105 protein-coding genes (1 of these 105 only partly in view) are annotated in these 114,655 nt (G+C 60.8%); 42 read left to right on the plus strand and 63 right to left on the minus strand.

Annotation, left to right across the window (positions count from 1 at the left end; translation table 11 throughout):
- Nucleotides 1-87: 87 nt before the first annotated feature.
- On the minus strand, nt 88-1,170 hold the full coding sequence (locus AB4Z24_RS08395; RefSeq protein WP_441707392.1) for a DJ-1/PfpI family protein: 1,083 nt from the start codon (nt 1,168-1,170) through the stop codon (nt 88-90).
- 85 nt (nt 1,171-1,255) lie between these two features.
- Between AB4Z24_RS08395 and AB4Z24_RS08400 the strand changes: the two genes are divergently transcribed.
- Nucleotides 1,256-2,251: a GlxA family transcriptional regulator gene (locus tag AB4Z24_RS08400; protein WP_441707394.1), complete on the plus strand. Its 996-nt coding sequence runs from the start codon at nt 1,256-1,258 to the stop codon at nt 2,249-2,251.
- A gap of 207 nt (nt 2,252-2,458) precedes the next feature.
- Nucleotides 2,459-3,181 (plus strand): CPBP family intramembrane glutamic endopeptidase, encoded by a 723-nt coding sequence (locus AB4Z24_RS08405; RefSeq protein WP_441707395.1) that lies wholly within the window; start codon nt 2,459-2,461, stop codon nt 3,179-3,181.
- Between the two features lie 6 nt (nt 3,182-3,187).
- Here AB4Z24_RS08405 and AB4Z24_RS08410 read toward each other — a convergent pair whose 3' ends face one another.
- From AB4Z24_RS08410 to AB4Z24_RS08460, 11 genes are all read right to left on the minus strand, one after another.
- Nucleotides 3,188-4,156, minus strand: coding sequence for an NAD-dependent epimerase/dehydratase family protein (locus AB4Z24_RS08410; protein WP_441707396.1), 969 nt, complete (start codon nt 4,154-4,156; stop codon nt 3,188-3,190).
- 391 nt (nt 4,157-4,547) lie between these two features.
- Nucleotides 4,548-5,138 carry a Spy/CpxP family protein refolding chaperone gene (locus tag AB4Z24_RS08415; protein WP_441707398.1) on the minus strand — a complete coding sequence of 197 codons (591 nt, stop codon included), beginning with the start codon at nt 5,136-5,138 and terminating at the stop codon, nt 4,548-4,550.
- A gap of 620 nt (nt 5,139-5,758) precedes the next feature.
- Nucleotides 5,759-6,382, minus strand: coding sequence for a HupE/UreJ family protein (locus AB4Z24_RS08420; protein WP_441707400.1), 624 nt, complete (start codon nt 6,380-6,382; stop codon nt 5,759-5,761).
- 11 nt (nt 6,383-6,393) lie between these two features.
- Complete coding sequence (locus AB4Z24_RS08425; RefSeq protein ID WP_441707402.1) at nt 6,394-7,623, minus strand: agmatinase family protein; 1,230 nt, start codon at nt 7,621-7,623, stop codon at nt 6,394-6,396.
- A gap of 62 nt (nt 7,624-7,685) precedes the next feature.
- Entirely contained in the window at nt 7,686-8,831 is a 1,146-nt protein-coding gene (locus tag AB4Z24_RS08430) for an ABC transporter substrate-binding protein (protein ID WP_441707404.1), read from the minus strand.
- A 63-nt stretch (nt 8,832-8,894) separates the two neighbouring features.
- Nucleotides 8,895-9,701, minus strand: coding sequence for an ABC transporter ATP-binding protein (locus tag AB4Z24_RS08435; protein ID WP_441707406.1), 807 nt, complete (start codon nt 9,699-9,701; stop codon nt 8,895-8,897).
- A 1-nt stretch (nt 9,702) separates the two neighbouring features.
- Entirely contained in the window at nt 9,703-10,587 is an 885-nt protein-coding gene (locus AB4Z24_RS08440) for an ABC transporter permease (RefSeq protein ID WP_441707408.1), read from the minus strand.
- Nucleotides 10,588-10,809: 222 nt separating this feature from the next.
- On the minus strand, nt 10,810-11,778 hold the full coding sequence (locus AB4Z24_RS08445; RefSeq protein WP_441707410.1) for a LysR family transcriptional regulator: 969 nt from the start codon (nt 11,776-11,778) through the stop codon (nt 10,810-10,812).
- A gap of 148 nt (nt 11,779-11,926) precedes the next feature.
- Entirely contained in the window at nt 11,927-12,829 is a 903-nt protein-coding gene (gene folD, locus AB4Z24_RS08450) for a bifunctional methylenetetrahydrofolate dehydrogenase/methenyltetrahydrofolate cyclohydrolase FolD (protein WP_441707412.1), read from the minus strand.
- Nucleotides 12,830-12,978: 149 nt separating this feature from the next.
- On the minus strand, nt 12,979-14,655 hold the full coding sequence (locus tag AB4Z24_RS08455; RefSeq protein ID WP_441707414.1) for a formate--tetrahydrofolate ligase: 1,677 nt from the start codon (nt 14,653-14,655) through the stop codon (nt 12,979-12,981).
- A gap of 251 nt (nt 14,656-14,906) precedes the next feature.
- A complete protein-coding gene (locus AB4Z24_RS08460) occupies nt 14,907-15,770 on the minus strand; it encodes an EamA family transporter (RefSeq protein ID WP_441707416.1) in 864 nt (287 codons plus the stop codon).
- A 101-nt stretch (nt 15,771-15,871) separates the two neighbouring features.
- Between AB4Z24_RS08460 and AB4Z24_RS08465 the strand changes: the two genes are divergently transcribed.
- Entirely contained in the window at nt 15,872-16,789 is a 918-nt protein-coding gene (locus AB4Z24_RS08465; protein WP_441707418.1) for a LysR family transcriptional regulator, read from the plus strand.
- A gap of 112 nt (nt 16,790-16,901) precedes the next feature.
- On the opposite strand, the gene AB4Z24_RS08470 is transcribed toward AB4Z24_RS08465, so the two are convergent.
- From AB4Z24_RS08470 to AB4Z24_RS08485, 4 genes are all read right to left on the minus strand, one after another.
- Nucleotides 16,902-18,569: an FAD-dependent oxidoreductase gene (locus AB4Z24_RS08470; RefSeq protein ID WP_441707420.1), complete on the minus strand. Its 1,668-nt coding sequence runs from the start codon at nt 18,567-18,569 to the stop codon at nt 16,902-16,904.
- Nucleotides 18,570-18,606: 37 nt separating this feature from the next.
- Nucleotides 18,607-19,197 (minus strand): NADPH-dependent FMN reductase, encoded by a 591-nt coding sequence (locus AB4Z24_RS08475; protein ID WP_441707422.1) that lies wholly within the window; start codon nt 19,195-19,197, stop codon nt 18,607-18,609.
- Nucleotides 19,198-19,319: 122 nt separating this feature from the next.
- Complete coding sequence (locus AB4Z24_RS08480; RefSeq protein WP_441707424.1) at nt 19,320-19,832, minus strand: copper chaperone PCu(A)C; 513 nt, start codon at nt 19,830-19,832, stop codon at nt 19,320-19,322.
- Nucleotides 19,833-19,989: 157 nt separating this feature from the next.
- Entirely contained in the window at nt 19,990-20,439 is a 450-nt protein-coding gene (locus AB4Z24_RS08485; protein WP_441707426.1) for a hypothetical protein, read from the minus strand.
- Nucleotides 20,440-21,332: 893 nt separating this feature from the next.
- Between AB4Z24_RS08485 and AB4Z24_RS08490 the strand changes: the two genes are divergently transcribed.
- The 3 genes from AB4Z24_RS08490 to AB4Z24_RS08500 all read left to right on the plus strand — a co-directional run bounded on the left by AB4Z24_RS08490 (nt 21,333) and on the right by AB4Z24_RS08500 (nt 22,680).
- Nucleotides 21,333-21,479, plus strand: a complete 147-nt coding sequence (locus AB4Z24_RS08490) for a hypothetical protein (protein WP_441707428.1) — start codon at nt 21,333-21,335, stop codon at nt 21,477-21,479.
- Between the two features lie 205 nt (nt 21,480-21,684).
- On the plus strand, nt 21,685-22,080 hold the full coding sequence (locus tag AB4Z24_RS08495) for a (R)-mandelonitrile lyase (protein ID WP_441707430.1): 396 nt from the start codon (nt 21,685-21,687) through the stop codon (nt 22,078-22,080).
- Nucleotides 22,081-22,353: 273 nt separating this feature from the next.
- On the plus strand, nt 22,354-22,680 hold the full coding sequence (locus tag AB4Z24_RS08500) for a hypothetical protein (protein ID WP_441707432.1): 327 nt from the start codon (nt 22,354-22,356) through the stop codon (nt 22,678-22,680).
- A 9-nt stretch (nt 22,681-22,689) separates the two neighbouring features.
- Here AB4Z24_RS08500 and AB4Z24_RS08505 read toward each other — a convergent pair whose 3' ends face one another.
- From AB4Z24_RS08505 to AB4Z24_RS08520, 4 genes are all read right to left on the minus strand, one after another.
- A complete protein-coding gene (locus AB4Z24_RS08505) occupies nt 22,690-24,120 on the minus strand; it encodes a pyridoxal phosphate-dependent decarboxylase family protein (RefSeq protein ID WP_441707434.1) in 1,431 nt (476 codons plus the stop codon).
- Nucleotides 24,117-25,664, minus strand: coding sequence for a hypothetical protein (locus tag AB4Z24_RS08510; protein WP_441707436.1), 1,548 nt, complete (start codon nt 25,662-25,664; stop codon nt 24,117-24,119). Before AB4Z24_RS08510 ends, AB4Z24_RS08505 begins: the two co-directional genes overlap by 4 nt.
- A gap of 25 nt (nt 25,665-25,689) precedes the next feature.
- A complete protein-coding gene (locus AB4Z24_RS08515) occupies nt 25,690-26,937 on the minus strand; it encodes an ATP-grasp domain-containing protein (RefSeq protein WP_441707438.1) in 1,248 nt (415 codons plus the stop codon).
- Nucleotides 26,938-27,144: 207 nt separating this feature from the next.
- Entirely contained in the window at nt 27,145-28,116 is a 972-nt protein-coding gene (locus AB4Z24_RS08520; RefSeq protein ID WP_441707440.1) for an MlaA family lipoprotein, read from the minus strand.
- Between the two features lie 488 nt (nt 28,117-28,604).
- Here AB4Z24_RS08520 and AB4Z24_RS08525 point away from each other — a divergent pair, with 488 nt between their 5' ends.
- A complete protein-coding gene (locus AB4Z24_RS08525; RefSeq protein WP_441707442.1) occupies nt 28,605-28,994 on the plus strand; it encodes a hypothetical protein in 390 nt (129 codons plus the stop codon).
- A 172-nt stretch (nt 28,995-29,166) separates the two neighbouring features.
- A complete protein-coding gene (locus AB4Z24_RS08530) occupies nt 29,167-30,306 on the plus strand; it encodes a GNAT family N-acetyltransferase (RefSeq protein WP_441707444.1) in 1,140 nt (379 codons plus the stop codon).
- A gap of 21 nt (nt 30,307-30,327) precedes the next feature.
- On the opposite strand, the gene AB4Z24_RS08535 is transcribed toward AB4Z24_RS08530, so the two are convergent.
- Nucleotides 30,328-31,530 (minus strand): FAD-dependent oxidoreductase, encoded by a 1,203-nt coding sequence (locus AB4Z24_RS08535; RefSeq protein WP_441707446.1) that lies wholly within the window; start codon nt 31,528-31,530, stop codon nt 30,328-30,330.
- A 483-nt stretch (nt 31,531-32,013) separates the two neighbouring features.
- Here AB4Z24_RS08535 and AB4Z24_RS08540 point away from each other — a divergent pair, with 483 nt between their 5' ends.
- Nucleotides 32,014-33,069 carry a glycosyltransferase family 4 protein gene (locus tag AB4Z24_RS08540; protein ID WP_441707448.1) on the plus strand — a complete coding sequence of 352 codons (1,056 nt, stop codon included), beginning with the start codon at nt 32,014-32,016 and terminating at the stop codon, nt 33,067-33,069.
- 16 nt (nt 33,070-33,085) lie between these two features.
- Here the strand turns inward: AB4Z24_RS08540 and AB4Z24_RS08545 are convergent, their stop codons facing one another.
- Entirely contained in the window at nt 33,086-34,507 is a 1,422-nt protein-coding gene (locus tag AB4Z24_RS08545; RefSeq protein ID WP_441707450.1) for a lipopolysaccharide biosynthesis protein, read from the minus strand.
- A gap of 95 nt (nt 34,508-34,602) precedes the next feature.
- Here AB4Z24_RS08545 and AB4Z24_RS08550 point away from each other — a divergent pair, with 95 nt between their 5' ends.
- Both AB4Z24_RS08550 and AB4Z24_RS08555 read left to right on the plus strand, forming a co-directional pair.
- A complete protein-coding gene (locus AB4Z24_RS08550; protein ID WP_441707452.1) occupies nt 34,603-35,829 on the plus strand; it encodes a glycosyltransferase in 1,227 nt (408 codons plus the stop codon).
- A 4-nt stretch (nt 35,830-35,833) separates the two neighbouring features.
- On the plus strand, nt 35,834-36,646 hold the full coding sequence (locus AB4Z24_RS08555; protein ID WP_441707454.1) for a polysaccharide deacetylase family protein: 813 nt from the start codon (nt 35,834-35,836) through the stop codon (nt 36,644-36,646).
- Here AB4Z24_RS08555 and AB4Z24_RS08560 read toward each other — a convergent pair.
- From AB4Z24_RS08560 to eno, 6 genes are all read right to left on the minus strand, one after another.
- A complete protein-coding gene (locus tag AB4Z24_RS08560; protein ID WP_441707455.1) occupies nt 36,643-37,983 on the minus strand; it encodes an O-antigen ligase family protein in 1,341 nt (446 codons plus the stop codon). The two genes, AB4Z24_RS08555 and AB4Z24_RS08560, sit on opposite strands and share 4 nt — an antisense overlap.
- A 17-nt stretch (nt 37,984-38,000) precedes the next feature.
- Nucleotides 38,001-39,041 (minus strand): glycoside hydrolase family 5 protein, encoded by a 1,041-nt coding sequence (locus AB4Z24_RS08565; RefSeq protein ID WP_441707457.1) that lies wholly within the window; start codon nt 39,039-39,041, stop codon nt 38,001-38,003.
- Nucleotides 39,031-41,262, minus strand: a complete 2,232-nt coding sequence (locus tag AB4Z24_RS08570) for a GumC family protein (protein WP_441707459.1) — start codon at nt 41,260-41,262, stop codon at nt 39,031-39,033. Before AB4Z24_RS08570 ends, AB4Z24_RS08565 begins: the two co-directional genes overlap by 11 nt.
- 198 nt (nt 41,263-41,460) lie before the next feature.
- Nucleotides 41,461-41,760, minus strand: coding sequence for a hypothetical protein (locus tag AB4Z24_RS08575; RefSeq protein WP_441707461.1), 300 nt, complete (start codon nt 41,758-41,760; stop codon nt 41,461-41,463).
- 102 nt (nt 41,761-41,862) lie between these two features.
- Nucleotides 41,863-41,991 (minus strand): hypothetical protein, encoded by a 129-nt coding sequence (locus AB4Z24_RS08580; RefSeq protein ID WP_441707463.1) that lies wholly within the window; start codon nt 41,989-41,991, stop codon nt 41,863-41,865.
- Nucleotides 41,992-42,322: 331 nt separating this feature from the next.
- A complete protein-coding gene (gene eno / locus AB4Z24_RS08585; protein ID WP_441707465.1) occupies nt 42,323-43,609 on the minus strand; it encodes a phosphopyruvate hydratase in 1,287 nt (428 codons plus the stop codon).
- A gap of 155 nt (nt 43,610-43,764) precedes the next feature.
- On the opposite strand from eno, the gene AB4Z24_RS08590 reads away from it, so the two are divergent.
- The 3 genes from AB4Z24_RS08590 to AB4Z24_RS08600 all read left to right on the plus strand — a co-directional run bounded on the left by AB4Z24_RS08590 (nt 43,765) and on the right by AB4Z24_RS08600 (nt 45,402).
- Nucleotides 43,765-44,124 (plus strand): GFA family protein, encoded by a 360-nt coding sequence (locus AB4Z24_RS08590; RefSeq protein ID WP_441707466.1) that lies wholly within the window; start codon nt 43,765-43,767, stop codon nt 44,122-44,124.
- Between the two features lie 2 nt (nt 44,125-44,126).
- Complete coding sequence (gene queC / locus AB4Z24_RS08595; RefSeq protein ID WP_441707468.1) at nt 44,127-44,849, plus strand: 7-cyano-7-deazaguanine synthase QueC; 723 nt, start codon at nt 44,127-44,129, stop codon at nt 44,847-44,849.
- Between the two features lie 202 nt (nt 44,850-45,051).
- Nucleotides 45,052-45,402 (plus strand): endonuclease domain-containing protein, encoded by a 351-nt coding sequence (locus tag AB4Z24_RS08600; RefSeq protein WP_441707470.1) that lies wholly within the window; start codon nt 45,052-45,054, stop codon nt 45,400-45,402.
- Nucleotides 45,403-45,514: 112 nt separating this feature from the next.
- Here AB4Z24_RS08600 and AB4Z24_RS08605 read toward each other — a convergent pair whose 3' ends face one another.
- Nucleotides 45,515-46,000: a PaaI family thioesterase gene (locus AB4Z24_RS08605; RefSeq protein ID WP_441707472.1), complete on the minus strand. Its 486-nt coding sequence runs from the start codon at nt 45,998-46,000 to the stop codon at nt 45,515-45,517.
- Between the two features lie 223 nt (nt 46,001-46,223).
- Here AB4Z24_RS08605 and queE point away from each other — a divergent pair, with 223 nt between their 5' ends.
- From queE to queF, 3 genes are all read left to right on the plus strand, one after another.
- Nucleotides 46,224-46,853, plus strand: a complete 630-nt coding sequence (gene queE, locus AB4Z24_RS08610) for a 7-carboxy-7-deazaguanine synthase (protein ID WP_441707474.1) — start codon at nt 46,224-46,226, stop codon at nt 46,851-46,853.
- An 86-nt stretch (nt 46,854-46,939) separates the two neighbouring features.
- A complete protein-coding gene (locus AB4Z24_RS08615) occupies nt 46,940-47,329 on the plus strand; it encodes a 6-pyruvoyl trahydropterin synthase family protein (RefSeq protein WP_441707475.1) in 390 nt (129 codons plus the stop codon).
- A gap of 6 nt (nt 47,330-47,335) precedes the next feature.
- Entirely contained in the window at nt 47,336-47,797 is a 462-nt protein-coding gene (queF, locus tag AB4Z24_RS08620; protein WP_441707477.1) for a preQ(1) synthase, read from the plus strand.
- 49 nt (nt 47,798-47,846) lie between these two features.
- Here queF and AB4Z24_RS08625 read toward each other — a convergent pair whose 3' ends face one another.
- From AB4Z24_RS08625 to AB4Z24_RS08635, 3 genes are all read right to left on the minus strand, one after another.
- Nucleotides 47,847-48,164 (minus strand): hypothetical protein, encoded by a 318-nt coding sequence (locus AB4Z24_RS08625; protein WP_441707479.1) that lies wholly within the window; start codon nt 48,162-48,164, stop codon nt 47,847-47,849.
- 150 nt (nt 48,165-48,314) lie between these two features.
- Nucleotides 48,315-49,238 (minus strand): pirin family protein, encoded by a 924-nt coding sequence (locus AB4Z24_RS08630; RefSeq protein WP_441707481.1) that lies wholly within the window; start codon nt 49,236-49,238, stop codon nt 48,315-48,317.
- A gap of 55 nt (nt 49,239-49,293) precedes the next feature.
- A complete protein-coding gene (locus AB4Z24_RS08635) occupies nt 49,294-49,752 on the minus strand; it encodes a thiol-disulfide oxidoreductase DCC family protein (protein ID WP_441707791.1) in 459 nt (152 codons plus the stop codon).
- 183 nt (nt 49,753-49,935) lie between these two features.
- On the opposite strand from AB4Z24_RS08635, the gene AB4Z24_RS08640 reads away from it, so the two are divergent.
- Nucleotides 49,936-50,361: a lysozyme inhibitor LprI family protein gene (locus AB4Z24_RS08640; RefSeq protein ID WP_441707483.1), complete on the plus strand. Its 426-nt coding sequence runs from the start codon at nt 49,936-49,938 to the stop codon at nt 50,359-50,361.
- A gap of 179 nt (nt 50,362-50,540) precedes the next feature.
- Entirely contained in the window at nt 50,541-51,038 is a 498-nt protein-coding gene (locus AB4Z24_RS08645; protein WP_441707484.1) for a DUF992 domain-containing protein, read from the plus strand.
- Here the strand turns inward: AB4Z24_RS08645 and AB4Z24_RS08650 are convergent.
- A complete protein-coding gene (locus tag AB4Z24_RS08650) occupies nt 51,035-51,247 on the minus strand; it encodes a hypothetical protein (protein WP_441707486.1) in 213 nt (70 codons plus the stop codon). The genes AB4Z24_RS08645 and AB4Z24_RS08650 overlap by 4 nt on opposite strands.
- On the opposite strand from AB4Z24_RS08650, the gene AB4Z24_RS08655 reads away from it, so the two are divergent.
- Complete coding sequence (locus AB4Z24_RS08655; protein WP_441707488.1) at nt 51,246-51,632, plus strand: hypothetical protein; 387 nt, start codon at nt 51,246-51,248, stop codon at nt 51,630-51,632. The genes AB4Z24_RS08650 and AB4Z24_RS08655 overlap by 2 nt on opposite strands.
- Nucleotides 51,633-51,646: 14 nt before the next feature.
- Here the strand turns inward: AB4Z24_RS08655 and AB4Z24_RS08660 are convergent, their stop codons facing one another.
- The 3 genes from AB4Z24_RS08660 to speB all read right to left on the minus strand — a co-directional run bounded on the left by AB4Z24_RS08660 (nt 51,647) and on the right by speB (nt 53,918).
- Nucleotides 51,647-52,339: a ParB-like protein gene (locus tag AB4Z24_RS08660; protein WP_441707490.1), complete on the minus strand. Its 693-nt coding sequence runs from the start codon at nt 52,337-52,339 to the stop codon at nt 51,647-51,649.
- Between the two features lie 104 nt (nt 52,340-52,443).
- Nucleotides 52,444-52,758, minus strand: a complete 315-nt coding sequence (locus tag AB4Z24_RS08665; RefSeq protein ID WP_441707492.1) for a hypothetical protein — start codon at nt 52,756-52,758, stop codon at nt 52,444-52,446.
- Nucleotides 52,759-52,886: 128 nt separating this feature from the next.
- On the minus strand, nt 52,887-53,918 hold the full coding sequence (gene speB, locus AB4Z24_RS08670; RefSeq protein WP_441707494.1) for an agmatinase: 1,032 nt from the start codon (nt 53,916-53,918) through the stop codon (nt 52,887-52,889).
- Nucleotides 53,919-54,110: 192 nt separating this feature from the next.
- On the opposite strand from speB, the gene AB4Z24_RS08675 reads away from it, so the two are divergent.
- Complete coding sequence (locus tag AB4Z24_RS08675) at nt 54,111-54,416, plus strand: hypothetical protein (protein WP_441707495.1); 306 nt, start codon at nt 54,111-54,113, stop codon at nt 54,414-54,416.
- A gap of 146 nt (nt 54,417-54,562) precedes the next feature.
- On the opposite strand, the gene AB4Z24_RS08680 is transcribed toward AB4Z24_RS08675, so the two are convergent.
- Nucleotides 54,563-54,808, minus strand: coding sequence for a hypothetical protein (locus AB4Z24_RS08680; protein ID WP_441707497.1), 246 nt, complete (start codon nt 54,806-54,808; stop codon nt 54,563-54,565).
- 136 nt (nt 54,809-54,944) lie between these two features.
- Here AB4Z24_RS08680 and AB4Z24_RS08685 point away from each other — a divergent pair, with 136 nt between their 5' ends.
- A complete protein-coding gene (locus AB4Z24_RS08685; RefSeq protein ID WP_441707498.1) occupies nt 54,945-55,292 on the plus strand; it encodes a DMT family protein in 348 nt (115 codons plus the stop codon).
- A 16-nt stretch (nt 55,293-55,308) separates the two neighbouring features.
- Here AB4Z24_RS08685 and AB4Z24_RS08690 read toward each other — a convergent pair whose 3' ends face one another.
- The gene (locus AB4Z24_RS08690; protein WP_441707500.1) at nt 55,309-56,304 is read right to left on the minus strand and encodes a hypothetical protein; all 996 of its coding nucleotides are present in this window, start codon (nt 56,302-56,304) and stop codon (nt 55,309-55,311) included.
- 225 nt (nt 56,305-56,529) lie between these two features.
- Here AB4Z24_RS08690 and AB4Z24_RS08695 point away from each other — a divergent pair, with 225 nt between their 5' ends.
- Entirely contained in the window at nt 56,530-56,910 is a 381-nt protein-coding gene (locus AB4Z24_RS08695) for a YidB family protein (protein WP_441707502.1), read from the plus strand.
- A gap of 27 nt (nt 56,911-56,937) precedes the next feature.
- On the opposite strand, the gene AB4Z24_RS08700 is transcribed toward AB4Z24_RS08695, so the two are convergent.
- Nucleotides 56,938-58,560 (minus strand): acyl-CoA dehydrogenase family protein, encoded by a 1,623-nt coding sequence (locus AB4Z24_RS08700; RefSeq protein ID WP_441707504.1) that lies wholly within the window; start codon nt 58,558-58,560, stop codon nt 56,938-56,940.
- Between the two features lie 744 nt (nt 58,561-59,304).
- On the opposite strand from AB4Z24_RS08700, the gene AB4Z24_RS08705 reads away from it, so the two are divergent.
- From AB4Z24_RS08705 to hspQ, 3 genes are all read left to right on the plus strand, one after another.
- Nucleotides 59,305-59,895, plus strand: a complete 591-nt coding sequence (locus AB4Z24_RS08705; protein ID WP_441707505.1) for a hypothetical protein — start codon at nt 59,305-59,307, stop codon at nt 59,893-59,895.
- Nucleotides 59,896-61,408: 1,513 nt separating this feature from the next.
- Nucleotides 61,409-62,470, plus strand: coding sequence for an HpcH/HpaI aldolase/citrate lyase family protein (locus AB4Z24_RS08710; protein WP_441707507.1), 1,062 nt, complete (start codon nt 61,409-61,411; stop codon nt 62,468-62,470).
- A 47-nt stretch (nt 62,471-62,517) separates the two neighbouring features.
- Nucleotides 62,518-62,850 carry a heat shock protein HspQ gene (hspQ, locus tag AB4Z24_RS08715; protein ID WP_441707508.1) on the plus strand — a complete coding sequence of 111 codons (333 nt, stop codon included), beginning with the start codon at nt 62,518-62,520 and terminating at the stop codon, nt 62,848-62,850.
- A gap of 74 nt (nt 62,851-62,924) precedes the next feature.
- Here the strand turns inward: hspQ and AB4Z24_RS08720 are convergent, their stop codons facing one another.
- Nucleotides 62,925-63,797 carry an invasion associated locus B family protein gene (locus AB4Z24_RS08720; protein ID WP_441707510.1) on the minus strand — a complete coding sequence of 291 codons (873 nt, stop codon included), beginning with the start codon at nt 63,795-63,797 and terminating at the stop codon, nt 62,925-62,927.
- A 342-nt stretch (nt 63,798-64,139) separates the two neighbouring features.
- On the opposite strand from AB4Z24_RS08720, the gene AB4Z24_RS08725 reads away from it, so the two are divergent.
- Together AB4Z24_RS08725 and AB4Z24_RS08730 are read left to right on the plus strand one after the other, a co-directional pair.
- On the plus strand, nt 64,140-65,930 hold the full coding sequence (locus AB4Z24_RS08725; protein ID WP_441707512.1) for an extracellular solute-binding protein: 1,791 nt from the start codon (nt 64,140-64,142) through the stop codon (nt 65,928-65,930).
- A complete protein-coding gene (locus AB4Z24_RS08730) occupies nt 65,927-67,495 on the plus strand; it encodes a class I adenylate-forming enzyme family protein (protein ID WP_441707514.1) in 1,569 nt (522 codons plus the stop codon). Before AB4Z24_RS08725 ends, AB4Z24_RS08730 begins: the two co-directional genes overlap by 4 nt.
- 64 nt (nt 67,496-67,559) lie before the next feature.
- On the opposite strand, the gene mfd is transcribed toward AB4Z24_RS08730, so the two are convergent.
- Complete coding sequence (gene mfd, locus AB4Z24_RS08735; RefSeq protein ID WP_441707516.1) at nt 67,560-71,045, minus strand: transcription-repair coupling factor; 3,486 nt, start codon at nt 71,043-71,045, stop codon at nt 67,560-67,562.
- 10 nt (nt 71,046-71,055) lie between these two features.
- Complete coding sequence (locus AB4Z24_RS08740) at nt 71,056-71,355, minus strand: FAD assembly factor SdhE (protein ID WP_441707518.1); 300 nt, start codon at nt 71,353-71,355, stop codon at nt 71,056-71,058.
- A gap of 178 nt (nt 71,356-71,533) precedes the next feature.
- Between AB4Z24_RS08740 and recG the strand changes: the two genes are divergently transcribed.
- On the plus strand, nt 71,534-73,648 hold the full coding sequence (gene recG, locus AB4Z24_RS08745) for an ATP-dependent DNA helicase RecG (RefSeq protein ID WP_441707520.1): 2,115 nt from the start codon (nt 71,534-71,536) through the stop codon (nt 73,646-73,648).
- A gap of 98 nt (nt 73,649-73,746) precedes the next feature.
- On the opposite strand, the gene AB4Z24_RS08750 is transcribed toward recG, so the two are convergent.
- From AB4Z24_RS08750 to glmU, 5 genes are all read right to left on the minus strand, one after another.
- A complete protein-coding gene (locus AB4Z24_RS08750) occupies nt 73,747-74,118 on the minus strand; it encodes a VOC family protein (RefSeq protein ID WP_441707522.1) in 372 nt (123 codons plus the stop codon).
- Between the two features lie 53 nt (nt 74,119-74,171).
- Nucleotides 74,172-74,990 carry a DUF502 domain-containing protein gene (locus AB4Z24_RS08755; protein WP_441707524.1) on the minus strand — a complete coding sequence of 273 codons (819 nt, stop codon included), beginning with the start codon at nt 74,988-74,990 and terminating at the stop codon, nt 74,172-74,174.
- A gap of 43 nt (nt 74,991-75,033) precedes the next feature.
- Nucleotides 75,034-76,326, minus strand: coding sequence for an SPOR domain-containing protein (locus AB4Z24_RS08760; protein WP_441707526.1), 1,293 nt, complete (start codon nt 76,324-76,326; stop codon nt 75,034-75,036).
- 118 nt (nt 76,327-76,444) lie between these two features.
- Nucleotides 76,445-78,265, minus strand: coding sequence for a glutamine--fructose-6-phosphate transaminase (isomerizing) (gene glmS / locus AB4Z24_RS08765; protein WP_441707528.1), 1,821 nt, complete (start codon nt 78,263-78,265; stop codon nt 76,445-76,447).
- A 139-nt stretch (nt 78,266-78,404) separates the two neighbouring features.
- Nucleotides 78,405-79,772 (minus strand): bifunctional UDP-N-acetylglucosamine diphosphorylase/glucosamine-1-phosphate N-acetyltransferase GlmU, encoded by a 1,368-nt coding sequence (gene glmU, locus AB4Z24_RS08770; RefSeq protein ID WP_441707530.1) that lies wholly within the window; start codon nt 79,770-79,772, stop codon nt 78,405-78,407.
- Between the two features lie 361 nt (nt 79,773-80,133).
- On the opposite strand from glmU, the gene AB4Z24_RS08775 reads away from it, so the two are divergent.
- Nucleotides 80,134-80,982 (plus strand): SPOR domain-containing protein, encoded by an 849-nt coding sequence (locus AB4Z24_RS08775; RefSeq protein WP_441707532.1) that lies wholly within the window; start codon nt 80,134-80,136, stop codon nt 80,980-80,982.
- Between the two features lie 87 nt (nt 80,983-81,069).
- Here the strand turns inward: AB4Z24_RS08775 and ypfJ are convergent, their stop codons facing one another.
- Complete coding sequence (gene ypfJ, locus AB4Z24_RS08780) at nt 81,070-82,026, minus strand: KPN_02809 family neutral zinc metallopeptidase (protein ID WP_441707534.1); 957 nt, start codon at nt 82,024-82,026, stop codon at nt 81,070-81,072.
- A gap of 141 nt (nt 82,027-82,167) precedes the next feature.
- Complete coding sequence (locus AB4Z24_RS08785) at nt 82,168-83,610, minus strand: malonyl-CoA decarboxylase domain-containing protein (protein WP_441707536.1); 1,443 nt, start codon at nt 83,608-83,610, stop codon at nt 82,168-82,170.
- 87 nt (nt 83,611-83,697) lie between these two features.
- On the opposite strand from AB4Z24_RS08785, the gene AB4Z24_RS08790 reads away from it, so the two are divergent.
- The 4 genes from AB4Z24_RS08790 (at nt 83,698) to AB4Z24_RS08805 (ending at nt 87,022) form a co-directional block, all read left to right on the plus strand.
- Nucleotides 83,698-84,195: a hypothetical protein gene (locus AB4Z24_RS08790; protein WP_441707538.1), complete on the plus strand. Its 498-nt coding sequence runs from the start codon at nt 83,698-83,700 to the stop codon at nt 84,193-84,195.
- Nucleotides 84,196-84,258: 63 nt separating this feature from the next.
- Complete coding sequence (locus AB4Z24_RS08795; RefSeq protein ID WP_441707540.1) at nt 84,259-84,432, plus strand: hypothetical protein; 174 nt, start codon at nt 84,259-84,261, stop codon at nt 84,430-84,432.
- Nucleotides 84,433-84,542: 110 nt separating this feature from the next.
- Entirely contained in the window at nt 84,543-85,991 is a 1,449-nt protein-coding gene (locus AB4Z24_RS08800; protein ID WP_441707541.1) for a YcjX family protein, read from the plus strand.
- A complete protein-coding gene (locus AB4Z24_RS08805; protein WP_441707543.1) occupies nt 85,988-87,022 on the plus strand; it encodes a YcjF family protein in 1,035 nt (344 codons plus the stop codon). Before AB4Z24_RS08800 ends, AB4Z24_RS08805 begins: the two co-directional genes overlap by 4 nt.
- An 11-nt stretch (nt 87,023-87,033) precedes the next feature.
- Here the strand turns inward: AB4Z24_RS08805 and mdoH are convergent, their stop codons facing one another.
- Together mdoH and AB4Z24_RS08815 are read right to left on the minus strand one after the other, a co-directional pair.
- Complete coding sequence (mdoH, locus tag AB4Z24_RS08810; protein ID WP_441707545.1) at nt 87,034-89,007, minus strand: glucans biosynthesis glucosyltransferase MdoH; 1,974 nt, start codon at nt 89,005-89,007, stop codon at nt 87,034-87,036.
- Nucleotides 88,992-90,569: a glucan biosynthesis protein gene (locus AB4Z24_RS08815; RefSeq protein ID WP_441707547.1), complete on the minus strand. Its 1,578-nt coding sequence runs from the start codon at nt 90,567-90,569 to the stop codon at nt 88,992-88,994. The genes mdoH and AB4Z24_RS08815 overlap by 16 nt, the downstream gene beginning before the upstream one ends.
- 748 nt (nt 90,570-91,317) lie before the next feature.
- On the opposite strand from AB4Z24_RS08815, the gene AB4Z24_RS08820 reads away from it, so the two are divergent.
- The 5 genes from AB4Z24_RS08820 (at nt 91,318) to AB4Z24_RS08840 (ending at nt 96,781) form a co-directional block, all read left to right on the plus strand.
- Nucleotides 91,318-92,658, plus strand: coding sequence for a porin (locus AB4Z24_RS08820; protein ID WP_441707549.1), 1,341 nt, complete (start codon nt 91,318-91,320; stop codon nt 92,656-92,658).
- 390 nt (nt 92,659-93,048) lie between these two features.
- On the plus strand, nt 93,049-94,374 hold the full coding sequence (locus AB4Z24_RS08825) for a porin (protein ID WP_441707550.1): 1,326 nt from the start codon (nt 93,049-93,051) through the stop codon (nt 94,372-94,374).
- A gap of 123 nt (nt 94,375-94,497) precedes the next feature.
- Nucleotides 94,498-95,673 (plus strand): vWA domain-containing protein, encoded by a 1,176-nt coding sequence (locus AB4Z24_RS08830; protein ID WP_441707552.1) that lies wholly within the window; start codon nt 94,498-94,500, stop codon nt 95,671-95,673.
- Between the two features lie 163 nt (nt 95,674-95,836).
- Entirely contained in the window at nt 95,837-96,367 is a 531-nt protein-coding gene (locus AB4Z24_RS08835; protein ID WP_441707554.1) for a hypothetical protein, read from the plus strand.
- Between the two features lie 48 nt (nt 96,368-96,415).
- Nucleotides 96,416-96,781, plus strand: coding sequence for an ABC transporter permease (locus AB4Z24_RS08840; protein ID WP_441707556.1), 366 nt, complete (start codon nt 96,416-96,418; stop codon nt 96,779-96,781).
- A 71-nt stretch (nt 96,782-96,852) separates the two neighbouring features.
- Here AB4Z24_RS08840 and AB4Z24_RS08845 read toward each other — a convergent pair whose 3' ends face one another.
- The 3 genes from AB4Z24_RS08845 to AB4Z24_RS08855 all read right to left on the minus strand — a co-directional run bounded on the left by AB4Z24_RS08845 (nt 96,853) and on the right by AB4Z24_RS08855 (nt 98,840).
- Nucleotides 96,853-97,935: an NAD(P)/FAD-dependent oxidoreductase gene (locus AB4Z24_RS08845; RefSeq protein ID WP_441707557.1), complete on the minus strand. Its 1,083-nt coding sequence runs from the start codon at nt 97,933-97,935 to the stop codon at nt 96,853-96,855.
- A gap of 30 nt (nt 97,936-97,965) precedes the next feature.
- Nucleotides 97,966-98,286, minus strand: coding sequence for a 2Fe-2S iron-sulfur cluster-binding protein (locus AB4Z24_RS08850; RefSeq protein ID WP_045837936.1), 321 nt, complete (start codon nt 98,284-98,286; stop codon nt 97,966-97,968).
- A 161-nt stretch (nt 98,287-98,447) separates the two neighbouring features.
- Nucleotides 98,448-98,840 carry an Hpt domain-containing protein gene (locus AB4Z24_RS08855; RefSeq protein WP_441707559.1) on the minus strand — a complete coding sequence of 131 codons (393 nt, stop codon included), beginning with the start codon at nt 98,838-98,840 and terminating at the stop codon, nt 98,448-98,450.
- A gap of 376 nt (nt 98,841-99,216) precedes the next feature.
- On the opposite strand from AB4Z24_RS08855, the gene AB4Z24_RS08860 reads away from it, so the two are divergent.
- Nucleotides 99,217-101,964, plus strand: a complete 2,748-nt coding sequence (locus tag AB4Z24_RS08860; protein ID WP_441707561.1) for a hypothetical protein — start codon at nt 99,217-99,219, stop codon at nt 101,962-101,964.
- A 59-nt stretch (nt 101,965-102,023) separates the two neighbouring features.
- A complete protein-coding gene (dgcA, locus tag AB4Z24_RS08865) occupies nt 102,024-103,001 on the plus strand; it encodes an N-acetyl-D-Glu racemase DgcA (protein ID WP_441707563.1) in 978 nt (325 codons plus the stop codon).
- A gap of 6 nt (nt 103,002-103,007) precedes the next feature.
- Here the strand turns inward: dgcA and AB4Z24_RS08870 are convergent, their stop codons facing one another.
- Nucleotides 103,008-104,213: an MFS transporter gene (locus tag AB4Z24_RS08870; protein WP_441707565.1), complete on the minus strand. Its 1,206-nt coding sequence runs from the start codon at nt 104,211-104,213 to the stop codon at nt 103,008-103,010.
- Between the two features lie 157 nt (nt 104,214-104,370).
- Between AB4Z24_RS08870 and AB4Z24_RS08875 the strand changes: the two genes are divergently transcribed.
- Nucleotides 104,371-104,919 (plus strand): hypothetical protein, encoded by a 549-nt coding sequence (locus AB4Z24_RS08875; RefSeq protein WP_290989422.1) that lies wholly within the window; start codon nt 104,371-104,373, stop codon nt 104,917-104,919.
- A 76-nt stretch (nt 104,920-104,995) separates the two neighbouring features.
- Here AB4Z24_RS08875 and AB4Z24_RS08880 read toward each other — a convergent pair whose 3' ends face one another.
- The 8 genes from AB4Z24_RS08880 to AB4Z24_RS08915 all read right to left on the minus strand — a co-directional run.
- Nucleotides 104,996-106,231, minus strand: coding sequence for an OmpP1/FadL family transporter (locus AB4Z24_RS08880; RefSeq protein WP_441707567.1), 1,236 nt, complete (start codon nt 106,229-106,231; stop codon nt 104,996-104,998).
- A gap of 371 nt (nt 106,232-106,602) precedes the next feature.
- Entirely contained in the window at nt 106,603-107,418 is an 816-nt protein-coding gene (thiD, locus tag AB4Z24_RS08885) for a bifunctional hydroxymethylpyrimidine kinase/phosphomethylpyrimidine kinase (protein WP_441707793.1), read from the minus strand.
- 19 nt (nt 107,419-107,437) lie between these two features.
- Nucleotides 107,438-108,235: a cytochrome c biogenesis CcdA family protein gene (locus AB4Z24_RS08890; protein WP_441707569.1), complete on the minus strand. Its 798-nt coding sequence runs from the start codon at nt 108,233-108,235 to the stop codon at nt 107,438-107,440.
- Nucleotides 108,236-108,282: 47 nt separating this feature from the next.
- Entirely contained in the window at nt 108,283-109,482 is a 1,200-nt protein-coding gene (locus AB4Z24_RS08895; RefSeq protein WP_441707571.1) for a phosphoglycerate kinase, read from the minus strand.
- A gap of 55 nt (nt 109,483-109,537) precedes the next feature.
- Complete coding sequence (gene tkt / locus AB4Z24_RS08900; protein WP_441707572.1) at nt 109,538-111,544, minus strand: transketolase; 2,007 nt, start codon at nt 111,542-111,544, stop codon at nt 109,538-109,540.
- Nucleotides 111,545-111,716: 172 nt separating this feature from the next.
- Nucleotides 111,717-113,570 carry a monovalent cation:proton antiporter-2 (CPA2) family protein gene (locus tag AB4Z24_RS08905; RefSeq protein WP_441707574.1) on the minus strand — a complete coding sequence of 618 codons (1,854 nt, stop codon included), beginning with the start codon at nt 113,568-113,570 and terminating at the stop codon, nt 111,717-111,719.
- A gap of 208 nt (nt 113,571-113,778) precedes the next feature.
- Nucleotides 113,779-114,381, minus strand: coding sequence for a PQQ-dependent catabolism-associated CXXCW motif protein (locus tag AB4Z24_RS08910; protein ID WP_441707795.1), 603 nt, complete (start codon nt 114,379-114,381; stop codon nt 113,779-113,781).
- 95 nt (nt 114,382-114,476) lie between these two features.
- Nucleotides 114,477-114,655 carry the 3' portion of a substrate-binding domain-containing protein gene (locus AB4Z24_RS08915; protein ID WP_441707576.1) on the minus strand. 784 nt of this gene lie beyond the right edge of the window, so the window shows 179 of its 963 coding nt (coding positions 785-963); the start codon falls outside the window, past its right edge — the gene reads right to left on this strand; its stop codon occupies nt 114,477-114,479.

The following is a 114,655-nucleotide window of genomic DNA, read 5'->3' on the forward strand; positions in this document are numbered from 1 at the left end:
TTAGGCAGCCACCCCCTCCGCCACTCTCGACGGCAGCAGCCCTTGATCGCCGAGGGGCTCTGGAACTCGCTCTTCCGCAGTTTCCCATCAGTTACGCGCGTATTCCAATTGCAGTGCAACGAGGTCTGCCGTGGTTTTGCCGTAGCGTCCCGCGATCCCCGCAAGGGCGTGATCTAGAGCTTTCGCGGAGGGCGCCTGAGGCAGTTGCAATTGCGGGGATACTTTCGCGGCGCTTCTATCGGGCACCAATACGAGTTGATGCCGCGACTGGATGGGGCCGCCCCCCGTAGCAGCAATCGCCTGCGAGCGATAAGTCCGTGACCAGGCGTCGGCGGTGAGCGCGAGCGCAATCTCATCGAAGCCATTTGCGACCGGAATCGACAGCGTTTCGTGTTCCCAGAACGCGAGGGCGTTTCTTCCGGCCGCCCACATGCGCCCCATCGTCAGATGAAACGGAGCCGTCTCGTGCGCGATGGTCCAGCTATCGATACCGATCCTGGCCGCCACCGCTTTCGCCTCCGCGTGTCCCGCGATCGCTTCGACGAGGGCGACGCTCGCCGGAATGGACGCGCTGACCCCGACGGTGGTCATGACGTTGCGGTCGAAGACATAACGTTGGTTCCGAATCCAATGCGTTTCGGGAAATCTGCGGGTGATCTCGTCGAGCGCATACCAATGCGTAGTCGCCGCTCTGTGGTCGAGGATGCCGGCTCGGGCGGCGATCCAGGCACCTTCGCAGATTGCAACTACGGCCGCGCCCTTGCCGGATTGTTCTCTCACCCAGCCGATGACGGTTGCGTTGCTGCTGTCATGCAACGCCGGCACAATGACGATATCCGCACCGCCCGGATGGGCCGTGTCGAATGTGGCCATAGTCATATCCGGGTTGATCGTAAGAGCGGGCATCAGGCTGACCGCGCCTTCATGTGTGGAAACGATGACCACATCGGCGATGTTCGCTTCCTTCAGCACGCCGTAGGGAAGAATGAGATCGGTCGTCTCCGTGCCCGCGTTATCCGCCGCAATGGCGATGAGCGGGCGGGCGCGTCCGGCCTTCAACGGCGGCAAATGAATGGGATTTGTTGCCGAGGCCGGGGCCGCGTCGGCCCGTTCGACCATCGGCAGGGATAGAAGAACAAACAGGAATATCCTGAGAAGCGGTCGGCACATGGGATTATCCGCATTGATAGGAGCGCCGTCAAAATAGAGGGCACGCCCACTGGCGGAAATGTCAATTCTATCGCATTTTACGCCAATGCAGAATCCGGATCGCCGTGCAAAACAGATCGTCGTCATCGGCTATGACGGAGTGCAGGCCCTTGATGTGGTGGGTCCAATGGAGGTCTTCGCAATCGCGAACCTGCATGCACCACAACACATGCCGCGCTATGAGATCATGCTGGCATCCCCCGCGGGCGGACTTGTGAAATGCAGCTCGGCCGGAGGGATACGCCTCGGTGACGCCGTGGCGCTCGATAGCCTGCCCGATGGAATTGACACAATCATCGTGGCTGGGGGTAGCGAAGATGGGCTACGCGGATTGATCTTCGAAACGAGCCTGATCCAATGGCTGAAGTCGCGCGCTGCCACGACGCGTCGGCTTGCCAGCGTTTGTACAGGCGCTTTCGTGCTTGCCGCGGGTGGATTTCTTGATGGAAAGCGGGCAACCACGCATTGGAAGTCCGTCGCGCTCCTGAAAGAGCTTCGTGCTCAGGTCGAGGTCGAACCGGATGCGATCTTCGTTGCTGATCCGCCGGTCTTCACGTCTGCCGGCATTACGGCGGGGATCGACTTGTGCCTCGCGTTGGTGGAAGCCGATTGCGGGGCGCAAACGGCGCTGTCCGTTGCCCGGCAGATGGTGCTGTTCATGCGCAGGCCCGGGGGGCAGTCACAGTTCAGCGCCGGCCTGGCAATGCAGGTCAAGGCGACGCCCCGCTTGCGTAGCTTGCTGAATGAAATCCTCGAAGATCCGACCGGCGATCTTTCCGGACCCGCCCTTGCCGCACGCGCCGGTATGAGCGAGCGAACATTCTCGCGCTCTTTCCGTAAGGAAACCGGCTCAACGCCTGCGCGATTCGTGGAGGACGCGCGGATTGAACGCGCGAAGACACTGCTGGAAACATCGGATTGGCCGTTGGCCCGCGTTGCCGAGTGTTCAGGCTTTGGGAGCCTCCATGCTTTGCACCGTGCGTTTCAGAAACGGCTCGCAAGCACGCCGAGCTTCTATCGGGATCGTTTCATGATCAAATAAAAGAAGGGATTTAGAGGGATATGCGTAAACATAGTTCTCCATTTCGTCGTTCGCGGTCCGCCAGCATCCGGCACTCCGACCTTGACCGCGGGTAGCTGCGCTCGGTGAGTGGCACAACCCACAGACCATTATGGCGGAGGGGGATGGGATTCGAACCCAAGGTGGACTGGCGCCCAGCCTTAGATGGTGGCCGCAGGGGAGGAAATAATGACGGCAACATCTGTTCCGAAACGCCGTACAAACACAGCCCAAGATTTGCCATCGGCGACAGAGACCCGCATCCAACCGGGCTGGCCCGAAATCGCAGTGGCGCTGATCATCTATCTGATCCTTATCGCCGCGCTCGGCCTGTGGATGGTGCAGACATCCGATGAACAAGCCGCCTTGCGAGGCATCATTGGAATGGCGGCAAACGGCGTTGCAGGCGCCATCGCTCTGCTTGCGGCATACGCCCTGCGCATCCGCGATTTTAGCGCCTTCGGCTTTCGGGCGACCGAACGGAAATGGTTGCTCGCCGGCGCCGCGCTCGGCGTCTTCGCTTTCGGTCTGAGCTTCATTATCGAGGGGATATACTTCCAGTTCATCACCGAGGTGAACACGCAGGTCGACTTCCAGGCCGCAGCATCCGGCGGTGCGCTTTCGCTGCTCGCCATCCTCGTCACGGGTGCCTTTTTCACACCATTCGGCGAAGAGGTCGTATTCCGAGGCGTTATCGCCAATGCGCTAAACCGATATGGAATGTGGGCCGGAGTGGTCGGTAGCGCTGCAATATTCGCCCTCGTTCACGGCCCGAGCGTTATCCTTCTGGATGCATTCATGGCCGGCATCCTGACAGGCATGCTGTTCCGCAAAACGGGTTCTCTGTGGCCCTCCTTGGCGGTTCATGTTGTCTATAACGGGCTTCATCTCCTGTACTATTCGACGCTTTGAACAGCCCTAGGCTCGCTCCTTTCGTCGCGTCTCGGATAAGGCGGCGTGCAGGAAATGGCGGGCAGTCTCCGCGACGCCCACCTCGATTGGCGTCACGTCCGACCCAAAGCGGGCCGCGAACTTCGTGGCATCGACATGGTAGGGGCGATCGAAGAGGAAGCGCACGTCATGCACCTCGCGCAGTATCGGCACAGCCATACGTAATACCGGCTGAAGGATGGCCGGAACCGTCTGGATGCGCGGGGCCCGGTCCATCGCCACCGCTGCCATGGTGACGATCTCCCGCAGCGTTCGCGTTTCGGCGCAGGGCATGTGCCATACTTGGCCCCAGGTATCCTCCGGCGCATCGAGCAGCGTCTGAGCCGCGCGGGCGGCATCGGGAATATAGGCGACGTCGTGCGGATGATCGATCGGCACCGCGAATTGCGCCGCCTTGCCGGCTGCAAGCCGGCCGAACAGCAACTCGCCGAGATGGCTGTTCGTCACGCCGGGGCCGTAAAAATCGCTGACGCGCAGGGCACTCATGCGGACGCGCCCCGCGCTTGATGCCGCCTGCCACATCTCGCTGATCGCGCGCCGCACGGCGGGCTTGCCGCCCCAGGGCGCGAAGGGCGTGTTTTCGCGGATCGGCCCATCCTGCGGGCCGTACATGTACATGTTGTCGAAGAACAGTGTCGGCGCGCCGGTCGCCTCGGCGGCCGCGAGCAAATTCGTCATCGCGCGAGGCCAGCATTCCGCCCAGACTTTTGTGTCGTAGGCGAAGCCAATGGCAATGACGATCCGCCCCGCGCCAGCCGCCGCGTTCAAAACAGAGGCACGGTCGAGCACGTCGCAGCGGACGAACTCCATGCCGGCAGAAAAATCAGCCGGGCGCGAGCGCTGGGCGACACGAACCGGGCGTCCCGCCGCCGCGAGCCTTTCCGCAATGGCCCGGCCCGCCACGCCGTAGCCGAAGATCACGTCCCGTCCGTCCATCTTGCACCCTTCCGAAACGTGTCGCCTTCCATCCACTCCTATGGCGGCTCGACCCGGTTTGTTCGAGGGCTAAGCTTTGTTCCCGGCTGGATGTACCAGATCGTCCGGGGTTCGGCGCCTGCCAAGGCTGGAAACATATGCGGGGGATACGACATTGATGCGGCGGCAGCATGCGAATGCTCCGCGCAATCCGGAATCGCTCAAGGGGCCGACGCCCAACACGCAGCCCCTGCCCTCTTTGACCGGATCGATCGCGCGGTCGGTCTGATCGGCGACGGTGTGTTGCGTGGAAATAAATATGCTTGGAAACCGGTTCGCTGACGAAGCGCTCCGAACCGCTAGGGCCAGAAAGCCGGTAGTTACCTCCGGCCTTCCGTCCCGCACGGCGATCCTATTCGCGGCCCATGCCGGTCTCGCCTGCACCGGCGCCCATCATGGCTCCGCCACCTTCATCTTCCATCTGACTGCGCCGGGCTTCTATGCCTTCCCTCATCCTGTGAAGGACGAGGACGCCAAGAACACGCATCCGCCGCTTCTGAGCGTCATCTAGGGTCGAATAAAGCGGCTGCCACGCGTCCGCCAGCTTTTTGAGTTCGGTGCCGCGCGCCATGAGATTATCAGCTCGATTTTGCAAGACCTGCACGAAATTCCGGTCAAATTGACCTTCTTCTGTGCGAGACACCACGTTCTCAATTCTTTGGCGGCGTCCTTCCGCCCGCGCACGGATCGCGTCCTCGACAGCGGGCCAGTACTGCACTTGGTCGGGCCTTAGCTGCAAAGCGGCCTTCACGATTTCGATCCGATTATCGGTCACATCATCCCTGGCTCCCATTTGCATCCCTTGCATTCGTTGCATCGGCTGCATGCCCTGCATCCCTTGCATCTGCGGCATTGGTTGCATCGGCTGAGCTGTTTGCGCGATGGCAAGTGATGGAACGGCAGTTAGGAGTGCCGCAAAGCCGTACGCGATACATCTCGACATGTTGAACTCCTCTTTCTATCGCGATTGTTAGAAGCTACGAGTAAGCCGGCTGCAGGTTGGCCGATGCGTCGTCTTCATGGATCGATATCGAAGTTCTGGAGTCTTGCCTCGGGCGAGGTGCCGATAGCAGTCGTTTAGGATCGCAGAGCTGTTTTAAATGTCGGTCGCGCTCACGGAGGACAACCAAACGTCATCATCCGTTTTTAGTGCGTGACGTATGGGAGGCTGTCCAAATAGTGGAACTGGCAGTCATTCCCATCAGACCTGCGTCATACCATCAGGCCAAATGCATTGGTGGGGACTATCTAGCATGCCATCTCTCGGGTCAATTGCGGTGTCCACCCGATCGGAGATGATGAGATGTGCGAATGGCGCGCAGCATTGGTTCAATGCAAACAAGCATAATAGTTTGTGCAATGTCTAAAAGTGTTCTGTGCTCGTACGATTGCGGCGCCGTCGCCGCGAAGAGCTGCAATTTTCTAGCTGGCGCGTCGCGCGTGGAGGTCCCGTTTGTTGTCATTGCGCAAGACGTTGAGAACCATCTATCTCCGAGGTCACAAACGTAGTCGTCAAATGAGGCAAGTCCCTGGGGGACTTGCCTCCATTCCAAACGCAACCCCTCAGGACATCCACCCAAGAAGCAGTGACACACCTGCTAGTCCGCCAATCACGCCCGACGCCCGCTTGAGTGTGAGCGCAACTGTTGGCCCTAGCTGATCGAGGCAGAGGCTCAAGATCATTCCCGTAACGTGCAGAAGCGAAGTTGCGGTTACGAATCCCACAGCATAGGGAAGGAAGGCGAAGCCGAGTCCGGCTCCCTCGTTACCATGGGCATGACCGTGGAAAACCGCGAACAGTCCAACCGCGGCCATCGCGATGACAGTGGGCGGGCGAACACCAATGCCCACCGCCACACTCAAGGCGACGACGGACAAGCCGATACCTTGTTCGACCATCGGCAGCGGCCATCCGTAATAGCCAAGTAGACCACCGAATATCATCGCAGCAACGAATGCCGTGGGTACGAGCCACCGCGCCGATCCGCCGATGTTCATTGCAAAGAACCCGACAGCCACCATCGCGATGATGTGGTCGATGCCGCTCAGCGGATGCAGAAGACCCTGACTGAACGTGTGGACGGCACCAATGCCGACGTGCGCCGAGGCCGGCGCGGCCGCCGCGAAGGTCAGAGCAGCGCCTGCGGCCAAGGCTTTGAGAACGTTCTGCGCGCGAAAAAATTTCATCGTATGCCCTCCTACTTCATGACTTTGCTGCGATGGCCGAGCTTGCCGTTCGCCACCAGGGTTCCAAGCACATCGAGCACGACCCGGCAGGCAAGCTGCGCCGTGTTGTCGTTGACATCGTAAGGCGGCGACACTTCCACGACTTCCATGCCGCACAGGCCTTCCGCCGCGATCGTATGGATCATTTCGAAGGCTTCGCGCGGCAGAAGTCCGCCCGGCTCCGGCGAACCGGTTCCCGGAGCGAAGCCCGGATCGATCGAGTCGATATCGAACGACAGGTAGACCGCCTTGCAGCCTTCCCACGCCATCTCCAGCGCGATTTCCGCGGCCTTCTTCGGACCGTGATGCTGCACGTCGTGCATCGTGAGCACGCTCGTGCCGCGCTGCTTGGCAACCGCCGTGCCTGGACGGTTGCCGTACCAGCCGCCAATGCCGATCTGCACGAGATTTTTCGGATGGCAGTTCGGCAAGCCGACATCGTGCATATGGCTATGGTCACGATGCGAGGCGTGCGTCCCTTCGTTCGTCGTCCAGAACCACGGCGTCGTGTGCATGCGCTCATCCATATCCTTCTCCTGGATATCGATGTGCCGGTCGATGTGAATGATGCCGACGTTGCCGTCGATGTGTGGAGCGATGCCCCGCACGTTGGGGAAGCCCAGGCTGTGATCGCCGCCGCAGATGATCGGGAAGACGCCCGACGTGTAGATGTGCGAAACGGCTTTCGTTACCTGGTCGAACGTCTTCTCGATGTTGCCGGGAATGACGAAGATGTCGCCCGCGTCGCAAAGATCGAGTTCCTCGTAGATATCGACGCCGCCGTCGAACCAATACCCGTCGTAGAGCGCCGAGATCCGGCGGACCGCTTGCGGCCCGAACCGCGTGCCCGGCCTGTAGGTCGTCGCCGAGTCGAATGGCGCGCCGACGAAAGCCGCTTCGTAGTTGCCGATCTTGCGGATGTCCTCGCAGTACGGCGCCTTCATGAATGTGTTGATGCCAGCAAACGCGGGCTGATGGCCGCGGCTGAACAACGAGATATTGCGATCGATGACGGATGAGGCGGCCTCGAGCCCATACTCCAGCGATCGGGCGACTTCCTCGTCCTGCTTGGTCTGGGATATACGAGACAACGTCTCCATGCTCTTCGCGCCGTGGGTTTCCTCACGCTTTACGCCATGTGAATGGCCATGACGGTGCGTGTGGGGATGGTGGTGATCGTGATCTTTGGGACTGCGAGCCATTTCGAAGTGACCTTTACTGTGAGATATTTGAGACGATCGCGGAGTTGATGAATTGCTAGCCGCTACTGCGGACCGAGCCGCCCGATCCATCTGTTCGAAGAGTATTTGGCTCCAAAGCCATCAGCCGCGATCCCAGCAAGAAGCGACGTGTCGAAGGCCTCGCTCGATTTGACCTTCTTCTGAGAAACGCCGGCCCCGAAATACGTGTCGCTGAACAGATCCCAAGTCGCTTCCGCATAACCGGCAGTGCAATCGGGCCCGTTAAACAGCGAACCCCAGCCCTTGCCGTCAGGAGCGCGGGGCGCTTCTGGCGGCAAACTTTCGCAGAGCGGCTTCCCGCCCGGCAAACCGAGGGCACCCATGTTCTGGCTGATGTTGAGCATGATCGCGCCGTACTGATTGAGCTTCACGTCGGCCACGGGCCACGAAAGACCGGCAGCGACGATCGCATCGCCTTCCTCCGGATTCTCCTTCCACCAGTTGACCGCCTCGAACCACGCGCGAAGCAGCTCTTTGGCCACCGCCGGCTTCGCCGCGAGCCAGGATTCGTTGCAGGCGATGGCATCGGAAATGAGCCCGCGTTCCCATGTCCGGTCCGTGAGGCTCGATTTGAATACCTTGGCGCCATCCCGCTTCAGAGATTGGGAAGCGAAGGGATCGTAGTTGACGTCGATGTCGATGCCGCCGCTCGCGAATGCCGCCGCGCTCTCCTGCGGAAGCATGACCGCGTGTTGCAGCTCCTTCATGTCGATCCCTGCTCGCTTCATCGTGAGCAGCATCCACATGTGGTTGAGGAAGCCGTAGTCGGCGCCGAACTTCTTGCCCTTGAAGTCCTCGACCGAATTGATGTCCTTCGTCACCACCATCTTGTCGAGGCCGTAGGACATATCCGAAAACGCGACGACTTTAACCGGCAGGTCGCCCGCGCGCGCCAGCACCATGCTGTCCATGGTGTTGTTCATGCATTGGACCTGACCCGACGTGATCGCCGCGTTCTTTTCCGTGATGCCTTCGATGATCTTGACGTCGAGATCGATATCCTTGGCGAGGCCCTTCGCCTTGACGATGTACCAGGGCGCATACGGCGAGAATGAAATAATCGCGACACTGACCTTTTCGGCGGCGCTGGCTGATAGTGCGCCGATAGGCGCCACCGCTGCCGCCAAGCCGAGAGCAAGCAACGTGTTCGTGAACGACTTCGTTTTCATTTTTTTGTCGTCTCCCTGAACGATTTTCGATCCCTGGACTTCTTTTTCGTCAAAGCAAATTGGCTATTTGATTTCCTCGCGCATCATCGCGAACAGCTGCCTCTCGAGTTCCGCATATCCCGGCATTTCGAGAAGTTCCTCTTTTTGCTTGATGCGTCGTCCGCCTTTGAAGGTGAGCGGGATATCGGCCTTGATGCGGCCGGGCTGGCGGCTGAAGAAAATGATGCGATCGGCCAGATAAATCGCTTCCTCGATATCGTGCGTGATTGCGACGACCGTCTTCTTCTCACGCTCGATCAACTCGATCATGAGCTCCTGCATTTCCCAGCGAACCTGTGCGTCCAACGCACCGAACGGTTCGTCCATCAGGATGATCGCCGGATTTTGCGCCAGCGTTCGAGCGAGCGCGACGCGTTGCTTCATGCCGCCGGAGAGACTGCGCGGATAGGTGCCGGCGAACTTCTCGAGATGCACGAGCTTGAGAAAATTCATCGTGCGTTCGCGCCGCTCCGCAGCCGGAACTTTCAGGATCTTCATGCCGTATTCGACGTTCTGCATGGCCGTCAGCCACGGAAACGACGTGTAGGCCTGAAAGATCATGCCGCGATCGGGACCGGGCCCCTGCACGTTCTTGCCAAACACTTCGAGCCGCCCACGTGTCGGATATTCGAGACCGGCGATGATGCGCAGCATCGTCGTCTTTCCACAGCCGGACGGACCAACGAAGGCTGTGATTTGGTTGTTGTGCAGCTCGAACGAAACATCGTCGAGCGCCTTGAAGGAACCGCCCAGATACTCCTTGGTGATGCGGGACGCCTTCAGCGGGGGAACATTTGTCACCGGCGTAAAGTCCTTTGCGACGATATTCATTTTACGACCTCCGCTCGATGTTCCACGGGAACAGCACGCGGGCGGCACCCCGGAAAATCACGTCCGTCAGCAGCCCCAACGCACCGATCGTGACGATGCCGGCCATGATCACGTCGACGTTGAGAAAACGTCCGGCGCGCATCATCACGGCTCCGATGCCGTCCTGCGCACCGACGATTTCCGCGATGACGAGATACGTCCAGCTCACCGCGATCATGTTGCGCATGGAGTCGAAAATTGCAGGAAGAGCCGCCGGAACGACGATCCCAGTGAGGATGACGCGGCGCGAAGCACCCATCGTCAAACCGGCTTCGACGAACTCCTTCTGGATGGCAGTGGTGTTATCCAGAACCAGCGAGATCAGGAAGAAAATGACGCCGATGAAGAGGAGCGCAATCTTCGCCTGGTCCGTCGGCCCGAACCAGACCAGCAGCAGCGGAATGAAGGACGCGGCCGGCAGATACCGCCACGCCGTCAAGGTCGGATTGAAGAGCGCGCGAATGTTTCCGAAGCAGCCCATCAGGATGCCGATCGGCACGCCGATTGCAGACGCCGCCAGGAAGCTGACGAAAATCCGCCAGCAGCTGATCGAGATGTCATGAAGGAAGTTGCGTTCGGCGAACAGGACGTAAAGAGCCGACCCCACCTCGCCGATCGACGGAAAAAACTTGCGGGCGGAAGCTGGCGTCAGATAGTGGCCGGCTTCCCACAATCCGAAGAAGGCCAACGCGCCGATGAAAGCCAGCACCGAAGCTCGCTGCGCACTCGGCTGTCTTCTAAACTCGAGGAATCTTTCTTTCGGTGGAATATAAAGTGGCGCGGCTTCCGCGGTCTCGCTTGGCAGCTTTTCAAGCGAGGAAACAGAAGCGTCGCGCGATTTGGACATCGCACTTTCCAAGGCTTACCCTCCCGGCAGAGACTGAAAAATCAGGCGTTTTGTTCAGTCTGAGTTGCTGTGAAGAAGGTAGCGGCGCGGGCATCTCCAAGAAAACGCCCAAAATTAAAATGGGAAGCATTGACGGCGCCTATGCTGCGGCGCGAACGCTGTCAGACGATGGCGCGCACTCAAGCACGCGCCCTGTTCAACTTCAGCGATTGCGGAACTTCGTTAGTCTGTCGCCTCGTCAGCGCCGACGAGTGAGCGAACCCGCTTTGCTTCGCAAACCACCATCTTCAACTCTTCGATGAAGAGGATGTGCGCCATATGCCAGGGCCGGTCGGGATTCGAGATGATGAAAATCTCCATCGCCGGCGCATTGCGCTTCCCAAGCAGCGGCCACAGTCTGCCTGAGGAAACGTCGGGCGCCGCATAGCCATCGGGGAGGAAGCACACGCCAACTCCCAGGATCGCCAGCCGGCGCGCCTCCTCCAGATGTTGAGAGATTCCGGAAACCTTTTGCCCAATTCCGTATTTCAGCCGGAAATCGGAGAGCTGATCGGGTTCGTCGGCACCTGTCAGGATGAAAGACTCCTGCGCCAGTGCTTTAGGATCAAGAAGTTTATGGCCATAGAGGGGATGACTGCGCCCGCAATAGGGACGATGAATCTCGCGAAACAACAGATGGTAGATGAGATCGGCCCGCTTGCTTCGCGATGGCGCGACACCGATGTCGATCTCCTTCCGCAGCAGCGCATTGATGACATCCGACCAGCTCGCCACATCGACGATCAATTCGACGTTCGGACATTTCCTGTGAAAAGACATGATCACGTCGTCAAGAACGTCGCTGACGACATTGCTGATCATTTTGATGCGCACAGGGCCGCTCACCATGTTGACCGTATCGGCCATGGCGTCAGGAATGCCGCGCACCAACGCCTTCAGCTTCATGCACGTATCGGCGAGCGCGCGGCCTTCATCGGTCAGCTCGAAGCCGCTCGGTCCCCTTTCGCAGAGGCGCACATTGAGGTGACCTTCAAGCCGTTGCAGAGCAAGGCTTATCGAGGGTTGTTTGCGGCGCAAAAGCTCGGCGGCCGCTGTCACGCCTCCTGTTTCGGCGATGATGCAGAAAACCTTGAAAAGGTTCCAGTCGAGGTTCCGGAAAAAGTCGTCGTGCCGAATGTTCTTCGAAGACATTACTGCACCGCCACATTAACCGCGCGAGAAAACGCCCTTGGAAACGGGCATTCCCGACAGGAATGTTAAGTGAGTTCAGCGGCCGGTGGCAAGCGCAGCTTCGATGACAATAACGTATGGCGTGCAGTTCAATTCTAGCGCGCTCTTCTCATACACTGGGTGCAGCTGCGCGGAGGCTCCGAGCGGCAGAGCCGATGGCATTCAACGAACGCTCCGCCGAGCTGATCGTGTTGACGAGCAGCATGGTCACCGTCATGGGGCCGACGCCGCCCGGAACAGGCGTGATCATCGACGCGCGCCGGCTCACGCCTTCAAAATCGCAGTCGCCCACCAGCTGACCGTTCGCCAGGCGATTGATGCCGACGTCGATAACGACGGCACCCGACTTCACCATCGGCGCGGTGATCAGGTTGGGATAACCCGCTGCCACGATCAGAATGTCGGCAAGAATGGTGAATTGAGCGAGATCGCGCGTCTTCGCGTGGCAGACCGAGACCGTCGCCTCGCGCTGCATCAGCATCAGCGCCATCGGCTTGCCGACAATGTTGCTGGCGCCGACAACGACCGCGTTGCGACCGGAAACCTCGACACCGGCGCTATCGAGAAGCAGCATGACCCCGTAAGGCGTGCAGGGTGGAAACACAGTATCGCCGATGACCAGGCCGCCGACGTTATAGAGATGGAAGCCGTCGACGTCCTTCTCCTGATCGATGGCGCCGAGAACGGCCTTGACGTCAAAATGTTTCGGCAGCGGCAGCTGCACCAAAATGCCGTGTATCGACGGATTGGCGCTGAGCTCCGCAATTTTCTCGATGACCGTCGACTGCGCGACGTCCGCCGGGAACAGGAACTTGCGCGAATTGATGCCGACGTCGGCGCAAGCCTGGATCTTCTTTCGCACGTACACCGCCGACGCCGGATCTTCTCCGACCATGATGACGGCAAGGCCTGGTGACACGCCGAATTTCGCTTTCAGAACAGCGACTCGTTGCCGGCACTCTTGACGAACGCCAGCTGCCACGGATTTACCGTCGATAATTTTGGCTGTCATTGTGTTGCTCGCTGAAGTGCTGCAGCTCTCAAAAGAACGCCGCGGCTCGTTGGCAGAAGTGGATCGAGGCATTCCGTGCGCGTCCGGCCCATCATCTTTGATTGGCGCCGGCGACACTCCTGCGGGGAGTGAGCCGCCGGCGCCTGTTGTTAGAACAATCCCTGGATCTGCCCCTTGTCGTCGAGGCGGATCGAGTCGGCCGACGGCACCTTCGGCAGCCCCGGCATGGTCATGATCTCGCCGGTGACGACGACGATGAACTCGGCGCCCGCCGACAGCCGGAGTTCACGGATGGGCACGATGTGCCCGGTCGGCGCGCCGCGCTTCGCCGGGTCGGTCGAGAACGAGTACTGCGTCTTCGCCATGCACACCGGGAAGTGGCCGAAGCCCGCCGCCTCGAAATCCTTGAACTGCGTTTCGACGCTCGCATCGCAGGCGATGTCGGCGGCGCGGTAGATTTCCGTCGCGATCGTCTTCACCTTGTCGCGCAGCTTCATGTCGTCCGGATAGAGCGGCTTGAAGTTCGCCTTGCCGTCGTCGATCACCTTGACGACGTGATGCGCCAGCGCCTCCGTGCCCTTGCCGCCGTCGGCCCAGTGCGTGCACAGGAACGCCTTCGTGCCCATGCTTTCGGCGGCCTTCTGCACTTCCGCGATCTCGGCGTCGGTGTCGGTGATGAACTTGTTGACGGCGACGACCGCGGGCACGCCGAACTTGTTGACGTTCTCGATGTGGCGCTTGAGGTTCTCGCAGCCCTTGGCCACCGCCGCTGCGTTCTCGGCCTTGAGATCGTCCTTGGCGACGCCGCCGTGCATCTTCAGTGCGCGGACGGTCGCGACGATGACGACGGCGGACGGCGCGATGCCGGCCTTGCGGCACTTGATATCGAAGAACTTCTCCGCACCCAAGTCGGCGCCGAAACCGGCTTCGGTGACGACGTAGTCGGCGAGCTTCATCGCCGTCTTCGTCGCCAGCACCGAGTTGCAGCCGTGGGCGATGTTGGCGAACGGGCCGCCGTGGATGAAGACCGGGTTGTTCTCGAGCGTCTGCACCAGGTTCGGCTGCAGCGCGTCCTTCAAGAGCACCGTCATGGCGCCGTCGGCCTTCAAGTCGCGGGCGCGGACCGGCTTCTTGTCGCGCGTGTAGGCGACGATGATGTTGCCGAGGCGGGTCTCAAGGTCTTTCAGATCCTTCGACAGGCAGAGGATGGCCATGACTTCCGAGGCGACGGTGATGTCGAAGCCGTCCTCGCGCGGGAAGCCGTTCGAGACGCCGCCCAGCGAGTTGACGATCGAGCGCAGCGCCCGGTCGTTCATGTCGAGGACGCGCTTCCAGCCGACGCGGCGCTGGTCGATGCCGAGCGCGTTGCCCCAATAGATGTGGTTGTCGATCAGCGCCGACAGCAGATTGTGGGCGCTGGTGATGGCGTGGAAGTCGCCGGTGAAGTGCAGGTTGATGTCTTCCATCGGCACGACCTGGGCGTAACCGCCGCCGGCGGCGCCGCCCTTGACGCCGAAGCACGGCCCGAGCGACGGCTCGCGCAGCGCCGCGATCGCCTTCTTGCCGATGTAGTTGAGGCCGTCCGAGAGGCCGACCGTCGTCGTCGTCTTGCCCTCGCCCGCCGGCGTCGGGCTGATCGCCGTGACCAGGATCAATTTGCCGTCACTGAAACTTTGAATGTCTTTGAGATAGTCGAACGAAATTTTAGCCTTGGTCCAACCGTAAGGAATAAGGGCGTGCGCGGGCACACCGACCTTGGCTGCGACTTCAGCGATGGGCTTTATCTTAGCTTCACGGGCAATTTCGATATCGGACTTGACGGACATGCGGACGTTCTCCCTCAGGACGCGACAACACGAGTCAATCCGCGCGGGCGAAGGCCCGCTGTCCGAGATTGGCGGTGATGTTCGCGACTTTTCTTTTGGGAAGGTGTACTACCACGAAACTTTCGTTCTCGCCAAGCAACATTCGACATGGCACAGAATATTCCAGATTTTCTGCGCCGGCGCAGACCAGCGGTCCGCGACCCCAAGGTAGGGCAAGCAATCTTTGACATCTGCAATCGGAATGGATGCCGCTAGGCCGACCCGGAGAGAACGGCCGTTCCGACGGCGATCGACGCCACGGCGAGCCACTGCTGGCCGCTGACGGGTTCCTTGAGGACGAACTTCGCCAGCACAACGGTGAAGACGCTGAAGGTCGACGCGACAACCATCGTGATGTGTGGACTGACGGTCGTCGAGCCACCGAGGAACGCCATGTAGCCGAGCGTATCGAGAAGTCCTTGCGCAGCGACGAATGGGATCCAGCTCCGCGGAATGGTGATGCCGCGACGCTGCACGGCCAGCAAGACACCGACCAGCACAAAGCCACACAAACGGCCGAGCCATAGCGTCTGAATCTCGCCGATCCGCTGCGCCGCCGCCTGCCCGGTCGTGACGAGGACGACGTAGGCGAGGCAGGCGCCGAGTGCAATGGCGATCGTCTTGCGCAGCTCGCTGCCATCGGTCGCCACAAACTGCGGGTGCTTTTCAGCACTACGCGCAATTAGGATCCCGCCCAAAATGATCACCGCCATCGCCACCCATTGATAGGCCGTTGGACGAAGACCCGAGGCCACGTTGACGACGAGCACGAACGCCGGATGCGCCGCAACGATCGGAGCGACGATCGCCACGGGACCGCGCGCCAATCCCGCGTAGAGAAGCAGACACATCGCGGCAACGCTCACGCCATGCACCATCGCAAGCGCGCATCCGGCTGGAGTCCAGACGAGTTTCTCGCCACTCACGGCGATCCAGACTGTCGAGGCGATCACGCCGATCAGCAGCACGCCCGCGTAGGTCAATGTCGCTCCGATGGCCCGCGAACTGAAGCGGGCCATGAAATCTGCAAGCCCGAGACTTGCTGCGCTGGCCAAGCCGAATAAAACTGAGTTCATGGAATGCCGGGCACCATATCAGGACGATCACCCCGCCAGCCCGGGCGGTGCGCATCCCGCGCGCCGTCAATCTGCACTTCCCCTGGAATGAGGATACAGCCATGGCCAAGAACGTCGCTTCCTTCTCGCGAAATCTCGACTGGAACCTTCTGAAGACGTTCCACGAGATCGCGCGCTGCGGTGGCATCAGCCGTGCGAGCCGGACGCTCAGCCGCAAGCAGCCGGCGCTGAGCCAGGCGCTCCAGCGGCTCGAATCTCAACTTGGCGTCAAGCTCTGCGAGAGGGGACCTCGCGGCTTTGCGCTGACTGACGAAGGTATGCTGGTTGCAGACACCTGCGGATCGCTCAACGGGCTGGTGCAGCAGTTGCCCAAAAAGGTCGCCAATGTCACCGACGATGTCGCCGGACGCGTCTCCATTCAGGTCGTGTCCTGCCTCGTGTGCGATCACCTCGACAGCGCCATTTCGCGCTTCCACGGCAGCCACCCGAAAGCCGAGATCATCATCGATATCAAGACATGGGAGCAGGTTGCAGGCGCGCTGCTGCGCGACGAGATCGACATCGGCGTGGCACCCGCGAGCGCGCTCCGCAGCGATCTCAAATACGACTTTCTGTTCGAAGAGGTGCATCGGCCATACGTCGGCCCGGCACACCGCCTCTTCGGCCGCACCTTCGACGATCCGGGCGCCCTCGCGGGAGAGCCCTTCATTCTGACCGGTGCCGACGAGCCCGGCGCGTTGACTGAGTACAGAACCCGTCATGGACTTGGCCGCGTTGTTGCCGGCCTATCCGAGCACCTGGATGGCGCAAAGCGGCTGACCATGCTGAACGTCGGCATTTGCTTCCTGCCCGAAAGATTCGCTGAGCCGGATGTCCAGGCCGGCCGCCTCTGGCCTCTGATCGAAGAGACCGAGCGGCCGTCGACGCCTGTTTTCATCATCACCAACCCTCGCGCCCCCAAAAAACTCGCGCGCCAGTTGCTGTTGTCGGAAATCAACGGTTCGCTCGAAAGCCATTGAAACTCAGCGCATCATTGCGTGCCTGAGCGGACCGCCGGCTTGTCGTGCGGCGCACCATTGATCCTGGCAATGTTCTGAATTGAAAATTTGGGACTGTTACGCCGTGACGAACCTAGGTCACCGCGCTGACGGCTTGCTCCGACGCGAGAAACGCATGCAAGGCGGCAACGACCTGCGCCCCTTCGCCGACCCCAGCTGCGACGCGTTTGATTGACCCAGCCCGGACATCGCCTATCGCGAACACACCCGGCACGCTCGATTCCAATGGTCTTCCGCCGTCACCCGCATCCGTACCTGTCAGCACGAACCCTTTTGCATCGAGATCCACGCCCGATTGCGAAAGCCATTGGGTCTCAGGGTCGGCCCCGATGAAAAGAAACAGGTGATGGATGTTGCGGGAAACCACGTCGCCCGAAGCGGTACGCCAGCTAATGGAATCGAGAACACCGTCGCTGCCTTCAAGACTGGTAACTTCTGCCTTGGTAACGACCTCGACGTTTGAGAGCCCGCGAATTCGGTCCACCAGATATTGCGACATGCTCGCCGCGATATCGCCGCCGCGTGCGAGCAGCCAAACCTTGGCGGCCTGGCTCGCCAGATAAACCACGGCCTGTCCCGCCGAATTGCCGGCGCCGACGAGAACGACTTCACTCTTTGCGCAAAGCTTCCCTTCAAGCGGCGACGCCCAGTAATGGATGCTCCCACCCTCGAATTCGCTTACCCTCTCGATGCCAAGGCGCCGGTAGCGAACGCCGGTAGCGATGACGACCGAACGCGCGCTGACGCGCTCATCGTCCGGCAACAGCAACGTGAAGCCTTTGCCCGAGCGGCGTTCCAAGCCGACAACTTGTGCCGGGATGGAGAATTCGGCGCCGAACTTCTCCGCCTGATTGAACGCCCGCGCCATCAAGGCCATTCCGGTAATGCCCGTTGGAAAGCCCAGATAGTTTTCGATCCGTGCCGAGGCGCCAGCCTGCCCTCCGAACGAGCGGCAATCGAGAACCAGAACGGATAGGCCTTCGGACGCTGCATAGACAGCTGCCGCCATCCCGGCAGGTCCCGCGCCGACGATGGCAACGTCAAAGACACGCGAAGGATCAATCGGTCCGACGAGGCCTATGCATCGGGCAAGCTTCAATTCGCTCGGGTTTTGCAGAAGCTGCCCGCCCGGACAAAGAACGATAGGCAGCGCGGTCGATGCGACGTTGAAGCGCTCGATAAGTGCTTTTGCTTCGCCGTCGCTTCGCGGGTCGAGCCGCAGATGCGGATGGCCGTTTCGAGCCAGAAAGTTTTCCAGCCGCAGCACGTCGCTGTCATCGGCAGCACCGATGATGACCGGACCGCCCCCACCCTTCTCGAGCAAGCCTACCCGGCGCAGGATGAGCGCGCGCATGATCCGCTCGCCGAGATCGGCTTCCGCGATCAGTAACGAACGAAGCTTCTGCGGAGGGATGACGAGCGCTTCGACTACGTTCTTTGCATCAGCATCGACCAAGGCAGGCCGGCCGGAAAGCTGCGCCAGTTCTCCCATGAACGAGCCCGGCCCGTGCGTGACGATAAGATTGCGATGTCCGGACTGATCCCGTTGCGTGATGTCGACGACGCCGCTCAGAATGATGACTAAGCCCGGGCCGACTTTCCCGGTTTCTGCAAGAACGTCGCCGGCATCGAACTGCTGCAGTTCGCCGAACCGGCGCACGCGCTCGATCTCGTGCGGTTCGAGATCGGGAAACATCTGTGCGCTGCGGCTGGCCATGATCGACTGTGAATCGGACACCATATGACCCTCACGCGTAATCAGATCCTATCGAAACGCCTCAGTAGGGAGGTTGGCTCCGCCCCCGTTGGGCCCTCCCCGCTTCCGTCCACCATGCGAGGTCGTCAGCGAAACGAGGAAATGCCTTCTTGATCACCGTTCCCAGTTCACCGATGGGCTTGCCGTTCGCGTCGAGCGTCTGGGCGATTGGTCCAACGGCGAGCGTGCTCGAAACGACGATCATACCCATCTCGGATAAGGTTCCGTGCCATATGAAGCTTGATCGCGCCCCGGATAGTCTGCCTGCAGAATAACTGGCAATCGCTGCCGGCCGCCAGAACCATTCCTCGAGAAAATGATCGGTGAGATTTTTGAGGCCCGGCTGCATGCCCCAATTGTATTCGCCGGTCACGAAGATGAAAGCGTCAGCGGCCTTGATCTTTGCCGCCAGCGCCTCCATCGCAGGGGGCGCCGTCCCAGTCGGATACTCCTTGTACATTCGATCGAGCATCGGCAGGCCGACGGCCTTTGCATCGATGAGCTCTACGTTTGAACCCCGCGTACGCAGCTCTGAGACGATGAAAGTGGCAAGCCGGATTCCCATGCGATCGCTGCGATACGATCCGTAGAAGACAAGGATTTGATCCGCCATTCCGCGACCTGCTGAAATCCAAAACGCGATCGATACGAAGTGAATACTCGAACGTTGTATCCGGCGAGTCCAGTCTTAAAGAAATGACAATGGTCCTTCCGCGTTATGTCGGGCGACATTCTCTACTGCATGTGGTCGTGCATCATTTTAGAGTCGTCTGATTTCATGCTGCCGCCGTCGGAGCTTTTCAACGCGCCAATATCCTCGACCTTGTATTCGACATCGACATTGCCGGCCTTTTCAAAGCTCAACGAGCCTTTGGCGTTTTCCCCCTTGGCGATGGGCTTCTTCAGGCTGAGAAACATCAGATGATATGACCCGGGAGCGAACGTGACGGTGGCGCCGGGCTTGATCTCGATGCCGTCCGTCAACTGCCGCATCGTCATTTTATCGCCTTCCATCTTCATCTCGTGAATCTGGACCTGCTCCGCGCCTTCGAACGTACCGCCCGTCAGTTTGTCCGTATCTTTGCCCTTATTTGTGATCGTCATGTACCCGGCACCGGCTTTTGCGCCTTCGGGCGTCGCGCGTGTCCATGGATGACCGATGACGAGACCATCCTTTTCGAACTGTTGGGATGAGGCCGCGCCACACATCGAGAGCAGCGCGACGATCGCATAAATTTCTCGCTTCATGTCTTCCTCCTGTTAACGCCATCAGCCTGGGCGCCACGAGTTACCGAAATCGACGGACTCCTGCCCTCTGATATCGTCAGCATGCAGCACTTCCGGAAGTCGGGAGCAATGTCTCCGAGGCATCCTCATGAAAAATGCGCAAAAGCCGACGCGGGAATTATTGGCTTCCCGCAACCTCACGAGTGCCTTTGCTACGGTTAAGCAGAAACAATCCGGCTAGCGTGCCGAAAACAATGAATGCGAGGAGCGTGAGAAGGGGATTGACGGCAATGCCCGACCACTCGGGAAACACGATCTCGGCCGTATTCAACGGTTCGACGCCGTTCCGGCAAATGAGGGCACCTGAATCTTCCCGCTGAATGTCCGATTGAATTCCGGCCGCCAGTTGATTGGCTTCCGCCGGATCGGACGACGAACGCTGCAGTTGCACGAGCAGCGCTTTGCTTCCCGCAAGATACGCATGCGAGCACCCGTTGAAGGCACTGTCTTCATTGGTGAGCGCACCCGGAACCAACCCCCATAGGCAATACGCAAACTGCAGGTTGACGAAATTATAGAGCGTCCGGGTCGCGAGATCGGGCCTGATCTGGCGAGCGGCAAGAGCCATGATCGAATCTTTATATCGCTCTATGACCCGCAACTGATCGTGCGAGAGATTGGCAATCGGCAGACCCGATGTGTTCAGCGGCTTGCGTGAGCTATGGGCCGCAGCAGATCCGCTGAGCAGCGCCGCTGACAAAGAGAGCAGAACAGCCAGACTGATAAGGCGCCCGCCACTGGGGCACTGCGAGCTGCGGCGTCTTGCGAAGCCAAACCATAGTAATTGCATGAGAATGTGCCGCGCCTCCCGCCGCAGGCGAGGACATAACTACGTACGCGCCTCGGAAGGCAAGCCAAGCACCCGCGGCTTACCGGCGTTTGACACTGAGGTTCTGATTGAACCACCCATATTCGGTGCGGGGATTGTTATAATTTCTCAATCGTTCCGGATACCTGGGTTCAATTGACGGCGCGGCAGATGGGGCACAGCAGCTGCCTGGAGGCATCCGAACGATAGGCGGATTCATTGCCCAAGGGTCGGCGCGCACTCTGGTCTGGGCATCTGCAGGCAAAGCAAAAGCCATCGCCGGCAACAGTATCAAAGCACTCTTGAACATCACACTGCTCCACCCACCCTCGTCTCAGCCCAACGCTTTAATATGGTGACTCTGACGGGATTTGAAAGCGAGCCGAACCCTGACGCCAGGCTGCGCACCGCCGGTCCACTGCCCTCACCCCTCAACCGCCTGCTCCACGTCCGACATTCACGAGCGAAGCTTAGCCGTTGCGTTGATTTCCCGGGAACCTCCCTCCGCGGATGCCATCCGCTGTCACGATGCTTTAATCGGATGCACGCATATTGCGAATCGGCGACGGCATGCCCCTTGCGGATGAAATTTTCAACGGAGTGGAACGTGCAGCGTCTTTCGACGTTGCCATGCCGTCCTCCGGAGAACGACTATGGGCTACGCCTTCTATGCCGTGCTTGAAACGCTCCCGCAGATCGCGGTTGCAGCGTTCATTCCCGTTGCCGCCACCATCGCAGTAAGCTTCGTCGTGAAGTCGCTGCGTCGCCGGGCGGGCGGCCAGCCGATCGGCATCGACTGATTTAAGACAATCGGCCGTCTTTGGCGCTCGCGCCCTGGGGCGGGCGGTAGCCTAGGCCTGTCCTCAAGCGAACATTTTGCCCTACTCTCTTGCCGCCTCGGCGAGCAGAAGGGGCTTGCCCCGCCGATCGACCGTTGCGCGGACGAGCCCATATCGGAATACCCCCGGCCTCGAAATGGCGCCGGCAGTCTTGGAAAGGAACCCCATGAAGATCCAGCGGAGCGGCTCTCAACCGTCGGCGAAGGGCCCGGCAGATTACTTTGCCGGCCAGGTCCGGATCGATCCGCTCATCCAATCGGTTCCGCCCGCGCGCGTTGCCGGTGCCCTGGTAACGTTCGAACCCGGCGCCCGCACCGCCTGGCACACCCACCCCCTGGGACAGACCCTGATCGTGACGGCGGGCCTCGGATGGGTTCAGCACGAGGGTGGGCCCATCGAGGAAATTCGCCCCGGAGATGTTGTCTGGTTTTCACCGGGTGAGAAGCATTGGCACGGGGCAACGCCCACCAATGGCATGAGTCATATTGCCGTCCAGGAAGCTCTCGACGGCAAAGTCGTCGAGTGGTTGGAGCAGGTCAGCGACGAACAGTATCGAAAGTGACCGCGGTCAAGCCTCGCTGGCGCGAACCTGGCCTCCGAGACAATTTCGCGGCCCTTCTTAACGGGATCATCACACCACGGGGCGAATATTAGCCTCCGGACGGCCCAAACGAGTTGCGTGACCATCGATGACCATTCAGCAGAATTTCAAATACCATCCCGACCGCGAGAAGAAGCACCTGGGCCCGACGCTCTTCCTCGTATGTCTGATGACGATCGCTTGGATTGTATTTGCTCTCTTCCATTGAATGGCTAAGCGGGGACAATTTCATCAATGAAGACACCCATCGCCCTGGCGGCCTTCGTCGCTGCAGGCCTCACGTCATCGTTCGCAATGGCGGCTGATTTTGGAGGCGGCTACGCGGAGGAGGATGATGTTTTTGTACAGCAGACGCTGCCGCGCCCCGTCCTCATCGCACGCCCCTACAACGACCTTTATGAAGAGAACGGCGTCTACTATGCGCCGCCCCACCCCCTTCCCTACTTCGGCCTGTTTCCGAATTGGGGACCGCTCTACGCGGCGCCGGAAGTCTATGTGCGTACGCGTGTGGAGCACCGGCGCATATACCGCGAAACGTCGAGTGGACGGCGTTACCGTTGAAGGCGGCCGCTAAGCCCGCTTTGCCAGATCGCTGATGGCGTCCATGAACAGATCGAGATCCGACCGCGTCGTCCGATGGTTGAAGATGGCGCAGCGGATCGCGTCCACGCCGTTGATCGTCGTCCAGGACGGGGCGGCGATCCCCAACTCGTGAAGATCCAGAACGAGGTTCCGGTTCACCCCTCCGCTCGCCCCCTTCACGCCGAAGCAAACAATATTGAGCGCGACCGGCGCCTTCAGTTCGAAGATGGCGCTCTCGCGCACCCTCTCCGCGAGATAACCCGCAAGCTCGCATGTGTGCAAAATGGCGTCGCCGATGCGGTCCGACCCAAGCGTCTCGAACGTCATCCACGTCTTGAGCGCGCGGAAACCGCGAGAGAGATCTGGCCCGAGGTCACACGGCCAAGTTTCACCCGCCGCAAGCCCCCGGTCCGAGCGCTGCAGATAAGCCGCGGTCGAGGCGAACGCCCGCTTATGGGCGGCGCCATCTTTCACCAGCAGAAATCCGGCATCGTAAGGGACATGTCCCCACTTGTGGAAATCGAGCGCGATCGAATGCGACAACTCGATCCCCGCCGTCAGATGCTTCAGCGGCTCAGAGAAGACGGAAAGCGCGCCGATCGCGCCATCGACATGAAACCAGAGATCGTCTTCGCGCGCGATCCGCGCAATGTCCGGGAGCGGATCGATCGCTCCGGTGTTCACCGTCCCCGCCGTCGCGACGACCAAGAACGGCAGAAATCCCGCAGCCCTATCCGCTCTGATGGCGGCCTTCAAAATGTCGGGCTGCATCCGCCCCGAACTGTCGGTTTCGATCTTCCGTAAATGCTCTGAACCGATGCCCGCAAGTTGCATCGCCTGCGCGATGCAGCTGTGCGCCTCGGCGGACGTATAGGCGGTGAGTTGGGCGTCGGCGCGTCGCAACCCCGCTTCCCGGGTCTGAACCCCGATCGCGTTCATCTTGGCTACGATCACGGCCAGAAAATTCGCCATCGACGAACCGGTGAGGAACAATCCGCTCGCGCCTTCGGAATAGCCGAACGCTTCGCTCATCCAGCGCACGATCTGCCGTTCGACATCGATGCCGATGTGGTCCCGGCCGCCGCAGTTCATGTTCAATCCGGCGGCAATCATTTCAGCGACCATGCCGGTGGGCGTCCCGGCGCCGTGCGCCCAGCCCATGAAGCGTGGATGCAGATTGCCGGTGGCAAACGGCGCGACGTGCGTACGCACATCGGCGAGAACGTCGCTCAAGTCTCGAGGCCCGAGTGGCAAGGGTTGCTCAAACCGCTGCCGTGTTGCATCCGGCGCACGCTGCCAGACGGGTTTTTCCCGGATGGACTGAACATGCGTGATAACCTCGTCCAGCGCGGCATGCGCGAGCCGGCGAAATTCAGACCAGTCGGCAGGATCGAGATCGCGCGACTCTCGCGACGTCATGATCTTCGGAGATCGTGTTCGATCCCGGACCACTTGGAGAAGACGGCGTCGAGACCATCCTCTATGGGCTTGAAAGCCTGATCAAGCGCCGCGCCTTCAGTCATTCGCGCGGCAACACCGGCGATATCCGCCGCCGACACGCCCATCCGAAGCGCAACCCTGGGACCGATCCGGACAGCCTGACCGAGATGGCAAATCGGACCGCCCTCCGAACTCCTCAGCGATCGTTGAATGCCTTGCGCTTCATCGAACGCGGCGAGATCGCCGCCGCCGTTGAGGACGGTCAGCGGAACGATGCCACGCGACGACAGATATTCGCCGTCGTCATCAGGATGCAGCCGGACACCCCTGACATCCTTCACCCGCGTCAGAACCGCCTCGACGAAGCGCCGGTTGATGCGAGCCTGGCTCACCTCGTCGACGCCCGCGTAGGGCGCGAGGTTGGCAAGTGCGGCCACCCACCTGAGGCTCAGCCCGATATTCATTTCGGACTTGAACTTGAAGCCGTCGCGTTCGCGAAGCGGCCGGGACCAATCCTGGACTGCCGTATATTCCGCAAGACCTGCCGGAAGCGCGCTAGCCTGAGCAATTTCATCTGCCATGGCCGGCGGAATGAGCAGCGCCCCCGCGAACGGCGGCCCGGCTGCGAACTTCGAACCGGTGACGGCCACAAGAAAACCGTCCGCAAGATCGCGCTGCAGCTGACTAAGCGGACAACGAAGCTGGCACGCGTCGATAACGATCCGCACCCGGCCGGGGGCAGCAGCCGCGAGCTGCCGCGCCGTCTCTCGCGTGACGCCCGTCAACCCCGTCTTCGACGTATCAAGGACATGCACGAGAACATCGTGTCCCCGTCTCAATTCCTGTTCGACCAAGGCGGCGACGTCATAGTCGATCGCTTCGGGACGCCGCTGCTCGCCGGCTTCATTCCGGATCGGGACCGTCCGCACGTCGATCCGGCCCGGCGATAGACCTTCGAGCAGTTCACCAGAGTCGACGGTCCGGCCGAGTGCCGTCAGATCCGAGAAATGACGGCCCGCCGCCGCGAGCGGTATGCCGTTGCCCGTCTCATCCGGCGCGATGAAAATGTTGGTGATCGGTCGCGCCGACAAACCCGCTACAAGCGAGAGCGCAAGAATTTCTGCGTCCGTTCCCGACGCAGCCAGAATGACCTCTGCCTCCGCCACACCGAGGCCCTGACGAATGCCGCGGCGCACCTCGTCGAACCAATCGTCGTATGGGATCGGAGAAACGGATGCCGTCCCGACGAGCCTCTTCAACGCATAGTCGGCCGCGGCAAAGCCTGCCGCCGAAATGTTGCTCGCCGTCGTCGACGAGAAAGATATTTCGCCCGCGGCGGGCGCCGTCAGCGTTCCGTAGCGATTGCGACCCGTGGCGGCATCCGCCCAAATGCGCCTGTCGCCGCCGCTTGCGAGCAGCAGTGAAACTGAGGAAGGCCGCCCCTCGGAACGCGTATCCGGTGTGGTAGTGACTAAACCCGCGTTCGCCATCTCTTTGCGAACATTGCGCTGCGTTGCGACCATCAAAATCTCCGAAAGCGAAAGTCGCTCATGCCGCGCTGATCATGGGTTCGATCCGCCGTTGCAATGCGTCCTCGAACGCAGCGAACAGCTTGCGCATCGCATGCTTTTTGTAGGGAAACGTGACGTCCGAATCCATCGAGTGAACGATCATCGCAATGTCGGCCTCGAACAGCAATAGGCGGCCGTCAGGAAGTTCCGCGCAGTCGATGGCGAAATAGTCGAGGCCCAACCGGCGATGCAGCGCCGCGAATGCCTGCGTGTGCCGCACGGCAAAGTCGCAATCGAAGTCCTGCATCCACGCCGCTTCTTCCGCGCGCCGATCCGCATATTTCGCCATGCCGGCGCTGAGGTAATGCACCATCCAATGGTCGGAGACCGCCAAATGACTGGCGAAAGCCTTCCCGTCGATGAAGGCGATCCGCTGCTTCCGGAATTTGCCGTCCTGCCCGCTGTAGTCGATGAACGGTGAGACATAATATTCTGCCTCGCTCCGGCCCGCGAGATATCCGGCGAGTTCCGCCGCGTTCGATATCTTCTCCATCGATTGACCCGCATGGGTGCCGACGGGGCGCACGATGATCGGATAATTCGACCCGGCAAGCACTGAACCCGGCGCGAGTTCAGTCGCCGCCAGTTTCGCCAACGTTTCGCGAGATAGGCCGACGGTCGGAGGCGCCAGGATCGACGGCTCGTCCGCGAATGCTCTGGACACGCCATCCCGCGTAAGCCCCGCGATCCTGAGAGGCGCATTGTTCATGATGGGACGAGGCCACCCCGTCAAAAGCCGGTGGAGCTTCTCAAGGACGGGACGGTTTGCTGTCGACTCGCCGATCGCAACGAACGCAACATCATGAGACGGAACGTTCGAAAGATCCGTCGTGGCGCAATCGACATAATGCAGCAGGATGTTCGCGTCCGAGTCCTCCAAAAGGAACTCGATCGGCGTATTGGCCATGAAATCGCCGGCCGTGACGAAAACCAGAATTCTTTGCCCTGTGCCCTGCCCGTTTCGAATCTGGAAATTCCGGCGGATGTCCAGCGCTGCCGTCTGCGCCAGCGCCGCCTTTTCGGCGTGACCCAACGTGTGCAAAATCGTCGAAAGATCGAGGAACGCTGCCGCATCGCTCGTGTCGGCAGACACCCGGGCCATCAGCTCGTTCCAGAGCGGCATGATGTCCCCGCCTTCGTAAAGACAGCGCACGATAGGCGCCTTACCGATGATGAGACCTTGCGCGCTCTCGGCTTCGCACTGGACAGTCGCTGTCTTTAGCATGTCGTACCTTGCACGGAGGCCAACGCCCGCCATCCCGCGCGAACGTCCAAAAATGTTGCTGCGAGCAGCCCACGATCCGGAAGCGGAATGTCGGCGCGCGGCCTTGTGCCAATCTGACGGCAATACGGGAGATTGCGTTTTGACGGGTCGAACCGCTTCGGCGCCACACACGGGCGCGGACCGGCTCACGAGGACGTCAAACGGGATTTATTGGGGAGCGGGTACGGGCGGCCCGATGACGACGATCGTGCCCGCCGTCTCGGGGGAAACGCTCCTAGCGCGTTGCAGTTCGAGCATCGTCGGCGACGACGCCAGCACCATCACGGGCTCGATCGCATTGGGATCCGGCGGCTGCGGCGTTCCGGTCAGGGCGCTCGTAATCAAAGCCTCCTGGAGCTCGGCCTGCCGCTTCTGATCCGTAACGCTCCGAAGCATCGAATAGAAGTCGACCGAGCTGTCCTCCAGCGTCTCCATATCCTGAGCTTTGCTGAGATTGGTCAGCGGGGTCGTGACGGTCCCGGCCACATCGACGGCATTCCTTATGGACTCGGTATCCTCGATGAAATCCGCGACGCTCTTCATCGACTGGACCGACGTCGGGATAAACGCTCCGGAATTCAACTGCGCAGCAAATTCGACGCCGCTACCGATCGCATCTCTGACGTTCGTCGGCCCGACGACCGGCAATACGAGATAGCTGCTGTCCCGATAACCCCAGACGTACATGGTCTGACCGAAATCACCCGACTGGTGCTTGAGCCCCTGAGTCGCTGCAACATCGAACAGCCCGCCGATGCCGACCGTCGAGTTGAACGCAAACCGTCCGAGCGTCGTCACCGCAGCCTTCGGCCGAAGCTGCAGAACATCGTTTGCGAACACCATTGGCTCGGAAAGATTCGTGGAGAACGCTTCGATCCGATCGCGCACCGGCTCCGGCACGTTCTCATTGTAGGCCCTCGCAACGGGATAGAGAACCGCGTGATTGAACGTCTGATTGTTCTCGAAGACGGAGCGATTGAATGCTTCGTTCGGATCCGAAATTGCCTTCGGCTCTTCGTCCTTTTCCGGTGACGCGAGATGTTGCGGCGGCGGCGGAATAACGGGCGCGCCAGCACATGCGGAAAGACTGGCAACAAGAAAGACGCTGCCCGCCACCTTGAGGATGGACCAGTTCTTCACGTCGCGAATTCCCCCTGCCCGCGCCTCCGCGGAACGCCCCGAACCTATCCTAGCGACCACCGGCATGCCAGTTTGTCATCGCCGAACACGAAGAGACCCAGCGTTTTTCACTCCTGAGATTGCACCGTGACCACAGATGTTCACATCACCACGAGCATTTCAAAATTGTATGATTTGCAATACCCCAGCCCAGCACACGGATCATCGGCAGGCAAAACTCGCACCGGCCCGGAACACCAACCCCGGTCAAACAGAGCCTCCGGGTTTAATCTCGAGGCCCGGAAAATTTGGCAAAGCTCGTATGCGGAGATAATGATCGGTAGCCACGACCGTGTCGAATTTACCCACAAATGATCAGCACTAGTTCGGATCGCCGAGGCCACATTTCGCAACTCTTCCTCTTACGCTAGCGTCCGCGAGATCCGACTCGCCCATCGACGATTGCCCAGGCACAGAAATTGATGCGAAATCCCCACGGGAAAAGAGGTTTGGCCCTGGCCGCCCTGATGGGCGCCGCCCTCATTTCAGGGCTCGTCTGCAATGCGGACGATGTCTGGGCGAAGCATCAGAAATCACCTTCCACATCGGCTTCGAGCGACCCCTGTGCCGTGCCGACCGCCTTCATAAAGCAGCACATCGAAAAGATACGGCAACTCCAGAAATCGCTCGACACCGGCTCGGACAATCTTGCCAGCTGGATACAGCACATGGAAGGCCAGAAGAGCGTCGATCAGGATAAGGTCGCCCGGATTGCAGAACTCCGCCACGACGCCGATAGCGTGAACGACCTTCTTCGAGCTGGGGGCTGCCCGACCGTCGATATCGATCATGAGCTGAGCACATCGGCCGCGGCGAGCACCGCCTCGCCCTCCAAATAACGAGCACTTGGGGCCGCCGACCCCAATCGTAACCTTCTGCACCCGGTCGCTAGCAGAACGTTAGTTTTTGAATGGCATAAAATCTCCCTGCGGGACAGCGGGCTGGCATCCAATGTGCAACCTTCGGGCGGCGCGGTTCGCTGCGTCGTACCCCCTCGGACCGGATTTGCTCGTGACCGCTCCCATGAACCCAAATTTCTCCGTCGAAATCACCTCGACATGGAGCGCCATTTCCGATCGCTGGCAGGCGCTCGAACGGCACGCCTCCGCGTCGCCGTTTCAAACGGCCCATTGGATTGGAAATTGGTACGAAGCCTTCACGCCAGTGGGCATCGAACCCATCATCGTCAGCGTTGTAGAGCGAAGTTCCGGTCGCGACCTCATGATGATCCCGCTCATTCGGCACTCTCAGAACGGGGTCAGGCGGATAGAATTCGCGGATCTATGGATCACGGATTACAACGCGCCGCTCGTGCGCTCGGACAGTGACTTTCGGAGCTTTGAGCGAGAAGTCTGGCCGGCCATTCTGCGGGCGCTTCCGCCCGCCGACGTTCTGACGCTGCAAAAAATGCCTTTGTCGCTCGGCCCCAACGTCAACCCCCTGACGACGCTTTCGAGCATCGAACGCAGCGATCTCAGCGGCCATATCGTTGCCCTCGGCGATAATTGGGACGAGTACCTGTCGACGCTCAGCAAATCGGCGCGCAGAGAACTACGCCGCCGCTCGACCAAGTTCGTCAACGAGAACGGCGGAAGGCTGCGGCGCATCACAAACAGCGATGAAGCGCTTGAAGCCCTGCAAGTGCTCGAGGCACAGCAAACCTCGCGCCTCGCTGCCCGGGGCGCCAAGCATGTGTTCAATGATCCCGTTTACCAAGAGCTATATCGTCGTCATCTTTTGCGCGGCCTCGTAACCGGCCATGCGGTGATGTTCGTGCTGACGGCGGAAACGGAAATCGTCGCGACGTTCTTCGCGCTGAAGAATAATGATCACACCACACTCATACGGATAAGCCAGTCGCAAGACCCCGCGTGGCGGCCGCTCGGATTGGGCAAGATGATCATTCACCAGGCCCTCGAAGTGCTGCATGCGGATGGCTGTCGCACGTTTGACCTATCGGTCGGCTCGCACCGGTATAAAGAGGAGTTTCGCGTTTCGCCCGTGCCGATGGCCGAACTGACAACCCCGCTGAGCTTGCGCGGCACGCCTTTCATCGCGCGCAGAAAAGCCATCGCCTATATTTCGCGAAAGCCCAGGCTTATGGCCCTCGCACGCTCGATTGCCGACAGGCTCCCGCACCTCGCGTCGTAGCTCCGCCAAGCCGCAATACGCTTAAGGCGCCGAAAGCAGGCCTAATCGCTCGGCAAGCGCGGCTTCCATGATGTTGAAGCGCGATCGCAGAACCGCTTTGATGCGGCGGAGATCCCAGCTGAGGCTGCGATCAGTCGCGAACAGGCGCGCATAATTCGCCGCGTGCGTTGCTTCGGCATCAAGCGATGTCTTCAGCGGATCGTTGTAGAACGACGAGAGCTTGGCCGTACTCATCAGAGGCGACGCGAGCCAGCCGTTGACGTGCTCCGACAGACGCAGCACGTCGTTCATGCAGCGCGTCAATCCCGTGCCGGTCGCGGGACATGACGTTTGAAACGCATCGCCGATCAGAACGACGCCATGCTGGAGGTGATTGCGCACCTTGTCGAGATCCACCATTCGTATCCGGACATCATCGGTCTTCTCGAAGGCTCCCAAATACTTTTCGAGACCCGGCATAGCCCGATAAAGGGCCGCACGGGGATCGTTCCTGATGTCGCCGACGAATGGATCGTCATAGCCGTGATAGGCGAAGAGATTGGCACGCATCACATCGCCCATCGGGAAGAGCGTGATGTAAGCGATGCTGCTTTCGAGACACTCGCTGTAATAGGTCAGCGCCGGAAATTTGAACTTGGATCCCGCTCCCGGGCGCAGCGAAAAACCCATGCAGAGCGACGGCTGATGATGAACGCTGTCGCGCGCAATTCCGAGCTTCTGACGGATGCTTTGCGCAAGGCCCGTCGCGAGCACCACGAGCCGCGTCGAAAGACGCTCGCCGTTCGCCAGCACGATCGTTTGAACGTCTTCGCTGTTGCGGATCTCCGCAACGCGCTCGTTGACGAAGCGGACGTTTGCGGGAAGTCCAGCCCTGAGCGAATTGATCAAGTCCTGATAGTTGAATCCGTATTCGGTTGTTGTCTTCCGTTCCTCGATCTGACCTGACCGGACGACCAGCATCTGATCGACCCGCGTTCCTATCCGCTGAAAGACGCCGAGAAGCCCGAGCTTCTCGACGAATGCGAGCTGCTCGTCGACAATCTTCTCACATCGAAACTCCGGCGGGTGCTTGGCGCGCATATCGATGAGCGTGACGGAGATGCCCCGCCGCGCCAACGCGATGGCAGCCATCGACCCCGCCGCGCCGGCCCCAACAATGGTGACGTCGGACGTCTGATTGCCGAAAGCCCTATTCAGATCCGGCGACACAGCGAATTTTGACATCATAAACTTTGCGCCGCCCCAAACTCGACAGATCCGTTCCAAAACGAAACGCTGTTTTCGAAAAATTGCCCGCGAGTTCGCGGGCGTTTCCCATCAAAAGCAAGGACAACGCCAACTCGGCTCCGAGCGAGCTGCAATCGGCGAAGCCCGACGGCCCCCCTTACTCCCCAAAACACTGAACGATCCGGCCCACATCCGCCTCGGAATCATCGTGCCGGCCGAAATCCCGTAGCGCGACCATGTTGCAACGCTCGTCGGCACCCGATTGGCGGCTCGTTTGCAACGGACCGCCCCATAGGCCCCAAAAACAACCATTGGCTTAAGGGAGCACCGAAGTTGCGAAAGACCCGGTTTCATTTTGGGGCATTGCGCCGGAGATTTTTAAACGAAGCGCTCCTGCCGGCGGGCCCAGGCACTTATCCGGAAATCGTTCGTCCCTCGAAGAATTCGCACCCCGCGAGCCGCCGGCGAAACCGCACCTCCGTGTTGCAGCTCGTCCATAGCAACGAGGGCGGCGGCGTCGAAGCACTTGCGGAGATGATTTCCGACGGCCTCCAGCGGACCGGCGCTGACGTCGAAACGCGCTTCATCTATCCGGGCATCAGCGCGACCACGGCACAGAAGCTTCGCGGCATCGCCGCCGCCATCGTCGCGATCACACGCAAGCGACCAGACACGCTCATCGCCTATCAATCGACGGCTTCAGTCCTGGTTGGCATGATTGGAGCCCTCGTCGGCTGCAAGACGCGCATTGTACATCAAACGGCGATGCCCGGCGAAATTCATCCCGCGGTCCGCGTGCTGGACACGGCTATGGGTTCGGCGGGGCTCTACAGCGTCAACATCGCGAATTCGGCCGCGACGGAACAGGCGTTCGGCCATTATCCGCAACCCTACCGCAAGTATCTCCGCAGGATCGATCACGGGCTCGATGCGCCCGAGGCGCGTCATTCCCGATCCGATGTCCTAACCCGCTACGCCATTCCCGACGACGGCCTGCTATTGCTGAATGCCGGCAGGCTTTGCGACCAGAAAGGTCAGGATCAGATCATTCGCGCACTGCCGCACGTTCAGGGCGCCCGCCTCATCCTCGCGGGTGGCGGACCGAACGAAGCGTCCCTCAGGGATTTGGCGCGGACCCTCGGAGTTGCAGATCGCATCCACTTCCTTGGAGTTGTATCTCGCGAAGCGCTCGGCGATCTACTCGGTGCCGTGGATATGTTCGTGTTTTCATCCAAATGGGAGACGTTCGGCCTCGCGGCGGTGGAGGCTGCAATGGCCGGCGTCCCGATCGTGGCCGCGGATCTCCCGGTCTTGCGCGAAGTCCTGTCGACCGGCCGCGAGGAGCCTGTCGGCTTCGTCGACCCCATTAACCCGGAAGCCCTTGCCGCAGCAATCGAGAAGCAGCGCGCTTGGAAACGGTCGAGCGAAGCCGTCCGCAAGTTCGCCCAAGCCATCCGTGCCAAATATTCACGAAGCCGGATGCTCGAGTCGTATGCAGAGCTGATTAACGGCCCCGAATATCGCCGCGCCGGCTGAGGAACCGCTTGACCGGTTAGGCGGCAAGCTTCCGAAATGCCAGCTTCTGCGTCCACAATCCAAGGCCGAAGATGTCGTAGGCCTTGACGATCAGGCAGGCGCCGAGGCTGATCAAACCGAATTTCAGTGCGCTCGACATCAGATAGCCGACCGGCAGCAAACCGGCGGCATCGGCTAGGAATTCGGCGACGATCGCAGCACCGGCAATGCCGCAGAGATCGAGAACAGGAAGCGGCATCGCCCGCCACCGTCTCGCCGCCAGGGCGGCAATGAGACAGCCCGCTGCCTGCGCAGCCACCATAGCCAGAGCCGCGCCAGTCGCGCCATAAGAGGGGATGAGCAGCAACGCCGTAATGGCTCCCGCAACGACCGTCCCCGTTGAAGCGTAAAGCTCCGCAGACGCGCTCTCCAAAAAGTAGATCGCCTGGCCGAAGTAGAACGCGCGAAAAACGTAAAGAGCCGTCGCCAGTGTAAAATACGGCACCAGGGAGGCCGTCGCCTCCGCGTAATGTACGCCGAACAGAATTCGCACAACGTCCGGCGCAAAGCACAGGATAAACGCGGATCCGAAGGCCGTTATGAAGGCGTAGGCACGGAATGCTTCGGTGAGAATGGTCCGCGTTCGCGCATCGTCGCCATCACTCGCCGCCCGTTTCGCATGTGGCATATACGATCCGGCGACCGCCTCGGAGACCACGACAAGGCTTTGTTTAATGAGATCGCCGACGGCGCCATAAGGTCCGACTGCGCCGACGCTATCCAATCGTGCCAGCAGCAATCGGTCGCCGCTCTGTCCGACCGCGTTGATGCCGAAAGCCAGGATCAACGGTGACCCGTATTTCAGATATTGCCGCGCAATCCCGGCGGAATACTTCGCCCGGACGCCTGACCAACCTTCGCGGATTAACGGAATTGCCGCGAGAACGTGAGCGGCTGCAACGCCCGCGGCAAGGCCCGTCGCCGTCCCCGTTAACGTGAATGCGACCGCGCCGCCGAGCGGCACCAAAAGCGCCCGGAGCAGCACCGCGAAGCCGACCAGTTCCACCTTCAGTCTTGCACGCGAAATCTCGAAAAACGTTTCGAATACGGCGAGACCGACAGTCGGCATGATGGTGCCGGCAACGACAGCGGCACTATAAACCCCTGCCCAAACCGTTAACGCAGCGATGGCGACGACCAAGCCCACGAACAGGCACACGGCGCGAAGGAACGTCCCGACAATGGAGGCCGAGTTATCCGCGGTATAGAGCGCGAAGAACGACATCCGCAGCCATTGGATGGCGAAGCCGTAAATGATGTACGCAGACGCGAGGTAAAGCAGGTAGGCGCCGAACGTCTCGGGTCCCGCGAGGCGCGCAAAGAGCGCCACCGACAGCAGGTTCAGCGCGGCCGCGAACACCCGCGAGCCGATATAGATCGCAGCGTGCCGCAAAATCATTCCGGGAAAACCTTACTCACGTTGCATTGCTCGATTTTGGGACGCATTTCATTCTCGCTTTCACCACGCGGCTGCGAAACGGTGCCGATTTAGGCATGCTTTTGGCATGTACCGTCCGCATGATGCTTTACGAGACAAACCTAAAATCCACGTTCCATGCCAATCCGGACCGCGCCAACGGGTGCGTGGAGGACATCGCACGGAATGACGCGGCAGTCGCTCAACCGCACGTCGCATTCTTCATCCGCGCCCTCGATGGCGGAGGCGCCCAGCGAGATGCCATATTGCTGGCGAACAGTCTGTCCGAGACAGGAATAAGGGTCAGCATTCTGACGCTTCTGCCCGAAGGCCGCCTGAGACGCCTTGTGGCTGACGGCGTAACCGTTCATCACGTACGAGCGAAGCGCCTTGCAACAGCGATCATTGCTCTCCGCAACGCGATACGCGAGCTCAAACCGACAGTGCTCCTGAGCTCCGAAGCCGCCGCGAACCTCGCAGCCTTCGCCGCTGTCCGACTGCTACCTGCGAAAACGCAACCGCGTCTCGTCTTGCGCGAGGTCACGGCCCCGTCGATCGCGAAGGACCTGGACCCCTACCTGCAAAATCGCCTCGCATTCCGCCTCGCCGGATACGTCTACAGCCGCGCCAGCCGCGTTCTCACGTTGACGGACGGCGCGCGTCGCGATCTCATTGTGAACTTCGGTGTTCCGGCCGAACGCATCAGCGTAATGACATCGAACGCCGTCATCGATCCGCCGACAGTTGCCCGCCTGGCTCTCGGTGAAACAGCCGCTGAAAAGCGCGAGAAAGGCTTGCTCCTCGCTATCGGCCGCCTGTCGCCCGAAAAAGATCATCTGACATTGATCGAGGCCTTCGCCGGACTTCACCTCCGCACGCCTGCCCGGCTTGTCATCGTCGGCGAAGGGCCGATGCGTCCGGCGCTCGAAGCATCCATCGCGCGTCTCGGTCTCGAAGATCGCATTACCCTCGCCGGCGCGACGAACGATCCGTTCGAATGGCTGCTGAAAGCCGATGTACTCGTCAGTTCGTCGAAGTTCGAAGGCCTCGGCAACGTGCTCATCGAAGCGCTAGCCTGCGGCACCGCCGTCGTCTCCACCGATTGTCCGTATGGACCCCGCGAGGTTTTGGAAGGCGGCCGCCTCGGCCGGCTTGTTCCGGTCGGCGATCCAAAGGCACTCTCGGATGCAATCGCGCTGGCGCTGACGACGCCAACAGACCGCGCCGCGCTGAGACACGCAGCCGAAAAGCATACAGCGAGGCAAGCAGCCCGCTGCCTCATAACAAACCTGCAACTTGGGTGAGACCATGAACAGCATCACGGCGATGGGTGGATGGGTTGGCGCACGTGGCGCGGAACGGCAACCCAAGCAGCTGACAGGACTTTGCGCCAGCGGTTCACGCTATCTCGCGCGTATCGTGCCGACCAAACCCTTCCGCGCGAAAAATTCACGACCGCTCGTGAGCTTCACCTTCGATGATGTTCCGGACTCAGCGCTGACGAACGGCGCCCGCATTCTCGATCAGCACGACGTCCGCGGCACATTCTACGTCGCACCCGGCACCTGCGGAATGCAAGACGAGTATTGGACCGTCATCGACAAGCGCGGCGTCGCCGACCTCGCCCACGCCGGACATGAAATCGGCTGTCACACCTACAGTCACGTCAAAGTGCAATCGCTCAGCTCTGCGGACCTCGCACGCGAAACACAACGATGCTTCGATGCGCTTCGCGACATCGGAGGAAATGCCGTAAGCAAGAACTTCGCCTATCCCTTTGGCAACGTCTCGTTCCCGAAAAAATTTCAGCTCGATCGGCAATTCACCAGCTGCCGCAGCATCTACACCGGCCTCAACTCGGGCCTGATCGATCTTGCGATGTTGCGCTCGGTCGAACTTTACGACCGCACGAGCACCGAACAATCGATCAACGCTACGCTCGATCAGGCAATCGCGACGAACGCGTGGGTGATCTTCTACACGCATGACGTGGCGCACGACCCGAGTTGGATCGGCTGCTCGCCGGCCCATCTCGAAATGGCGGTGAAGGCCGTCAAGGCGCGGGGAATTCCATGTCTCGCTGTCGACGAAGCGCTCGCCGCAATCGGGGTCCGCGCCTAAGCGGCGCGACCCTCTTCGGCGACCGGGAACCGCGCCAGAAGGTGCATCCCGAAGATCGCCATCAGCGCCATGAACCAGACCGGATTGTTGCGCGAGACGAGCACCGTCTCCAGCGATGCCGTGTAAAGCACATAGATCCACAGTCTCAGGAAATAGCGCAAAAGCGCCGGGTTGTTCGACACCCGTAGCGCTGTTCCGAAATCGCGCATCGGCAGATAGATCACTGCGAGCAGCAACAGGATCAGGCCCGGTATGCCGAACTGCAGGGCCGCTTCGAGATAGCTGTTGTGCGAATCCGTCCCGAGCTCTTCCACCCACCCGGATATATCCTCCGGCTCCGCAGGAAGCTTGTCGCGATACATCAGTTCGTTCGTTCGCCACGGCCCCGTTAGCCCGTATCCGAAAACCGGATGTTCGGCCGTTTGCTCCATGGAAAAACGCCATAGATCCGTCCGCCCCGTGAATGTCGCATCAGGCAACACCATGGCGACGATCGAACGAACAGGCCCTGGCCAGCTCGATCCGACCGTCGCGACGTTGAGAAGAACGAGCGGCAGGAGAATAAAGATCGCCCTGAGCCAGCCGCTGCGCAGTCGATAAACCAATGCCGCCAGCGCCAGCGTGAACGGTACGAGCGCTATAGACGTCTTCGATACCGAGAACAGCAGAAACACCGATGCCAGGCCGACGACCAGCCAGCCCGCCCATCGCTGTCCCGCGTCCTTGATGAACAAGCCGGTGAAGATGAGGACGACCATCATCGCGCCGGCCTCGTTCTTATGATTGAAGAAGCCGCGCCAGTTTCCCGCGAGCTCTTTCTCCAACGTATCGCCTGTCGAATGAATGGAGAGCGAAGGCAGGAACGCAACGCCGAAGTAGCAAAGAACGAGCACGGCGAGTGCGGCAATCGCCAGCTGATTTGCGAACTGACGCGGGCTCTGCGGCAACCCCACGGCCATCGCTGCAATCGTCACCGAAATCACTTCGAACAGACCCCGCTTCAGACCCGTTGCGGGATCCCCCGAAACGACATTCGTGATCAGCAGCCAAACGATGAAAGCCACGACAGGAAACGCTGCAACATGGAGGAGATGCTTCGGCTTCGTCGCCAGTGTGAACACAGCCAAAACGGCCCATAGCAACGGGAATGCAATCTGGTTGGCGATATTGCCGGTCCCGAGCGGACCGGCGAGATCGGCGCCGGACCTGTCATGGAACGGCTCGAACGAAATCCAATAGACAAGCAGTATGACCAGCAGGAGAAACGGACGAACGATGCTCGTGAGATCGCTCACCGGCGCTACGCCAGCTTCGTCTGTTGCTTTGATGGACGTCATGATTGCCGACCCTCGCCTTACGTCTGCGGCCGCCATGAATGTGCCAGATAGTCTTTAACGAACGCGCCATACTCGGAAGGCGATATGCCATCCGGCGCGAGCAATCGCGGTGTTGCGCCCGAACTGAAGCACCACGCCATTGAGTGAAGCTTGAGCGGCTCTAAAATCTCGCGGGTGAACGGAATGCCGAAGTCTTCCGGCGTTCCTCGGATTGCATCGTCGCCATCCCTGCTGAAGCCCCATTCGGTGACGACCACGGGCTTGACGGCCGGAAGCCCGCCGAGACTATCGGGCCAGCGCGAAGCGACTCCACGGTCCTCGTTCGGATAGCAATGCCAGGAATAGATGACGCGCGTATCATCGATCAGGTCTCTCGCAACGCCGTTGAGATCGTGCGCCCATCGTCCGCCAGCGACGATGACGATCGCATCCGACCGCGATCGAATTTCCTTGATCAGGCGGACCCACAAGGCCTTGAGGAACGGCCAATGCTCGCCCGTGCTCCGCCACAGCTTGCCGTCGTAAACCGGCTCATTCCAGAGTTCGAAGAGAATTCCGGTATCATCGCCGAAACGCGCTGAAACTCTGCGCCAGAAGTCGAGCGCCAGCGCCTCATCGGAGGCGAACGCATCGAGCGGCAACCCCCAGCTCGGATCCACAGGCTCCGCATACCTGCCCGGGAAGCCGATCGCGTGCCAATCGATGATGACGAAGAGCCCCGCAGCGCGAGCTGCCGCAACATCGCGCTCGAGCAGCGCGAGTGTGCGTTCCGCGTCCTGACGCCAATGCCCCGGATGCACGCTGATCCGCACCGCCGAGCAGTGCCATCCGCGCGCCAGAAGCGCGTAATCGCTGAGCGGACGTTCGCCGCGAACGTAGACCGGATCGCCGACACCGACACCCATCAACCGGATCGGGCGGCCGCCAAAACGAAGCTCGTTGCCGATGACCTCGAATTTCAGCCGCTCGCTCGCACCGGCGCCGCGCTTCGCGGCAAGCAACACCCCTGCAGCGGCTGTTGCTGTCAGAAAATTCCGGCGGCTGACGTCAGACGGCATGAGCCGCGACTGCCGCAGTCGAACGCGCAACGCCCTTCGCCGTCAGGATAGTCCCGCAAAGACGTGGAATGTCCCTCGTTGTCGCATCAGAGCCAAGATCGGCGACGGCCTCATTCGGCCGGTGGGATGAAACGAAGAGAACCGAATTCGTCCCGTCGAGATCCGGCGAGAGCGCATCGACCCGCGCATCGACCACGATGACGTCATAGGATTTCTTCGCATCCTCGAGCACCTCGAGAATTGATGAGGCCTTGGGGTTGCTGACGATCAGCACGTCGAGATTCTGCTGTTGCGTCTTGCTGATCCGCCCCTTCGACTCCACCGCAACGCGCGCCGTCACTTGACTGTCCGCAACGAGTAACCGCGTGAGACCGGGCGTCCGCACATCGCCGTCGACAATCAGAACCCGTTTGCCTTCCGCCGCGATCGTATGCGCAAAGGCCAGCGCAATAACCGGCTTGATCGGAACGGCATGATGCGACACGAACCAAACTGTCCGGCCGGTTTGACCGGCTTTCGCGCCGCTGTTCACAGCAGCTTGCAGAGACCGGATATGGTCGGCGAACACGGTATCGGACGATTTCGCGGCGCTTCGCGCGAGCGTTCCCATCGCCGATGTTCCATCACGAAGCCACAGCGTCTGTGCCACACGCGAGGCAGCGCGCATGTCGCTGACCAACCGGCGCGACGCCAGCGGAATGACCGCGCTCTCTTGTTCCGAAACAGTCTTCTTCGGGGACGGAGCGGGCGAAGTCGCGATCTCGACCGGCGTTTCGTGCGCGTCGGCGCGAACAGGTTCGCTCGCAGTGTGAGATCCGATCAAGCGACGGACCAACGGAAGCACGGTCGCCGCCGCGCCGATGGCCAGGCCGATCAGAAAGCCGAGCACGGCCAAGATGACGCCGCGAGGCGGAAACACGCGTGCCGGAAGCGGCATAGCCGAAGAGATGATACGCACGTTCGTCGTATTCAGGCGAGATTGCTCGCGCGTCTCACGCGACCGCACGACCGACTGCTGGTAAAGCGTCTGGGTGACCTCGAGATTGCGCTCCAGTTCCCGCAATTCAATTTGCGCCTTGGCCGCCTCGTTCATTTCGCCATTAAGACGCTGCACCGTGTCGGACAATGACTGTTCGTTGGCTTTCGCGCGTTCGTAATCGTGACGGATGCTTTCGAGAACGCGAAGGATCTCGCGATCCAACTCCGAACGGACCGCGCTTTCCTGTTGCGCCATCGTCACCATGACTGGATGCTTCGGCATCAATTGCGCGGCAAATCGTGCGCGTTCGGCGGAAGCCGCAGCGAGCTGCTTCTTCAGATTGATCAAAGTGGGCGACGCCATGATCTCCGGCATGGATTCCGGCGCCCCACGCGATCTCTCGATGTCGTCGATTTGCGCCTTGATGCGCTCCGTTGCGGCACGCGCGAGAGCCAATTGATTGTTCGCATCGGTCAGCTGTTGCTCGACGACAAGCTTGCCGCCCGCGAGTCCGAGGTTGTGCAGAGCCTTGTAGCCCGCGATTTTTTCCTCGGCGGTGTTGACCTGATCCTGCATGGCTTTCAGACCGGAATCGAGCGCTTCCGCCGCGCCCTCGTTGCTCGACGACCGATACTGCGCTTGATCTTCGAGATACGCAGCGATGATGGCATCTCCGATACGCACCGATTTCTGCGGATCGTTCGAGCTGACGGACAACTCGACGACGAATGTGCGCTCCGGTCTCTTGACGCCGATGCGCTGCTGCAGCGTTTGCAGCGCCGCCAATTCCAAATCGCCTTTCTGTTCCGAACTCGACGGCCCGGTCAGGCCCGAGATCGCAGCAGTCAGCGGGCTGCTCGCAGTCCCGTTGAAGTCCGGATCGTTTTGGAGCCCCAATTTTTGGATGGCTCGTTTTAGAACACTGTTCGAAGACAGCACCTGAACCTGGCTCTCGACGACCGTGATGCCGGAATCGGACTCCCCGGCGCGCGGCGTCACCTCTTTGTCGAGGAGGCGCAGGTCTCTCGGATCGACGAGCAATTGGGCCGTGGCGACGTAGCGATGCGGAACGAACTTGGCGAGCGTGACCAGAAGTCCAGCGCCTAAAAGGCCGCAAATCAGCAGGAAAAACCTGCGCCGCCAGAGAGCCGCAAAAACCGCGCTCGCATCGAAAGCGAAGGGCACGGCCGAAGTGGCAGAGCGATTATGCACGGCCTCTGCATGGGGATGATCCAAAAACACGTCTGACTCCGACCGCATCTCAACAGGAAAAGGGAAGCCCCATGTGCCATCGGCACAAGGGCGACCGCTCTTCATGAGCAAACGATATGCCAGCCGCATTATTGGTTAAAATCGATTGAAACTTGCATGAGCACCCAACGAGCACCCCCGAAATCCGGGCAATAAAAAAGGCCCCGACTTCGGGGCCTTTCAAGCCGGCTATTTATCGTCGTCGCCGGGCTTCTTGTTGGAAGGACCGTTGGTGCTGTCTTGCGCACCCTTTACGCCTGTCGCGTCCTGAGAGGGCGACATGCCCTGATCTCCAGAACTCGCGCCGCTATTCGCAGCAGGATCGTTAGCATCCATGGCAGGGCCGTTTGTGCTGCCCGGCGCGCCCTTTACGCCCGGTCCGGAACTCGTGTCCGAAGGCGGCTGATTGGCGTTCGACGTGTCGGCTGCGAAAGCAGGTGCCGCGCCGAACAGGGCCGCAATGGCGCAGGCCGCAATCATCTTCCTCATGGCGTATCCATCCTTGTTTGGTTCACTGACAATGCAAGGTTGGAACGCATCCGTTGCTTGCAGCGTTCCGCCTGTGCAACGCATTCATCGATCACATTCGGATCAGCGCATGCCGCGGAGCAGTATCATTGCGCCGCGATAAAGAAACCAAACGGCGAAGAACGGAGAGGCAACGAGAAGGATCAGCAGATCCGACATCAAGCCGACGCCACGTCGAAAACGTGCGAACATTTTTGATTTCGGCGGTTCAGGAAATTCGCCTGGAATGCATGAGCGAACGTGCTGAGGCGCCTTGGCAGGAAGCTCAACGCTACGCAGCGTTGCTCGGCGCTGCACCCACGCACGGCGCCGATAACGATCAATCTTCCGGGCTCGATCGGCCCCACCCAAAATTACTGGCTTTGTCTGACGCATAACACTCCCGTTCATACGAACGGAACGCGGCAGAACGATGTAGCGTTCCGGCGTCACAATACCGCGACGCGCTGTTATAAAAACCCAACAAAGGCCATATTCGACTGGCGCCTCAGTCAGCGCGCCGCCCTCTGATGGTTGAGCGGCGTTAGCTTGGCCGGCGCTTCAGTATCGACTGGCCCGCATAAACAGCGACGGCGCCAAGTTCTTCCTCGATCCGGATCAGCTGATTGTACTTCGCCAAGCGGTCTGAGCGTGAAAGCGATCCCGTCTTGATCTGGCCGCAGTTGGTCGCAACGGCGAGATCGGCAATCGTTGAATCTTCCGTTTCACCCGAGCGATGCGACATGACGGCAGTATAGGCTGCACGCTGAGCCATGCTGACGGCGTCGAGCGTCTCGGACAGCGAGCCGATCTGATTGACCTTCACCAGGATCGAGTTCGCGATACCCTTCTCGATGCCTTCGGCGAGACGTTCAGTATTCGTCACGAAGAGATCATCGCCAACCAGCTGAACACGCTTGCCGAGCAAGTCCGTCAGCAGCTTCCATCCGGCCCAGTCGTCCTCGGCCATCCCGTCCTCGATCGAGATGATCGGATACCGGTTCACGAGATCTTCGAGATATTTGGCGTTGCCCGCACTGTCGAGCGTCTTGCCTTCGCCGGCAAGCTGATACTTTCCGTCCTTGAAATACTCGGTCGACGCGCAATCGAGCGCCAGCATCACGTCTTCGCCGGGCTTGTAGCCGGCCTTCTCGATCGACTTCATGATGAAGCTCAGCGCTTCGTCGGCGCTCTTGAGGTTCGGCGCGAAGCCACCTTCGTCGCCGACGGAAACGCTATGGCCGGCGTCCTTCAGATTCTTCCTCAAGGTGTGAAAGATTTCCGCGCCGACGCGGATCGCGTCCGCACAGCTCTCAGCCGTAACGGGCATGATCATGAATTCTTGGATGTCGATCGGATTGTCGGCGTGCGCGCCGCCGTTGATGATGTTCATCATCGGCACGGGAAGCACGTGCGCATTGACGCCGCCGATATAGCGATAGAGCGGCAGGTCGTTCGATTGTGCCGCCGCCCTGGCCACTGCGAGCGAGACGCCAAGAATGGCATTGGCGCCGAGACGGCTCTTGTTCTCCGTACCGTCGAGCTGAAGCAAGGCCGCGTCGATCCCGCGCTGCTCCTCGGCATCCATGCCGGAAAGCGCATCGAAGATCTCGCCGTTGACCGCGTCGACCGCCTTCCAGACGCCCTTGCCCTGATAGCGCTCCTTGTCGCCGTCTCGGAGTTCGATCGCCTCGTGAGCCCCCGTCGATGCGCCCGATGGAACGGCGGCCCGCCCCTCCGAACCGTCTTCGAGCAGCACATCCACTTCGACCGTCGGATTGCCGCGGCTGTCGAGGATTTCGCGGCCGGTGATGTCAACGATGGCGGTCATGAGCGTTTCCGATATGTTTGAGACTGGCTTATCGAGGCGAGGCTGCTGTAAGAGTTTCGGCGCGGGTTTTAACCGCAATTGCGAACAAGGCAAAGTCCTCGCGGGCAGTTCGAACCTACCCGGAAGGACATTCGCCCAGGACCAAAGGTGCGCCAATGTCAGAAACGAGGAAGTGGACCGGAGGTTGCCATTGTGGACGCGTGCGTTTTGAAGCCGAACTTGCACTCGATGGGCTGAAAATCTGCAACTGTTCATATTGCCAGAAACGCGGGTCGATCATGGGCTTCGTCCCCATAGGCGCGTTTCGCCTGTTGTCCGGTAAGGATCAGGAGGCCGAGTACCTGTTCAACAAGAAGAAGATCCACCACACATTCTGCCAGGAATGCGGGATCGGCTCCTATTCCTATGGAACCACGCCCAGCGGAGCGTCCATGGTGGCCATCAATGTCAGATGCCTCGATGGGGTCGACGCCGCCTCTCTGACGCCAACTCTTTTCGACGGCAGGAGCATCTAGCCGTGCCGGAATCGTCGGCTCTTGTTCTCTTTTCAGGTGGCCAGGACTCGACCGTATGTCTGGCCTGGGCGCTGGACCGCTATGACCGCGTCGAAACGGTCGGCTTCAGGTACGGCCAACGCCACGGCGTCGAACTCGAGCAGCGTGAGGTCATCCGCTCGAAGCTCCGGCACCTCGGTGCCCAAGGACACCGGCTGGGCGGCGATACCGTCCTCGACCTGCCCGCGCTCCAAAGCATCAGCGATACGGCCTTGACCCGCGAGACCGAGATCACGTTCGCCGCGACCGGCTTGCCGACGACCTTCGTGCCGGGACGCAATCTTCTCTTCCTCACCTACGCGGCGGCGCTCGCGTATCGGCGCGGCATCGGCACGCTCGTCGGCGGCATGTGCGAGACGGATTTTTCCGGCTATCCGGACTGCCGCAACGATACGATCCAGGCAATGGCTCAGGCCCTCTCGCTGGGATTGGCATCGCCTGTCGCCATCGAAACACCGCTGATGTTCATCGACAAGGCCGCAACGTGGGAACTCGCCTCGGAACTCGGTGGCAAAGAGCTCATCCAGATCATCCTCGAAGATACGCACACCTGCTACATGGGCGACCGCACCCACCGCCACCCGTGGGGTTACGGCTGCGGCAAGTGCCCCGCCTGCGACCTGCGCGCCAAAGGCTGGACCGAATGGCATACGCGCACCGGCGATACCGCTGAAGCCGGAACTTGAAATTCGCCGTATCCGTACCCTTTCCTCTCCCGGAACGGGAGAGGATGCCCGAAGGGCAGGTGAGGGACTTGATGCACGACGAAAGAACCACGAAAGCCCCTCATCCGCCCCTCCGGGGCACCTTCTCCCCAAGGGAGAAGGAAAGGTACTTTCCTCTCCCGGAACGGAGTGAGGGACTTGATGGTGCTGGATCTCTAAGCCGATGACAGATCCGCTGACAAAGACGGCGCGGACACTGCGCAGGCGCCAGACCGAAGAGGAACGCAAGCTTTGGGCGCGACTTCGTGATCGCCGTCTGAACGGTTTGAAATTTCGGCGGCAGGCACCGTGCGGGCCGTATATCGCGGATTTCCTCTGTGAAGCCACCCGTTTGATAATCGAGCTTGATGGTTCGCATCACGCTGAGGCCGCTCAGGCGGCTCGAGACGGCGCGAGGACGCAACGCCTGCACGAGCTTGGTTACCGCGTCCTGCGTGTTTGGAATGCAGATATCAAAAACAACTTGGAAGGCGTTCTCGATCAGATCGCAGACGCGGTGGAGTTCAAGCGTTGAGCTTCTTTTCCTCTCCCGGAACGGGAGAGGATGCCCATCTCGCCGAAGGCTCGCCTTCGGCGAGATGGGCAGGTGAGGGACCTGATGCGCGACGAAAGATCCGCGTTAGCTTCTAAAACGGAAAGATCAAACACGTTGTCGTAGCGTGCGCGATCAGCTTGCCTCTGTGATCCGTCAATCGCCCTTCCGCAGTTGCTCCGCGCCGCCCGCGCGCAAGAAGCGTCCCTTCGGCACGAACGAGACCCGTGTCCTTCGTCATCGGCCTGAGCAACAAAACCTTGAATTCCATCGTCGTGAAGCCCGTGCCCTTGGGCAACGTCGAAAGCACCGCGCAAGCCATGCAGGAATCAAGCAGCGTCGCGGTATAACCCGCATGCACGGTTCGGATGGGATTGTAGTACTCTTCGCGCGGCTCGGAGACGAACACGGTCCGCCCCTCTTCGACCTCGGTCATGTGGAACCCGAGCGTCTTGGCAATCGGCGGCCCGGGCAGATCTCCCCGCAGCATGGCGTTGAGGAACTCGAGTCCGCTCATCGAAGTCAGCGTCTCGAGATCGACAATGCCGACATTGTCGGATGCGGGTGAAATAGGCTGCATGGTGGGTCCGCCTCATCGGGCTTCTAGCGTGAACGGATTGCAATTCGTCCTGCGGTCGAAATAGTCCTCAAATTCGACGCGCTTCAATGCGGCGGCGTTCCGCAGGAAACGTCGACCGCGAGCAGAACCATCACGGGGCCTAAATTGCGATAAGAACGCGCGCCGGTCACCATGGCCCCCTGCCGGACTTGACTTGGCCGCCGCGCTTCGTAGGTATCCCGGCATGTACGCGATCAAGGAGATTTTCTACACGCTGCAGGGCGAAGGCGCGAATGCCGGCACGCCGGCGGTCTTCTGCCGTTTTGCGGGCTGCAACCTCTGGAGCGGCCGCGAGCAGGATCGCGCCAAGGCGATTTGCCAGTTTTGCGACACCGATTTCGTCGGCATCGACGGCGAAGGCGGCGGCCGTTTCGAGACGGCGGAAGCGCTGGCCGACGCCTGCCGCACCGCCGCGCCCCCATCAAATCAGTCAGTACTCATCGTTCTGACCGGCGGCGAGCCGATGCTGCAGGTCGATCAGGAGCTGGTTGAAGCCCTACACGCGCGCGGCTTTCGCATCGCAATCGAAACCAACGGGACACTGCCGGTCCTCGATACCATCGATTGGATCTGCGTCTCGCCGAAGGCAGGTGCAGACCTCAAGCAGCGCCATGGCAACGAGCTGAAACTCGTCTTCCCGCAGGAAGGCAGCGACCCGGCGCGCTATCTGGAACTCGACTTCGAAGAACGCTTCCTGCAGCCGATGGACGGCCCCGAACAGCACGCCAATACGCTTGCGGCCATCGCCTACTGCAAGGCCAATCCGGCCTGGCGTCTGTCCGTCCAAACCCATAAAATTCTCGGAATCCCTTAACGGACAGGCCTTCCGCGCCCGTTTGGCGCGGTTTGGGCCCCCGAGCGGGGGTGGCGCCTCGGGGCGAAATCCCGTATGGAGCGGCCATGCAAATTTATAAGGAATTCAGGTTCGAGGCGGCCCATTTCCTGCCGTCGGCAGCACCCGGCACACCGAATGCGCGTGTGCACGGTCACTCGTTTCGCGCGCGCATCGTCGTCGAAGGCGAGCCGAGCGCCGATACGGGCTACATCTTCCATTTCGATGAATTGTCAGCAGCACTCCGCGAAACGGAAGACGCGCTCGATCACCGCATGCTCAATGATATCGACGGCCTGTCTGCGCCGACGCTCGAGCGCATCTCGATGTGGATTTGGAACCGTCTGTCGAACCGTATCCCCGGTCTTGTCCAGGTCGAGGTCCATCGTGACAGCTGCAGCGAAGGTTGTATCTATCGCGGACCTGCCCCGGCAGATCGCCGCTTAGCAGCGGAGTAGCGTGCGATGGCAGCGGAGCAGCCGGGCGCAACTCAACTCGGCAAGCAAGTCGCGATACCGGAAAGTCCCGAGGCGGCTCAGCTCGACCGCGTCGCCAATCCGCACGCCGATACCGATTATGTTGCCCGCTTCACGGCGCCCGAGTTCACGTCACTTTGTCCCGTGACGGGGCAGCCCGATTTCGCGCACCTCGTCATCGATTACGTGCCGGGCGGATGGCTGCTCGAAAGCAAATCGCTGAAGCTTTATCTCGCGTCGTTTCGCAACCATGGTGCCTTCCACGAAGATTGCACTGTTGCGATCGGCAAACGCATCGCCGGCCTTATCGAACCGAAATTTCTTCGGATCGGCGGCTACTGGTATCCGCGTGGCGGCATACCGATCGACGTCTTTTGGCAAACGGGAACTCTTCCCAAAGACGTCTGGCTGCCGGATCAGGGCGTGCAGCCGTACAGAGGTCGAGGCTGAGCCCCGTCCTCTGCAATGACATCCGGTCCGCCTCTAAGGGCTGATCGAATTACCAGTCACGCCGGTGGTGATGACGCCAGTGGCGATGATGGCGATAGCCGTAGTTATATCCGTACCCATATCCGTAGTAGGGACGGTAATAACGGGGTCCGTAGTACCCGTAGTAACGCGGCCCACCGTAGTAACGGTGACGGTAGCCATGACGCCAGCGGCGGCGGTAGTGCGTCTTCTCTACGACACTGTTGCCACTCTTCGCGGCCGACCCAACAGCCGCAAGATTGCCTCCACCGATTGCTGCGGCCTGAGCGCCGGTCGCGGCAAAGCCGATCCCGAGTCCCAGCGCCACGGCCAAAAGAAGATTTCGCATTTCGGTCTCCCAAGCTTATTGCCTTCCAGCAATATGCAATCGCAATTGCTGGTTTCGGCTTATGCACTTTAGGAGTCCTTGACTGAACGGCAGCTGTACGGCGCAACAATCTCTGATGGCAAACCCAAATGAATTACGGCCAAATCGGGATCAGCGGTTTTCGGGCAACGGAATAAATTCCGTTTCATCGCCGGGCACGATAGCGAAACGGCCCTGACGCCAATCTTCTTTGGCACTGTCAATTCGCTCTTGTGAGCTCGATACGAAATTCCACCAGATGTGACGCGGCCCATCCATCGGCTCGCCGCCGAGCAACATCAATCGCGCGTTCGTTTCCGCGAGAATTGAAATACGGTCGCCGGGCTTGAAAACCAGAAGCTGGCCGCCCTCGAAGGTCTGCCCTGCGATGTCGATGCGGCCGGAAGCCAGATAAATCGCCCGCTCGTCATAATCCGGATCGAGAGGCAGCACGGCACCCGGCGCGAGAACGGCCTCAGCGTAGAAGCAGGCGTGCGGGAACGTTGCAGGCGATGTCTCGCCGTAAAGGCTCCCAGTGATAATCCGAACGCGCTTGCCCTCACCCTCCAGCCTCGGCAACGCACTCACGTCATGATGCGCAAATGCCGGCGCGCTTTCTTCATGCGACTTAGGCAATGCCATCCACGCCTGGATTCCAAACATTTCCTGACCGGACACGCGCATTTCCGGCCCCGTTCGCTCCGAGTGAACGATGCCGCGGCCCGCCGTCATCAGATTGACCTCCCCGGGCCGGATCGCGAGCGATGACCCGAGGCTGTCCCGATGCATCATCTCGCCTTGAAAGAGATACGTAACCGTCGCGAGCCCGATGTGTGGATGTGGCCGCACATCGATGCCTTGTCCGGATAGAAATTGCGCAGGCCCCATCTGATCGAAAAAAATGAATGGCCCGATCATCTGCCGCTGCGCGGATGGCAGAGCGCGGCGCACTTCAAACCCGCCGAGATCGCGCGCTCTGGGCACGATCACCTGCTCGATCGCATCACACGATTGGCGATCGCCCGGAATGGGATCGTTATCCTTGAGCCAACTCATCGCGCGCCTCCTCTTCTGCAAACATTGGGGTGGTCATCACCTGCCGCAACCGGCATCAGATAGTCAGAAATCGCGACGCCTCAAGTGCACTCGGCCGCCGGCACACATCGCGGCGGCCAAACCATTTGAACCGGTTGCGCTGAACCCAATCGTAGATCCGGTCGCCAATCACGCCTGGAACGAAGCGCCCAACGTGCCCTAGTCCCCGCCAAGGTTGCGGCATCGTCTCGGCTGCAGCCATCGCACCCGCCCACCGCGTGTACGGCAACCCATCGCGCAAAACCATGAAAGTATCGAACACATCGGCATCGAGATTGTAATGCGTGTAAAGGGCCCTCGGCAGCGGATCCTGAATGACTGCGAACTGGCTTCGTCCCGCAGGATCGCGATCAAGCATCCACTGCACGCCGCCCGAACAGAGAACGCAAAGACCGTCGAAAATGATCAGCGGCCGCGTGTCGTCGAAACTCGGAACCGCCGGATCATTGCGGTAGCTGTAGGCTTTGAACGGCATCACGGATCGTTTCCTGCCTAGAATTCATGACAGGTCTGTGTAACGGAGACCCGGCGCTATCATGATGCAAATTCCTCTTCCGTCTCAATTCCGAATTATTCCGGATAAAGCCTACCCGGCGGAAGGTACGACGCATAGAAAGTTACACACGACATTTCTCAGCGCCATTTGGAGTTCCGATCGATGCCCCGCCGCGTAGCGCACGTTTCCTGCCTTCTCCTCAATCTCGGCATCGCAAGCCTTTGGGCAACCGGACCCGCACGCGCCGAGATCGATTGTGCCAACGCCGGAAACACGGTCGAAATGAATTTCTGCGCCGACAAGGATTATAAGGCGGCCGATAAGGCCCTCAACGCCGCCTACGCGAATGCGGTTGAATACATCCGAACGCGCGGCGAACAGGAAAAGCCGTACGACACAGCGAGCTTCCAGGAAGCGTTGCGCAACGCCCAACGCGCCTGGGTCACCTACCGCGATACCGACTGCAAAGATCTGGTGGCTCAGGAATGGTCCGGCGGCACCGGTGCCACAGCTGCAATCCTCGGATGCATGACCGAAAAGACCATCCAGCGGACCAAAGAGCTGAAAGAGCGATACGCCGAACATTGAAAGGCGCATTCGTTCCCGAGTTAACCTTTCTCCCCGAATGATTGCCACCGAACTGTCGTTTTGGGGAATTAGACCCCGCGTCTGCACGTAGTCGGAACTCCACGAAGATGCTGAGCCGTTCGGGCCCATGCACGCGTCCGGATATGACCGCGCGCGAAGCCGACGTCAGGAGAGAACACATGATTACGTCACGCCTTGGCATCCGTGTATTGGCCGGATGCGCCGCTTTCGTCGCGGCAGCCGCTGCGCAGATCGCACCTTCGATGGCCGATACGCCGAAAATCGCTGTGGGCACTTTGACGTGCCACGGCAAGGGAAGCGTCGGATACATTTTCGGATCGAAGCAGAACCTCAGGTGCAACTTCGAAACGCCCGTCAGCGGACGCAGCTATCGCTATGCTGCAACGATCACCAAGGTCGGCCTCGACATCGGCATCAAGGGCGATAGCACAATGGTCTGGACGGTGCTCGGACCGACGACAAATATCCCGAGCGAAGCACTCGAAGGAAATTACGGCGGCGTCACCGCCGGCGCGGCCGTGGGCATCGGCGGCAACGCCAACGCGCTGATTGGCGGCTCCAGCCAATCCATCATTTTGCAGCCCGTGAGCCTCGAAGGCCAGACGGGCCTCAACCTCTCGGCAGGCGTCGCAGGACTGACGATTTTCGCGCCTTAAATCGCAAACGAAATTAGAGCGGCGCGCTGCGGATAGAAATGCAGCGCGCCAATCTCGTTTTCGATTTCATCGACGAACGAATATTTTTCATTCATCCCATTTCTCACGCTTTGCGCGCTGCTTAGCGCATCTTCCGAGCATAACGGCATCACTTTTTGGCCATGAGAATCGCACGCTATTGACGCTCTAGCCGCGAGGAGAAAAATCATGGCCGCACTATCAAAAAACGTCGAAGAAATGCTCATTCGCCTGGCGGAAAATGCGCGCACCGAACAGGATTTTGTCCTGACGCTATCCGATGCCATCCGCAGGGTGGACGAACAGCTACTTCGCGATGTTCGCAACGTTGCGCTTCAGCACGAACTGAGACGCGAAGCGATCCTCGGCGAACTTCAAGATCTCGCAACACGGCTATGCGCTCTTCCAACCCGCGTTCCGGCCCAACCCGTTGCGGCGATCGATCAGCAGCAGGGCAACCAGACACGCGCCGAAATCGACGCTGCGCTGAACGGGCAGGCCGGCGATTGGCGCCAGGCTGCGCAGAACATGCACGACGAGTTCGAGTTCACGTTCAACGGCCAGCCACGGCACTAGCAAAGTCTGCGCGACTACCGCCCGATATATCCGGGCATCCGCGCCGCATCCTGCGAGCGGGCAAGCCACATGGCGCGATCGTGCGCGTATTCGAAATCCCGACGCACTGTCGATCGCGGAATGCGCGCCCGGAAGTAATTCGCCCAGCGAAATTCCGCAAAAGGTCTGCCAGATTTGACGAAGCCACCGGCTTCGCGAACAGACCACGCGAGATCGCGATAGGAATCGGAGCGCAAATCCTTCAGGGACTCGGGCAGCTTGGTCGGACAGACCGGCTGCCCGTGCCCATCAAATGCGTGCAGCAGGCCGAGCGTGCCCATGCGACGGAGGAAGCGCTTACGCGGAAGGTGCGAAAGATCGGCAATCACGTTGACGAACGCTTCCTCCACGTCGCTCTTTAGCAACGCCAAGCTTAGGTGATGATGGTCGATGATGAAGAAGTCATCGTCTGGCCCGAGCACGGCCGGTATCGGACGCGCTTCGAGATAGCGTCTGAGCCTTCGCCTGCTGCGCACGCGGCGCTCGACTTTTTCACGCTTGGCCGCGACGGCACGCATGCCGACCGCCATTTGTGTGGGACGTAGATCTTCGAGCGAGACGGATTCGAGTTTTTGCGGCTCGGAAATACGAAACCGCATAGGTGGCGGATTAGGGTCGGCAAAAATGAAACCGGCCACCGGCTCACGCCAGACTTCAAGTATTGGCATGACTTCCCATAAAGCGAATTGAACACCGCTTAACAATTTCGCCCTTATGGTTAAAACTACGTTTACTCTGATCCCCGGCGGCCAGGAAAACTTACCGGGAAAACTTACTTGGCTGCCGCCGTCATCGAACCCTCCCGATGGCGCGAAACTTCGGCAGCCGAAACTTCACCTGCTGCCACCAGCGCATCGACGCAGCCTTTCGAGAGACCGACGCCGACGGAGCGCATGCACGACCGCACCTCTCGGCTGGTTGGGCTGTAGGCGCCGCAGTGTGCATAATAATCGGCCGCACACGCGATCTGGACGCGCAGGCTGATGGCGGAGGCGTTACCCGCCATGAGCGTGACGCCGGCGAGGACGAGCGCCGGAGCGAAAATGGCGCGGGAAGCATTCCGGTGGATCTCAACAAATCTGGTCATTGCAGGTCTCCATCTCTTCTGGCGATGCAAGCCCGTCTTGGGCAGTTGTGGCCGAAAGAGATAGCGTACACGGGATGCTCCCCGCTGTTCCGGCGGGAACTGAACCTTGGACGCAGTAAAGGTTGCAGCTACTGCGCAGCGTTCTTTGCCAGTGGTCTGCCCGGCACCGGATAGGAAATCGGCCGCACACCATTCATCCGCGCGCACCGGCAAGCCTCTTCATAGACAACCGTTGCAGCCGCGAGCGCCGTGATACCCGCCTGATCGTAGGCAGGAGCCACTTCGACGACATCGCAGCCGACGATCCGAAGGCCGTCGAGACCGCGCAGCATCGCCAGCAGTTCTCGCGGCGTCAGTCCGCCCATCACAGGCGTGCCGGTCCCCGGTGCAAAGGCTGGATCGAGGCAATCGATATCGACCGTCAGGTAGCACGGCGCATCGCCTGCAAGCGCCTTCACCATGGCGACGATCTGATCGGGGCCCTTCTCGGCAACGGTCATGCTGTCGAAAATGTTCATGCCAATCGGATCATCCACCCACGTTCGGATGCCGATCTGTGATGACCGGCTCGGATCGATCAGCTCATCGTGAATGGCTTGCGCGAACATCGTGCCGTGATTGATCTCGACCGCGCCGCCGGGTCCGGTGCGCGGCGTCCACGTATCGGGATGCGCATCGAAATGGATGAGCGCCAGCTGCCCATACTTTCGCGCATGCGCTTTGAGCAGCGGATAGCTGATGAAATGATCGCCGCCGAGCGCGCATAGGAACGCCCCGGCGGAGACGACATTGAACGCGGCCTCTTCGATCGCTGCCGGAATTGTGTGCGGAAAGCCGAAGTCGAGCAGAGCGTCGCCGAGATCGACGATCCTCACATGCGCAAGCGGGTCGAAACCTCCGGGATAGGACTTGAGCTCGGCGAGTTGTGCCGAAGCCGACCTCACCGCATCTGGTCCGAGCCGCGCGCCCGGGCGGTTTGACGTCGCGATGTCGAGAGGCACGCCGAGAACCGCGAAATCACCGGCCTTCGCGTGACCAACGTGCGGCGCCCGCAAAAACGTGTGCGCACGCGAATAGGTCTGTTCGGAAGCGATGGAAGCGGGAGACAGCGCACCGCAATTGTATTGCGTATGGACGCCGGTTGTAACGCCGGAAATCATGACGACCTCGATTGTTGCGATGTCGTCCGGCCGACACCTTCACAATCAAACCGGGTAATCCCGGCGCCTCCGTTTCGCGGCAACTGAGAGGATGCCTATCCCATTCTGACAGTCAAGCCCCGGGAGGCATGCGCACCCGCGGCGGTGAACTCGGGCCCCTTCCCGCGCGTTACCAAGCTCGAAGTTCATGAAATGGCTAGAACCATGTCCAACCTCGTAAAACTAGCGTCTGAGAAGGCGGCCCGATCCGAAAGGGAGGCCGAGCTTCTTCGCGAAGATTTATTGCAAAAATGCACCGACGCCGTCGCCGGCCTGGGCGACAACCTTACCGGATATGCGCTCGTGGTTTGGGGCAAGGATGGCGACATGCGAACGGCCTACAACGCCGCTCAAGGTCCAATCGGACCGGCACTCGTGCCAACCCTCGCAGCCGATGCATTAAACCGCCATGTCGCGGTGATGCTGTCGAAAAAGGAAGATGCGGACGACCCCTGCTGATCGGGCATCGCGTGACAAAAGAAAACCCAGAGCATGAACTCTGGGTTTGCGTTTAGTGCAGGAAGCCGAACAGATGCAGGCCGATGATCACGACCAGCGGAACGCCTGCCAGCCAGAGAATTAAGTCGCGTGCCATGATGCTCTCCTCAATGTTTGATCTGCGGCGGAATCCCATCATCGGACGACGGCGCGGAAACGGACTCCTTTGCGCCTTCGTGCGACCGGATCAGGCTCAGCAATTCATCGAGACGTCGGCGCGCCTCGGCCAGATGTCGCTTGGCATCCTCGCGCCGGAGAACGACACTGTTCTGTGCAGCGCCGCGCAATTCGTTCTCAAGGTCCCAAAGGGACTTTAAAACCTTTGGGACCGTCTCTCTGATGTTGTCCGACATCCGAGCCTCACCAGTTTGAACTGCTCCCTGAACGCATGCCGTTGATTTCCGGTTCCGCCCTTGCTTTGGGCGGTTTGACGAGATTTATGGGAGCGGCGTTATCGTCGAACGCAACCAGATCGGACCCTGAAGCCATATGATCCCACAAGCATTATTGCCCATCGTCCTCCTGACGATGTCGAACGTCTTCATGACATTCGCCTGGTATGGCCATCTCAAATTTACCAACAAGCCGCTTTGGCTCGTCGTGATCGTCAGTTGGGGAATTGCCTTTTTCGAATATTGCCTGGCAGTCCCGGCAAATCGCTATGGCGTCGCGGTCTATTCGCCGGCCGAATTGAAGACGATGCAGGAAGTCATAACGCTATCGGTATTCGCGATCTTTTCCGCGACCTACCTCGGTGAACCACTCACCCTCAACCAGGCCGTCGGCTTCGCCTTTATCGCGCTTGGAGCGTTTTTCGTTTTCAAGGCGCCGCTTTAATCAACGGCGCTCACCCTCACCTGATCGGCACGCTCAGCTGAAATTTGCTGCTCAAGCTTTGCGGCTCTGTCGACGCTCCGAGATTGTCGACATCGGCCGTCACGCTCAGCGAGTAGGCGTCAGGCTTGGTGTAGGTGACACCGGCGCCTGCGGACGTCGTGTCGAAAGACGAATCCGTCATTTCCTTATGGCTCGTCGACAAGTCGAACGCCCGCTTGTAGGTGACGAACGGCTCGAGCGTCGAACCGCCATCGAGGGAGAACGAATGATTGACCTTCGGCGCGAGAATGAACGCGCTCTTTTCCGCCGTTCCGGTCGCCGACGCAGACCCGCCATTCGCTTCCCATTCGGTGCGCGCGTCGATACTGAACATCGGCGCAGCCTGGAGCGTGACGTAAGCCGCCGCTTTCTGATCCAAAGCGACACCGGGTATCGCGGCCGACCGCGCATCGCCTCTTTCGAGCACAAGCCCGACGCTCGCTTTCCTGCTGATCTTGTAATCCGCTCCGAAGCCGACGCGGCTCGATTGACTGGAAGCGTCGTTCAAGCCGCTGAGATCGATATTGCTCCACACATCCACCGGAGCATTGGGCGCGGCCGCAGCTTTCGGCAGCTTCAGCGTATAGGGATCCCCGGCATAGTCCGCCTGCTGGACGGACACGGTCCGCAAATTGTAATCGCGCAAGGTGCCGAGGCTCGTACGAACCGACATGCTGCCGTCGCTGGCATTGAACTTCGAGGGCACCGTGCCTTTGCTTAGGGCGATCCACGGCAGGCCATCCGTGGAAGCGGCCGATGCGGTCGGCATCGTCTGCTCTGCAAGTGCCGCATCGAGATCGAACTCGATGTCTTGCTCGCAAGCCGTGAAGTCGGGCTCGGACGTATTCGACTGCACGTCCACGCATTCCTCGGCCCGGACACCGGAAGCGGCACCGAACAGCATGGCCAAACTGGCAATAATCGCGTACGCGACGCCGCGATCACGGATGGAGCAAATTTTTTGAATGATCATAAGCGCCTGTTAGCCGTGAACTTTGATCATCATGTGGCGATAGCCTGAACCGGTCAAAGGGTAAACCCACGCGTGCGGTTGGGCCAAAACGTCGATTCACGCCCACATTTACGGCGTTGTCGCAGAAGCCTAGTATCCCTTCGCCCTCGTTCGCGCGAACGCTGGACATTGGGCCCGCACCGGCAACGCGGCCGATTGCGAGCCGAAACTGGAGAAAGGCAGAACATGAGCTGGAGCGATACACTCAAGGGGGTCGTCGGGAACCTTGTCGGTCAAGCCGAGCAGGGAGCCTTGCCGGATATTCTGAAGGGCGTTCTCGGAACCGAAGGCCTGCAGGCCATTCTCGGCAAACTTCAAGACGCGGGTTTCGGCGCGCAGGTCTCTTCGTGGCTCGACAAGAACAAGAACAACCTGCCGATCTCGCCTGAGCAGATCCAATCCGCGCTTGGCGACGAACACGTTCAGCAGATCGCCAAGTCACTCGGCATTCCGGTGGATTCAATCCTCGCCGGGTTGGCGAGTGCGCTTCCTCAGGTGGCGAGCGAAGCTGGCCCCGCCGCCGATCCTGAAAAAGCTTCGCCGCTTCCCGGTCCCAAATCCAGCTGACCGCCAGACATCAGGGATCGAAGCCTCTCAATTCATCGCCGGCGCGGCGCGGTCTATGATCGCCCGCACGCTCGTCCCCGCGGGAAGCAGTCCAAAAGCTCCACCATCGCCCGGCAGCCGCGTCGCCAGGAACGCATCGGCGACGTCCGCCATTGAATGACGGATCAACAGTGCAGCCTGCAGCCCGACGACGAGATCCCTCACGAACGAACGCGCCTGACCTTCGTCGAGTTGCCGTGATCTTTCTTGCAGTTTCAGAACGTGAGCTCTGAGCCGTCCGTCAGCGTTGCAGGCCTCATGCATCTCGTCCAAGAGCATGCCGATCGCCGCAGGCGCGCACGCCAACGCCCTGAGAACGTCAAGGCACATGACGTTGCCGGACCCCTCCCAAATCGAATTCAGCGGCATTTCCCTGTAAATGCGCGCCAGATTGAACTCCTCCACGTAGCCGTTGCCACCAAGCACCTCCATCGCCTCGGCGGCAAACGCCGGCCCACGTTTGCAGATCCAGAATTTCGCAGCTGGCGTCACGACCCGCCGGTACGCCAGCGCAGCCTCGTCCTCCTCGTCGTAGGCGCGTGCGAGGCGCATGGCCAAAACCGTCGCCGCCTCGGATTCGATGGCGAGGTCGGCAAGAACGTTCGCCATCAGAGCTTGATCGATCAGCAGCTTTTGAAAGGCGCGGCGATGCCGCGCATGATGGACCGCCTGCGCCAGCCCCTGACGCATCAATCCCGAAGTCCCGATCGCGCAATCGAGACGCGTATAGTTCCCCATCTCGATGATGGTCGGAATGCCGCGTCCTTCTTCGCCGATAATCTCACCCAGCGCGCCTTCGAGCTCGACCTCACTCGACGCATTGGAACGGTTGCCGAGCTTGTCCTTCAGACGACGAATGTGAATCGCGTTCCTTGTCCCCTCCTCCGTCCATCTCGGAACGAGGAAGCAGGTCGGTCCGGCCGCCGTTTGCGCCAGCATCAGAAACGCATCGCACATCGGCGCCGACATGAACCATTTGTGCCCATGGATCCGGTAGAAACGGCGCCCGCCGGATTCGGCATAGAACTCCGCGCGCGAGACGTTGGCTCGCAAATCCGATCCGCCCTGGTTTTCCGTCATACCCATGCCGATCAGCGCCGCCGTCTTTTGCGCCACAGGCTTGAAGCTCGGATCGTACGCACGCGAATAAATGCGCGGCAGCCACGCAGCGGCGGCGTCAGGCGCATGCTTGAGCGTCGCGACTGCGGCATAGGTCATCGACACCGGGCAGTAGACCCCGCTTTCTATTTGCGCCAGCATGAAGCAGCCGCCAGCCCGCGCGACGTGCGCGCCCTTCCGCGGCTTCACCCACGGGCCGCTGTGGAGACCGTTCACCAACGCCAGCCCGAGCAGCGTGTGCCAGCTGTCGTGAAACGCCACCTCGTCGATCCTGTAGCCGTAGCGGTCGAATGATTTGAGGATGGGCTGATTGCGATTGGCCTCCGCACCCGCGGCAATCATCTCTGCGGTACCGAGTTGCCGCCCGAGCGCCTGCAGATCTTCCAGAACCGGTCCCGCACCCTCCCGCACCAGCGCTTCACTAAGGATGGGATCGCTCGACAGCAGGTTATAATTTTCGAGCGGCGGCGGCTGATTGGTGACATCGATCATCGGCGCGCCTCTAAAAATCCATGGAGCGCCATCGCGCCCGCGGCACCGCTTTCCGGAGAAAAGCACTTGTCGGCTCAATCTCCGATGATTTCAAGCGCCGGTATGCGAACGGAGCAGAAGGCAGAGGCCGGCCTGGAATAAAGTTCGCTGCCATCGTGTCTCAACTGTTGACAACATAGACACGAGAGGACGCGATGATCAGGAATTTTCTATTCTGCATGCTGGCTACCCCACTGGTACTACCCGCGCCGGCCAACGCACAGATTCTCTGCAACGGCGCATTCCAGGTGTTGCCGACCGGTCAACTTTCTACGCCGTACTGTCAGGATGAGGACTTGGCACGACGAGCACGCAGCCAAGGCGTCGAGGTCACGGGCGATGCTGTTCGTGGACACCCGAGCCTGAAGGCGAGCCTTTGCGCGGGATCGCAGGATTTGGCAGCATGCGCGAGTTCTGCCAATGACTGAGCACATCCGAACTGTCGAAGAGCGACAGGAACATGTTGTACAAAAGCTCACGAAAAATTGCCCCCGCAGAGGCGATGAGTGTGCTCGTTGTTCTGACTGTGTGAGCGCAACGCTCGCACAAGTCCGGACACTGATGGGTAAGGAGTTGGTCCTGCCCACCGACGTTTCATCACGCGGGTGTCATGAACAAATCAACAGCGTGGTGATTGTGTAACCACCATTGCGAAGGTGCTTCAATGAGTTTGCGGGCTAATGAGTGCGGCCAGAGGAACGTCTTTTGAGCGTTGGACCAACTCCAAAAGCAAATCCCATCGACGTCTTTCAAAGCGCTTGGTACCGGCTCTTGTTGTTGTTCTTTGCTGTGTATCTAACTGTGTTCTGGTTCATCCTCGGGCCGAGCAGTCCGTGGTATGCGATGAGTGTGGTCTTGGGAACATTCAGCCTCGGGCCGGCAGTAGCCGACCCCGTTATGCGACTTGTGCCTCGCCAATGGCTCCGCGTGCCGGCGGGCGAACGCGTACTCCACCGCGTCCTCGGCGTTGGGATGTTCGGTTGGCTGCTCGATGGCTCCGGATGGAATCGCCGTGTGGCCGAACCTATGCGAGGATTTTCCGGCAAACGGGACGGCTTACCCAGGCTCGAAGAGGGTCTACACGCCAATGTCAGCGCCCACGGGGCCTGCTTTGCCATTCACGTACTTCTGGCCGGCTTCGCACTTTTCAGCAGGCATCCGTGGAGCGGCGCACTCTGGATGCTGTTTCCGGGTGTCGTCGTTCATCTCTATCCGGTGCTCTTACAGCGCTCCATCTTGCTTCGGCTCCAACCTCTGCGGGATAAGACGGCTCCCGCCGACTGGGTCCGACGTTGAGAGCCAAGAATGCCCAGCCAGTGCTTGGAAGGGCTCGAAAGCTGACGCGCATCGCGCGATGAACACTTGCATCTCGTGACGTGAACTGAGGGACGGCCGGTCTATTTTACACAAGGCGGCGGCTTGCATTGTTGACCGGCCGGGATGCGTATGACCGTGACCGGCATTGTCTTTCCATCGCGTTCGACTGTGCTGTGCTCGACAAACTGGTCATCGCACTGCTGATCACCAGACGCGGCATCGGCTGCAATCTCCACGACGCAGTCAATGACAAATGCGCATTTGTCGCTTTCCTGGCTTGGGCATACGTCCGAAGGACACGAAAGCAGGCAATCTTCGCCCGAGCAGGTTTGGCGGGCCGCGTCCGTGATATCGCATTCACCGCTGTTGCCATTCGCCGAGCTATGAGCCGCTAGCAAAGGCGAATTTGTTTGAGGCGAGTCCTGGCTGTCATTCTCGCCGTTGGCAGGCGAAGGCGCCGGAGCCGCGGCCGACGGAGAGGTATTGACGTTTGGAGTTTCTATGGAGGGTGCCGGACTGGGAGCCGATAGCGCCGGATTGGTCGTGAGCTGGCCAGGATTTGTCACGACCCCACCCGCACCCCCGATACCCCCGAGCCCTGCACTTGGAGGCGGCTCGACGCGCACAGCCTCCTGCGCGATCGCCAACGCCGCACCAAGCAACATCATACCAAGCGTCGCTACGATGACTGGCACTCCCGTCGACATCGAAGCCCCCGGAGATATCCAATGGTGATAAATAATCACGACACTGAAGAATGCGCAAATGCGCCCGTTCCGAAAGCGATCAAAAAACTTATCCCCGCCTCAGAAGCCTCCCGCATACTTCACCCACCTCGCCTCGACGAAACGACGGACAGTCTCGAGACCGTTTGGAGATTGGGGGTGAGCGGCTGGACGAACGTTCGCGGCACAAGGGGGTAACGGCCCGAGGCCCGAATGGAGCGAACCGCCCGGTGATCAATGTGCATACGGTACCAACCGTCGGAGGACTAAGGCACCTCCCATGCCGGACCGGTCGATCAGAACCCCAGCTACGGAGCGCGCCAAGGCGCCGTTTCTTTCTTCGGATCGACGGCACCTGGTGCCGGCGCGCTCCGTAGTCCGACTTTCCACGCCGGTGCCCCGCACGCGGCGGCGAAACGTCTGCTTCCTTCTCCCATCGGGAGAAGGTGCCCCGAAGGGGCGGATGAGGGGACTTCGCAGTTCGACAGTTATCCGTCGCTTCGCATCAAGCCCCTCACCTGCCCGCCCATCTCGCCGAAGGCGAGCCTCCGGCTTGACCGGGCATCCTCTCCCGTTCCGGGAGAGGAAAGAAGCCTTTCCTTCTCCCTTGGGGAGAAGGTGGCCGAAGGCCGGATGAGGGGTAGTCCTGAGGCGCGCCCGCCCAATGCTTTCCGCCGAGCCGCGGGGCAAGAGTGTCCCGTTGACAGCGGCACACCGACCCACAATGGTGGCGACTTCATCCAAGCCTTTGAACAGGATCGTTACCGATGGCTTCGACGCGCACGCCCGCCAAGCATTTCTCGCCCCTCGCCATCGGCGCCCCCGAACCCTATCGGGCACTTCCCGTCAAACTCGAGCGCATGATCCACTTCGTGCCGCCGCATAACGAAAAGATCCGCGCCAAGATCAAGGATTTGGCCGCACAGGTCGACGTCGTCCTAGGGAACATCGAGGACGCAGTCCCCCTCGACCAGAAGGAAAACGCCCGCAAAGGCTTCATCCAGATGGTCCGCGACAACGACTTCGGATCGACCGGCGTTTGGACACGCATCAACTGCCTCAATTCGCCCTGGGTGCTCGACGACGTCACCGAGATCGTCTCGAGCGTCGGCAACAAGCTCGACGTCATCATGCTGCCGAAAGTCGAAGGCCCGTGGGACATCCACTATCTCGATCAGCTGCTGGCTCAGCTCGAAGCAAAACACGGCGTCAAGAAGCCGATCTTGATCCACGCCATTCTCGAGACCGCCGAGGGCGTCAACAATGTCGAGGCGATAGCGGCGGCCTCCCCGCGCATGCACGGCATGAGCCTAGGACCGGCCGACCTCGCCGCTTCCAGAGGCATGAAGACGACGCGCGTCGGCGGCGGCCACCCCGATTATGGCGTCCTCGCCGATGCGCAGAAGGATAACGCCGCCGCGGCCCGCGCCTTCTATCAGCAGGATCTCTGGCATTACACTGTCGGCAAGATGGTCGATGCCTGCCTCGCATACGGTTTGAAGCCGTTCTACGGCCCGTTCGGCGACTTTTCCGACCTTGCCGCCTGCGAGGCCCAGTTCCGCAACGCCTTTCTCCAGGGATGCCTCGGCGCCTGGTCGCTCCACCCGACCCAAATCGACATCGCCAAGCGCGTGTTCTCGCCGGATCCGGCTGAGGTCAAATTCGCAAAGCGCATTCTTGATGCCATGCCGGACGGCACCGGCGCCGTCATGCTCGACGGCAAGATGCAGGACGACGCGACCTGGAAGCAGGCGAAGGTCATCGTCGACCTCGCGAAGATCGTCGCCTCGAAGGATGCCGAGCGTGCGGCCCTCTATGGCGAACTCTGATCGCCGCCGGGCTTGCACCTCTGATTGGGCCGACACACATTAACGCCATGAGCGACATCAAACATGCCAAGTTCGCGATTGGTCAGGTTGTGCGGCACCGGCTTTATCCGTTTCGTGGACTGATCTTCGACATCGACCCGGAATTCGCGAATACCGAGGAATGGTGGCTATCCATTCCCGAAGAGGTCAGGCCGCGGAAAGAACAGCCCTATTACCACCTCTACGCAGAAAATGCGGAGACGACGTATGTCGCCTATGTCTCGGAGCAAAACCTGCTGCTGGACGAGACGGCCGCGCCCCTGCGCCATCCCGATATTTCCGAGCGTTTCCTGAAAGACAGAAACGGCGGCTACCGCCTGCGTCCCGGCTCCGCCAACTGATCCGCACAAACGCCGAATGAAAAAGCCCCGGATTTCGCAATCCGGGGCTCTTCAAGACTTGAAACCAGAAGGAGTTACTGCTTCGGCTTGGCGGGTGCCGCAGCCGGTGCCTTCGTCGAACCCGTCGTGGTCGGAGGCGCACCGGGCCCATCGAGCGGCAGGTTCTTGAGCTGGTCTTCCTTCCACTTCTCGGCCATCTGCTGCTGGCGCTGACGGATCTGCTGCATCAGCGCGCTACGAGCCTCGGCATACTTCTTGTTGTCGACCGGCGGTCCAGCGGCGGCTTCATTGTAGCCGTCGAGAGGAACCGGGAATCCGATCGGCTGGGCTGCAGCATTCATGGCAAGAACCATCAGACCGCCACCCTTCGACATCTGGTCGAGAATTTCCGGAGTGGCTTCCGTCTCGGCCGTGCACCCGGCCGGATGGCAAAGCGCATACCGGAGTTCGATGGGCTTCAGTGCCTTCTCATCGATCTTCTCGTTCTTGGCAGCGGCAGCCCACTGCTCCTTCGTGTAGATCGCGGCGCGGACACCCGGAGGGATCGCCATCCCGAGCGGAACCATGATCATCAGAGATTTCTTGTCGGAACCTTCGACTTCGCGAATGGCGGCCGAAACGAGCACCATCCCGGTATTGCCATCGAGCCGCTCATGATGCGTGAGGCAGAGCGACTTCTCTTCCTTCACTTCCTTGCCATCCGGCCCCTTTTTTTCGATCGGGGCTTTCTCGCAAAGCTTCACCCAGGCGCTCTTGGTCGCCGCCGCAGCCGCATTCGCCGCTGGCGCTCCCGCCGCCGCTGGAGCAGCAGCAGCCGGAGCCGTCTTCTTCGGTGCCGCCGCCTTCGGCGCATCTTGTGCCCAGGCGGGAACAGCGGACATGACTGCCGCGACCGCCACGGCCGATACGAGGGCCTTGCCGCCCGCGCGCAATAGTGCGTTTGCCATCAACGTAAAAATCCTCGCTTTGTTCGTTGTGCCGGCCTTACCGGCCCCTACCCCTCAAGTCTCTGTGCGTCAAAAGCTCGCCACCAAGCCTGCGCAGACCCGGCACACACAGCCGATCCGGCGCCGAGTAAGGCTCGGATTACGGCAATCGCGTGGCCGCGGCAAAGGCCAATTGGGGGCCACAGCTCAGCGTTCACTATCGTTGCCCGTCGGCAACTGCGACAAGCTGGACAGCACCCGCATACGCCTTTTAGAAGAGCCTTAGCACGGCGGCCGAATGGCGCCACACTGCCGGGATTATCGCGTGTTAACAACACGGTGAAAGCATTTCAGGTACCGGCAATGTCATTCGGGAAATTTATCCTCGGCTTAGTGATTGCAGTGACGGCGAGCCTTCCGGCGGCGGCGTCTCCCCAGAGTGCGATCGCACTTCACGGCAGTCCGCTATTGGCCGACGGCTTCACGGCGTTCCCCTATGTGAACCCGGATGCGCCGAAAGGCGGCACGCTGACCCTCGGAGTTCCCGGCTCCTACGAGAGCGTCAATCCGCTCATCGTCCAAGGAACGCCCGCATCGGGCATCGGCGATTTCGTCCTAGAGCCGCTGATGGCGCGCAGCCGCGACGAGCCGTTCACGCTTTACGGCCTGCTGGCCGATACAATCGACGTCGCCGACGACCGCAAATCCGTGACGTTCACGATCAATCCCGCCGCCCGCTTTTCCGATCGCCAGCCGGTCACGCAGGACGATGTCATCAAGTCCTTCGAGCTTCTGAAGGCGAAAGGCCGCCCCAATCATCGAACCTATTTCGCCAAAGTCACGAAGGCGGAAAAGATCGGGGAGCGCGGCGTACGCTTTACGTTCCTGGACGCAACCGACCGCGAACTGCCGCTGATCCTCGGCCTGATGCCGGTCTTCGCTGCGGGTACGATGACGCCCGAGCAGTTCGAAACCGGAGGCATGAAACCGCTCCTCGGATCAGGGCCTTATACCGTTTCGAACATCGATGCCGGGCGCTCGATCAGCTATCGGCGCGATCCCGACTATTGGGGCAAAGACCTGCCCGTGAACCGCGGCCGCTACAATTTCGATGAGATCCGCTTCGACTATTTCCGCGACGCATCCGTGATGTTCGAAGCCTTCAAGTCGGGCAACATCGACCTGAGGCTCGAAGACGATCCCGGCCGTTGGGCGGGCGGCTACGACATTCCGGCCGTGCACGACGGCCGCCTGATCAAAGCCGAATTCGAGATCGGCCTGCCTGCCGGCATGACGGCGCTGGTCTTCAATACGCGCCGTCCGATCTTTTCCGATCCGCGCGTGCGCCGCGCCTTGATGACGCTTTTCGATTTCGAATGGAGCAATCGCACCCTCTACAATGGGCTCTTCAAGCGCACCGAAAGCTATTTCGAACGCTCGTACCTTGCTTCCACCGGACACCCAGCGGACGCCCGGGAGCGCTCGCTGCTCGCGTCGTTCCCCGAAGCCGTGCGCCCCGAAATCCTGGAGGGCACATACCGCTTCCCGGTGAGCGACGGCAGCGGCCAAAACCGCCCCAACCAGAAGGCGGCATTCGCATTGCTGACCGAAGCGGGCCTCATTCTCAAGGACGGTCGTTTGATCGATCCCAAGACAGGGAAACAGCTCGCCTTCGAAATTCTCGCCAACAGCAACGCGCAGGAAGCTCTGCTTCTGAGCTATGCCCGCAGCCTCGCGCCTCTCGGCATCTCCGCGCGGGTACGCGTCGTCGACAGCGCTCAATACCAGCAGCGCCTGACGAGCTTCGACTACGACATGATCCAGAACACGTGGCCGTCGTCGCTTTCGCCCGGCAACGAGCAACTGTTCCGCTGGTCCGCCAAGACGGCGGACTCCCAAGGATCCTTTAATTTCGCCGGCGTCCGCAATCCCGCCGCGGACGCCATGATCGAAAGCATGCTGGCAGCCGAAAGCGAACCCGATTTCATATCGTCCGTGCGCGCACTCGATCGCGTGCTTTTATCGGGCGACTATGTCGTGCCGCTCTTCTTCGCACCCCGCCAATGGGTCGCTTACTGGGCGCGGCTGCAGCATCCCGATAAAACGCCGCTCTTCGGCTATGCGGTGGATACGTGGTGGACGGAAAATAAATGACGCCGGTTGCAAAAGAACCGTTCAACATGGCGCGATACGCCGTCGGCGTCGCCGCGGAGCATACACCACCGAAGACGGCTCTCCTCGTCTACGACACGCGAACCCCCGCGAACCCATCAGAGACCTGGTCGTTTGCAGAGCTTGAAGACGCAATCCTTCGCTTGGCGGCCGGCCTAGGCGAACGCGGCCTCCAGCGCGGCGACCGCATCGCCATCCGCCTCGGCAATTCCAGTCAATCGGCCCTTCTCTTTTTCGCGTCCATCGCCGGTGGCTTCGTCGCGTTGCCGCTGTCCGATCAGCTCACCGCGCCGGAACTCAAAACTCTGCTTGACGATAGCGGCGCCTCGACAATCGCGACGTTCGAACCTTTGCCTGAAGACATCGCATCCAGCGTCATGGTCCTCTCGCCTGAGGATATTGCATCCCTCATGCACACGCCGAAGCGAGGCAATTACGCGCCGGTGAGCGCGAACGACCCGGCCTTCCTGATCTATACCTCCGGCACCACGGCAAAACCGAAAGGCGTCCTCCACGCCCATCGCTCAGCACTCGGACGGCGGCCGATGTATCAGGGCTGGTACGGCATCGACGCCAGCGACCGGATGCTTCACGCCGGGGCCTTCAATTGGACCTTCACGCTCGGCGTCGGCTTGACTGATCCATGGGCGAACGGTGCGACAGCGATCGTCTGCACCGGCGAGAAATCGCCCGAACTTTGGCCCCATCTCATTGCGGCGACTGGCGCCACGCTCTTCGCCGCTGTCCCCGGCGTCTACCGCCAGATCCTGAAATACGCGCGTCCCACGCCTGGCTCGCTCGGCAAACTTCGCCATGGCCTCATGGCCGGAGAAACGCCGCCGCCCGGTCTCGTCGAAGATTGGTCGGCCGCAACGGGCCTGCCGCTCTACGAAGCCCTCGGGATGAGCGAAATTTCAACCTACATCTCGACTGGACCCGAGGTCCCGTATCGGCCCGGCACTGTCGGCAAGCCGCAAGCCGGACGCCGCATCGCTATTTTATCTGCGGACGATCGCGCCGAGCCGCTGCCCGCCGGAAACGAGGGCCTGATTGCGGTCCATCGTTCCGATCCGGGCTTGATGCTCGGCTATTGGAACCGCCCGGAGGAAGAAGCCGAAGTGTTTCGCGGTGACTGGTTCACCGGCGGCGATCTCGGCTCGTGCGATGCCGACGGCTACATCACGCACCTCGGCCGCGTGAACGAATTGATGAACGCCGGCGGTTATCGCGTTTCGCCGCTCGAGATCGAAGCCGCTCTCGCACCATGTCCCGGCATCGCCGAAGTCGCCTGCACGGAAATCCGCGTGCGGAGCGGCGTTTCGATCATCGGTGCCTTTGTGGTTCCAAATGACCCCACGAAGAGAGATGCAGATGCGATCAAGGCGTTCGCGTCCGAGCGGCTCGCCGCCTACAAGGTTCCGCGCGAGATCGTATTCGTCGATCGGCTTCCGCGAACGCCCAATGGCAAGATCCAGAGGAAAGCGCTAGCTGCACTTTCCTCTCCCGGAACGGGAGAGGATGTCCGAAGGACAGGTGAGGGACTTTGAGCCAGCAGCGTCCCCTCATCCGCCCCTTCGGGGCACCTTCTCCCCGAGGGAGAAGGAAAAGAGCCTAAGCAGCCTTCCTTGTCTTCTCGGCAATATCCGCGAACTGCTGAATGAGAGCGCGCGCGCCTTTCAAGCGCTTCTCCGGCAGATCCCAATCGGCGCGATAGACGAGACGCTGATCCGGCTGAACCTTGAGCGCGCCGCGCGAATTCTGCACGAAGGCGATAAGCCCTTCCGGATTTGCGAACTTCGCCTTGTGAAGCGTAATGACCGCGCCCTTCGGACCCGCATCGACTTTGGCGATCCCGGCCGTGCGGCAGAGACCTTTGATTTCCATGACATCGAGAAGATGCTCGACCTCGGACGGCAACGAACCAAACCGGTCGACAAGCTCCGCAGCGAAGGCATCGATATCCGATCGCTTTTCGAGACCCGAAAGACGCCGGTAAAGCCCAAGCCGAAGTTGTAGATCGGCGACGTACGTCTCCGGAATCATGATCGACGTGCCGAGCTGGATCTCCGGACTCCACTTGTCGTCGGCTTCGAGTTCGCCGCCCTTCATCGCGGAGACCGCCTCTTCCAGCATCGACTGGTAGAGTTCGAAACCAACCTCGCGGATATGACCGGACTGCTCTTCGCCGAGCAGATTGCCCGCGCCGCGAATATCGAGATCGTGCGAAGCGAGCGAAAAACCCGCGCCGAGCGTGTCGAGCGACTGCAAGACCTTGAGACGCTTCTCCGCGCCTTCCGTCAGCTTTTTATCCGGTGGCGTCGTGATGTAGGCGTAAGCGCGCGTCTTCGAACGGCCGACACGGCCACGGAGCTGATAAAGCTGCGCGAGGCCGAACATATCCGAGCGATGCACGATAAGCGTATTGGCGTTCGGCACGTCGAGTCCGGATTCGACGATCGCGGTCGAAAGCAGAATGTCGTACTTGCCCTCGTAGAACGCCGTCATCACGTCTTCGAGTTCGGTCGGCGACATCTGCCCCGTCGCACGCGCGAAGACGAGATCGGGGACAGCCTCGCGCAGGAACTCCGCCATGTCGTCGAGATCGGAAATTCTCGGAGCAACATAATACGTCTGGCCACCGCGGAAGCGCTCGCGCCGGAGAGCCTCTTTCAGAATGACCGGATCGAAGGGCGAGATGAACGTGCGCACGGCTAGGCGATCGACAGGCGGCGTCGTGATCAGCGAAAGCTCGCGCACACCCGTCAAGGCGAGCTGCAGCGTGCGCGGAATCGGCGTCGCCGAAAGCGTCAGCACATGCACGTCTTCGCGCATCTTCTTCAGGCGTTCCTTGTGATTGACGCCGAAGTGCTGTTCCTCGTCGATAATGAGCAATCCGAGCCGCGCGAAATCGATCGATTTTCCGAGCAGCGCGTGCGTCCCGACGACGATGTCGACATCGCCGGATTTGAGGCCAGCCTTGACTTCCGCAAGCTCCTTCGCGCTAACCATGCGCGATGCCTGCGCGATCTTCACGGGCAGTCCCTGGAACCGCTGGCTGAAGGTACGGAAATGCTGGCGCGCGAGCAGCGTCGTCGGAACGACGACGGCAACCTGCAGACCGTTCATCGCCGCAACGAACGCCGCGCGAATGGCAACCTCGGTCTTGCCGAAACCGACGTCGCCGCAGACGAGCCGGTCCATCGGCTTGCCTGACGCGAGATCGCCAAGCACGGCCTCGATGCTCGCCGCCTGATCCTCGGTCTCTTCGTAGGGAAAACGCGCGACAAATTCATCATAGGCGCCCGAGGGTGGCACAAGTACGGGTGCTTCCCGGAGTGCTCGCAGCGCAGCGATCTTGATCAGTTCGTTAGCAATCTCGCGAAGTCGCTTCTTGAGCTTCGCCTTGCGCGTCTGCCAGCCGAGGCCGCCGAGCCGGTCGAGCTGCGCATCACCTTCGTCGGCGCCGTAGCGGGACAGAAGCTCGATATTCTCGACAGGCAGAAAGAGCTTGTCGCCGCCAGCGTACTGAAGCTCCAGGCAGTCATGTGGAGCGCCGAGCGCCGTGATCGTCTGAAGCCCAGCGAAGCGGCCGATACCGTGATCGCTGTGAACGACGAGATCCCCAACCGAGAGGCTCGTCGCCTCGGTCAGAACGTCGGCAGCCTTTTTTGCACGCCGGCGCTGACGCACCAGCCGATCGCCCAGGATGTCCTGTTCGGCGATAACGGCAAAATCCGGCGTCTCGAAGCCCTCTTCGACGCCGAAAACGGCAAACGCCGTCTCGCTCGGACGCAGCGCCAAGACTTCCGCGAAGTTCTCGACTTTCGCGACGTTATCGAGACCGTGATCTTCGAGAAGCGTGATCAGCCGCTCGCGTGCACCGGGCGTCCAGGCAGCCAGAATGACCCTGCGGTTTTCCGAATGAATGCGCCGGATATGCCCGACGGCCGCATCGAAAACATTGGCGTCGGGATCGGCACGCTCGGCGGCAAAGGTGCGCCCGCGCTTTCCGTGCATCGAATAGACGTTGGTCTCGCCCGGGATTTCAAACGGCGTCAACCGCGAGACCGTGTGCGCGTCGAGCGCGGCAGTCCAATCCTTCGGCTCGAGAAACATCTGGTCGGGCGGCACGGGCTTGTAGGGCGGTGCGCCGAACCGTTGGCCTTCGAGGGAATCGACGCGCGCCTCGTAGTGCTCGCGGATCTGCTCGAACCGACGCTCGATCGCTTCATCGTCGAGATGGTCGAAACTAACGCCGACGCCCGGCAGATAGTCGAAAAGCGTCTCGAGACTCGGATGAAAGAACGGCAGCCAATGCTCCTGGCCGACGTAACGCCGGCCGCTCGAGACCGCCTCATAGAGCGGATCGTCGCCCGTATTGCCACCGAAGAGTGCAACGTAACGCGTGCGGAACAACGCCGTCGCCGCTGCCCCAAAGGCGACTTCGCTCACTGGCATCAGCGAGAATTTCGGCACGGCTTTCAGCGAGCGTTGCGTCTCCGCATCAAACGCCTTGATGGTCTCGAGCTGATCGCCAAAGAAGTCGAGACGAATGGGATTGCTGCGCCCTGGCGGATAAAGATCGATGATGCCGCCCCGCTGGGCGTATTCGCCAGGCTCCATGACGTTGCTGGAACGGTCGTAGCCATAAGCCTCGAGCCGCTTGATGAGATCGGCCGGATCGAGCCGCTGGCCCGGCGCAATCGTCTTGACCGCGCCACGGATAAAGCTCCTGGGCGGCACCCGCTGCAAAACGGCATTGATGGTCGTAAGCACCAGCGTCGGCTTCTTCCGCCCACCGACAGCCAGTTTGCCGAGCGCCGTGATCCTCTTGGACACGATCTCGGGATTGGGGCTGGTGCGGTCGTAAGGGACGGTGTCCCAGGACGGAAACGGCACGATGGCGACGTCGGGCGCGAAAAAAGCAACAGCCGCCTGCAGCTCATCGAGCCGGCGGTCGTCGCGCGCGATATGCAGATGCAGCCCCGGCTGATCGTCCGTACGCGCAGCCTTCGTGATGTCGGCGACGACGCGGCCGTCGAACCCCTCAGGAACACCCGAAAAAACGGCGCGCGAGTTTTGAACCTTTGTGACCATCTACTGCGTCTTATCTTGCCTCGGTCTGAAGACCGTGAAAGGCGCGGATATCATTCACCAGGTCCTCGAATTCGATACCGTCGTAACCCTGGCCTGAAAAGATCCACTGCTGGAGCGAGGGATCGGGAATTGTCAGAAAACGCTCGAAGCGTTCTATCTGTTCAACAGTATAGGATGCGAGCCGGTCGTCGGCATAGCGGCCGACGAGCACGTCCATTTCCTTGGTTCCCCGATGGTGAGCGCGGTAGGACGCACGTCGCCTCTTCGCCTCGAGATCGTCCGTCATTGTCAGTCCGGGTTGCGTGAGCATAGTAAAAGCGTCGGCGGCAGCTTGACTGAGCGCCGGCCGGCCGTCACGGTGCCCCATCCGCGAAGGGTTCCTATACCGCCCGCCGCTGCCCGCGCCTAGCGCACTAGGCCGATGCTTATTGCCGCGACCAACGGTAGCGGACCCCGCGAGACCTGCCAACGGCGAGCCGAAGTCTACGATGCGTCCAGCTTTTCTGAACCCGCTTTTCGCATCGGCGCAAACTTTGAGCGGGATAGGTCCACGCCTCATCCTGCTTCTGAAGAAGTGCTTGGCCCTACCGCCCGGCGTGTCCGAGCCGCGCGTCATCGATGTGCTGTGGCATATGCCAACCGGAGTCATAGACCGGCGCAGCCAGCCCCAACTCGCGGCCGCTGTGCCCGGAACAATCGTCACGCTCGAACTCAGGGTGCTGAAGCACAAACCTTCGCCACGCGGCAATACCAAAGCACCGTACAAGGTGACATGCGAGGACGACACCGGCCGCATCGACCTCGTCTTCTTCCACTCCGAGCATAAATTCATCGAACGCCAGCTGCCCGAAGGAGAAATCCGCTTCGTCTCGGGCCGCATCGAGCGGTACGGCGAAAAGCTTCAGATGACCCATCCCGACTACATCGTCTCGCCTGAAGCGCGCGATGACATGCCGTTGCTCGAGCCGGTTTATCCGCTGACCGCGGGCCTCTCTGGAAAGATTGCACTGAAGGCCGCGCGCCAGGCCGTCGGACGCGTTCCAGAGCTTCCCGAATGGCAGGAGCCCGCCTGGCTCGAACAGCGGTATTGGCCGAAGTTCAATGAGGCCGTCGTCCGGGTCCACCGCCCCGGGGATGCACAGGACGTCTCGATGGGCGCCTTGCCCTGGCAACGCCTCGCCTATGACGAGTTTCTCGCCGGACAGCTCGCCTTCGCACTCGTCAGGCGCAACCTCAAAACGGAACGCGGGCGGCGTCTGACGGGCGACGGCAAAATCCGCGCGAAGATCGCCGATGCACTTCCGTTCTCATTGACGGGATCGCAAAAAGGCGCGCTCGCCGAAATCGCGGATGACCTCGCTGCCCCCCACCGCATGCTGCGTCTGCTGCAAGGCGACGTCGGCTCCGGCAAGACGGTGGTCGCGTTGATGACCATGGCGGTTGCGGTCGAAGGCGGCGCTCAGGCGGCCTTGATGGCGCCGACCGAAGTGCTCGCCCGCCAGCATATCGAGACGATCGCGCCGCTCGCCGACGCCGCAGGCCTTCGCATCGCCCTGCTGACGGGACGCGAAAAAGGCAAAGCCCGTGACGCCGTCATCTCGCGCCTTGCGACCGGCGAGATCGACATCCTGATCGGCACGCACGCACTCTTTCAATCGGACGTGCAGTTCAAGGACCTCGCCGTCGCCGTCATCGACGAGCAGCACCGGTTTGGCGTCCACCAGCGCATGGCGTTGCAATCCAAAGGATCGAACGGCGACACCAACGTCCTCGTGATGACGGCGACGCCCATTCCGCGCACGCTTCTGATGACGCACTACGGCGATCTCGACGTATCGAAGCTGACGGAAAAGCCAGCCGGCCGCAAACCCATCGTCACCAAGGCCGTGCCGCTCGAATTGCTCGAACGCCTGATCGATCGTGTCCGCGTCCAGCTCGCGGAAGGCGCTCAGGTCTATTGGGTTTGTCCGCTGATCGAAACGTCCGAAGTGACTGATCTCGCCGCCGCGGAAGAACGTTTCGCCTATCTCCGCCAGATCTTCGGCGACGGCGTCGGCCTCTTGCACGGCGGACTTTCGGGCAAGGAAAAAGACGAGACGATGGCCGCCTTTGCGGCCGGCCACCTCAAGATTCTCGTCGCAACAACCGTCATTGAAGTCGGCGTCAACGTGCCGAACGCCAATATCATGGTGATCGAGCACGCTGAGCGCTTCGGCTTGGCCCAGCTTCATCAGCTCCGGGGGCGCGTCGGCCGCGGCACACGCGAATCCTTCTGCATGCTGCTCTATAAGGCGCCGCTCGGCGAGACCGCCGAAGCGCGGCTGAAGATGATGGAAGAGACCGAAGACGGATTTCGCATCGCTGAAAAGGATCTCGAGCTCCGCGGCGGCGGTGAGATCCTCGGCGCTCGCCAGAGCGGTGCGCCGGGCTTCCGCATCGCCGAAGTTCCGGGGCGCGACGCGCTGCTCGAAGCCGCCCGCGACGACGCCGAACTCATCCTGCAAAAGGACCCGAACCTCGTTTCTGAGCGCGGGCAGGCGCTTCGAACGCTTCTCTATCTTTTTGAGTGCGACGAAGCCGTCCGGCTCTTCCGCGCCGCCTAGAGCAATTCCAGCAAAAGTGTGCAACGGTTTTGCGGCCGGAATTGCGTAAAAACAAAAGGCTAGAGCGTCTTCGCGATTCTAAGAAAAGCGGAAACGCTCTAGATCGCCTGCGCGAACATCATCCGGTGCCCTTCGGGCGTCGAGACGGCCATCTCCCGCCAGCCCCACGGCTTGTCGGCAGGACCGGAGAGGATGCGCGCACCGCGGGCTTTGAATTCCGCATGCAGGGCGTCCACGTCATCCGTCGCAAAGAAGCCGAAATAGTTGTGATCGCCAAGTTCGGACGGAGCGAGCGCATCCGGACAGCGGCCGAGCATCACTCTCACTCCGCCGCGAACGAGCGCCTGCCAGTTATCGCCGTCGTTCCAGTCCTTCGCGAAACCGAGCACATCGATGAAATAGGCCGTCGAACCCTTGAGGTCGTGTACGGCGAGCACGAATGCGTGCGGCAAAAGCTTGGGTTCAGTCATGTCGGCCAAGGCCCGTCAATAACAGACATCGGAATTATCGTTCGCTCACGAGATCAAGCAACCGGCTTGTCACCGCTCAAGCGAAAGCGCGAAGCCTTCTTTTTTTCCGCAGCCGCTAACCGCTTCATCTTCTCTTCCATATCCGGCATCACGATGCCGCCCGAAAGAATGATCTTCGCCGCTTCTTCGACCGTCATCGTCAGGAAGACGACATTCGATCGCGGCACGAAGCAAATGAAGCCCGTTGGCGGCACGATGCCCGTCGGCATGAAGACCGTCAGCAAATCCTCGGTACCGCCCGGCTTGACGTCCTTGATCTCGCCCGTCGTCTCGCCGGTGACGAAGACGAGGCTCCAAATCTCCTTCGACGGGAATTCGATCATCCCGACCTTCTGGAAACTCGCGTTGGGCCCGGTCGTCGAAATCACGCTCTCGAAGATCTGCTTCAGCGCACCGTAGACGTTGCGAACGATCGGCGTGCGCGACAGCATGAGTTCGCCCGATGAAACGAGCGTGCGTCCGAGCAGGTTCGCAGCTAGCGCGCCGATCAGCGTCAGCCCGACGATGGCAATGACTAGCCCCAGTCCCGGCAACGGAAACGGCAGATAGGTATCGGGGTTGAACGTCGTCGGCAGGAGGGGCTTGATCCAGGCGTCGATCCAATGGATGACGCCCCACATCATCCAGAGCGTGATCGTGACCGGACCGACGATGACAAGGCCAGTCAGAAAGGCGTTGCGGATACGCGACCCGAGCCGCCAGCCGGTTCTGCCGTCATCGCTGACGAGCCGCTTTAGCCCGGCCGTTAACTGCGCATCGGCACCCGAAGGGCTTCGGGGACCGGGATCGTGAGCAGGCGGTGCAGGGGCCATTCTCTCCCACTCGAGCTTCGGCCCGCTGGAGACCGGGCAAACCTCAGTTTGTCACGACAAGACAGTCAAGGCCACTGCTTCTGAGTTTGTTGCAGAGGCCACGCGGCTCTTCCTGCGAAGCATATCCGCCGATTCGCACGCGATAAAACGTTCCCATGCTACCGATGACGGCTTCATCGACGGTCGGAACATGATTGGCGAGGTCGGCCCCGTGCTGGGCTACGAGATTTTGGGCCAGCTGTTCAGCCTCAGCGCGCGAGCGCAAAGCCGCAATATGAATCTTGTACTTACCCTTCGTCGCAATGGGGTTCGCCTTGGTATCGGCGAGGGCGACCTTCGTGGCTTTCGCCGGCGCGCCCGCCGCAACAGACGTCGCGTTGCTCCAGCTCGATGTTTCCGGCGCGGTTGCGGATGTCGAAGCCGTCGTCACCGTGCCGCTGGGCGCCGGCGGCGGTGGAACGGCGGATGATCCGCCCCCGAACATGTTCGAGAAGAAGCCGCTCACGTTCCCGGGAATCGCGCTGACCGTCTGGCCGAAGGAAGATCCGGGCGACGCTGGCGCTGGCGCGGGCGCAGACCCATCCGACACGGTCGCGGACGCCGCCGACTGGAGGCTCGTATCGCTCTGCGCGCTGCTGGCGTCCTGCCGCGTGATCGTCGCCGACGTCCCATCGCCGGAACCGCTGCCACCCGAATTCTGCTTGCCTGCTGCCTCGGCGATCGCCGCCGCCGAAAGTCCCGCCGAACCGGCATTAGGACCGGGCGCAGGATTCGCGACGACATTGGCGCCCGTCGCAGCCGGCGTTGCGACAACGGCCGGACGGTCGGGCGTGCTGCCCGTATCCGGGAGACCGGCCATCCGATAGGCTTCCGAGCGTTCGGCAATAGCTGATTTCTGGTCGCTCGGGCTAAGCCCGTTTTTCAGCCAAATCGCGCTGGTGAGATCCGAGATCGCGAGTCCCGCCTTGTTGTCGCGCTTGTAGGCAAGGCCGCGCGTATAAAGGGCTTTCGCCATTTCAGAAGTAGAAAGGACGCCAGCTTTGACGGCGATGGTCAGCTGGCCAATGGCGTTCTGATACCGGCCGGCGGCATATTCCTTCAACCCGGCGTCGTAAGCCTTGTGAGCCGCTGCGGCGGCTGCCGCCTTCTGATCGGCGTCACTGCCGTCGCCGTTCTGACCGGCCTGCGGCCCCTGCGCCGGTTGTGCCGCCTGGCTTCCGGACTTCGCTTTCCGGGCTTCCCCGTCGGTCGGCCAGCCCGCGACCCCGCCAGCAAATACGCACGTCACCATGGCAGCGAGCGCCAAAGGGCGCGCCAACACCCGGAACTGCGTCATTGTCCGTACCTTCCCCAATGGTCACGTTCTAGATCGCGCAACCCTCCTCAAGGTATTGCAATCATTTGAACGAGGCAAATTGTGGGCCCCCGCCCCTCTATACCGGCCTTTTTGCCGGTTATTCCACGGTAACCGACTTCGCCAAGTTCCGCGGCTGATCGACGTCCGTCCCCATCAGCACCGCCGTCTGGTAGGCGATGAGCTGAGTCGGAACAGCATAGATCATTGGCGCAACAAAAGTGTCGACCTTCGGCATTTGGATGTGGGCAGCGAGTTTACAACCAGCTTTTTCCGGTCCCGCGTCCGAAATCAGGATGACCTGACCGCCCCGCGCCGCCACTTCCTGGAGGTTCGACACCGTCTTCTCGAAAAGCTCGTCCTCAGGGGCGACGACAACCACAGGCACGCTTTCATCGATCAGTGCGATGGGACCGTGCTTCAGCTCGCCGGCCGCATAGCCCTCGGCATGAATGTAGGAAATCTCCTTGAGCTTCAACGCACCTTCAAGTGCGATCGGGAAGCTGGAGCCCCGTCCCAAATAAAGAACGTCACGTGCCTTTGCCAACTCATGTGCGACCGCCACGAAGGGATCGTCATTCCGCAGGATTGATGCGATGTGCCGAGGCACCTCCATCAGCGATTTGACGAGCGCCGTTTCCTGCTCGGCCGTGATCTTTTCCCGCGCCCGGGCAATCGCGATGGCGAGACATCCGAGGACCGAAAGCTGGCATGTGAAGGCCTTGGTCGAAGCGACGCCGATTTCAGGGCCCGCGAGTGTCGGCAATGCCGCGTGCGATTCCCGCGCAATCGTTGAGGTCCGTACGTTCACGATTGAAGCGATGCGTTGCCCGTTGGCTTTCGCGTAACGAAGCGTCGCCAACGTGTCGGCCGTTTCGCCGGACTGGGAAACAAAGACCGCAAGCCCGTTCTCAGGCAGCGGCGTCTCGCGGTAGCGCATTTCGGACGCCACATCGATGTCCACCGGCAGGCGCGCATAGCGCTCGATCCAGTACTTGGCGACGAGCCCGGCATAATATGCGGTGCCGCACGCCGATATCGTCACGCGGCTGATTTTCGAGAGATCGACGCCCAAATCCGGAAAGCGAACGCGCGCAGTCGTCATATCGAGGTAATTCGCCAGCGTGTGCGAAATGACCTCGGGCTGCTCGTGAATTTCCTTCGCCATGAAGTGGCGATAGTTGCCCTTGTCGATCAAAAGTGAACTCGCAACGGCTTTGACGAGTGGCCGCTCCACGCGTTCACCGTCCAAATTGAAGATCTCGGCACCGGAGCGGTGCAAAACCGCCCAGTCACCCTCTTCAAGATAGGTGATAGCATCCGTGAAAGGCGCAAGCGCGATCGCATCGGATCCAAGGTACATCTCACCCGATCCGTGCCCGATGGCGAGCGGAGAACCCTTGCGCGCCGCGATCATGAGATCGTCCTGGCCTGCGAAAATAATCCCGAGTGCGAAGGCGCCCTGAAGGTGGTGCAGGGCGTTGCGAACCGCGGTGACGGGCTCGGCGCCTTGATCCATCTCGTCCGTGATCAAATGGACGACGGCCTCGGTATCAGTGTCGGTCTCGAATTTGTGTCCCTTGGCCTCGAGGCTTTTCCTGAGTTCGCGGAAATTCTCGATGATGCCGTTATGAACGACGGAGACCTTTGCCGTCATATGCGGATGGGCGTTGCGCTCGGTCGGGCGGCCGTGCGTTGCCCAGCGCGTGTGGCCGATGCCCGTGCGCCCGGCAAGCGGCTCCGCAATCAGCCGCTTTTCCAAATTCCTGAGCTTGCCCTCGGCGCGGCGGCGTTCGATCGCGCCATCCTCGACCGTCGCAATGCCGGCCGAATCATATCCGCGGTATTCGAGCCTCCGAAGGGCGTCGACCAGATTGGTCGAAACCGCCGATTTTCCGAGAATTCCGACGATCCCACACATGGATCCGTCCCCCAAAAAGCGCTCCCCCAAATCGAACGATGGAGGCGGTTAACAATCTTCTCAAATCACAGAGTGTTTCAGAGCTACACTCGCACTTTCTGGTTGAGTAGCCGTGCAACTTCCAAACTTGGTAAAGGAACTACTTTCTCTGTGCCGCTGCTTTCCGCCGGGACATCACCGCGCGAAACTTTTCAGCCCACCCCGGCCGCTCCTCCTGAGTGTTCCGCTCGATAGCGAGGGCGCCCGGACTGACGTCCTTGGTGATGACACTGCCGGACCCAATATAGGCACCCGCGCCTATTTTTATAGGCGCCACGAGCGACGTATTCGAACCGATGAACGCCCCTTCGCCGATCTCGGTCTTCGTTTTGTTGTATCCGTCATAATTACAGAAGATGGTCCCCGCACCGATGTTCGCACCCGCACCAACAATGCCGTCCCCTAGATAGGACAGATGATTGGCCTTCGCGCCCTCTTCGAGCGTGGTGTTCTTGACCTCGACAAAGTTGCCAATGTGGACTTTCGCCCCGATGCGGGCGCCCGGCCGGAAACGTGCGAACGGTCCGATCCGCGCGCCTTTCCCGATCGTTGCGCCTTCGATGTGGCAAAATCCGAGGATCTGGGCGCCCTCTTCTACTGTAACCCCGGCGCCGAACACGACGTTGGGCTCTATAGATACGTCCGAAGCGATTTGAGTATCGAAGTGCAACCAGACGGTCTCCGGCGCAACCATCGAGACACCGTCCCGCATGAATGCCGAACGCGCCCGCGCCTGCCAGACGGCTTCCGCCGCCGCTTGCTGTTCCCGTGTGTTGACGCCGAGAACGTCGGTCTCATCGCACTCGACGACCGCAGCTTTCAGTCCCTCGTTCCGTGCAATCTCGATCGCGTCGGTCAGATAGAACTCCGACTTTGCATTGGCGCTGCCGATTTGACTGAGCAGGCCTGACAGCTTCGAAACCCGAAACGCCATAACCCCCGAATTGCATAAGCTGATCTTCCGCTCCGCCTCCGATGCGTCCTGATCCTCTCGAATGCCCTTGAGCGATCCGGCGTCATCGAGCAGAAGCCGGCCGTAGCCCGCCGGATCTTTCGGCCGGAAGCCGAGAACGGCAACACCCGCACCGCCGTCGAGCGCCGCACGAAGCCGCTCGATCACCTCGCTGCGGACAAGCGGCGTATCGGCAAAAAGCACGATGACGTCGCCGCCCGTCTCCTCATCGAGCGCAGGCTTCGCAGCAAGTACGGCATCCGCCGTCCCCCGCTGTGCCACCTGCTCGAAGATCCGAGCGGTGGGAGCGACGCGAAGAGCCTCTGCCGCGACGGCGTCCATGCCAGGCGCGACCACGACAGCAATCTTGCCGCCGGCGATCCCCGATGCCGTCGCTAATACGTGCGCGAGCATCGACTGCCCGGCGATTTTATGGAGCACCTTGGGCAGCGACGACTTCATGCGCGTGCCCTTGCCCGCAGCGAGCACGACGAACAGACAGGGCCGGATACTCATGGAGAACCTTGTTTTGCGTTGCAACGGAACGTAGGGCGAGCGATGGATTCGTCTTCGCCCGGCGGCCCAACATGCCATAGCGCCAGCCATCCATCAGGGGCAAGTGCGGCCATACGGACCGGCCCATGCGCCGGCGGCTAGTCACCTCATGCACAGCTTTCAACCGCCCTTTGCCTAACAGTTCCCGATGGATAGGTGCCTTGCAGCATCTCTGCCTTCGTCCACAGCTTCTGTCGCCGAACGCGCGCCCCGCCATTGCGGCAAACGCCAGCCCGACCCAACCTCGACCACGCAGTGAAATCGATTCGGGGGGAACAGTCCTTCGGACGGAGCCCCTCTGACGCAGTAGGACGACAAATCAATGACCAAGTCTGCAAGCGACAAGCCGATGCGCGGGAACACCGGTGCCACGCCATATGCAGCGATATGGTTCACGCTCGGCGGCGCGGGTCTCGGATATCTGTGCGTGGCGTTTTTCGCGCCGCACCTGCTCCCCGACTTTTCGGGTGGCCGCATGAGCCTGGGCGAAACGCAGGTGATGCGCGTGTCGTCCGATGTCGACGACTTGAAATCATCGCTGAACAAACTCCAGGCCGACGTCGAGACCGTCAAAGCCGACGTAGCCGCGCAAGCGAACCAAACGCAGCAGCTCGGCACGCAACTCGCAGCCCTCAACGACAAGGTTCATGCCGCCCCGATGCAGGCGTCCGCACTCGTCCAGTCGCCGCCGCCGACCCCGGATGTTCCGGACTTCGGCTCCGGCGCATCACAAGCGCATGTGGAAGACGCGCCTAACGCGGCGCCGCCGACAAAGGTCATCAACGCCGCGCCGCAGGCTGCACCGCAAGTGGGCGCACCGATCGTGACGGGGAGCATCAACAAGGGCACCAAAACGGCGAGCGAAGGCGATGCCATCAGCTTCGGCCCCGCCGTCGTGAAGCCCGCGCCAAAGCCGATCGGAATTCAGATCGCCACCGATAGCTCCGTTGACGGCCTTCGCATCACCTGGAGTGCTCTCTCCCAGACGCACGCGGACCAGCTCGGAACGCTAATCGCGCACTATGCCGACCTCGGAACGGCGGCAAATCCAAGCTACGGTCTGATCGCTGGCCCGATCAAATCGAAAGCCGACGCCAAGAAGATCTGCAAGGAGCTCGCCGCTCAATCGGTCAGCTGCAAGGTCAGCGACTTCAAGGGCTCCGTGCTCTGAGCGCAATAAAACGGGGACGGGATGCTCTCCCGTCCCCGAAACTTGCTTTCAATACGCATTCAACGCGCGAAGAGCGCTCGTTCGCTCTTATGGATTAGCGGTATTGAATGTATCGCAAGCATCCATTTTCCCGCCTTCCAAGCCGGTCTTGAACCACCGCACACGCTGCGCCGCGGTCCCATGCGTAAATGCATCGGGCACCACCCGCCCAGTCATCTTTCTCTGAATCATATCGTCGCCGATCTGTGACGCGGCGTTGAGCGCCTCTTCGACGTCGCCCGGCTGCAGACGCTTCTTCATCTGATCGTTGAGATTGGCCCAGACGCCCGCGAGACAATCGGCCTGAAGTTCGGTCCGGACCTGGATCTGGTTGGCCGTTACCTCGTCGTCGGCGCGCTCTTTGAGCTTTTGCACCTGATCTAGGATCCCGAGCTGCTTCTGCACGTGATGGCCGACCTCGTGCGCGATGACATACGCCTGGGCGAAATCACCGCTGACGTTGAACTTGCGTTTCAGCTCATCATAAAACGCGAGGTCGATGTAAACCTTCTGATCGAGCGGACAATAAAACGGCCCCATCGCCGCCTGCCCCGCACCGCAGGCCGTGCGTGTAATTCCCGTATAGAGCACCAGCGGCGGATCCGGATAATCGCGCCCGAAGCTCTTGAAGACCGACGTCCACACGTCCTCGGTATCAGCGAGCACGCGTTTGACGAAAACCGCTTCGTCATCGTTGCCCGCAGCCTGCCGCTGCGGCGAGCCCGGCAGCCCTGGAATGTCGGATGGCGAACGAGACGGCCGCTCCGAATGCGGCATCTGCGGCATGCTGATTTGACCGTTCGTGCCGAGCAGGACATCGAGCGGGTTGATGCCGAAGAGCATCAGAACGGCGCCGATGATCAGCAGCGTCGTGATGCTAAAACCCCCCTTGCCCCCGAGGGGGATTTGAAGGCCACCACCGGGAAATTGGAAGCCGCCGCCGTCGCTCTGTCCGCGACGATCCTCGACGTTGCTGCTTTCCCGGTCGTTCTGATCGTAGCGCATGTCAGCCTCTGAATATGACGAAGCATCACGGTTCGGAGCTCGGCCGCAACAACGCACCAGCCGTAACGCCAATCCGCATACTGCATGCGCGATAGGCCTTTACAAGGTCTGTGTAAAGCCGTTCGGAAGCCCGCTGGACGGCTATGACTTGGAATCCTCGGGGCGGGCCTTTTTGGTTTTCGCCGCGCCGGGCAACGCGAGCAGATCCGGCATTACAACAAGGCCCTTCGCTTTCGGCGCGGCCTTCAGTTGCGCCCGGACGGAACGGGACGCCGCAACGGTGCCGTCATAGGCATAGGCCTCGTGATTGCGTTCGATCTCGGCCAGATCATAACGGTAGTTGACCATCAGCCCGTGCGCCTCGCGGAGACCCTTCTCCGAGGTATCCGCCAGCCAATTCAGCCGTTCGAGCCTTGCCCCGTTGCCGAGATGAAAACGCGCCACCTGATCGACCGGCCGGTCGTCGCTCGACCGGGCGACGAGAAAGTAATACGCCGCCAGTCCCATGAGCGCAGACCTGATCTCTTCGGCGCCCGGCGCGTCCTTCGTCGCATCCTCGACCCAGCGCGGATCCCGAAGACGCGACAAAGCTTGGAGATCGGCGGCCGAGATCGGCACATCGCTTCCGCTGGCAAGCGCCCGGTCGACCCACCGCGCGAAACTCGGAACGGGAGACAGCGTGACGAACGTCCTGAGGCTTGAAACGTCCTTGGCAAGATCCTCGACCACCTGTTTCAAAAGAAAATTGCCGAACGAAATGCCCTTGAGGCCGTCCTGGCAATTCGAAATGGAATAGAAGACCGCCGTCGTCGGCGGCGTGTCGTCGTCGGAGCGATGCCCATCGAGAACCGTCGCGATCGCGTCCGGCATCTCGCGCATCAGAGCCACTTCGACGAAGATCAACGGCTCGTCCACGAGCGCGGGATGAAAGAAGGCAAAGCACCGGCGATCCTTGGGATCGAGACGGCGGCGCAAATCGTCCCAGCCGCGGATCTCGTGCACCGCCTCGTACTCGATGATCTTTTCCAGAATGGCCGCCGGCGTCTGCCAGTCGATGCGCCGGAGAACGAGGAAGCCGCGATTGAACCACGACGTCAAAAGCCGCTCGAGATCGGCATCGACCGCCGCCAGCGCATCGTCCGACTTGACGTAGCGTAGGAGATCGCTGCGAAGCGCCACGATCTCCGCCGTTGCGCCTGCCGCGAGGTTCAGGCGCCGGAAGAATTCCAGCCGCGGGCTGTATGAAGCCTTCTGCAGCTTCCTCAACGTCTTTTCGGACGGTTGCTCGAGATAGGCGCGGGCGGCATCCGCGACCTGAGCGGGATCGGGTTGCAGATCGTCCGCGAGAAAGCGAAAGAACTGCAGCCGTTCCTCGCTCGACGCTTTCCTGAGTTGATTGAGAAGCTGACGGGCGATCGCGACGCCCGATGCCTCCCCACGGCCCGACATCAGCGCCCGCGACAGAACTTCGATCGACTCGCCACCGCCGTCGCCGAAGAGCGCCTTCGGAAGCAACGCGCGTCCCTGCTCGGCGACCGCCGCCATCAATTCCTGAAAGAACGAAACGTTCACGCGTTCTGCCATCGCCGGCCGGGCTCCTTGATGCGTTAACTTTTGCTTAACCGTATCGAACGAGCATCCTTTCGCAGCTTGTATAGGGCATTTTTTGGCATGACCGATCGCTTTTCAACCGGCTGGCCGTCGGCGTCGCTCGATGCGGCGAAAAACGATACTGGGCGGGTCGCATTCTGCGGACCCTACGTCCTCTCCGCGATCACCGGCTTCGGTATCGCCAGGATCGAGGACGTCATTCGCGAAGGCCGCGAGTTGCCTCCACACCGCAAGCCCGTCGTGCGCGGAACCTATTCCGACGAAGTCGAGTCCGCCCTCGCCTACTTCGGCTATCGCATGGAGCTCAAGGAAAGCCACATGCACCGCGCCCGCAAGGAACGCCCGACGTTCTGGACGTGGATGCAGAAGCCGCGGAACGCCTGGGCCTATTACATCCTGGCAATTCACAAGGGCAAAGAAGGACACTGGATTCTCGTGAAGGGCGTGAAGATGTGCGACACCTTCACCGAGGGCAAATGGACATTCGTCGTCGATGGCCCGCATCGCGGCTGCCGCATCATGGAAGTCTTCGAAGTCAGAAAGGCGCACGACGCCTGAGGCATTTGGCAAATTAGCGGCCCTTCACCGGTCACATCGCCGCTGCAGCCGAATGAACGATGTATGAACCCCCGCTTCACGGCCTATTCAATCCCTGAGCTTATACATGGTTCCAACACCCGTCATGGACAAGCCAAAGGGAGAGAAGCCGTGGCCGAGTTCGTCCGATCGAGCGCCATCATGTTGATGGCCGTCGTGGTGCTCGCTGCTGGCGTCGCCGTGTTCTTCTACGGATAAACAGGCACGCTCGGCAGGCCGCTGCCAAAGCGCCTTGTCGAGACACGCGAGTTACGCCACTTAAAGGGGGCTTCACGCCCCCTTTTCTCTTGGCTCATGCGCGGCATCACTTGGCAGACACCTCCTATTCCGACTTTTTCAGAGACGCCCAGGCTCGCTTCGCCGATTACCTGACACCCTCGGTGCGCCTCGGCGTGACCGGACTGTCGCGCGCGGGCAAGACCGTTTTCATCACCGCACTTGTTCGCAATCTCGTTGCCGGCGGCCGCCTGCCGTTTTTCGCGCCCGACGCGGAGCGCCGCATCGTCCGCGCCTATCTCGAACCGCAGCCCGACGACAGCGTGCCCCGCTTCGACTACGAAGCCCATCTCGCCGATCTCCTGTCGACGCCGCCATCGTGGCCGGAAAGCACGAAGCGGATTTCCGAATTGCGCATCACCATCGAATACCGGTCGGCGTACGCCCTGAAACGCGCCATCGGCTTCTCGAAGCTGCATCTCGACATTGTCGATTACCCCGGCGAATGGCTGATCGACCTGCCGTTGCTCGATCAGGATTACCGCGCGTTCTCGATTGAAGCCCTGGCCCTCGCAAACGCGCCGCAGCGAGCCGAGTTCGCAAAGCCCTTTCTGGGGTTCCTCGCGGGCACCGATCCGGCTGCACCGGAAGACGAGCAGATCGCCATGACCGGCGCCAAGCTTTTCACGGCCTATTTGCGCGCGACGCGCGACAGCGGCGCGCAATCGACGCTCGCGCCCGGCCGCTTTCTGCTCCCGGGAGATTTGGACGGCTCGCCCCTTCTCACATTCTTTCCAATGCCGCTCTCGTCGGATGAACGCCTGCCGCGCGGATCGCTCGCCGCCATGATGGCGCGGCGGTTCGAAAGCTATAAACAATCCGTCGTCAAACCGTTCTTCAACGACCACTTCGCCCGCCTCGATCGCCAGATCGTGCTTGTCGATGTGCTGACCGCCCTCCATCGCGGTGCCGAGGCTGTCGGCGATCTCGAACGCGCCATGACCGACATCCTGAAGGCCTTCCGCCCCGGAGCCAATTCGTGGCTCTCTATGTTCGTGGGACGGAAAATCGACCGTGTGCTGTTCGCGGCGACCAAGGCCGATCATCTGCCGGCTTCCAGCCACGATCGCCTTGAAGCTTTGCTGAAAGAGATCGTCGACGATGCCGTAAAACGCGCCGAGACCGAAGGCGCAGGCGTCCATGCCCTAGCCCTTTCGGCCTTACGCGCGACACGCGAGGCGAGCGCCAAACACGGCGGCGAAATTCTGCCCTGCCTGCGCGGCACGCCGATCAAAGGCGAAAAGATCGGCAACGTCATCTTCGACGGCGCGACCGAAGCCGCCATCTTTCCGGGCGACCTTCCCATCGATCCGGCAGCAGCGCTCAACGCCGCTCGCCATGCCAAAGCCGCGTCCCTCGAGCTTGTGAGATTTGCCCCACCAAAGCTCCTGGATACGCTTTACGATGGTAAGCTGGCGGCGTTTCCGCATATCAGATTGGACCGCGCGCTCGATTTCCTGATTTCGGATTATCTCGCATGACGTTCGAGAACGATCAGCCGCCGCCGAGAAAACCTCGCGTCTTTAAGCTCGACGACATCGCCGATGAGCCAGAATTCGAAGAGACGTTGCCGGGCGGCGGAGCCGTCACGTCGAGACGAGGCGCGGTACCGGCGACGCGACGTTTGACGGTCGGTGATATCAATCGCGGCTTTCGCTTCGGCAGCATTCTGCTTTCCGCGATGGCGGCGCTCGCATCGCTCGCCGCTGGACTTTGGTTCACCCGCTTCGTCTCCGTCGCGCTCGAGCGCCAGGACTGGGTCGGCTGGGTCGCCTTCGGCCTGATGATGATTATAGCCCTGGCGCTGCTCGGCATCGTGTTGCGCGAACTCATTGGCTTCAGACGCCTAGCGCGGCTGGCGAAGCTGCGGACGCTGGTCCGCGACACGATCGCGAAGCCAAACATCGAGGGCGAGCGGAAGGCAGTTGCCGCGCTCCTATCTCACTATCGCGGGCGCCCGGACCTTGCTTGGGGTCTGGCGCGCATAAAGGACCACACCGGCGACGTACTCGAAAAAGGCGAGCTTCTTCGACTCGCAGATCGCGAGCTCCTCCGTCCGATCGATTCCGAAAGCCGCCGCGTCATCCTGAAATCCGCAAAACGCGTGGCGACGGTAACGGCGCTCTCCCCGATCATGTGGATCGCCATGGGCTTCGTCCTCGTCGAGAACGTGCGGATGTTTCGCTCCATCGCGACACTCTACGGCGGCAGACCGGGCGTCCTCGGCGCGCTGCGTCTCGCCCGTCTCGTCGTCGGCCACATCATCGCGACCGGCGGCATCGCGATGACCGACGATCTACTCGGCCAGTTCGTCGGTCAGGACGTCTTGCGACGGCTGTCGCGGCGTCTCGGCGAGGGTGCGTTCAACGGCGCTTTGACATCCCGCCTCGGCGTCGTCGCCGTGGAGGTCATCCGTCCGCTGCCCTATCTCGATGCCGAGCCGCTGCGCGTGCGCGAGATCTTCAACGAGCTTCTCCGCTCGCTGCGCGGCTCCGATAAAACCGAGACATAAGCGAATTACGCTCAGGCCGCCGCGGCGTTCGGCTGTTGGGCCAAGCCGCCAGGAGTCGCGATCTTGCGTGCCCAATCGCTGGAGCGATGACCGGCATCGACCAGCACGGGAGGTGGCTTGCGATCCTCGTTCGTTGCGAGCGCCCACCGCTCCAGCGGGCCAGCCTTCAACGACGTCAGCCAGCTGACCGGACCGGCCAGCACGAGACCCAGAATGACGGGCGACATCCACGCAAGCAACGCCGGCGAGACCGTCCAGGCAATGGCGCCAACAATGCCGCCGATCGCCGTGTGCCAGCGCGCGAACCACATCGCGTCGTCGAACGTCAGCGCGCCGTCGCTCCGCTTCTGCGGCTTCCAGCCCGAGTCGCGTCCGGCCAGAATTTCAGCGGCGCCTACCGTCTGCGTCACCATGAAGATGGGCGCAATCAGCATCGAGTAGACCGTCTCGATGAGCACCCCGATCGTGACGCGGAAAGCGACGAACAGGCTTCGCTCTTTCCGGGCTTGCTGCCAGGCGAGCATAAGCCCTAACGCCTTCGGCAGCAGCACCACGATCATCGTCGCCAAGAAGAGGCGCAACGCGGCGCCCGGATCGATCGTCGGCCAGATCGGGAAGAGTGTTTTGTCGTCACGGAAGTAGCTCGGAATCATTTGCTGGCCCTGCAGCGCCAGAATGACACCGACGACGAGCGAAAGCGCCCACACTCCGGAAATCAGATACGACGCCGCCCCCATGCCGAGATGGAGCCTGCCCATCGGCGTCAGTCCAGGCTGCGAGACGATCGCAAGATGCTGAAGATTGCCCTGCGCCCAGCGCCGGTCGCGCGCGACGACATCGATGATGTTGGGCGGCATGCCCTCGTAGGAACCTTCGAGCGACGGCATCATATGCACGCCGTAACCCGCGCGCTGCAGAAGCACGGCCTCCACGAAATCGTGGCTCATGATATGGCCGCCGAACGGCTTCCGGCCCGGAAGTTCGGGAAGCCCGGCCGCTTCGGCGAAGGCCGCCGTGCGGATGATGGCGTTGTGGCCCCAATAATTGCCCTGGTCGCGATGCCAGAACGCGAGACCCGCAGCAACCGCAGGTCCATAGGTATTGCAGGCGAACTGCTGAAGCCGTTGCAGCAGGGTCTCCCCGCCGACGAGTCGCGGAACGGTCTGGATCAGTCCGGCCCGGTCATCGGCCTCCATGGCAGCAGCAAGCGAGACAAGCGTCCCGCCGGACATGACGCTGTCGCCATCGAGGATGATGAAAGACTGATAGCTGGCACCGAATCGTTCGACCCAATCGGCGATATTTCCAGCCTTGCGCCCCGAGTTCTGCAGCCTGCGCCGGTAGTAGATCGACGCGATGTCGCTCAACTGTGCACTCAGCGCACGATAAACCGCAGCTTCCTTCGTACCATCGAGATCGCCGCGCGTATCGGAGAGCACGAATACATCGAAAGACTGATTGCGGCCGAGCCCGGTGAGCTCCCGCACCATCGCCTCAATGGCGCCGGCGATTCGAGCCGGGTCTTCGTGATAGACCGGAAAAAGGAGAGCTGTCCGTGAAGCCAACGGGGAAGTCGGTGGCGGCGGCTCAATGGTATCCGGCCGCTCGCCCGTGAACAGCGGGAGAAACCCGAGAGCCGCGCTCAAGCTGCCGATCGCGATCCACCCGAAGGCAATCGTCGAGAGTATAAGAAAGAGAAACTGCACCGGGGTGATAACGACAAACGACAGGATGCTGAACAGCTCATGCGCGAAAGCGCCCGTCAGCACCGCCGCGCCGGCGAAGATCGCCGTTCGCGGCACCCAGTAACCCCGTCGCCGCACCTCGGCTACGGCCTCAACCGGCTTGGCGAAATCCTGAACCGGCATGTCGAGCGGCGCCGCGTCCGGCAAATACCGCCACGGACCCGCGTCGCGAGGACTGTTGGAATGTGGAGATGCTTCGAGCACCTCGCCGATGAAGTTTTCGTTTACGGCTTCGTCCATCGATAGAGCCAAGTCTCCGAAACCGCCTGATCGCCTGCCTTCAACACACACCGCAGCTCAACGAGTCCGCTATCACCGGGCGCCAGTTCGAACGTCACTCGAACGCCAGAGATTTCGAGATTGCGTTGAACGGAAACGTTGGAGACCTTGCCCCCGCGCGCTGACAGATCCGCAGCCGGCAAGTCTTTCGCATCTTTCACCAAAGGTCCTGTCAAATCGATGACGAAGACGACGGTCCCCGGCTTTTTCCCGCTTCCAATCCGCGTCTTGACGACGCGGGCGCCGGACCACGACACCGGCACATCGGGTCCCCAGAAGATCTTGTAACTGAAGACGTGCGGACCACCGGCGGCCAGCCCCTTCGAAGGTTTCCAATAGGCAGCGATGTTGTCGTGAATCTCGTCCTCGATCGGAATCTCGACGAGTTCGACGAATCCGTCGCCCCAGCCGTTTTGAGGCTGCACCCAGACCGAAGGCCGCCGTTCGTAATGGCTCTCCAGGTCTTCGTAATTCTGGAATGAGCGATCGCGCTGCCAAAGACCGAACCCCTGTGGATCCCGGTCCACGAACGCGCTGAGTTGCAGCGTCTTCGGATTGTTGAGAGGCCGCCAGAGGCGTTCGCCGCTGCCATTGATCATGGCGAGTCCCTCGCTGTCGTGCACGGCGGGGCGAATGTCGTCGAAGCGGCGCTGGCTCGATTGACCGTGGAAGAACATGCTCGTCAAAGGACCGATGCCGACGTGGCTGAGGGCCGTTCGCGGATACAAGGTCGCTTCGACGTCCATCACCGTCGTCTCTCCGGGTGCGATCGCAAACCGGTAAGCGCCGGTCGTAGATTGACTGTCGAGCAACGCGTGGACAACGATTTCGGTTGCGATCGGCTTCGGTCTTTCGATCCAGAAGCTTCGGAAGAACGGAAATTCTTCGCCGGCCGGCTGCGCCGTGTTGAGCGCCAAGCCGCGCGCCGACGCTCCATATCCCTGTCCGCGCCCCACTGCGCGCAGAAAGCTCGCGCCTTGGAAAACCGTATATTCGTCGAAGGCATCGGCGCGGTTGATCGGACCGTGAATGCGGAATCCGGAGAATCCGAAGGGCGCCGAATCGGGCCCAGGGCCGATCAGCGGACCAAAGGAGAAGAGCTTGCTATCGGCGACCAGACGAGTCGCCTTCCCATTCTCGACGACCCAAAGATCAACCGGCACGTCGTACAGCCAGCCCATCGCGAACGGCTGAACCTGGAAATCGACATGCTCACCCTTCCAGATCGCCCTCTCGGGCCGGAAGCGAATATCCCTGTATTGATCGTATGTTAGCTTATTGAATGGCGGCGGCAGCGCATCAATAGACGGCTTCGAGAACGGCTGATCAGCCAGCCTCTTCGCTTCCGCCTTGAGAGTCGTCGGCCCAAATGCCATGCCCTGCGGACTCGGCTGTGGCGCCGCCGTATCCCCTTCGGCGTACGCTTCCGTCACTGCCAGGGCCATCTTCGCGAGCCCGAGCGCAAAACTTCCCGCCACCGCCTTCTCGAGCAGTGCGCGGCGATCCACCAAATTACTTGTCATTTCCGATATCAGCCAACCCTTGCGGTACGTACGTGCGGCCCCACGCTCTCTCACAAGCGCCCCCGATAGCCGATCCCAAAGAGCTATGGGACGATTGTGGCAGATTTTCCACGCGCACCACGGCTCCCTGTGACTTTCCCGTCGATGATTTATTCCATCGACAAGCTCATTCTCATCTGGCACATAACTCGCCCGCCAAGCTAATGCCAAAACCGGATTTTCTCTTTTCTCTATAATTGACTAAGGTCGTTTTTGGCAATGATTTAAAGCCGAATCACCCCCGATTCGCTGATGCAAACAGCACACAGTCAAAAACTGTTTTGGGGATACTCTTGGCGTACCCAAAGCGGTCCGCTAATGAGAACATATATATAAGGTCGCAAACCGCATAATTCTTGTGCTCAACGCACACGTTGCAGCGATTAAAAATTGCAACCGGTTGCTCCCATAGGAAAATCAATTCGTCTTCAATTCGGCTGTCGCGTGACGGTCGTGTGGCAACATCAGCGCTCGTTGCCATTCTGTCACAAGCCCCGGCGATTCAACTGTCCACATGGCTAATCCCTATTTCCCGACCGGAACGGATCTGCCTATACATTCGCCTGAGCGGTAATTCGGGGGGAAGCCCGTAACCGCAGAAGACGGGTTTGAGGACGGTTAAGAATAAGCACTACGGAAAGAAGAGTGTTGGGCTGAACGGGTCTGTTCCGTCCTCATTCCTCAAGTCGAAGCAGACGGGAGCTAATTCATGAACAAATATAGTCTGAGTGCGCTTATGGCGGCAGGCCTGGTTGCAGGTGGCCTGTCGACCGGCAGTGCATCCGCAGCCGATCTCGGGGGCAACTGCTGCGCAGACCTCGAGGAGCGGATTGCAGAACTCGAAGCAACGACGGCACGTAAGGGCAACCGCAAGGTCTCCCTCACGGTTTCTGGCTGGGTTGGCCAGCAGGTAATGTTCTGGGATGACGGTCGTGAATCGAAGACCTACGTCACCGACCTCGGCTCGACGCTCGCCAGTCACGTGAAGTTCACGGGTCAGGCGACGATCATGCCCGGCTGGACGGCAGGTTATGTGCTTCATCTCGAAGCTACCGGCTCCGACAGCTTGACGACCAACCAAACTCATCCCGATGGCGTCAACGCTCTCACGGGTACCAACAACGGCGTCAGCACGCTGCAGTCGTTCTGGTTCATCAAGAGCGACCAGCTGGGTAAGGTCTCGGTTGGTAAGCAGTCGGACGCGGCTGACAACACGGCAATCCTCGTTGACGGTTCGGGCTCGCTCGTCCCTGCCAACTGGGTGGCTTTCGACGTCAACAGCTTCGGCATTCGTCAAAAGAACGGCGACCTGTTCGGACACTGGGGCGGCGACTACTGCCAGAGCTTCGGCGGTGCGTGGGGTGACTGCGCGGGACTTCCCCGCAACGTCGTTCGTTACGATTCACCGACGTTCGGCGGCTTCTCTGTGTCAGCATCGTGGGGTGAGGCCGACATCTGGGCCATCACCGGTCGTTACGCTGGTGAATGGGCTGACTTCAAGATTGCAGCCGCTGCTTCGTACAGCGAAAGCAGCGACGAAGCTCTCAACGCCGGCTTTGCTATTCCGAACAATACGCAGCAATACTTCCAAGCTGGCGTGTACGTCGAGCACGTCCCAACTGGTTTGTTCGTCTACGGTGCCTACGGACATGATCAATACGCCGACGATCAACATGCCGGCGGCGTTGGCTTCGCTACGGGCAGCGATTTGGGTCAGTCCGAAACCTTCTACGGCAAGGGCGGTATCCGTCAACGCTGGAATCCGCTTGGACACACCGTACTCTACGGAGAATACCTGAGCGCTCGTGGCAGCGGTGCATTCTCTCAGTCGGAGATCTCTAGCAACATTGGCGGGCTCGGCAGCGATCAGTTCGGTGCAACGCACGACAAAACCCAAGTCTGGGGTCTGGGTGTTGTCCAGGAAATCGATGCAGCCGCAATGTCCGTATGGGTCAAGTATCGCCACCTCGATTACAGCGATAACAACATTGTCGGAACCAAGTACGACAACTTCCAGTACGTCGGTGTCGGTGCTCTGATCAACTACTGATCCGACCCACCTGGTCCAAGAAATGCGAAGGCCGCCCAAATTGGGCGGCCTTTTTTCGTGTCTCACGAATTCGTCGGCGTGGCCGACGGGCAACTATAAAGTGTTGCGATTTGGTCGTTACCCGTTTTTGTAACAGCCTGTTTTCGATTTCATATTTTCGTTCGCACTCTGACAATTGAATTGAATGAGCCTTTCGTGCACCGTTCAGGAATAAACATACGAACGACGAACCTGAATTGTTGCGAACGTACGAATCACTAATCTCCCCCCTCAAGCGGCGAAGTCACTTGCCAGGTGTTCAGCCTCAGGCTGCTCCCGAGAGTGGCCCACTAAGGCGAACGCCGAAGTACCGCGTTCAGGATAGAAGTGCTGAAGACGGGAGAAGGCAGAATGACGAAATTTAGGGTAGGCGCTCTGGTCGCTGCAGGCGTTCTCGCTGGCGGGTTCGCCACGAGCGCCTCTGCTGCGGACCTCGGCGGCAACTGCTGTGCAGACCTCGAGGAACGAATCGCAGAATTGGAAGCAACCACCGCGCGCAAAGGCAACAGGAAGGTCTCGCTCACGGTCTCTGGCTGGGTGGGCCAGCAGGTCATGTGGTGGGACGACGGCCGACAATCAGACGCCTACGTCACCGACCTCGGCTCGACGATCGCCAGCCACGTGAAGTTCACGGGCCAGGCGACGATTCTGCCGGGTTGGTACGCAGGTTACGTTCTGCACCTCGAAGCCACTGGCTCCGACAGCTTGACGACCAGCCAGAATGTCGTAGATGGCCCGAATGCGATTTTGGTGCCACACACAGTGAACGGCGTCAGCACCCTGCAGTCGTTCTGGTTCATCAAGAGCGATCAGCTGGGCAAGGTCTCGATCGGTAAAGAATCGGACGCAGCTGACAACGCGGCAATCCTCGTCGACGGTTCGGGCTCACTCGTTCCAGCCAACTGGGTGGCCTTCGACGTCAACAGCTTCTTCATCCGCGAAAAGGGTACGGGCAATCTGTCGCCCGCGGTCTGGGGCGGCAATTATTGCCAGAGTTGGGGCGGTGCGTGGGGTGACTGCGCGGGTATTCCTCGCAACTCAGTTCGCTATGACTCACCCACATTCGGCGGGTTCTCCGGGTCGGCATCCTGGGGTGAAGATGACCTCTGGGCCATTACGGGTCGCTACGCCGGCGAATGGCACGACTTCAAAGTTGCAGGTGTCGCTTCGTACACACAAAGCAACGATGAGAACTGCTGCAACATAGCAAGCGGCTTCGTAATTACCAACAACACGCAGCGGTACTTCCAGGCAGCTGGCTACGTCGAGCATACCCCGACCGGTCTCTGGATGTACGGCGCCTACGGCCATGACGACTACTCTGATCCGACGAACTTGACCGGAACCAGAGGCCAATCCGAGACCTGGTACCTGAAGGGCGGCATCCGTCAGCGGTGGAACCCCCTGGGCCACACGGTTCTCTACGGCGAATATGAACACGTCCACGGTGAAGGCGTCTTCGCCGAGTCGGGAGTGGATGGCTTCGCTGCTAACGGTAACTTCGGCCCCGACAACAGAGACACGACCAAGATCTGGGGCCTTGGTGTTGTCCAGGAAATCGACGCTGCAGCGATGTCGGTATGGCTCAAGTATCGTCATCTTGAATACGACGACAACTCCGGAATACAATTCGACGACTTCCAGTACTTTTCCTTCGGCGGCCTGATCAACTACTGATCTCGTCTCGATGACCGAACAGCGTGAAGCCGCCCAATGGGCGGCTTCATTGCGTTTTCAGCGCGCAATCGCGGGCACTAGGACCGCATTGTCCCGGCGCCACAAAGCGCTTAACTCTCATCCATGTTCGAGACGTTCTTCACCGAGCTTCGCTCGGCCAAACTGCCGGTGACTTTGAAGGAATACCTGACGCTGCTTGAAGCCGTCGGCTCAGGCGTCGCGGGTAACCGCGTCGAGGACTTCTATTACCTCGCCCGCGCCACGCTCATTAAGGACGAGCGAAACCTAGATCGTTTCGATCAGATCTTCGCGCATGTGTTCAAGGGCGTCGACCTTCTGCCTGAAGCGATAGAGGCTGAAATCCCCGAGGAATGGCTTCGCCGGATCAGCACGCTTCACCTCTCCGAAGAGGACAAGAAGAAGATCGAGGCGCTCGGCGGCTGGGACAAAATCATGGAGGAGCTGAAGAAGCGCCTCGCCGAACAGAAGGAGCGCCATCAAGGCGGCAATAAATGGATCGGCACAGGCGGCACCTCGCCTTACGGGGCATACGGATTTAATCCCGCCGGCATCCGCATCGGCCAACACGAAAGCCGGCATCGACGCGCGATCAAAGTCTGGGACAAGCGCGAATTCAAGGATCTCGCAGGCACCGCCGAAATTGGGACGCGCACGATCAAAGTCGCGCTTCGCCGCTTACGGCAATTCGCACGCTCAGGCGCCGCCTCCGAGCTCGATCTCGACAGCACGATCCGCGGCACCGCCGAGAAAGGCTATCTCGACGTTCGCCTTCGCCCCGAGCGGCACAATGCCGTAAAGCTTCTGATGTTCTTCGACATCGGCGGCTCGATGGACGATCATATCCGTGAGGTCGAAGATCTGTTCTCCGCCGCACGCGCCGAGTTCAAGCATCTCGAATATTACTACTTCCACAATTGCATCTACGAAGGCGTGTGGAAGGAGAATGCCCGCCGCTACACGAACAAGATCGATACGTGGCAGGTGCTCCATACCTACCCGGCCGACTACAAAGTCATTTTCATAGGCGATGCCTCGATGAGCCCCTATGAAATCACCGTTGCCGGCGGCTCGGTCGAACACATGAACGAAGAGCCCGGCGCCGTCTGGCTCAAACGCGTGACCGACATCTATAAGCACGCCATTTGGCTTAATCCCGTCGACGAGCGACATTGGGATTGGACACCCTCGATAGGCATTGTCCGGCAACTTCTCGGCGGTCGCATGTATCCACTGACGCTTGACGGTCTCGACGCCGGAATGCGCGCATTGATGCGTTGAAATCGTCGTTCCGACGCACTTCGGTGGGTAAGATGCCGGAAATACCTGTCGAGTTGTGTCACGAACCGTTAGGCTCCGATTGTGGCAAACTCGATTCTAAGCATTGACCTGGAGCGTTGCCTGGGACAATGAAGTAAGAAATCAGGGGTGGGGGAACATCCCAATGAAACACTTCAAGATCTTGAAGATCTCGCTCGTGGCGGTTTCCGCTGCGGCGCTCGGCGGTTGCGGCGCATCGCTGCCGAGCCTCCCGACGACAGGCTCCCTTCTCGGCGGCCAGTCGAAAGCCGCGCAGGCAAACGCCAATCCGAATGATCCGCTGGCCCGCACGATGGACGTCGCTGCAACGTCCGCACGCGCCATCAAGTGCGGCTATAACTTCGATCCCGTTAAGCTCAAGAGCCAATTCATCGCGTCCGAAACGGCGGCGAATCCCGCAGATGGCGCAAAGCTTTCGCAGGTTTACGACACGGCATTCAACGGCGTCTCGAAAGCCCTGGCTGACAAAGGCGCGGACTATTGCTCGGAGCTGAAAGTCGCGAAGATCAAGCTCGCGCTGACCCGCCATCTCAACGGCGACTACACGCCCTCGCCTCCTGAACCTCCGGAAGACAGTGGCGGACTGCTCAGCGGCTGGGGCGGCGGATCGACGAGTTCCGAGGGCGTGAACTCCAAGGCAGTCTTCGAGAACTGACGGCACCACACCTGCCTTCGATCCCTCGCGCTTTGCCGGAACGCACGCGTGCAGCAGATCCTCTGGACCGAAATCGCCATCAAGGCCGTCGCCGGTCTCGTGCTCCTGCTTGTGCCGCTCTCGGCACTGGCCATCGCCGGGCTAGCGCGGCCCACCACCGGACTATGGCCACGCCTCACCGGCGCGCTGTTGCTGGCCATTGCTGCAAGCATCTGGATCGGGCTGGAATACCCGTCAGCCCGAGGATCGATCGGACCGGCGGCGCTCGTGCCGCTCAATCTATTTCCGGCGGCGGTGCTGATCGCAGCGCTGGTCATGGGAACGGCGGCGCCAACACGCCGCGGCAAACTCGTGCTAGGCCTGAGCGCGATCACACTGACATTGCTGGCATTTCTCGAAATCGCACACGCTTAAGCCGCAGCCATTCCGCCGGCGGATGCGCGACAGCTCGGCAAGTAACGCGCCGCCCTCGGCGGAGTAACGCGTTACTTCACGCCGAGCTTCTTCTGCAGGCTGGATGATGAGGTCGTGTACTGGAACAAGAGCTTCTTGTCCGGATAGACGATCTTGTGCGCAGCCTGCGCCATCAGCGCGCCTTCGTGGAAGCCCGACAGGATGAGCTTCAGCTTGCCGGGATACCAATTGATATCGCCGATCGCGAAGATGCCGTGTTCGTTGGTCTCGAACCGCTCGGTATCGACGAGAATGAGGTTCTCATGAAGATTGAGACCCCAGTCAGCAACAGGTCCGAGCTTCATCGTCAGACCGAAGAACGGCAGCATGGCCGTGCAGGCAATGCGTTCCGTTCCTGAGGCCGTTTTGACGTCCAGCGCCGACAGATGCCCGTTCGTGCCCTCGAGCCCCGTCACCTGACCGATGAGCAGGCGAACGGTCGACTCTTCGACAAGCTTGCGCATCTTCTCGACCGAATGCGGCGCGGCGCGGAACTCGTCGCGGCGATGGATGAGCGTCAGGCTCTTCGCAACCGGCGCGAGATTGAGCGTCCAGTCGAGCGCGCTGTCGCCGCCGCCGACGATGACGATATCGTGCCCGCGCATCGTTTCGATCTTGCGCACGGAATAGAAGACCGACCTGCCTTCGTATTCTTCGATGCCATTAAGCGGCGGCCGCTTCGGCGTGAACGATCCGCCCCCTGCAGCGACGACGACGACTTTAGCCAGGAACTCGGTTCCCGCGTCCGTCATCAGGCGAAAGCGGCCGTCAGCCTCGCGGCTCAAGCTGTCAATGCGCTCGTTGAAATGGAATTGCGGCCCGAACGGCTTGATCTGCTCCATCAGCCGGTCCGTCAGCTCTTGCCCTGTCACAACGGGAAGCGCCGGAACGTCGTAGATCGGCTTCTCGGGATAGAGTTCCGCGCACTGCCCACCCGGACGGTCCAGGATATCGACGACATGAGACTTGATGTCGAGCAGACCCAATTCAAAAACCGCAAACAGACCGCAAGGTCCCGCACCGATGACGATGGCATCGGTTTCGATCGGACCGGAAGACGAAGCGGCTTCCGTGATGTCGGAAGTTTCGGGTGCCGCTGGAGTTGTGTCCATCATCGCGATCGTCCGTTACTTGCTGCCAATGCTTCAGAACTGCTTCGCCGGCACGCGAACGACGAGTCCGTCGAGAGCGTCCGTGATCTTGATCTGGCAGCAGAGCCTGCTGCCTTCGCGGACATCGAACGCGAAATCCAGCATGTCCTCTTCCATGTCGGCAGCCTTGCCTGTTTTGTCGCGCCAGGCTTCATCCACATACACATGGCAGGTCGCGCAGGCGCAGGCACCGCCACATTCCGCCTCGATACCCGCGATGTCGTTAAGCTTAGCAGCTTCCATGACAGTGAGACCGTTTTCCGCTTCCACCGTCTGACTTTCGCCGTCGGGTTGGATGAACGTTATTTTCGTCATGGTTACGTACGCGTCCTTGAGGCTGAAAAGACCGCTCTCGGGCGGCTGCGAGCGAATTGGGATGATTAAGTTAGCGGGCACACTTAGAGGGACACCGCCCGCATTTCAAGCCGAACGGACGCGCGCGTCCCTGCGACGCGCAAATGCTGTGGCTGCGGCGCTTAGCCTAGCGTGTTGGATTGATGGAAGAACGTGCGCGCCTCGGAAGCTGCCGCTTCCAGTTTGGCGATCGCATCCGGGCAGCCCTCGGCCTCCGGTCCGCGCAGCGCCTCGGCTTCCTGCGCCAAGCTCGCGATCCGCCACGCCCCGACGGCCCGGCTCGACCCCTTGAGCGTATGCGCCGCTATCTTCCAATCCCGTTCGGTTGCAGCCGCGCGCAAGGCCGCTAACGTCTCGGGAAGTTGTGCGAGGAAAAGCCGGAGAACCTCGTCTTCCAGTGCCTTATCCCCAAGCGTGTAGCGCCGCAAATGTGCGAGATCGATCGGCAATTCATTCGTTGAGCCCCGGTTCTCCGGGGCCTGGATATCGAACTGCCGGGGCCTTTGGACATCCATGCTTCGCACCTGAAACGCATATTGATCACTGCGGCCATAGCTTCGCCATGGCGGGACATTTGAACAATTATGGTCGCAAAAGCGCGATAACTCTGGGTAAAGCAGGCTCGCGTGTTTCAGCCATCCCCGTAAACCGCTACTTAACCTATTGGCGTGTGGCCGCAGGCAGCGGACGCGACAAGCTCGGCCGCAATCCGGCCGCATTCCGCGGCCCAACTCGCTAAGCCGTTAAGATGCATAAGCATTCTGTATGGTTACCCATGTGTTTCCATTTTGTAACCAAGTAAAAATCTTATAGGGTGCGAATGGGAGTTCCGGTGGGCCTGAAGCGCACGGGCTTGTGTCGCGTACCGGATCGAGTGGGGGGCATTGCGCAATGTCGCAGGACCAGATTGCGAAGCTGATGGCTATCGGCGGCAAAACGCAGCCGGCATCGACGGAGCATACCTTGAGCGCACCCGACGGTTTGCGTCAGGCGACCGGTCAGGCCGCGAGCCAAACCACGATTCAAAAAGGCTCGATGGACACGCCTCTGGCCCTGCCGCCGCCGTTGCTCGGTACGGAAAACCCACCGCCCTCGCCCACGACACCGATCAAACCCGACAATGAATTCGCGAACGACGAACCGCCGAGCCGCCGCGTCGCGCGCCGCCGCCCTGCAGGCCCCGTCCGCGGAAAAATCGCAGCGAACGACGATGTGCCGAGCATCGGCGGTCTGATCTACGCGCTCGAGCAAAAACCCTCGAGCAAGGTGTTCCGTTTTGCCGCCATTGGAAGTGCCGTCTGGGCCATCGTCGGACTGACGGTCGGCGCACTGACGATGGCGCCCGGCTGGCAGAGCGGCGAGTCGTTCGCCTCACTCTTGCTGCAGCCGACAACCTTCTACACCATCACGGCCATTGTCGCGCCGATAGGCATCATCTGGCTGCTCGCCCTCTTGAACTGGCACATCGCCTCGCTCGCTCTCAAATCCGCAACGATGAGCGAAGTTGCGATCCGTCTCGCCGAACCTGACAGAACCGCCGAGCAATCGATCGCGAGCCTCGGCCAGGCGGTCCGTCGCCAAGTGTCGTTCATGAACGACGCCGTATCGAGAGCCTTGGGCCGCGCCGGCGAGCTCGAAGCCCTCGTCCACAATCACGTCGCCGAACTCGAACGTTCCTACGAGCACAACGAACGCCGTATCCGCGAACTGATCAACGAACTAGGCGGTGAGCGCCACGCCCTTCTCGATACGTCGACGAACGTCACCGAAACGCTGAAAACGCTCGGCACCGAAATCCCGACTCTGATCGAAAAGCTTTCCCAGCAGCAGCTGACGCTTCGCGGCATCATTTCGAATGCGGGCGAAAACCTCGCAAACCTCGAAGGCTCATTGGCGACGGCCACCGGCCGCTTCGAAAACGCCGTCGGCTCGCGCACACTGCAACTGCAGTCCGTTCTCGAAGACTACACGTCGGCATTCTCGACAGCCCTCGGCGCCCGCACCGAACAGATGCGCGCCACGTTCGACGGCTACATGCAAACGCTCGACACGACGCTCGGCAATCGTACCGAGAATTTGCAGACCGTCTTCGAGGAATACGCACGCGCACTCGATACGACGCTCTCAAATCGTGCCCAGGCGCTCGACGTCCAGCTCGTCGAACGCACGCGCTCTCTCGACGAAGCGTTCCAGCGACGGCTCGAACTCTTCGACGATCAGATCGTGCGCTCGACATCGGCCATCGATCACGCCGTTAGCGAAAAGGCGTCGCTGCTCACCAACGCACTCGAACTCCATTCGCGCACGTTCCGCGAGACGATCGCGCATCAGGCGGCTGAACTCGACGATTCCGTGATGAACGGCATCAACGCCGTCCGCCGCACCAGCGAGAACATCACGCGCCAGACGATGAAGGCCATCGATGGCCTCTCCAAACAGTCCGGCGTTCTCCAGAACGTTGCCGAAAACCTGTTCGCGCAAATTCACGGCGTCACCGACCGGTTCGAGAACCAGGGCGAACAAATTCTCAAAGCGGCGAACGTGCTCGACACGGCAAACCTCAAAATCGAATCCACGCTTCAGTCTCGCCACGCCGAACTGTCCCACACCCTCGATCGCCTTTCCGGCAAGGCCGACGAGTTCGGACGCACGATCGCCGGCTACTCGACGAACCTCGAAGGCTCGTTTTCGAACATCGAACTCAAGGCGCGAGCCATCGCCGAAGAGCTTCGCGACAGTGCGGAAAACCGCTCTCGCGCGCTTATGGCGGAACTCGACCGCGTCAAGCACGAAACCGAAGCACAGGGCGAGCGCGCGCTCTCCGATCTCAGGAACCGGTTCCAGAACGTATCGGGCGAGCTCTCGCGCGAATTCGAAACATTGACCACCCGCCTGTCCTCCGCGTCCGACGAAACCCGCATGCGCGCGGCCGAAGCTGCGGCGACCCTCGCCCGCGAGCAGGCCCGCATTCGAGAAGAAGCCGCCCGCCTTCCGGCCTCGACCCGCGAAACCGCGGAATCCATGCGCCGCGCGCTCCAGGATCAGCTGCGCGCCATCGAGCAGCTGACGCAGATTTCCCAGCGCGCGAATGCACCGCGTGAGATCATTCGCCCCGAGCCCGCTCCGCCCCGCCTGGCAGGTTCGCTGACGTCCTCTCTCGTCCAGCAGGAAAGCTCGCCAAGCCGCGGCCGAGGCGCAGCTCAGCAGGAAACGCGGGAAGGCTGGTCTCTCGGCGATCTCTTGGCCCGCGCCTCTCACGAGGACGAGGCGCCCGCCCCCGCTCCGCAACCGCCGCCCGCTCAGGCTCCCGTTCGCCTCGACGTCGGAATGATCGCCCGCTCGCTCGACCAGGCAACGGCCGCCGCAATCTGGAGCCGTATCCGCGCCGGACAGCGAAACGTCCTTGTTCGCAGCATCTACGCCCCCGAAGCGCGCACGCTCTTCGACGAGATCTCAAACCGCGTCAAAACCGACCAAGAACTGTCGCAGTCGGTCTTCCGCTACCTCACAGACTTCGAGCGCATTATCAAAGAAGCAGAAGCGCGAGATTCGACAGGCCGTACCGCGCAAACGCATCTCGTTTCCGAAACCGGACGGGTGTACCTGTTCCTTGCCCACGCAGCTGGCCGCATTCGTTAGCCGGCGCGCCGCTTTGTGCGAGCCGGCGATGAAAATGATGCAAATCCGGGCCATTTCCGATGACCGCGCCGACCATCGAAGCTCGAGGCGAAGTCTGGCCTCTTAAAGAAGCGTTCGTCATTTCGCGCGGCGCGAAGACCGCCGCTGAAGTCGTCGTCGCGACGGTCTCCGACGGCAATCATCAGGGCAGCGGCGAAGCGGTGCCGTATGCCCGCTATGGCGAGACGGTCTCCGGCGTTCTCGAAGACATCCGCCGCGTAGCCGGCCGCGTGTCGAGCCGCGAAGGTCTCGCGAATGATCTGAAGCCCGGCGCGGCGCTCAACGCGCTCGACTGCGCATTCTGGGATCTCGAAAGCAAACGCACCGGCGTTCGCGTTTCCGAGCTTGCTGGACTTGGCGCACCAGTCGCGAAAACGACAGCGTTCACTCTCAGCCTCGACGCGCCCGAGACGATGGCCGAAAAGGCCGTGCAGGCTTCGCACCTTTCTCTTTTGAAACTCAAGCTCGGAGGCGCGGGCGACGACGCACGCATGCGCGCCGTGCGCGCGGCGCGTCCCGATGCCCGGCTGCTCGTCGACGCGAACGAAGCCTGGACGCTCGAAACCATCGGGCATCTCATATCCGTTGCAGCCGAGTGCGGCATCGAGCTGATCGAGCAGCCGCTTCCCGCAGATCTCGATGAGGCGTTGCACGGCGTCGATCGTCGTGTGCCGATCTGCGCCGATGAAAGCGTGCACACCGCCGCGGACATTCCTCGCCTCGCTGAGCTTTACGACGCCGTGAACGTGAAACTCGACAAGGCCGGCGGATTGACAGGTGCGATCGCCCTCGTCCGTGAAGCCCGGCGGCGGGACCTGAAAATCATGGTCGGCTCCATGGTCGCCACCTCGCTCGCCGTCGCGCCCGCGATGCTGCTTGCCTCGGAAGCCGACTGGATCGATCTCGATGGACCTATGCTTCTGGCGCATGATCGCGAGCACGGGATGCGCGTGGAAAATGGCGTCATCTATCCGCCGGATCCCGAACTCTGGGGTTGAGGCCGCTCATGCGGATTCCGCTTCTGCGAAGACGGCACTCTTCTGCGATCTGACGAGCCAGAGACCCGCAGCGAGCGAAATCGCCGATATGGCTGCCATCGCGAGATAGGAGAGCGAGCCTTCGCTCGCGTAAACCCAACCCGCGATCAACGTCGAGCAACCCATGGCGACGCCCGACGACATCGTCGCGTAAAGCGCCTGGGCGGTGCCCTGCTTCTCGCGCGGAACGGTCTCGTGAATGTAATGGATCGCACCGATATGCGACGCGCCGTACGTCAGGCCGTGCAGGATCTGCAGCGGCAGGAGCAAAGCCAGCGGCGGGTCGAAGGCCATCGTCAGCCAGCGCACGATCGAGGCCGCCGCGCCAAGCGCAATCAATCGCGCCGCGCCGATACGTTGCATGACGTGTCCGGAAACCGAGAACAGCAATACCTCCGCAAAGACGCCGATCGCCCAGAGGCTGCCGCTCCAGGCGGCTGAAAGCCCCTGCCGTTCCCAAATCAGAATGCCGAACGTGAAAAACGTAGCGTGCGCCGCGATCGCCAGACCGACCGCGACGAGAAAGAACCGGAAATCGCGCCGCTTCAGCAATTCGCGCAGCGCCTCCGCCCGCCACAGCGGCAGCGATGGCTTCACCGGCCCTTCGAACCGGTCTTGCGCCGGCAGAATGTGACCCGCGACGACCGTCAACGCGCAGCCGAAAGCAACGAGCCACACGCCCGCACCGCCTCCGAACGCGTTCATGACGATGCCGCCGCCAAAACTAGCAGCGACGAAGGACAAAGATCCCCAGAGACGCATCCGGCCGTAGTCGAGCCCGCGATGGCGCATTCCGTTCACCGCAATGGTCTCGATCAACGGCATGATCGTCGAGTTGCAGAGCATGAGGAGCGTCGCGAAGATAAGGATCGTGCCGAACGATGAAGAAGCCGCGAGCGCCAGGACGAAACCCAAGCACAGCCACGCGAGAATGATCAGGTATCGCCGGTGCGCCATCTCGCGATCGGCCGCCATGGCGACGACCGGCGTGACGAACAGCCGGAGGAACAGCGGAGTCGCGATCACGATGCTGATCTCGCCCGGCGTCAGGCCGCGCCAGTTCAGCCAGACCGGCATGAAGGGCACGTGCGTCCCATAGACGACGAAGAGCGCGGCGAAGAACAACGCCACCGGCGCGGCAAAGCTCCGCCTCGCTTGCCCTTCAGCGCTCATGTCTCGCCTCGCATGCCCAATTTGCTCAGGTCACCGTATAAGGTCGAACCGCATTGAATGATCAACAAGTTCCGCTTGGTTCAGCTCGAAGTTGTGTCTGCGCCCGCCAAGAATCACATAACTCATTAAGCTGATTTTTGCGGAGCAAAACACGGCCATGCAGGCTCTTACCTCGGTCATCCCTAGCGACACTGAAACCGAATATCGAGCTATCGAAACGACGCTGCTGGAAACCGCCCGCGGGCGTTGGTTTTTGGCCGAGCACGGACGGCGCGCCCGCCGGCTGGACAGCGCACTTCTCGAGGATGCGATCAAGCGCCTGCAAAGCTCGCTTCGCGAGCCGCCCGCCCTCCTCGGTCAGCTCAAGGCCGAAATCGAAGCCATCAAGGCACAAATGGCCGAGACGCGGGCCGCCCTGTTGGCGAGACCGGTGGTCGACGAAAGCATTCTGCCAAGCCAAGCGATCCTGAAAGCCGCGGAAGACATCCACGACATTGCCTGGTCGCTGCAGGCCAATCCCTTCGATCCGAAAGGCTGTGAGGAAATCGCCCGTAACGCCGGCCGGCTCTATGCCATGAGCCAGTCCCAGGCGGCACAGTCGAACCGCGTCGTCGCCGCTGCCGGCGCGCTCGAAACATCGGCGAACAAGCTCGAAGGCATTCTCGAAAGCATCATGCACGAGATGAAGGTCGACGACGCTGCGTAAAACTCTCGTAGAGAGACGCGCATAAAAAAAACCGGGCCACGAGCCCGGTTTTTTATTTTCCGCGTAAGGCCGCGCCTTACCACTTCGTACGCACACCAACCGAAAACAGATCGATGGAGGCCTGCGAGGTACCCGTAAATGTCGGCCCCGTAGCATGACCGTCAAACGTCGGGGGGGCCTGACTGATACCCCCATCCTGAACGAAGATGTGCGAATATCCTGCATCGAGCGTGATGGAATCACTCCACTTGTAGCTCGCACCGATGCTCAGCCAGACCCGATTGTTGTCGGGCACTTGCACGAGCCGTTCGGAAGCGTCCTGGATCGGCGACAGCTCATAGGCGATACCACTACGCAGCGTGAGAAGCGGAGAATAATCGTATTCGCCGCCAACCGAGAAGAACCACCCATCGTGCCAGTTCGCCGGGACCGCCAACTGGTTGCCGCCAGGAAGTGACAACGGCAGGCTCTTGAATGTGCTCCAGTTCGTCCATTCGATCGTGCCTAAGAGCCGTGTGGTGGGCGTGATCACCTGCCGCGCGCTCAACGTCACGATATCGGGAAGGGTGATTGAGACAACTCCCGGGACACTAGTGCCGCCGGTCAATAGCGCCGAAGCAAAAGTTCCCTCAAGATCGTGTGTCATCTGAGAGCGATAACCGAGACCTATGGTTGTGCCTTGTCTCGGCTCGAGCGTGATGCCCGCCGTCGCACCGAACGCCCAGTCGTTGCCTCCGAACCGAGCGATGTCGTCGGGAGTGTCGCGGAATTGCAGCTTCGTCTGCGCCCATTCGATCTGCACACCGGCACCGATCGTGATCCCCGGCGCGATGCGATACGCAATCGTCGGGTTGGCGTTCATCGTGATGAGCTTTGCGGTAACGCCTAAGTACGAACCCGGATAGTTGACGTTATCGGGCTTCGACGCCAATCCGAACGGCGAGTTGAGCGCGATACCAACCCAGACGTCTTTCCCGAGCTGATAGGCGCCGTAGCTTGCGCTGGTCGCGGCGTCGATGCCGATGTTGCCGCTGCTGCCGGATATGGGTGAGTTGATGTCCACATTCGCGTACGGCAGGATCAGCGTGTAGGACGATTCCGAATTCAGCCCCGGAAACTGCGCCGTCGCGGCCGGGTTCCAGAACATCGATCCAAGGCTGCCGCCCGCTGCAGAACCTGCAGACGCCGATCCGAGGAAAACCGTCGACTGTTCGTGGATGTCGAACCCACCGGCAGAAGCCGCACTGGACCAAGCCGCAACTGCAGCTACGCCTATTACCGCCCGCCCGAGTTGGCTCTTGAAAGTCCGCATTCCCCGCGCCCCCACGCATTCAAACAGCGTTTATTCTTAACTCTCACAATACGTGTATCTGGCCGTCTCTACACCGGCCGAAATGCTTTGCGGTGACCGAAGGCGTGCATCTGTGCCACTTGGGCAACAAAAAAACCGGCCCGCCGTAGGCGGACCGGTTCTTGCCAAGCCCCGTTTCAATCCCTCGAAACTTAGCTTGGCGCTCCCCCCGGAGTCTGTGAACGGCGTACATCGCCGAAGTCGCGCGCAAGCTGCCAAAGTCTCAGATGCCGCGCAAGACTTGACGCTTTTCTCAATGTGCGAGTCGAACCACTGAGATGCGCGCTCGCAACAGATGCGACTCGCACGGATCGAATGCACGAACTGGGAAACTACGTTTTCCGAAGCGCGAAATTATGGTCTACGGGACCGTTGCCGCCGCCGATGTGGATATTTGCGCCGGCCTCCAGCGCACGCCAGACGTAGAGCTTTCCGGCCTCGACAGCATCCGGCAGCGGCTTGCCATCTGCGAGACCTGCCGCGATCGCCGCTGACAACGTGCAGCCGGTGCCGTGCGTGTTGCGCGTGACGAGGCGCGGGCGGCGAAAAATATGATGCTCTCCTCCGTCGAAGAAAACATCGGTCGCCTCCGCGCCGACGCCGTGACCGCCTTTGACGAGGACGGACCCGCAGCCGAATGCCATCAACTCTTCCGCCTGCCTACGCATGTCGTCTTCCGTCGTCGCCTCCGGAGTGTCGAGCAGCCGGCTCGCCTCCGGAATATTGGGCGTGATCAACTGCGCTCTGGGAAGGAGCAGGCGGCGCACTGCATCGATGGCATCGGCCGCCAAAAGTACATCTCCGCTCGTCGCGACCATCACCGGATCGACGACCACGGGAACGTTCGGAATTTCCGTGAGAAGCCGCGCGACGGTCTCGACGGTCGCCACATCGCCGAGCATCCCGGTCTTGATGGCTGAAACGTCGAGATCGGAAACGACGGAATGAAACTGCGCGGCAATGAAGTCCGGCGATACCGGAAAAACGCCTGATACGCCGTGCGTATTCTGCGCCGTCAGCGCCGTGATGATCGTCGCACCGTAAATTCCGAAGGCGGAGAACGTCTTGAGATCCGCCTGAATGCCGGCGCCTCCCGAAGGATCGGACCCCGCGATTGTCAGCGCGATCGGAACGGTCAAGGCCGCCATCTCTTTCATACGAGCCCGCTCAGGGCATGCCCTTTTTCAGGATTTCGGCTCCAAGATCAGGGGACGTGATGTAGGATTCGATCCGGCCCAGCGCCGGAAAATTCTCGATCATCCACTGGCTGAACCAGTTCTGCGCGCCGAAAACGAACAGCAGACCCGTGATCACCAGCAGCAGGCCCATCAATTTCTCGAGCATCTCGAAATGGCGCTTGAACCCTTTCATGAAGCCGAGAAACGGTCGTATCGCGACCGCCGCGAGCACGAACGGAATGCCGAGCCCGAGCGAATAGACCAGAAGAAGACTGACGCCCGTCCAGAGGCTCGACGCACTCGCCGCGAGCGTCAACACGGTCGCGAGCACCGGCCCGATGCAAGGCGTCCAGCCGAACGCGAACGCAAGCCCCATCACGTAGGCGCCGGCAAAGCTCGCTTCCGCCGCTGCGGTCGAGTAGCGCGCTTCGTTATAGAAAAGATGGATGCGGAAAATGCCGAGGAAGTGCAGTCCGAACAGAATGATGACGAGACCGGCAACCGTTCCGAGAATGGCGCGATAGGACAGCAGTACCTGCCCTATCGTGCTCGCGCCGGCGCCAAGGCCGACGAACACGGTCGTGAATCCCAACACGAAAAAGACCGCGGAAATGACGACGCGCACCCAGACGCCGCGATCGATCCGCTCCTCACCTGTGAGCTGATCGAGCGTCGTTCCACCGATATAACCGAGATAGGGCGGCACGAGCGGCAGCACGCACGGCGACAGAAAGCTGGCGAGCCCCGCCAAGGCGACGCCGAAATAGATTTGAGCATCTGCCAGCATTGCCGCCTGCTTTCTAACGCACCTTTTTCGTTTGCCTTCGCGCTCGACTAGCGCGTGAGCGCCGCGACGCCCGGCAATTCCCGTCCTTCGAGCCACTCGAGGAACGCGCCGCCCGCAGTCGAGACATAGGTGAAATCGTCCGTCACGCCAGCGGAATTCAACGCCGCCACGGTGTCTCCGCCACCGGCGACCGACACGAGCTTACCAGCTTTCGTCAAAGCTGCGGCAGCACGCGCGAGTGCGAACGTACCATCGCCGAATGGCGCAATTTCGAACGCCCCGAGCGGACCGTTCCAGAGCAACGTTCTAGTGTGCTCGAGCAAAGCGCTGGTGCGCGCAACGGACTGCGGACCGACGTCGAGGATCATGGCGTCGTCAGGAACATTGCTGACGGTGACGACCTTGTGCGCGGCCCCTTCCTTGAACTCCGTTGCAACGACCGCATCGACAGGAAGAACGATCTCGCAGCCCTTCTGTTTGGCTTCCGCCATGATGTCCCGCGCGGTGCCATGGAAATCCGGCTCCGCCAGAGACTTTCCGACCGCGACGCCCATCGCCTGCAGAAATGTATTCGCCATGCCGCCGCCGATGATGAGGTGATCGACCTTCGCGACAAGGTTTGTCAAAACCGGAATTTTCGTCGAAACCTTCGCGCCGCCAACAACTGCTGCCGTCGGGCGCTGCGGCTTTTCGAGTGCCGTCCTGAGCGCGTTGATTTCTTCCATCAGCAGCGGACCGGCATAGGACGGAAGAAAATGCGTCAGCCCCTCGGTCGAGGCATGCGCGCGGTGCGCACACGAAAACGCGTCACCGACGAAGATATCGCCGAGCTTGGCAAGCTCCCCGGCGAACGCCGGATCGTTCTTCTCTTCTCCCTTATGGAAGCGCAGATTTTCGAGAACGGCAACGCCGCCATCGTTGAGCTTGCCGACCGTGCCGGCGGCTTCCGCACCTATACTGTCGCCGCTGAATGCGACTTCCCGGCCCAAAAGGCGTTGCAGCGTCTCCGCAATTGGCCGCAACGAGAGCTCGGCGTCGGGACCGTTCTTCGGCCGCCCGAAATGCGAGATCACGATAACCTTTGCACCGCGATCAGCCAGCGCGTTGAGACCCGGAAGCAGACGCTCGAGGCGCGTCGCGTCTGTCACCTTCCCATCGCGCACCGGAACGTTGAGATCGGCCCGAACGATGACGCGCTTGCCTTTGACGTCAATGCCGTCCGTCGTCTTCAACTTGTCGAGGTTCATTCGACTACCGTTCCGATTTTCAGATGCTGCAAATTTGCGTGTGGTCAGCTCGTCATCAGGATTTCGCTATGACGCGGCGCGCTTCGTCCGCGACATGCGCCGCCGTGATGCCGAAGTGCTCGTAAAGCTTGCCCGCAGGTGCCGACCCGCCGAAACTGCTCATGCCGACGAAGGCATCGGACTTGCGAAGCCATTCAAACCAGCTCTGCTCCGTGCCTGCTTCGACCGCAACGCGTGGCACGTCGCCCAGAACCTCGCTCTGATAGCTTTCAGGCTGCGCGCGGAGGAGCTCGAACGACGGCACCGAGACGACGGCTGCGCCGATGCCGTCCTTTGCGAGAGCGGCAGCTGCTTCGACAGCAAGGCCGACCTCGGAACCCGTCGCGAGCAGCGTCACGTCGCGCTTGCCTTCGGCCGACTTCAGAACATAGGCGCCCTTCGCGCTCAGGTTCTCGCTGCCGTCGGTGCGAAGATTGGGAACCGCTTGCCGCGACAGAGCCAGGACCGAGGGTCCCGCTTCCGAAACAATGGCAAGCTCCCAGCATTCGGCGGTCTCGACGCCGTCGGCCGGACGAAACACCTTGACGTTCGGGATCGCGCGCAGCGAGCTCAAATGCTCGACGGGCTGATGCGTCGGTCCATCTTCGCCAAGGCCGATCGAGTCGTGCGTCAGCACGTAAAGCACGCGCTGCTGCATAAGGGCCGAGAGACGGATCGAGGGACGGCAATAATCGGCGAAAACCAGGAAGGTGCCGCCATAGGGAATGAAAGAGCCGGAAAGCGCGAGGCCGTTCATCGCAGCGGCCATGCCATGCTCGCGCACGCCGTAGTGGATGTAGTTGCCTCCGAAGTTCTCAGGCGTCACCGAGTTGTGATGCTTCGTCCGCGTGCCGTTGGATCCCGAAAGATCGGCAGAGCCGCCAATCAACTCTGGCAGCACCGGCACCAGACGCTCGATGGTCAGCTGCGACCAGACACGCGTCGCGCGCTTTGCGCTATCGCTGGCGAATGCACTCTTCGCTTCGGCAATCGCTTTCGCGACAACGTCCTTCGTATCCCGCCCCTCGATCAAGGCTTTCGCTTCGGGGCTCGCGTTGGAAAGGCGCTTGATCCAGTCGGCGCGAACCTTCGAATGCGCGCTGCCGACACCGCGCCACGCGGCGAGGATGTGATCGGGAATCTCGAACGGCGCATAAGGCCAACCGAGCTTCTCGCGCGTATTCTTGATCTCTTCAGCGCCGAGCGGTTCGCCATGCGCCGACGATTTGCCGGCCTTGTTCGGCGAGCCGTATCCGATCTGCGTCTTGCAGGCGATAAGCCAAGGCTTCGACGGATCACCCTTGGCCGTTTTAATCGCTGCCGAGACGGCTGCAGCATCGTGACCATCGACGCGGACCGTGTTCCAGCCCGACGCTTCGAAGCGCTTCACTTCGCTGTCTGACACCGAAAGACTGGTCGCGCCGTCGATGGTGATCGAGTTGTCGTCCCAGAGCACGATCAGCTTGCCGAGCTTCAAGTGTCCCGCAAGCGAAATGGCTTCCTGGCTGATGCCCTCCATCAGACATCCGTCACCGGCAATGACGTACGTATGATAATCGATGAGGTCCGAGCCGACGCGCGCCGCGAGCAAGCGTTCCGAGAGCGCCATGCCGACTGCATTGGCGAGGCCCTGCCCCAGCGGACCTGTCGTCGTCTCGATCCCGGGTGCGTGGCCGTATTCCGGGTGCCCGGCGGTCTTCGATCCAAATTGACGGAAGTTCTTGATCTCCTCGATCGTCATTCCGGGATAGCCGGTGAGATAAAGGAGCGAATACAGCAGCATCGACCCGTGACCGGCCGAGAGCACGAAGCGATCGCGGTTCGGCCAGTCGGGCGCGCTCGCATCGAACTTCAGAGCTTCAGTAAAGAGCACAGTTGCAGCGTCGGCCATGCCCATCGGCATTCCAGGATGGCCGGAATTGGCCGCCTGAACGGCATCCATCGCTAACGCGCGGATGGCATTGGCCATTTCACCGAGGCTTGCTGCCTGCGACGTGTCGGCCTTGGTCTGGACTTTACTCATTCTGTTCGTGGGTCCGTTTTCATAAGCGCCACGGGCGCCGCCGTAAGGTCGAGGGACATTTACCGGGGAGTTGCAGCGTCGTCTACCGCGCTGGCACCCTTGGTGCACGGCAAAAACGCCCCTTCCGAACCCTTTCGCGGCGGGGACCAAGTGTCACGCTCAGGAGACAAACTCACGCCCCGGATGCGATTCCGCCCGCCTTGGCCTTCGCCTTGGCGTCACGCTGGCTCTTCTCGCTCTGCACGAGCTTCGCCTCCTCAACCTCATCCTCCCGAAGCAGCTTCTCGAGCATGGCCTGCGACGTTCGCGCCCGCTCCAGCAGCTTTTCGACGTCCGATGACAGCTTGTAGTCCTCGTTGAGACGGCGCTCGTCGTGATCCCTGAAGGTCTGGACGATCCGGCTCGCAACCCGCTCGGAATACCCGAGACCAAGCATCAACGATCGCGTCAGATCGAGAGATGCCAGAAAGGTCTCGCGCCGTATCGACGCGACGCCGAGATCGAGCAGCCGATAAGCGTGCATACGGTCGCGCGCACGCGCATAGATGGGAACGTGCGGATAGTGCTTCTTGACGTATTCGGCCGCGCGCATGGACGCTTCCACGTCGTCGATCGCGAGCACGAACGCACGCGCCTTGTCCGTCTGCGCAGCCTCGAGCACCTCAGGCCGGCTGGCGTCGCCGAAGAAGGCCTTGTTGCCGAAGCGTTTGACGAAATCGACCTGCTCCACGCTGATGTCGAGCGCCGTAAACGGAATGCCTTTTGCGCGTAGGATACGCGCCACGATCTGCCCAAAGCGGCCGAACCCTGCGATCACGACGTGCCCGTCGTTATCCGGCAGCGTATCGAACGGACGCGTCGGCGTCTTCGCTTTCTTGGAAAGCATACGGTCGAGCAGTAGCAGCACCGGCGTCATCGCCATCGACAGCGTGATCACGACGGCGAGAATTTGCGACGGGTTGCTGCCGAGGACACCGGCGGCCTGACCGACCGAGAGAAGCACGAAAGCGAATTCACCGCCTTGCGATAGAGCAAAAGCCAACCGGCGCGACGGTCCCGCCTCAAGCCCCTGCCAACGCCCCAACAGAAACAGAATGATCGACTTCACGACGATCAGCGACAGCGTCAACGATATGATCAGCGCTGGCTCAGCAATCAGAAGTCCGAGGTTCAGCGACATGCCGATGGCGGTGAAGAAGATCCCGAGCAGCAAGCCTTCGAAAGGAGCGATGTCCGCCTCGAGCTCGTGGCGGTAGCTGCTTTCAGCGAGAAGAGCACCTGCGATGAAGGCTCCAAGCGATGCCGACAATCCGACGGCTTCCATGATCAGCGTGATGCCGACGACCGTCAAAAGTCCGGCCGCCGTCATAGCTTCTTTCACGCGCGACAGCGCCACGAGACGCAGAAACGCATCAAGCACATACCGCCCGACGACGACAACGAGAACGATTGTCCCGAGCCCCTTGGCAAACGCAAAATAGTCGATCACCGGCGCCGCCTTGGCAGCCGTCACCGCGAAATACGGCGCAAGCGCAATGAGCGGAATGGCGGCGAGGTCCTGGAACAACAGCACCGAGAACGCGAGCCTGCCGTGCCGGCTTGAAAGTTCCTTGTTCTCTTCGAGAACCTGCAAAGCAAAGGCTGTCGAAGAGAGCGCGAGAGCTGCGCCTGCGAATAGCGACGGCTGCCACTGCGTGCCGAAAAACAGAATGCCAACGAACGCGAGCGCGATCGAGGTAATCGCCACCTGCAATGTACCGATGCCGAAGATGGCCTGCCGCATGGCCCAAAGTCGCTTGGGGCGCAGCTCCAATCCGATCAAAAACAGCAGCAGAACGACGCCGAATTCCGCGAAGTGCAGAACTTGCTGCGCATCGTGCTCCGAAAATAGCCGCCCGACGCCGTAGGGTCCGAGCACCACGCCGGCGATGAGATAGCCAAGAACAGCCGCGATGCCGAGCCAGCGGGCGAGCGGTGCTGCAAGCGCCAAAGCCGCGAGGAGGATGGCAAGTTCGTGGAGTGTCACTCTGTCTTTCCCGCTGTTCTGGCTATGCGGCGGCTGCCGCGAAGTTACACCCGGCCCACAATAGCTAACCAACCATGTTGTATGACAACCCGAATCCGGGCCGTAGGAAAAGGGGGTAACATCTTGCCCGCGCGAAAACCGTGGCACGCGCGTGCGACACATTGCATTTGAATTTAAGCTTAGAGCATCTGAACTCGGCGTCTGCAGTTCAAGGCAGCGGATGTGCCTCGACGACCAGACCGCCGGCCTCCTGCCAGCCGTCGCTTCCGTCGCGATACCACGCGACATTTTTATAGCCGTAACTCAAGGCGCGCTTCGCAGCGTTCCAGCTCATCCAGCAATTCCTGAGACAGAAAAAGACGAGCGTCTTCGACTTGTCGCCCTTCGTCAGCATGTCGAGGTTGCGCTGAAAATAATGGGAGGCGTCGGCCGACAACACGCCATAACCGACATTCGTCAGCCACACCGCGTCTTCGATCGTCATGTGCGATGGATCGCGCCAGATCGTGCCGGGCGGCAGACCTTCGGGTTTCGGCGGATGCGGATAAACGTCGATGAAGACCGCAGTCTTCTGAGACCATAGCTTCATCGCCGCGGCGCTCGAAAGAACCGTCGCGCCTTCGAGCGTCAGCGGGACGGGCTTTCGATAATTGTCCGTGCGGTATGAGTGCGGTTCGGGAGGTGGCTCGCCGGTGGGTGCGGGGCCTGAAACGTCCTCCTCGGCATGACCGTCGAGGGCAACCGCGACTGGCATCCAAAGCGCGACGCCAAAGCTCAGCGCAACGAGCATCAAAAGACGCGGCAGAACCATCTCAGACACATCTCTTGCCGATTGCCCCGCGTGCAAATTGAAGGAGTGAGAAGCGGCGAACGAAGTCCGCCGCTTCTAAAGTGACGTCTCGCACCTTACGGCGATGCCGAAGCAGGAGCCGGTGACGGCGCCGCCGCCGCATCTCCAGCCGGTGCCGGCTCCGCCGAGGCTGACGTGCGCGGCTTGGTGATCCTCTCCGTCGAAGTATCGTCATCGACGAGCAGCGGCACGCCGTAATCGAGCAGCACCTTGTCGATATCGCCCTGCCGTTTGC

The sequence above is a fragment of the Hyphomicrobium sp. 2TAF46 genome, from assembly GCF_052114865.1.
GTDB lineage: Bacteria > Pseudomonadota > Alphaproteobacteria > Rhizobiales > Hyphomicrobiaceae > Hyphomicrobium_B.

Bases quoted from the DNA above. Each gene is read 5' to 3' on its own strand.
- speB (WP_441707494.1), bottom strand. From the start codon at position 53,918: ATGATTTCCGGCGTTACAACCGGCGTCCATACGCAATACAATTGCGGT.
- AB4Z24_RS08895 (WP_441707571.1), bottom strand. From the start codon at position 109,482: ATGAACCTCGACAAGTTGAAGACGACGGACGGCATTGACGTCAAAGGC.
- thiD (WP_441707793.1), bottom strand. From the start codon at position 107,418: ATGGCGGCCTTGACCGTTCCGATCGCGCTGACAATCGCGGGGTCCGAT.
- AB4Z24_RS08515 (WP_441707438.1), bottom strand. From the start codon at position 26,937: ATGCTAAAGACAGCGACTGTCCAGTGCGAAGCCGAGAGCGCGCAAGGT.
- queF (WP_441707477.1), top strand. From the start codon at position 47,336: ATGGCAGCGGAGCAGCCGGGCGCAACTCAACTCGGCAAGCAAGTCGCG.
- AB4Z24_RS08890 (WP_441707569.1), bottom strand. From the start codon at position 108,235: ATGCTGGCAGATGCTCAAATCTATTTCGGCGTCGCCTTGGCGGGGCTC.
- AB4Z24_RS08740 (WP_441707518.1), bottom strand. From the start codon at position 71,355: ATGCTCACGCAACCCGGACTGACAATGACGGACGATCTCGAGGCGAAG.
- AB4Z24_RS08395 (WP_441707392.1), bottom strand. From the start codon at position 1,170: ATGTGCCGACCGCTTCTCAGGATATTCCTGTTTGTTCTTCTATCCCTG.
- AB4Z24_RS08405 (WP_441707395.1), top strand. From the start codon at position 2,459: ATGACGGCAACATCTGTTCCGAAACGCCGTACAAACACAGCCCAAGAT.
- AB4Z24_RS08550 (WP_441707452.1), top strand. From the start codon at position 34,603: ATGCTTTTGGCATGTACCGTCCGCATGATGCTTTACGAGACAAACCTA.
- AB4Z24_RS08470 (WP_441707420.1), bottom strand. From the start codon at position 18,569: ATGGTGTCCGATTCACAGTCGATCATGGCCAGCCGCAGCGCACAGATG.
- AB4Z24_RS08730 (WP_441707514.1), top strand. From the start codon at position 65,927: ATGACGCCGGTTGCAAAAGAACCGTTCAACATGGCGCGATACGCCGTC.
- recG (WP_441707520.1), top strand. From the start codon at position 71,534: ATGCGTCCAGCTTTTCTGAACCCGCTTTTCGCATCGGCGCAAACTTTG.
- AB4Z24_RS08700 (WP_441707504.1), bottom strand. From the start codon at position 58,560: ATGATCGATGTCACCAATCAGCCGCCGCCGCTCGAAAATTATAACCTG.
- AB4Z24_RS08725 (WP_441707512.1), top strand. From the start codon at position 64,140: ATGTCATTCGGGAAATTTATCCTCGGCTTAGTGATTGCAGTGACGGCG.
- AB4Z24_RS08675 (WP_441707495.1), top strand. From the start codon at position 54,111: ATGGCTAGAACCATGTCCAACCTCGTAAAACTAGCGTCTGAGAAGGCG.
- AB4Z24_RS08490 (WP_441707428.1), top strand. From the start codon at position 21,333: ATGGGCTACGCCTTCTATGCCGTGCTTGAAACGCTCCCGCAGATCGCG.
- AB4Z24_RS08480 (WP_441707424.1), bottom strand. From the start codon at position 19,832: ATGAAGCGAGAAATTTATGCGATCGTCGCGCTGCTCTCGATGTGTGGC.
- AB4Z24_RS08575 (WP_441707461.1), bottom strand. From the start codon at position 41,760: ATGAGGAAGATGATTGCGGCCTGCGCCATTGCGGCCCTGTTCGGCGCG.
- AB4Z24_RS08455 (WP_441707414.1), bottom strand. From the start codon at position 14,655: ATGTCCGTCAAGTCCGATATCGAAATTGCCCGTGAAGCTAAGATAAAG.
- AB4Z24_RS08465 (WP_441707418.1), top strand. From the start codon at position 15,872: ATGGCCAAGAACGTCGCTTCCTTCTCGCGAAATCTCGACTGGAACCTT.
- AB4Z24_RS08415 (WP_441707398.1), bottom strand. From the start codon at position 5,138: ATGTCGAGATGTATCGCGTACGGCTTTGCGGCACTCCTAACTGCCGTT.
- AB4Z24_RS08785 (WP_441707536.1), bottom strand. From the start codon at position 83,610: ATGGCAGAACGCGTGAACGTTTCGTTCTTTCAGGAATTGATGGCGGCG.
- AB4Z24_RS08855 (WP_441707559.1), bottom strand. From the start codon at position 98,840: ATGGATGTCCAAAGGCCCCGGCAGTTCGATATCCAGGCCCCGGAGAAC.
- AB4Z24_RS08460 (WP_441707416.1), bottom strand. From the start codon at position 15,770: ATGAACTCAGTTTTATTCGGCTTGGCCAGCGCAGCAAGTCTCGGGCTT.
- mdoH (WP_441707545.1), bottom strand. From the start codon at position 89,007: ATGGACGAAGCCGTAAACGAAAACTTCATCGGCGAGGTGCTCGAAGCA.
- AB4Z24_RS08815 (WP_441707547.1), bottom strand. From the start codon at position 90,569: ATGACAAGTAATTTGGTGGATCGCCGCGCACTGCTCGAGAAGGCGGTG.
- folD (WP_441707412.1), bottom strand. From the start codon at position 12,829: ATGACAGCCAAAATTATCGACGGTAAATCCGTGGCAGCTGGCGTTCGT.
- glmU (WP_441707530.1), bottom strand. From the start codon at position 79,772: ATGAGTATCCGGCCCTGTCTGTTCGTCGTGCTCGCTGCGGGCAAGGGC.
- AB4Z24_RS08500 (WP_441707432.1), top strand. From the start codon at position 22,354: ATGAAGACACCCATCGCCCTGGCGGCCTTCGTCGCTGCAGGCCTCACG.
- ypfJ (WP_441707534.1), bottom strand. From the start codon at position 82,026: ATGCGCTACGATCAGAACGACCGGGAAAGCAGCAACGTCGAGGATCGT.
- AB4Z24_RS08560 (WP_441707455.1), bottom strand. From the start codon at position 37,983: ATGACGTCCATCAAAGCAACAGACGAAGCTGGCGTAGCGCCGGTGAGC.
- AB4Z24_RS08590 (WP_441707466.1), top strand. From the start codon at position 43,765: ATGTCAGAAACGAGGAAGTGGACCGGAGGTTGCCATTGTGGACGCGTG.
- AB4Z24_RS08750 (WP_441707522.1), bottom strand. From the start codon at position 74,118: ATGACTGAACCCAAGCTTTTGCCGCACGCATTCGTGCTCGCCGTACAC.
- AB4Z24_RS08605 (WP_441707472.1), bottom strand. From the start codon at position 46,000: ATGCAGCCTATTTCACCCGCATCCGACAATGTCGGCATTGTCGATCTC.
- AB4Z24_RS08790 (WP_441707538.1), top strand. From the start codon at position 83,698: ATGACCGATCGCTTTTCAACCGGCTGGCCGTCGGCGTCGCTCGATGCG.
- tkt (WP_441707572.1), bottom strand. From the start codon at position 111,544: ATGAGTAAAGTCCAGACCAAGGCCGACACGTCGCAGGCAGCAAGCCTC.
- AB4Z24_RS08435 (WP_441707406.1), bottom strand. From the start codon at position 9,701: ATGAATATCGTCGCAAAGGACTTTACGCCGGTGACAAATGTTCCCCCG.
- AB4Z24_RS08825 (WP_441707550.1), top strand. From the start codon at position 93,049: ATGACGAAATTTAGGGTAGGCGCTCTGGTCGCTGCAGGCGTTCTCGCT.
- AB4Z24_RS08510 (WP_441707436.1), bottom strand. From the start codon at position 25,664: ATGGTCGCAACGCAGCGCAATGTTCGCAAAGAGATGGCGAACGCGGGT.
- AB4Z24_RS08690 (WP_441707500.1), bottom strand. From the start codon at position 56,304: ATGATCATTCAAAAAATTTGCTCCATCCGTGATCGCGGCGTCGCGTAC.
- AB4Z24_RS08685 (WP_441707498.1), top strand. From the start codon at position 54,945: ATGATCCCACAAGCATTATTGCCCATCGTCCTCCTGACGATGTCGAAC.
- AB4Z24_RS08410 (WP_441707396.1), bottom strand. From the start codon at position 4,156: ATGGACGGACGGGACGTGATCTTCGGCTACGGCGTGGCGGGCCGGGCC.
- AB4Z24_RS08680 (WP_441707497.1), bottom strand. From the start codon at position 54,808: ATGTCGGACAACATCAGAGAGACGGTCCCAAAGGTTTTAAAGTCCCTT.
- AB4Z24_RS08665 (WP_441707492.1), bottom strand. From the start codon at position 52,758: ATGACCAGATTTGTTGAGATCCACCGGAATGCTTCCCGCGCCATTTTC.
- AB4Z24_RS08845 (WP_441707557.1), bottom strand. From the start codon at position 97,935: ATGATGGACACAACTCCAGCGGCACCCGAAACTTCCGACATCACGGAA.
- AB4Z24_RS08635 (WP_441707791.1), bottom strand. From the start codon at position 49,752: ATGCCGTTCAAAGCCTACAGCTACCGCAATGATCCGGCGGTTCCGAGT.
- AB4Z24_RS08660 (WP_441707490.1), bottom strand. From the start codon at position 52,339: ATGCCAATACTTGAAGTCTGGCGTGAGCCGGTGGCCGGTTTCATTTTT.
- AB4Z24_RS08495 (WP_441707430.1), top strand. From the start codon at position 21,685: ATGAAGATCCAGCGGAGCGGCTCTCAACCGTCGGCGAAGGGCCCGGCA.
- AB4Z24_RS08555 (WP_441707454.1), top strand. From the start codon at position 35,834: ATGAACAGCATCACGGCGATGGGTGGATGGGTTGGCGCACGTGGCGCG.
- AB4Z24_RS08580 (WP_441707463.1), bottom strand. From the start codon at position 41,991: ATGTTCGCACGTTTTCGACGTGGCGTCGGCTTGATGTCGGATCTGCTG.
- AB4Z24_RS08820 (WP_441707549.1), top strand. From the start codon at position 91,318: ATGAACAAATATAGTCTGAGTGCGCTTATGGCGGCAGGCCTGGTTGCA.
- AB4Z24_RS08615 (WP_441707475.1), top strand. From the start codon at position 46,940: ATGCAAATTTATAAGGAATTCAGGTTCGAGGCGGCCCATTTCCTGCCG.
- eno (WP_441707465.1), bottom strand. From the start codon at position 43,609: ATGACCGCCATCGTTGACATCACCGGCCGCGAAATCCTCGACAGCCGC.
- AB4Z24_RS08760 (WP_441707526.1), bottom strand. From the start codon at position 76,326: ATGACGCAGTTCCGGGTGTTGGCGCGCCCTTTGGCGCTCGCTGCCATG.
- AB4Z24_RS08400 (WP_441707394.1), top strand. From the start codon at position 1,256: ATGCAGAATCCGGATCGCCGTGCAAAACAGATCGTCGTCATCGGCTAT.
- AB4Z24_RS08505 (WP_441707434.1), bottom strand. From the start codon at position 24,120: ATGACGTCGCGAGAGTCGCGCGATCTCGATCCTGCCGACTGGTCTGAA.
- AB4Z24_RS08835 (WP_441707554.1), top strand. From the start codon at position 95,837: ATGAAACACTTCAAGATCTTGAAGATCTCGCTCGTGGCGGTTTCCGCT.
- AB4Z24_RS08880 (WP_441707567.1), bottom strand. From the start codon at position 106,231: ATGCGGACTTTCAAGAGCCAACTCGGGCGGGCGGTAATAGGCGTAGCT.
- AB4Z24_RS08600 (WP_441707470.1), top strand. From the start codon at position 45,052: ATGACAGATCCGCTGACAAAGACGGCGCGGACACTGCGCAGGCGCCAG.
- AB4Z24_RS08805 (WP_441707543.1), top strand. From the start codon at position 85,988: ATGACGTTCGAGAACGATCAGCCGCCGCCGAGAAAACCTCGCGTCTTT.
- AB4Z24_RS08425 (WP_441707402.1), bottom strand. From the start codon at position 7,623: ATGGCTCGCAGTCCCAAAGATCACGATCACCACCATCCCCACACGCAC.
- AB4Z24_RS08850 (WP_045837936.1), bottom strand. From the start codon at position 98,286: ATGACGAAAATAACGTTCATCCAACCCGACGGCGAAAGTCAGACGGTG.
- AB4Z24_RS08795 (WP_441707540.1), top strand. From the start codon at position 84,259: ATGAACCCCCGCTTCACGGCCTATTCAATCCCTGAGCTTATACATGGT.
- AB4Z24_RS08755 (WP_441707524.1), bottom strand. From the start codon at position 74,990: ATGGCCCCTGCACCGCCTGCTCACGATCCCGGTCCCCGAAGCCCTTCG.
- AB4Z24_RS08535 (WP_441707446.1), bottom strand. From the start codon at position 31,530: ATGTCAAAATTCGCTGTGTCGCCGGATCTGAATAGGGCTTTCGGCAAT.
- AB4Z24_RS08565 (WP_441707457.1), bottom strand. From the start codon at position 39,041: ATGCCGTCTGACGTCAGCCGCCGGAATTTTCTGACAGCAACAGCCGCT.
- AB4Z24_RS08860 (WP_441707561.1), top strand. From the start codon at position 99,217: ATGTCGCAGGACCAGATTGCGAAGCTGATGGCTATCGGCGGCAAAACG.
- AB4Z24_RS08430 (WP_441707404.1), bottom strand. From the start codon at position 8,831: ATGAAAACGAAGTCGTTCACGAACACGTTGCTTGCTCTCGGCTTGGCG.
- mfd (WP_441707516.1), bottom strand. From the start codon at position 71,045: ATGGTCACAAAGGTTCAAAACTCGCGCGCCGTTTTTTCGGGTGTTCCT.
- AB4Z24_RS08475 (WP_441707422.1), bottom strand. From the start codon at position 19,197: ATGGCGGATCAAATCCTTGTCTTCTACGGATCGTATCGCAGCGATCGC.
- hspQ (WP_441707508.1), top strand. From the start codon at position 62,518: ATGAGCGACATCAAACATGCCAAGTTCGCGATTGGTCAGGTTGTGCGG.
- AB4Z24_RS08830 (WP_441707552.1), top strand. From the start codon at position 94,498: ATGTTCGAGACGTTCTTCACCGAGCTTCGCTCGGCCAAACTGCCGGTG.
- glmS (WP_441707528.1), bottom strand. From the start codon at position 78,265: ATGTGTGGGATCGTCGGAATTCTCGGAAAATCGGCGGTTTCGACCAAT.
- AB4Z24_RS08630 (WP_441707481.1), bottom strand. From the start codon at position 49,238: ATGAGTTGGCTCAAGGATAACGATCCCATTCCGGGCGATCGCCAATCG.
- AB4Z24_RS08775 (WP_441707532.1), top strand. From the start codon at position 80,134: ATGACCAAGTCTGCAAGCGACAAGCCGATGCGCGGGAACACCGGTGCC.
- queE (WP_441707474.1), top strand. From the start codon at position 46,224: ATGTACGCGATCAAGGAGATTTTCTACACGCTGCAGGGCGAAGGCGCG.
- AB4Z24_RS08445 (WP_441707410.1), bottom strand. From the start codon at position 11,778: ATGTCTTCGAAGAACATTCGGCACGACGACTTTTTCCGGAACCTCGAC.
- AB4Z24_RS08655 (WP_441707488.1), top strand. From the start codon at position 51,246: ATGGCCGCACTATCAAAAAACGTCGAAGAAATGCTCATTCGCCTGGCG.
- AB4Z24_RS08650 (WP_441707486.1), bottom strand. From the start codon at position 51,247: ATGATTTTTCTCCTCGCGGCTAGAGCGTCAATAGCGTGCGATTCTCAT.
- AB4Z24_RS08485 (WP_441707426.1), bottom strand. From the start codon at position 20,439: ATGGCTCTTGCCGCTCGCCAGATCAGGCCCGATCTCGCGACCCGGACG.
- dgcA (WP_441707563.1), top strand. From the start codon at position 102,024: ATGACCGCGCCGACCATCGAAGCTCGAGGCGAAGTCTGGCCTCTTAAA.
- AB4Z24_RS08440 (WP_441707408.1), bottom strand. From the start codon at position 10,587: ATGTCCAAATCGCGCGACGCTTCTGTTTCCTCGCTTGAAAAGCTGCCA.
- AB4Z24_RS08640 (WP_441707483.1), top strand. From the start codon at position 49,936: ATGCCCCGCCGCGTAGCGCACGTTTCCTGCCTTCTCCTCAATCTCGGC.
- AB4Z24_RS08625 (WP_441707479.1), bottom strand. From the start codon at position 48,164: ATGCGAAATCTTCTTTTGGCCGTGGCGCTGGGACTCGGGATCGGCTTT.
- AB4Z24_RS08720 (WP_441707510.1), bottom strand. From the start codon at position 63,797: ATGGCAAACGCACTATTGCGCGCGGGCGGCAAGGCCCTCGTATCGGCC.
- AB4Z24_RS08420 (WP_441707400.1), bottom strand. From the start codon at position 6,382: ATGAAATTTTTTCGCGCGCAGAACGTTCTCAAAGCCTTGGCCGCAGGC.
- AB4Z24_RS08695 (WP_441707502.1), top strand. From the start codon at position 56,530: ATGAGCTGGAGCGATACACTCAAGGGGGTCGTCGGGAACCTTGTCGGT.
- AB4Z24_RS08910 (WP_441707795.1), bottom strand. From the start codon at position 114,381: ATGGTTCTGCCGCGTCTTTTGATGCTCGTTGCGCTGAGCTTTGGCGTC.
- AB4Z24_RS08875 (WP_290989422.1), top strand. From the start codon at position 104,371: ATGCAGGCTCTTACCTCGGTCATCCCTAGCGACACTGAAACCGAATAT.
- AB4Z24_RS08710 (WP_441707507.1), top strand. From the start codon at position 61,409: ATGGCTTCGACGCGCACGCCCGCCAAGCATTTCTCGCCCCTCGCCATC.
- AB4Z24_RS08645 (WP_441707484.1), top strand. From the start codon at position 50,541: ATGATTACGTCACGCCTTGGCATCCGTGTATTGGCCGGATGCGCCGCT.
- AB4Z24_RS08870 (WP_441707565.1), bottom strand. From the start codon at position 104,213: ATGAGCGCTGAAGGGCAAGCGAGGCGGAGCTTTGCCGCGCCGGTGGCG.
- AB4Z24_RS08545 (WP_441707450.1), bottom strand. From the start codon at position 34,507: ATGATTTTGCGGCACGCTGCGATCTATATCGGCTCGCGGGTGTTCGCG.